The organism is Salinispirillum marinum, assembly GCF_042650105.1.
Lineage (GTDB): Bacteria > Pseudomonadota > Gammaproteobacteria > Pseudomonadales > Natronospirillaceae > Salinispirillum > Salinispirillum marinum.
This window is the reverse complement of sequence record NZ_JBHSAL010000002.1, coordinates 346,028-461,370: the sequence shown is the minus strand read 5'-3', so window position 1 is coordinate 461,370 and position 115,343 is coordinate 346,028. Positions and strand designations below refer to the sequence as shown.

General features: G+C 51.1%; 107 protein-coding genes, 4 tRNA genes and 1 pseudogene (2 of these 112 running past the window's edge). 36 read left to right on the top strand and 76 right to left on the bottom strand.

Features of this window, described 5'->3' with window-relative positions:
• Positions 1–833: the 5' portion of an MFS transporter gene (locus ACFOSD_RS09285; protein WP_380695781.1), read on the bottom strand. The gene continues 400 nt to the left of window position 1, outside the view; the window shows 833 of its 1,233 coding nt (coding positions 1–833); its start codon is at positions 831–833; the stop codon falls past the left edge of the window.
• Positions 802–1,281: an FKBP-type peptidyl-prolyl cis-trans isomerase gene (locus ACFOSD_RS09280; RefSeq protein ID WP_380695779.1), complete on the bottom strand. Its 480-nt coding sequence runs from the start codon at positions 1,279–1,281 to the stop codon at positions 802–804. Before ACFOSD_RS09280 ends, ACFOSD_RS09285 begins: the two co-directional genes overlap by 32 nt.
• A 170-nt stretch (positions 1,282–1,451) precedes the next feature.
• Here ACFOSD_RS09280 and ACFOSD_RS09275 point away from each other — a divergent pair, with 170 nt between their 5' ends.
• The 5 genes from ACFOSD_RS09275 to ACFOSD_RS09255 are packed head-to-tail and all read left to right on the top strand — an operon-like array spanning position 1,452 to position 6,235.
• Entirely contained in the window at positions 1,452–1,913 is a 462-nt protein-coding gene (locus tag ACFOSD_RS09275) for an NUDIX hydrolase (protein ID WP_380695777.1), read from the top strand.
• Complete coding sequence (gene mnmA / locus ACFOSD_RS09270; protein ID WP_380695775.1) at positions 1,897–3,021, top strand: tRNA 2-thiouridine(34) synthase MnmA; 1,125 nt, start codon at positions 1,897–1,899, stop codon at positions 3,019–3,021. Before ACFOSD_RS09275 ends, mnmA begins: the two co-directional genes overlap by 17 nt.
• Positions 3,021–3,662 carry a high frequency lysogenization protein HflD gene (gene hflD / locus ACFOSD_RS09265; RefSeq protein WP_380695773.1) on the top strand — a complete coding sequence of 214 codons (642 nt, stop codon included), beginning with the start codon at positions 3,021–3,023 and terminating at the stop codon, positions 3,660–3,662. Before mnmA ends, hflD begins: the two co-directional genes overlap by 1 nt.
• Positions 3,663–3,672: 10 nt before the next feature.
• Positions 3,673–5,040: an adenylosuccinate lyase gene (purB, locus tag ACFOSD_RS09260; RefSeq protein WP_380695771.1), complete on the top strand. Its 1,368-nt coding sequence runs from the start codon at positions 3,673–3,675 to the stop codon at positions 5,038–5,040.
• Between the two features lie 7 nt (positions 5,041–5,047).
• Positions 5,048–6,235, top strand: coding sequence for a JmjC domain-containing protein (locus ACFOSD_RS09255; protein WP_380695769.1), 1,188 nt, complete (start codon positions 5,048–5,050; stop codon positions 6,233–6,235).
• Between the two features lie 74 nt (positions 6,236–6,309).
• Here ACFOSD_RS09255 and ACFOSD_RS09250 read toward each other — a convergent pair whose 3' ends face one another.
• From ACFOSD_RS09250 to htpG, 4 genes are all read right to left on the bottom strand, one after another.
• Complete coding sequence (locus ACFOSD_RS09250) at positions 6,310–6,564, bottom strand: hypothetical protein (protein ID WP_380695767.1); 255 nt, start codon at positions 6,562–6,564, stop codon at positions 6,310–6,312.
• Between the two features lie 7 nt (positions 6,565–6,571).
• Positions 6,572–6,940, bottom strand: a complete 369-nt coding sequence (locus tag ACFOSD_RS09245; protein WP_380695765.1) for a DUF6586 family protein — start codon at positions 6,938–6,940, stop codon at positions 6,572–6,574.
• A gap of 104 nt (positions 6,941–7,044) precedes the next feature.
• On the bottom strand, positions 7,045–7,596 hold the full coding sequence (locus ACFOSD_RS09240) for a YfaZ family outer membrane protein (RefSeq protein ID WP_380695763.1): 552 nt from the start codon (positions 7,594–7,596) through the stop codon (positions 7,045–7,047).
• A gap of 141 nt (positions 7,597–7,737) precedes the next feature.
• Positions 7,738–9,660, bottom strand: a complete 1,923-nt coding sequence (gene htpG / locus ACFOSD_RS09235) for a molecular chaperone HtpG (RefSeq protein ID WP_380695761.1) — start codon at positions 9,658–9,660, stop codon at positions 7,738–7,740.
• A 181-nt stretch (positions 9,661–9,841) separates the two neighbouring features.
• Between htpG and dinB the strand changes: the two genes are divergently transcribed.
• Together dinB and speA are read left to right on the top strand one after the other, a co-directional pair.
• Positions 9,842–10,897 carry a DNA polymerase IV gene (dinB, locus tag ACFOSD_RS09230; protein WP_380695759.1) on the top strand — a complete coding sequence of 352 codons (1,056 nt, stop codon included), beginning with the start codon at positions 9,842–9,844 and terminating at the stop codon, positions 10,895–10,897.
• 100 nt (positions 10,898–10,997) lie between these two features.
• Positions 10,998–12,899 (top strand): biosynthetic arginine decarboxylase, encoded by a 1,902-nt coding sequence (gene speA / locus ACFOSD_RS09225; RefSeq protein ID WP_380695757.1) that lies wholly within the window; start codon positions 10,998–11,000, stop codon positions 12,897–12,899.
• 163 nt (positions 12,900–13,062) lie between these two features.
• Here the strand turns inward: speA and glpX are convergent, their stop codons facing one another.
• Both glpX and gorA read right to left on the bottom strand, forming a co-directional pair.
• On the bottom strand, positions 13,063–14,070 hold the full coding sequence (gene glpX / locus ACFOSD_RS09220; protein WP_380695755.1) for a class II fructose-bisphosphatase: 1,008 nt from the start codon (positions 14,068–14,070) through the stop codon (positions 13,063–13,065).
• 97 nt (positions 14,071–14,167) lie between these two features.
• Positions 14,168–15,508, bottom strand: coding sequence for a glutathione-disulfide reductase (gene gorA, locus ACFOSD_RS09215; protein ID WP_380695753.1), 1,341 nt, complete (start codon positions 15,506–15,508; stop codon positions 14,168–14,170).
• Between the two features lie 240 nt (positions 15,509–15,748).
• Here gorA and ACFOSD_RS09210 point away from each other — a divergent pair, with 240 nt between their 5' ends.
• Positions 15,749–16,696 (top strand): tripartite tricarboxylate transporter substrate-binding protein, encoded by a 948-nt coding sequence (locus ACFOSD_RS09210; protein WP_380695751.1) that lies wholly within the window; start codon positions 15,749–15,751, stop codon positions 16,694–16,696.
• Between the two features lie 78 nt (positions 16,697–16,774).
• Entirely contained in the window at positions 16,775–19,519 is a 2,745-nt protein-coding gene (locus tag ACFOSD_RS09205) for an EAL domain-containing protein (RefSeq protein WP_380695749.1), read from the top strand.
• Between the two features lie 16 nt (positions 19,520–19,535).
• On the opposite strand, the gene gspM is transcribed toward ACFOSD_RS09205, so the two are convergent.
• From gspM to ACFOSD_RS09145, 12 genes are all read right to left on the bottom strand, one after another.
• On the bottom strand, positions 19,536–20,030 hold the full coding sequence (gene gspM, locus ACFOSD_RS09200) for a type II secretion system protein GspM (RefSeq protein WP_380695747.1): 495 nt from the start codon (positions 20,028–20,030) through the stop codon (positions 19,536–19,538).
• Positions 20,027–21,286, bottom strand: coding sequence for a type II secretion system protein GspL (gene gspL / locus ACFOSD_RS09195; protein WP_380695745.1), 1,260 nt, complete (start codon positions 21,284–21,286; stop codon positions 20,027–20,029). Before gspL ends, gspM begins: the two co-directional genes overlap by 4 nt.
• Positions 21,287–21,299: 13 nt before the next feature.
• On the bottom strand, positions 21,300–22,241 hold the full coding sequence (locus tag ACFOSD_RS09190; protein WP_380695743.1) for a type II secretion system minor pseudopilin: 942 nt from the start codon (positions 22,239–22,241) through the stop codon (positions 21,300–21,302).
• Positions 22,238–22,936 carry a type II secretion system protein GspJ gene (locus ACFOSD_RS09185; RefSeq protein ID WP_380695741.1) on the bottom strand — a complete coding sequence of 233 codons (699 nt, stop codon included), beginning with the start codon at positions 22,934–22,936 and terminating at the stop codon, positions 22,238–22,240. Before ACFOSD_RS09185 ends, ACFOSD_RS09190 begins: the two co-directional genes overlap by 4 nt.
• Positions 22,933–23,340 carry a type II secretion system minor pseudopilin GspI gene (gene gspI / locus ACFOSD_RS09180; RefSeq protein ID WP_380695739.1) on the bottom strand — a complete coding sequence of 136 codons (408 nt, stop codon included), beginning with the start codon at positions 23,338–23,340 and terminating at the stop codon, positions 22,933–22,935. Before gspI ends, ACFOSD_RS09185 begins: the two co-directional genes overlap by 4 nt.
• Positions 23,341–23,343: 3 nt before the next feature.
• A complete protein-coding gene (locus ACFOSD_RS09175; protein WP_380695737.1) occupies positions 23,344–23,892 on the bottom strand; it encodes a pilus assembly FimT family protein in 549 nt (182 codons plus the stop codon).
• Positions 23,893–23,896: 4 nt separating this feature from the next.
• Positions 23,897–24,319 carry a type II secretion system major pseudopilin GspG gene (gspG, locus tag ACFOSD_RS09170; protein ID WP_380695735.1) on the bottom strand — a complete coding sequence of 141 codons (423 nt, stop codon included), beginning with the start codon at positions 24,317–24,319 and terminating at the stop codon, positions 23,897–23,899.
• 35 nt (positions 24,320–24,354) lie between these two features.
• Positions 24,355–25,563, bottom strand: coding sequence for a type II secretion system inner membrane protein GspF (gspF, locus tag ACFOSD_RS09165; protein ID WP_380695733.1), 1,209 nt, complete (start codon positions 25,561–25,563; stop codon positions 24,355–24,357).
• 2 nt (positions 25,564–25,565) lie between these two features.
• Positions 25,566–27,086 carry a type II secretion system ATPase GspE gene (gspE, locus tag ACFOSD_RS09160; RefSeq protein ID WP_380695731.1) on the bottom strand — a complete coding sequence of 507 codons (1,521 nt, stop codon included), beginning with the start codon at positions 27,084–27,086 and terminating at the stop codon, positions 25,566–25,568.
• A gap of 42 nt (positions 27,087–27,128) precedes the next feature.
• On the bottom strand, positions 27,129–29,312 hold the full coding sequence (locus tag ACFOSD_RS09155; RefSeq protein ID WP_380695729.1) for a response regulator: 2,184 nt from the start codon (positions 29,310–29,312) through the stop codon (positions 27,129–27,131).
• A gap of 127 nt (positions 29,313–29,439) precedes the next feature.
• On the bottom strand, positions 29,440–30,366 hold the full coding sequence (locus tag ACFOSD_RS09150) for an electron transfer flavoprotein subunit alpha/FixB family protein (RefSeq protein ID WP_380695727.1): 927 nt from the start codon (positions 30,364–30,366) through the stop codon (positions 29,440–29,442).
• A 1-nt stretch (position 30,367) separates the two neighbouring features.
• Positions 30,368–31,117 carry an electron transfer flavoprotein subunit beta/FixA family protein gene (locus ACFOSD_RS09145; RefSeq protein ID WP_380695725.1) on the bottom strand — a complete coding sequence of 250 codons (750 nt, stop codon included), beginning with the start codon at positions 31,115–31,117 and terminating at the stop codon, positions 30,368–30,370.
• A 228-nt stretch (positions 31,118–31,345) separates the two neighbouring features.
• On the opposite strand from ACFOSD_RS09145, the gene ACFOSD_RS09140 reads away from it, so the two are divergent.
• Positions 31,346–32,992 carry an electron transfer flavoprotein-ubiquinone oxidoreductase gene (locus tag ACFOSD_RS09140; RefSeq protein ID WP_380695723.1) on the top strand — a complete coding sequence of 549 codons (1,647 nt, stop codon included), beginning with the start codon at positions 31,346–31,348 and terminating at the stop codon, positions 32,990–32,992.
• Between the two features lie 62 nt (positions 32,993–33,054).
• On the opposite strand, the gene ACFOSD_RS09135 is transcribed toward ACFOSD_RS09140, so the two are convergent.
• Positions 33,055–33,591, bottom strand: a complete 537-nt coding sequence (locus ACFOSD_RS09135) for a DUF1285 domain-containing protein (RefSeq protein WP_380695721.1) — start codon at positions 33,589–33,591, stop codon at positions 33,055–33,057.
• On the bottom strand, positions 33,584–34,183 hold the full coding sequence (locus ACFOSD_RS09130) for a TetR/AcrR family transcriptional regulator (protein WP_380695719.1): 600 nt from the start codon (positions 34,181–34,183) through the stop codon (positions 33,584–33,586). The genes ACFOSD_RS09135 and ACFOSD_RS09130 overlap by 8 nt, the downstream gene beginning before the upstream one ends.
• 73 nt (positions 34,184–34,256) lie before the next feature.
• Here ACFOSD_RS09130 and ACFOSD_RS09125 point away from each other — a divergent pair, with 73 nt between their 5' ends.
• The gene (locus tag ACFOSD_RS09125) at positions 34,257–35,132 is read left to right on the top strand and encodes a YiiX/YebB-like N1pC/P60 family cysteine hydrolase (protein WP_380695717.1); all 876 of its coding nucleotides are present in this window, start codon (positions 34,257–34,259) and stop codon (positions 35,130–35,132) included.
• Positions 35,133–35,148: 16 nt separating this feature from the next.
• On the opposite strand, the gene ACFOSD_RS09120 is transcribed toward ACFOSD_RS09125, so the two are convergent.
• From ACFOSD_RS09120 to ACFOSD_RS09060, 13 genes are all read right to left on the bottom strand, one after another.
• Entirely contained in the window at positions 35,149–35,631 is a 483-nt protein-coding gene (locus tag ACFOSD_RS09120) for a hypothetical protein (RefSeq protein WP_380695715.1), read from the bottom strand.
• Between the two features lie 91 nt (positions 35,632–35,722).
• Positions 35,723–36,253 carry an Lcl C-terminal domain-containing protein gene (locus tag ACFOSD_RS09115; protein WP_380695713.1) on the bottom strand — a complete coding sequence of 177 codons (531 nt, stop codon included), beginning with the start codon at positions 36,251–36,253 and terminating at the stop codon, positions 35,723–35,725.
• A 352-nt stretch (positions 36,254–36,605) separates the two neighbouring features.
• Complete coding sequence (locus ACFOSD_RS09110) at positions 36,606–36,944, bottom strand: PilZ domain-containing protein (protein WP_380695711.1); 339 nt, start codon at positions 36,942–36,944, stop codon at positions 36,606–36,608.
• Positions 36,945–36,962: 18 nt separating this feature from the next.
• Positions 36,963–37,943: a DNA polymerase III subunit delta' gene (holB, locus tag ACFOSD_RS09105; protein ID WP_380695709.1), complete on the bottom strand. Its 981-nt coding sequence runs from the start codon at positions 37,941–37,943 to the stop codon at positions 36,963–36,965.
• Complete coding sequence (gene tmk / locus ACFOSD_RS09100; RefSeq protein ID WP_380695707.1) at positions 37,943–38,566, bottom strand: dTMP kinase; 624 nt, start codon at positions 38,564–38,566, stop codon at positions 37,943–37,945. Before tmk ends, holB begins: the two co-directional genes overlap by 1 nt.
• Positions 38,563–39,615 carry an endolytic transglycosylase MltG gene (mltG, locus tag ACFOSD_RS09095; RefSeq protein WP_380695705.1) on the bottom strand — a complete coding sequence of 351 codons (1,053 nt, stop codon included), beginning with the start codon at positions 39,613–39,615 and terminating at the stop codon, positions 38,563–38,565. Before mltG ends, tmk begins: the two co-directional genes overlap by 4 nt.
• Positions 39,602–40,420, bottom strand: coding sequence for an aminotransferase class IV (locus ACFOSD_RS09090; RefSeq protein ID WP_380695703.1), 819 nt, complete (start codon positions 40,418–40,420; stop codon positions 39,602–39,604). The genes mltG and ACFOSD_RS09090 overlap by 14 nt, the downstream gene beginning before the upstream one ends.
• A gap of 28 nt (positions 40,421–40,448) precedes the next feature.
• The gene (fabF, locus tag ACFOSD_RS09085) at positions 40,449–41,690 is read right to left on the bottom strand and encodes a beta-ketoacyl-ACP synthase II (RefSeq protein WP_380695701.1); all 1,242 of its coding nucleotides are present in this window, start codon (positions 41,688–41,690) and stop codon (positions 40,449–40,451) included.
• Between the two features lie 87 nt (positions 41,691–41,777).
• Positions 41,778–42,014 carry an acyl carrier protein gene (gene acpP / locus ACFOSD_RS09080; protein ID WP_380695699.1) on the bottom strand — a complete coding sequence of 79 codons (237 nt, stop codon included), beginning with the start codon at positions 42,012–42,014 and terminating at the stop codon, positions 41,778–41,780.
• 109 nt (positions 42,015–42,123) lie between these two features.
• Positions 42,124–42,867: a 3-oxoacyl-ACP reductase FabG gene (gene fabG / locus ACFOSD_RS09075; RefSeq protein ID WP_380695697.1), complete on the bottom strand. Its 744-nt coding sequence runs from the start codon at positions 42,865–42,867 to the stop codon at positions 42,124–42,126.
• Positions 42,868–42,885: 18 nt separating this feature from the next.
• A complete protein-coding gene (gene fabD, locus ACFOSD_RS09070) occupies positions 42,886–43,821 on the bottom strand; it encodes an ACP S-malonyltransferase (RefSeq protein WP_380695695.1) in 936 nt (311 codons plus the stop codon).
• 167 nt (positions 43,822–43,988) lie between these two features.
• Positions 43,989–44,171, bottom strand: coding sequence for a 50S ribosomal protein L32 (gene rpmF / locus ACFOSD_RS09065; RefSeq protein WP_380695693.1), 183 nt, complete (start codon positions 44,169–44,171; stop codon positions 43,989–43,991).
• 13 nt (positions 44,172–44,184) lie between these two features.
• Entirely contained in the window at positions 44,185–44,610 is a 426-nt protein-coding gene (locus ACFOSD_RS09060) for a YceD family protein (RefSeq protein WP_380695691.1), read from the bottom strand.
• 168 nt (positions 44,611–44,778) lie between these two features.
• Here ACFOSD_RS09060 and ACFOSD_RS09055 point away from each other — a divergent pair, with 168 nt between their 5' ends.
• Entirely contained in the window at positions 44,779–45,357 is a 579-nt protein-coding gene (locus ACFOSD_RS09055) for a Maf family protein (RefSeq protein ID WP_380695689.1), read from the top strand.
• Positions 45,358–45,462: 105 nt separating this feature from the next.
• Here ACFOSD_RS09055 and ACFOSD_RS09050 read toward each other — a convergent pair whose 3' ends face one another.
• Both ACFOSD_RS09050 and rluC read right to left on the bottom strand, forming a co-directional pair.
• A complete protein-coding gene (locus ACFOSD_RS09050; RefSeq protein WP_380695687.1) occupies positions 45,463–46,449 on the bottom strand; it encodes a S49 family peptidase in 987 nt (328 codons plus the stop codon).
• A 37-nt stretch (positions 46,450–46,486) separates the two neighbouring features.
• On the bottom strand, positions 46,487–47,455 hold the full coding sequence (gene rluC / locus ACFOSD_RS09045; protein ID WP_380695685.1) for a 23S rRNA pseudouridine(955/2504/2580) synthase RluC: 969 nt from the start codon (positions 47,453–47,455) through the stop codon (positions 46,487–46,489).
• 613 nt (positions 47,456–48,068) lie between these two features.
• On the opposite strand from rluC, the gene rne reads away from it, so the two are divergent.
• The gene (rne, locus tag ACFOSD_RS09040) at positions 48,069–51,026 is read left to right on the top strand and encodes a ribonuclease E (RefSeq protein WP_380695683.1); all 2,958 of its coding nucleotides are present in this window, start codon (positions 48,069–48,071) and stop codon (positions 51,024–51,026) included.
• A 41-nt stretch (positions 51,027–51,067) separates the two neighbouring features.
• Here rne and murB read toward each other — a convergent pair whose 3' ends face one another.
• The 8 genes from murB to ACFOSD_RS09000 are packed head-to-tail and all read right to left on the bottom strand — an operon-like array spanning position 51,068 to position 59,188.
• Positions 51,068–52,090, bottom strand: a complete 1,023-nt coding sequence (murB, locus tag ACFOSD_RS09035; RefSeq protein WP_380695681.1) for a UDP-N-acetylmuramate dehydrogenase — start codon at positions 52,088–52,090, stop codon at positions 51,068–51,070.
• Positions 52,087–52,854 (bottom strand): 3-deoxy-manno-octulosonate cytidylyltransferase, encoded by a 768-nt coding sequence (gene kdsB / locus ACFOSD_RS09030; protein ID WP_380695679.1) that lies wholly within the window; start codon positions 52,852–52,854, stop codon positions 52,087–52,089. Before kdsB ends, murB begins: the two co-directional genes overlap by 4 nt.
• Positions 52,851–53,867 (bottom strand): tetraacyldisaccharide 4'-kinase, encoded by a 1,017-nt coding sequence (lpxK, locus tag ACFOSD_RS09025; protein ID WP_380695678.1) that lies wholly within the window; start codon positions 53,865–53,867, stop codon positions 52,851–52,853. Before lpxK ends, kdsB begins: the two co-directional genes overlap by 4 nt.
• Positions 53,868–53,873: 6 nt before the next feature.
• Complete coding sequence (locus ACFOSD_RS09020; RefSeq protein ID WP_380695676.1) at positions 53,874–54,290, bottom strand: ExbD/TolR family protein; 417 nt, start codon at positions 54,288–54,290, stop codon at positions 53,874–53,876.
• A gap of 12 nt (positions 54,291–54,302) precedes the next feature.
• A complete protein-coding gene (locus ACFOSD_RS09015; RefSeq protein ID WP_380695674.1) occupies positions 54,303–54,920 on the bottom strand; it encodes a MotA/TolQ/ExbB proton channel family protein in 618 nt (205 codons plus the stop codon).
• Between the two features lie 48 nt (positions 54,921–54,968).
• Positions 54,969–57,242 carry a ComEC/Rec2 family competence protein gene (locus tag ACFOSD_RS09010; RefSeq protein ID WP_380695672.1) on the bottom strand — a complete coding sequence of 758 codons (2,274 nt, stop codon included), beginning with the start codon at positions 57,240–57,242 and terminating at the stop codon, positions 54,969–54,971.
• 31 nt (positions 57,243–57,273) lie between these two features.
• Positions 57,274–57,954 (bottom strand): ABC transporter ATP-binding protein, encoded by a 681-nt coding sequence (locus ACFOSD_RS09005; RefSeq protein ID WP_380695670.1) that lies wholly within the window; start codon positions 57,952–57,954, stop codon positions 57,274–57,276.
• Entirely contained in the window at positions 57,947–59,188 is a 1,242-nt protein-coding gene (locus tag ACFOSD_RS09000) for a lipoprotein-releasing ABC transporter permease subunit (RefSeq protein WP_380695668.1), read from the bottom strand. The genes ACFOSD_RS09005 and ACFOSD_RS09000 overlap by 8 nt, the downstream gene beginning before the upstream one ends.
• Before the next feature lie 143 nt (positions 59,189–59,331).
• Here ACFOSD_RS09000 and ACFOSD_RS08995 point away from each other — a divergent pair, with 143 nt between their 5' ends.
• Positions 59,332–59,874: a PilZ domain-containing protein gene (locus ACFOSD_RS08995; protein ID WP_380695666.1), complete on the top strand. Its 543-nt coding sequence runs from the start codon at positions 59,332–59,334 to the stop codon at positions 59,872–59,874.
• Between the two features lie 13 nt (positions 59,875–59,887).
• Here the strand turns inward: ACFOSD_RS08995 and dinG are convergent, their stop codons facing one another.
• Positions 59,888–61,975, bottom strand: a complete 2,088-nt coding sequence (gene dinG / locus ACFOSD_RS08990; RefSeq protein ID WP_380695664.1) for an ATP-dependent DNA helicase DinG — start codon at positions 61,973–61,975, stop codon at positions 59,888–59,890.
• Between the two features lie 64 nt (positions 61,976–62,039).
• Here dinG and kdsA point away from each other — a divergent pair, with 64 nt between their 5' ends.
• Complete coding sequence (gene kdsA / locus ACFOSD_RS08985) at positions 62,040–62,882, top strand: 3-deoxy-8-phosphooctulonate synthase (RefSeq protein WP_380695662.1); 843 nt, start codon at positions 62,040–62,042, stop codon at positions 62,880–62,882.
• 55 nt (positions 62,883–62,937) lie between these two features.
• Here kdsA and ACFOSD_RS08980 read toward each other — a convergent pair whose 3' ends face one another.
• From ACFOSD_RS08980 to ACFOSD_RS08930, 11 genes are all read right to left on the bottom strand, one after another.
• The gene (locus tag ACFOSD_RS08980; RefSeq protein ID WP_380695660.1) at positions 62,938–63,435 is read right to left on the bottom strand and encodes a KdsC family phosphatase; all 498 of its coding nucleotides are present in this window, start codon (positions 63,433–63,435) and stop codon (positions 62,938–62,940) included.
• 11 nt (positions 63,436–63,446) lie between these two features.
• A complete protein-coding gene (locus ACFOSD_RS08975) occupies positions 63,447–65,309 on the bottom strand; it encodes a SurA N-terminal domain-containing protein (protein ID WP_380695658.1) in 1,863 nt (620 codons plus the stop codon).
• A gap of 137 nt (positions 65,310–65,446) precedes the next feature.
• Complete coding sequence (locus ACFOSD_RS08970) at positions 65,447–65,719, bottom strand: HU family DNA-binding protein (RefSeq protein ID WP_380695656.1); 273 nt, start codon at positions 65,717–65,719, stop codon at positions 65,447–65,449.
• A 191-nt stretch (positions 65,720–65,910) separates the two neighbouring features.
• On the bottom strand, positions 65,911–68,322 hold the full coding sequence (lon, locus tag ACFOSD_RS08965; RefSeq protein WP_380695654.1) for an endopeptidase La: 2,412 nt from the start codon (positions 68,320–68,322) through the stop codon (positions 65,911–65,913).
• A 72-nt stretch (positions 68,323–68,394) separates the two neighbouring features.
• On the bottom strand, positions 68,395–69,684 hold the full coding sequence (gene clpX / locus ACFOSD_RS08960; protein WP_380695652.1) for an ATP-dependent Clp protease ATP-binding subunit ClpX: 1,290 nt from the start codon (positions 69,682–69,684) through the stop codon (positions 68,395–68,397).
• 129 nt (positions 69,685–69,813) lie between these two features.
• Entirely contained in the window at positions 69,814–70,419 is a 606-nt protein-coding gene (clpP, locus tag ACFOSD_RS08955) for an ATP-dependent Clp endopeptidase proteolytic subunit ClpP (protein WP_449329094.1), read from the bottom strand.
• 213 nt (positions 70,420–70,632) lie between these two features.
• Positions 70,633–71,931: a trigger factor gene (gene tig / locus ACFOSD_RS08950; RefSeq protein ID WP_380695650.1), complete on the bottom strand. Its 1,299-nt coding sequence runs from the start codon at positions 71,929–71,931 to the stop codon at positions 70,633–70,635.
• Positions 71,932–72,064: 133 nt separating this feature from the next.
• A tRNA-Leu gene (locus ACFOSD_RS08945) sits at positions 72,065–72,149 on the bottom strand.
• A 15-nt stretch (positions 72,150–72,164) separates the two neighbouring features.
• Positions 72,165–72,240 (bottom strand) — tRNA-His (locus ACFOSD_RS08940).
• A gap of 57 nt (positions 72,241–72,297) precedes the next feature.
• Positions 72,298–72,374: transfer RNA gene (locus ACFOSD_RS08935), tRNA-Arg, on the bottom strand.
• 23 nt (positions 72,375–72,397) lie between these two features.
• A tRNA-Pro gene (locus ACFOSD_RS08930) sits at positions 72,398–72,474 on the bottom strand.
• A gap of 178 nt (positions 72,475–72,652) precedes the next feature.
• On the opposite strand from ACFOSD_RS08930, the gene folD reads away from it, so the two are divergent.
• Genes folD through ACFOSD_RS08915 form a run of 3 tightly spaced genes read left to right on the top strand, consistent with a single transcriptional unit; the run spans position 72,653 to position 74,768 of the window.
• A complete protein-coding gene (gene folD / locus ACFOSD_RS08925) occupies positions 72,653–73,522 on the top strand; it encodes a bifunctional methylenetetrahydrofolate dehydrogenase/methenyltetrahydrofolate cyclohydrolase FolD (protein ID WP_380695648.1) in 870 nt (289 codons plus the stop codon).
• The gene (locus ACFOSD_RS08920) at positions 73,519–74,016 is read left to right on the top strand and encodes a peptidylprolyl isomerase (RefSeq protein WP_380695646.1); all 498 of its coding nucleotides are present in this window, start codon (positions 73,519–73,521) and stop codon (positions 74,014–74,016) included. The genes folD and ACFOSD_RS08920 overlap by 4 nt, the downstream gene beginning before the upstream one ends.
• Before the next feature lie 2 nt (positions 74,017–74,018).
• Positions 74,019–74,768 (top strand): UDP-2,3-diacylglucosamine diphosphatase, encoded by a 750-nt coding sequence (locus tag ACFOSD_RS08915; RefSeq protein WP_380695644.1) that lies wholly within the window; start codon positions 74,019–74,021, stop codon positions 74,766–74,768.
• Here the strand turns inward: ACFOSD_RS08915 and miaE are convergent.
• Positions 74,729–75,367 (bottom strand): tRNA-(ms[2]io[6]A)-hydroxylase, encoded by a 639-nt coding sequence (gene miaE, locus ACFOSD_RS08910; protein ID WP_380695642.1) that lies wholly within the window; start codon positions 75,365–75,367, stop codon positions 74,729–74,731. The genes ACFOSD_RS08915 and miaE overlap by 40 nt on opposite strands.
• Before the next feature lie 142 nt (positions 75,368–75,509).
• Here miaE and ACFOSD_RS08905 point away from each other — a divergent pair, with 142 nt between their 5' ends.
• Positions 75,510–77,222 carry a potassium/proton antiporter gene (locus ACFOSD_RS08905; protein ID WP_380695640.1) on the top strand — a complete coding sequence of 571 codons (1,713 nt, stop codon included), beginning with the start codon at positions 75,510–75,512 and terminating at the stop codon, positions 77,220–77,222.
• A gap of 76 nt (positions 77,223–77,298) precedes the next feature.
• Here ACFOSD_RS08905 and ACFOSD_RS08900 read toward each other — a convergent pair whose 3' ends face one another.
• Positions 77,299–77,787, bottom strand: a complete 489-nt coding sequence (locus tag ACFOSD_RS08900; protein ID WP_380695638.1) for a YajQ family cyclic di-GMP-binding protein — start codon at positions 77,785–77,787, stop codon at positions 77,299–77,301.
• Between the two features lie 124 nt (positions 77,788–77,911).
• Between ACFOSD_RS08900 and ACFOSD_RS08895 the strand changes: the two genes are divergently transcribed.
• Positions 77,912–78,472, top strand: coding sequence for a glutathione S-transferase family protein (locus tag ACFOSD_RS08895; protein WP_380695636.1), 561 nt, complete (start codon positions 77,912–77,914; stop codon positions 78,470–78,472).
• A gap of 292 nt (positions 78,473–78,764) precedes the next feature.
• Here the strand turns inward: ACFOSD_RS08895 and ACFOSD_RS08890 are convergent, their stop codons facing one another.
• Positions 78,765–80,186: a lysophospholipid acyltransferase family protein gene (locus ACFOSD_RS08890; RefSeq protein WP_380695634.1), complete on the bottom strand. Its 1,422-nt coding sequence runs from the start codon at positions 80,184–80,186 to the stop codon at positions 78,765–78,767.
• A gap of 194 nt (positions 80,187–80,380) precedes the next feature.
• Here ACFOSD_RS08890 and ACFOSD_RS08885 point away from each other — a divergent pair, with 194 nt between their 5' ends.
• The 4 genes from ACFOSD_RS08885 (at position 80,381) to ACFOSD_RS08870 (ending at position 83,890) form a co-directional block, all read left to right on the top strand.
• Positions 80,381–81,091, top strand: coding sequence for a DUF3581 family protein (locus ACFOSD_RS08885; RefSeq protein WP_380695632.1), 711 nt, complete (start codon positions 80,381–80,383; stop codon positions 81,089–81,091).
• A 144-nt stretch (positions 81,092–81,235) separates the two neighbouring features.
• Positions 81,236–82,693 (top strand): glyceraldehyde-3-phosphate dehydrogenase, encoded by a 1,458-nt coding sequence (locus ACFOSD_RS08880; protein WP_380695630.1) that lies wholly within the window; start codon positions 81,236–81,238, stop codon positions 82,691–82,693.
• Between the two features lie 113 nt (positions 82,694–82,806).
• The gene (locus tag ACFOSD_RS08875; protein ID WP_380695628.1) at positions 82,807–83,568 is read left to right on the top strand and encodes a phosphatase; all 762 of its coding nucleotides are present in this window, start codon (positions 82,807–82,809) and stop codon (positions 83,566–83,568) included.
• A 133-nt stretch (positions 83,569–83,701) separates the two neighbouring features.
• Complete coding sequence (locus ACFOSD_RS08870) at positions 83,702–83,890, top strand: RSP_7527 family protein (RefSeq protein ID WP_380695626.1); 189 nt, start codon at positions 83,702–83,704, stop codon at positions 83,888–83,890.
• Between the two features lie 81 nt (positions 83,891–83,971).
• On the opposite strand, the gene ACFOSD_RS08865 is transcribed toward ACFOSD_RS08870, so the two are convergent.
• From ACFOSD_RS08865 to ACFOSD_RS08850, 4 genes are all read right to left on the bottom strand, one after another.
• A complete protein-coding gene (locus ACFOSD_RS08865; RefSeq protein WP_380695624.1) occupies positions 83,972–86,485 on the bottom strand; it encodes an EAL domain-containing protein in 2,514 nt (837 codons plus the stop codon).
• Positions 86,482–87,399, bottom strand: a complete 918-nt coding sequence (gcvA, locus tag ACFOSD_RS08860; RefSeq protein WP_380695622.1) for a transcriptional regulator GcvA — start codon at positions 87,397–87,399, stop codon at positions 86,482–86,484. Before gcvA ends, ACFOSD_RS08865 begins: the two co-directional genes overlap by 4 nt.
• A gap of 154 nt (positions 87,400–87,553) precedes the next feature.
• The gene (locus tag ACFOSD_RS08855) at positions 87,554–88,171 is read right to left on the bottom strand and encodes a tRNA-uridine aminocarboxypropyltransferase (protein WP_380695620.1); all 618 of its coding nucleotides are present in this window, start codon (positions 88,169–88,171) and stop codon (positions 87,554–87,556) included.
• Between the two features lie 23 nt (positions 88,172–88,194).
• On the bottom strand, positions 88,195–89,601 hold the full coding sequence (locus tag ACFOSD_RS08850; RefSeq protein WP_380695618.1) for an MBL fold metallo-hydrolase RNA specificity domain-containing protein: 1,407 nt from the start codon (positions 89,599–89,601) through the stop codon (positions 88,195–88,197).
• Between the two features lie 104 nt (positions 89,602–89,705).
• Between ACFOSD_RS08850 and ACFOSD_RS08845 the strand changes: the two genes are divergently transcribed.
• Positions 89,706–90,593, top strand: coding sequence for a hypothetical protein (locus ACFOSD_RS08845; RefSeq protein ID WP_380695616.1), 888 nt, complete (start codon positions 89,706–89,708; stop codon positions 90,591–90,593).
• Positions 90,594–90,596: 3 nt separating this feature from the next.
• On the top strand, positions 90,597–91,913 hold the full coding sequence (locus ACFOSD_RS08840) for an OmpA family protein (RefSeq protein ID WP_380695614.1): 1,317 nt from the start codon (positions 90,597–90,599) through the stop codon (positions 91,911–91,913).
• On the opposite strand, the gene ACFOSD_RS08835 is transcribed toward ACFOSD_RS08840, so the two are convergent.
• A complete protein-coding gene (locus tag ACFOSD_RS08835; protein ID WP_380695612.1) occupies positions 91,900–94,542 on the bottom strand; it encodes an EAL domain-containing protein in 2,643 nt (880 codons plus the stop codon). The genes ACFOSD_RS08840 and ACFOSD_RS08835 overlap by 14 nt on opposite strands.
• 161 nt (positions 94,543–94,703) lie before the next feature.
• On the opposite strand from ACFOSD_RS08835, the pseudogene ACFOSD_RS08830 reads away from it, so the two are divergent.
• From ACFOSD_RS08830 to ACFOSD_RS08820, 3 genes and pseudogenes are all read left to right on the top strand, one after another.
• Positions 94,704–94,880 (top strand): annotated as a pseudogene (locus ACFOSD_RS08830) (hypothetical protein); the annotation flags it as partial.
• 17 nt (positions 94,881–94,897) lie between these two features.
• Positions 94,898–95,104 carry a hypothetical protein gene (locus ACFOSD_RS08825; protein ID WP_380695610.1) on the top strand — a complete coding sequence of 69 codons (207 nt, stop codon included), beginning with the start codon at positions 94,898–94,900 and terminating at the stop codon, positions 95,102–95,104.
• A gap of 85 nt (positions 95,105–95,189) precedes the next feature.
• Complete coding sequence (locus ACFOSD_RS08820; RefSeq protein ID WP_380695608.1) at positions 95,190–95,423, top strand: DUF2798 domain-containing protein; 234 nt, start codon at positions 95,190–95,192, stop codon at positions 95,421–95,423.
• A gap of 32 nt (positions 95,424–95,455) precedes the next feature.
• On the opposite strand, the gene ACFOSD_RS08815 is transcribed toward ACFOSD_RS08820, so the two are convergent.
• Positions 95,456–96,133 (bottom strand): OmpA family protein, encoded by a 678-nt coding sequence (locus ACFOSD_RS08815; RefSeq protein ID WP_380695606.1) that lies wholly within the window; start codon positions 96,131–96,133, stop codon positions 95,456–95,458.
• 101 nt (positions 96,134–96,234) lie between these two features.
• Here ACFOSD_RS08815 and ACFOSD_RS08810 point away from each other — a divergent pair, with 101 nt between their 5' ends.
• Both ACFOSD_RS08810 and ACFOSD_RS08805 read left to right on the top strand, forming a co-directional pair.
• The gene (locus ACFOSD_RS08810; protein WP_380695604.1) at positions 96,235–97,266 is read left to right on the top strand and encodes a PLP-dependent cysteine synthase family protein; all 1,032 of its coding nucleotides are present in this window, start codon (positions 96,235–96,237) and stop codon (positions 97,264–97,266) included.
• A 40-nt stretch (positions 97,267–97,306) separates the two neighbouring features.
• The gene (locus ACFOSD_RS08805) at positions 97,307–97,471 is read left to right on the top strand and encodes a DUF6435 family protein (protein ID WP_380695602.1); all 165 of its coding nucleotides are present in this window, start codon (positions 97,307–97,309) and stop codon (positions 97,469–97,471) included.
• A gap of 8 nt (positions 97,472–97,479) precedes the next feature.
• Here the strand turns inward: ACFOSD_RS08805 and ACFOSD_RS08800 are convergent, their stop codons facing one another.
• The 5 genes from ACFOSD_RS08800 to ACFOSD_RS08780 all read right to left on the bottom strand — a co-directional run bounded on the left by ACFOSD_RS08800 (position 97,480) and on the right by ACFOSD_RS08780 (position 103,089).
• Positions 97,480–97,884 carry a hypothetical protein gene (locus ACFOSD_RS08800; protein ID WP_380695600.1) on the bottom strand — a complete coding sequence of 135 codons (405 nt, stop codon included), beginning with the start codon at positions 97,882–97,884 and terminating at the stop codon, positions 97,480–97,482.
• 32 nt (positions 97,885–97,916) lie between these two features.
• On the bottom strand, positions 97,917–99,605 hold the full coding sequence (locus tag ACFOSD_RS08795; RefSeq protein WP_380695598.1) for a methyl-accepting chemotaxis protein: 1,689 nt from the start codon (positions 99,603–99,605) through the stop codon (positions 97,917–97,919).
• 201 nt (positions 99,606–99,806) lie between these two features.
• Positions 99,807–100,841 (bottom strand): extracellular solute-binding protein, encoded by a 1,035-nt coding sequence (locus ACFOSD_RS08790; protein ID WP_380695596.1) that lies wholly within the window; start codon positions 100,839–100,841, stop codon positions 99,807–99,809.
• Positions 100,838–102,379 carry a sensor histidine kinase gene (locus tag ACFOSD_RS08785; RefSeq protein ID WP_380695594.1) on the bottom strand — a complete coding sequence of 514 codons (1,542 nt, stop codon included), beginning with the start codon at positions 102,377–102,379 and terminating at the stop codon, positions 100,838–100,840. The genes ACFOSD_RS08790 and ACFOSD_RS08785 overlap by 4 nt, the downstream gene beginning before the upstream one ends.
• A complete protein-coding gene (locus ACFOSD_RS08780) occupies positions 102,367–103,089 on the bottom strand; it encodes a response regulator transcription factor (RefSeq protein ID WP_380695592.1) in 723 nt (240 codons plus the stop codon). The genes ACFOSD_RS08785 and ACFOSD_RS08780 overlap by 13 nt, the downstream gene beginning before the upstream one ends.
• A 238-nt stretch (positions 103,090–103,327) precedes the next feature.
• Here ACFOSD_RS08780 and ACFOSD_RS08775 point away from each other — a divergent pair, with 238 nt between their 5' ends.
• The 4 genes from ACFOSD_RS08775 to ACFOSD_RS08760 all read left to right on the top strand — a co-directional run bounded on the left by ACFOSD_RS08775 (position 103,328) and on the right by ACFOSD_RS08760 (position 108,080).
• Positions 103,328–104,350, top strand: coding sequence for an ABC transporter substrate-binding protein (locus tag ACFOSD_RS08775; RefSeq protein WP_380695590.1), 1,023 nt, complete (start codon positions 103,328–103,330; stop codon positions 104,348–104,350).
• Positions 104,351–104,412: 62 nt separating this feature from the next.
• Positions 104,413–106,095, top strand: coding sequence for an ABC transporter permease (locus tag ACFOSD_RS08770; RefSeq protein WP_380695588.1), 1,683 nt, complete (start codon positions 104,413–104,415; stop codon positions 106,093–106,095).
• Between the two features lie 21 nt (positions 106,096–106,116).
• Positions 106,117–107,214 (top strand): ABC transporter ATP-binding protein, encoded by a 1,098-nt coding sequence (locus tag ACFOSD_RS08765; RefSeq protein ID WP_380695586.1) that lies wholly within the window; start codon positions 106,117–106,119, stop codon positions 107,212–107,214.
• A gap of 176 nt (positions 107,215–107,390) precedes the next feature.
• Complete coding sequence (locus tag ACFOSD_RS08760; RefSeq protein WP_380695584.1) at positions 107,391–108,080, top strand: response regulator; 690 nt, start codon at positions 107,391–107,393, stop codon at positions 108,078–108,080.
• On the opposite strand, the gene ACFOSD_RS08755 is transcribed toward ACFOSD_RS08760, so the two are convergent.
• The 4 genes from ACFOSD_RS08755 to ACFOSD_RS08740 form a co-directional block, all read right to left on the bottom strand.
• The gene (locus tag ACFOSD_RS08755; RefSeq protein ID WP_380695582.1) at positions 108,066–109,412 is read right to left on the bottom strand and encodes an ATP-binding response regulator; all 1,347 of its coding nucleotides are present in this window, start codon (positions 109,410–109,412) and stop codon (positions 108,066–108,068) included. The genes ACFOSD_RS08760 and ACFOSD_RS08755 overlap by 15 nt on opposite strands.
• Positions 109,390–110,553 (bottom strand): nitric oxide-sensing protein NosP, encoded by a 1,164-nt coding sequence (gene nosP / locus ACFOSD_RS08750; protein WP_380695580.1) that lies wholly within the window; start codon positions 110,551–110,553, stop codon positions 109,390–109,392. The genes ACFOSD_RS08755 and nosP overlap by 23 nt, the downstream gene beginning before the upstream one ends.
• 239 nt (positions 110,554–110,792) lie before the next feature.
• Positions 110,793–112,313, bottom strand: a complete 1,521-nt coding sequence (gene exaC / locus ACFOSD_RS08745) for an acetaldehyde dehydrogenase ExaC (protein ID WP_380695578.1) — start codon at positions 112,311–112,313, stop codon at positions 110,793–110,795.
• 127 nt (positions 112,314–112,440) lie between these two features.
• Positions 112,441–113,259: a hypothetical protein gene (locus ACFOSD_RS08740; RefSeq protein WP_380695576.1), complete on the bottom strand. Its 819-nt coding sequence runs from the start codon at positions 113,257–113,259 to the stop codon at positions 112,441–112,443.
• 189 nt (positions 113,260–113,448) lie between these two features.
• On the opposite strand from ACFOSD_RS08740, the gene ACFOSD_RS08735 reads away from it, so the two are divergent.
• Entirely contained in the window at positions 113,449–115,083 is a 1,635-nt protein-coding gene (locus ACFOSD_RS08735) for a SulP family inorganic anion transporter (protein WP_380695574.1), read from the top strand.
• A 5-nt stretch (positions 115,084–115,088) separates the two neighbouring features.
• Here the strand turns inward: ACFOSD_RS08735 and ACFOSD_RS08730 are convergent, their stop codons facing one another.
• Positions 115,089–115,343: the 3' portion of an HAD-IIA family hydrolase gene (locus ACFOSD_RS08730; protein WP_380695572.1), read on the bottom strand. The gene runs 753 nt beyond the window's last position; the window shows 255 of its 1,008 coding nt (coding positions 754–1,008); the start codon falls outside the window, past its right edge — the gene reads right to left on this strand; the stop codon is at positions 115,089–115,091.

The following is a 115,343-nucleotide window of genomic DNA, read 5'->3' as shown; positions in this document are numbered from 1 at the left end:
GCAAATGTGCCACTCAAATAGGTTAAAAACAATAAACCCAGCCAAGACGGCGATAACGCATAGGGTGGTGCCGCCAGTAAGAACGTCACGTAACTGTATTGATTGACGAAAATAAAGAAATTAAACCCGCCGATTAAACATGCCAGCAAAATAAACGGGTTACGGATATGGCCCAAAATGTCACCCAGCATTCTGCGTGGGTGCGCGCTCTGCGGGGTAAAATTTTGTGCTTTCGGCAATAACCACACCACGATACCCAAGCACAACAGGCTGATGGTGCCCATCACCCCAAACACCGACGACCAACCCAGCCATTCACCGATCGTCCCACCCAACAATCGGCCACTGATGCCACCCAAGGTATTGGCGCTGATGTAAAGCCCTACCGCGGCCACCATGGCCGAACGCTCGTATTCGTCTCCCATGTAAGCAACGGCGATGGCGGGCAGCCCGCCTAGAAAAAGGCCGAGCAAGGCGCGGGTTAGCAAGAGGCCTGAATACGTCTCCACCCATGCCATGCTGAACGTGGTCATCACCACACCACCCAAACTCAGCAGCATGAGCGGCCTGCGGCCATAGGCATCCGACAGAGCTCCGTAAAACAGCAGCGAAAGGCCTAACGTCAGCGAGGTAATGGTGAAGGCATAACTGGCCTGTAGAGCCGACAGCTGGAACTCTCGGGCTAGGGTTGGCAAAAGAGGCTGTAAGGCGTACAGGTTGGCAAATACCATAATGGACCCCAGACACAGGGCCCAAGTAGCACGGCGAAAGTTTGGGCTGCCGCGCTTAATCAGCGTCGTATCAATGGTGATGACCACCTTTACCATGCGCATGTTTGTGCGCGATTTCTTCTTTTTCTGCGGCACGAACGCTCACGATTTCCACGTCAAAGGTCAGCGTTCGACCGGCTAAGGGATGGTTGGTGTCCACATCGGCTTGTTTCAGGCCAACCTTAACAACGGTCACCTGCCGAGGGCCTTGTTCCGTTTGTACCCGCGCCACCATACCCGGCTTCCATTTCTTTGCCCCCTGCAAGTGCTTCACAGGAATGCGCTGGATGGCATCGGTTTGGGGAACGCCATAAGCTTCTTCGGGTGGCAAGGCAACCTGCACTTGGTCTCCGACCGTTTTGCCCAGCAGTGCCTTTTCCAGACCGGGAATGATATTGCCATGGCCATGCAGATAGAGCATAGGGTCACTGTCGTGTGACGTTTCTATTTGGCCATCGGCGTCGGAAAGCCGATAGTGAAATTCAACCACGGTGTTGTCGGCAATGTTCATCAAAAGCACCTTTTAAGACGTTAAGATGCGCGCATTATCAACAAGCCGCTATTCAGGTGCAAACAAAACCCATTGCTGGCCCAAGCCGGATTCCCTCAGCGCCCATTTTTCGGTAGCATAAGCGCCCCAAATTCATAGCCCTTGAGCGGCTTTTCTGGCGAGTGGAACGTATGAGTTTTCAACCCCATGTTACAGTGGCGGCGCTGGTGAAACAGGGCGAACGCTATTTAATGGTAGAAGAAGGTGATCCCACCCATTCGGTCTTTAATCAACCGGCCGGGCATATTGAGGCGGCTGAGACTGCCCTCGCCGCCTGTATCCGTGAAACCCAGGAAGAAACCGGCTGGCGCGTTACCCCAACGCACATGGTTGGGGTGTATGTCTATTCAGCACCTAATGGCGTGACCTACTACCGCTTCGGGTATGCCGCCACGGCAGAGTCATCCGTAACAACTGAATTGGACGACGGCATCATTGCCGCCCATTGGTTAACCTTGGCGGATATTCACGAATTAGAGGCTGCGGGACGCTTACGCAGCCCCTTAGTGATGCAAATGATTCAAGACGACCTCGCGGGACAACAATTTCCATTGTCACTAATGCACGAAGGCTTTCATGTCACTCAGCAGTAACACCGGTTTAAAAGTGATCGTCGGCATGTCCGGCGGTGTCGACTCTTCGGTCAGTGCCCTTTTGTTGTTGCAGCAAGGGTATCAGGTGGAAGGCTTGTTCATGAAAAATTGGGACGAGGACGACAACACCGAATACTGCACCGCAAAAGAAGATTTGGCGGACGCCCAAGCGGTGTGCGACAAGCTGGGTATCACGCTGCACACGGCCAACTTTGCTGCCGAATATTGGGACAATGTATTTGAACATTTCTTAGCCGAATATAAAGCTGGCCGGACCCCGAATCCGGACATTCTGTGTAACCGGGAAATTAAATTCAAAGTGTTTCTCGATTACGCCCGTATTTTGGGCGCCGACCTGATCGCCACCGGGCATTATGTGCGCCGGGGTATGGGAACGGATGGTGAAGCGATTTTATTGAAGGGCCTCGATGCCAATAAAGATCAATCCTACTTTCTGCATCAAGTGGGCGAAGCGCAACTGGCGCAAACCCTGTTCCCGGTGGGTGAACTGGCCAAGCCTGTAGTACGCCAATTGGCAGAAGAACAAGGTTTGGTGACCCACAACAAGAAAGACAGCACGGGCATTTGTTTTATTGGTGAGCGCCGATTCAGTGATTTCTTGCAACAATATTTGCCCGCGCAGCCTGGCAACATCGAAACCCCCGAGGGCGAAGTCATTGGTCAACATCATGGTTTAATGTATTACACCATCGGGCAGCGCCAAGGGCTGGGTATTGGTGGCTTGAAAAATCATCCGGAAGCACCCTGGTTTGCGGCCGAAAAAGACTTAACACGCAATGTATTGATTGCCGTGCAAGGTATAGATCATCCTCTGCTCTATAAGCAACATCTGCGCATTAAGGACCTTTTTTGGATAAATGGTGGCGCTGCACATGAGCAAGCGCCCGACCTCTCCCAGCCATTGACCTGTAAGCATCGATATCGGCAAACCGATCAGGATTGCATCGTTACGCAGGAAGCCGATGGGACTTATCGGGTCGACTTTCAACAACCGCAGCGGGCGATTACACCGGGGCAGTCGGCCGTGTTTTATCGTGGCCAACACTGTTTAGGTGGTGGCGTTATTGAAGAGGCTTGGAACGCGTAATGGCACAACACTCAATACACGAACAGGCCATTGCCCTGGGTGGCGTGATGCAGGCAGCGCTCTTGGTAGAACAGGTAGCGCGCCGGGGCGTGTGCCCTGCCCCCGACATGGCGACAGCTGTGCAAGCCGTGCTGAACACCAGTCCAGCCTCAACCATCGATATTTTTGGCAGTGAGGCCAATATCCGTGAAGGACTGAAGGCTTTGCGCGTCGTGTTATCGCGTGAACAGCCGGGCGTGCATCCTGACATCATGCGATATGCGATGAGCTTGTTGCACTTGGAAGGTAAGATGCGCAACAACGACGCCATGTTAGCAACGTTAGGCAAGATGATTGCGCAGAGCCAAGAACGCTTGAACTACTTTCAAGAGCCGAATCATGACGCGGTAATTGGCTCCTTGGCACGCGCCTATCAGGACACCCTCAGCAAGCTAAATTTTCGTATTCAAGTCACCGGCAACCCGACCTATCTGAATCAACAGCGTCACGCGGATCAAATTCGTATGTTGCTGCTCTTTGGTGTGCGTTCCGCGCGATTGTGGCGACAATGCGGCGGCCATCGTTGGCAACTCATGTTGAGTCGAGGCAAATTGCTGCGGGCGACTCAGGATCTTTTAACCGGCCATTCCACTTCCCAGTAGAGAGAATTTTATGGAACTTTCGGCATTGACCGCCATTTCACCCATCGACGGACGCTACGGCAGCAAAGTGCTCCCCTTGCGTGAACACTTCAGTGAATTCGGTTTGATCCGCTACCGCGTGCTGGTAGAAATTCGCTGGCTACAGCGTTTGGCAAATCATCCTGAAATCACCGAGTTGCCGCCACTTTCAGCCGCTGCCGATGCCCATTTGAACGCTGTGGTCGAGCAGTTTTCCGTAGCCGATGCACAGCGCATCAAAGATATCGAACGCACCACCAACCATGACGTCAAAGCGGTGGAGTATTTCATTAAAGAACGCATTGCGGATGTGCCGGAATTGCAGGCCGTTACTGAATTCGTGCACTTCGCCTGTACCTCGGAAGACATCAACAACCTGTCTCATGCTTTAATGCTGAAGCACGGTATTCAGGATGTGGTGCTACCGATGATGCAACGTATCGCCGATGCTATTCGGGTATTGGCTCATGAACAGGCCGCTCTGCCGATGCTGTCGCGAACGCATGGGCAAACTGCCTCGCCAACCACCCTCGGCAAAGAAATGGCCAACGTAGTGCATCGCCTAGAGCGCCAGATCGCCCATGTTGCGGCCACTGAATATCTGGGGAAAATTAACGGCGCGGTTGGCAATTACAACGCACATTTAGCGACCTACCCTCATGTAGACTGGCAATCTAATGCTGAAGCCTTTGTGACCGACCTCGGGTTAACCTTTAACCCCTACACCACACAAATCGAGCCACATGATTACATTGCCGAACTGTACGATGCCGTAGCTCGGTTCAACACCATCTTGATTGATTTTGATCGTGATGTTTGGGGTTACATCTCGTTGGGCTATTTTAAACAGCGCACCATCGCTGGCGAAGTGGGTTCAAGCACCATGCCGCACAAGGTTAACCCGATTGATTTTGAAAATTCCGAAGGTAACCTGGGAATAGCAAACGCCATATTAGGGCACTTGGGCTCCAAGTTGCCAATTTCGCGCTGGCAACGGGATTTAACCGACTCGACTGTGCTGCGCAGCATGGGGGTTGGTTTGGCACACAGCTTGGTGGCTTATGAGTCAACCTTGAAGGGCATTTCCAAGTTAGAAGTGAATGCCGAACGCTTGGCGAGCGACCTCGACAATGCCTGGGAAGTCATGGCCGAGGCGGTACAAACCGTGATGCGTCGTTATGGTATTGAGCAACCCTATGAAAAACTCAAAGCATTCACGCGCGGCAAGGCGATCACGCGCGATGGCATGATTGAGTTCATAGGCACACTTGACTTGCCCGCCGACGAAAAAACACGGCTGTTGGCCATGACCCCTGCCAGCTATATAGGCAACGCAGTTGCCCAAGCCAACCAAGTGTAAGGACAACATGATGTCGAGCACGCCACTATTGTTTGATCAAATGCCCGTCGATACCTTTTTACGTGAGTATTGGCAGAAGAAACCCTGTTTGTTTAAACAAGCGTTGCCCGGCATCGTTTCTCCACTGACGCCCGATGAATTGGCAGGTTTGGCATTAGAGGACGATATTGAAAGTCGGTTGATCATTGAACATGGTACTGAACACAATCAATCCCCTTGGGAACTACGCCGAGGTCCATTTACTGAGCGGGATTTTGCACGTCTACCCGACACTCACTGGACCCTGTTGGTGCAGGCCGTCGATCAATGGGTGCCAGAGGTCAAAGACTTACTGAAATCGTTTCAATGCCTGCCCCAGTGGCGTCTGGATGACATTATGATCAGCTTCGCCCCGGAAGGTGGCAGTGTCGGGCCACACTTCGACCAATACGATGTATTTTTGGTGCAGGTGGAAGGTACGCGGCATTGGGACCTCGGCCCGGCGTGTAATCATCTTTCTGCGCTCAATACCGATACCGAACTAAAAATCTTAACGGATATGGCGGTCACCGAAGGCTGGGATATCACGCCCGGTGATGTGCTCTATGTGCCGCCGTCTGTTGCGCATCACGGTGTTGCGCTCGATAACTGCCTCACCTACTCCATTGGTTTCCGTGCGCCAGATGCGGTAGAGATGCTGCAAGGCCTGGCACAACGGCTTGATATCGAGCCTGACGTTGACTTTATGCGGTATCAAGACGCTGATTTGTCGGCCGCCGAAGCCGGTCATGCGATTACCCCTCAGGCGCTTGAGCGCATGCGCGCCGTCATGACGAAGGCCATGGCACGTGATGATGTGCTGGCGGATTGGCTGGGTGCCTTTATGACGCAAAACAAATACGACCTGTTTGATTGGGACGATGTAGAAGACGGCAATTTAGAATTATCACCCACGCAGTTCGTACAAAAAGCCTTGCCTACGCGGATCGCTTGGTTTGGTGAGCGTTTGTACGTGAACGGACGGGCCTTTCTGTTAACAACGGAAGACCAGCCGCTTATGGCGTCCTTGGCGCACAATCAATCCTGGACATGGCAATCATTGACTGATCTGGCCGCGTCCGAACAAGCACTGGAGGTTCTGGACTTGCTGATTTTAAGTGGCAGTTTGGAATTGCCGGAAGAAGATGCGTTTGCTGCACCAGTTACGGTGAACTGACGCGAATAAAGCGGCACGAAAGCCGGGTCAGTGCGCGTTAAATCTTGCATCACTGAGCCCGGTACTTCTAGGCATCAATGAAGGGTTTCTGAGGGCGTTTCAATATCAATCCAGTCATCAGAGCCCTCAAAGTCTTCCCCCAGCTCCATCATCTGCTCTACTGCCTCCATGCCCGCACCAATCATAACCTTGGCGATTTCGATGTGATTCACCTGAAGGCGTTCTCTGGCTTCTTTTGAAAAAGCTATTTTCATCATCGGCTCGGTCTCGTTTTCACGGACCAAAGCGATATCGCCATCTTCTAATTCTACGATTTCCCAGAACATCATTTACCTCTTAGTAAGTCTGGCTGTGCTCGCGGAAATCCGCGGCCATGGCTTTTAGCCCGGCTAACGCTTCGGAATGCCAGGTATCCGTTCGGTCAGACAAAATTAGCCCCGAAAGATCGGGGCTTGCGTCCGCGCTGCGCTCGGCGGGCAATTCCTGCCAAAGCATCTGCCATTCCGCCAATAGACGTGTTAACCAGTGGTCGGGCTGAGCTTTGGCTTGGGCCAGAATGTTTAATTCGTACATGCCGTCGTTAAAGTCGGCTAATGCGGTGATATAGCTTTGCTCTTCTGCTCGGCTACCTGAAAGGGTTCCACCGATTCGATACAGATCACATAAACCGGATAAAAGGGACAGATACGTTCGATACAACTGCATCGTGACGATGTCATGCCACAATGATTGTTCTGTTGGGGCGGCCTTGTTAAGCCGCTCCAACAGTTGTTGTGCTCGGAAATGTTGCCGTTGGAAGCCACGCACGGTTAGTAACGGACTCGGAAACCTACGGTGACAGTAGAATCTAATGTCTGCTCTCGATCAAACAGCGCACGGGTGTCACTGTAACCGACAAAAACGCGCGCTTGCGGCAATACAAGATAGGTCAAGCGTGCTTGAATATCATGGAACTGCTCAAGGCTACCAAAGGCCAAAACCGGCGGCGAATAATATGCTGACAACTCAGCACCCACACCGTTTAACTGTGGCGGGTTGTAACGCAAGAAACCGCCCAAGCCGATGGTGACATTGGTGTCCTCTTCCGGGACATAAAATAAAAATGCCTTACCACCGATACCGCCGATCAATTCCGGCCGTTGATTTGACGGATCAATGGCATGGACGCCCCCGGCAATCAATGAACCATCTTCCTGGTGATACCACCCACCCACGGTAATGTATGCACCCGTACCAACCCGAGCCGCACCATGTTCAGCGCGAATCGACTCCGTTGACAAGGCAACATCAACCGAACCGCCTGCCCAGGCGGCAGTAGACAATGTGAGCGCAGCAAGGGCGAGAGAGAAATGTTTAAGCATCCGTATTATGCTCCTTAATGATTGCGCGCATTCTACCGGTTTAAGCTTGAGAATTCATCCACTAAACCGAATAGACCTTGTACATAAAAAAGTGCACCAATGCAGAGCATTGGCGCACCTATTTAGACAGCCGACAAAGGCTTAATTGAGTTCCATCAACAGCTTATTAATGCGCTTCACATAGGCTGCAGGGTCCTTCAGTCCATCACCACCGGCCAAACGGGCTTGCTCGTAAATCACCGCAATCAATTCTTTGGTGCGGTCATCGTTGGTTTCATTGTTCAAACGCTGAACCAATGGGTGCTCTGGGTTGATCTCAAGAATCGGCTTGGCATCAGGGACTTTCTGCCCTGCCGCTTCCATGATCTTACGCATTTGCGCACCCATGTCGTATTCACCCACCACCAAGCAGGCTGGCGAGTCGGTTAGGCGATGTGTAGTGCGCACTTCTTTTACGTCTTCTTCCAGCTCTTTGGCGATTTGGGACGTTAAGCTCTCAAAGGCCTTATCGGTTTCTTCGTGTTTTTTCTTCTCTTCTTCATCTTCTAAATCGCCCAGATCGAGCTGACCTTTACCCACGTCTTTAAGGTGCTTGCCGTCAAACTCGCTCAAGTGGCCCATGAGCCATTCATCAATGCGATCGGACAACAGCAGCACTTCAATGCCTTTTTTACGGAAAACTTCCAAATGCGGGCTACCGGCAGCGGTATTGTGGCTGTCGGCTGCAACATAGTAGATGTCCTTCTGGCCTTCCTTCATGCGGCCGATGTAATCCGCCAAACTCACATTTTGCGTTGCCTCACCGGTATGGGTGCTGGCAAAACGCATCAGGCCCGCTACTTTTTCTTTGTTGGTGAAGTCCTCCGCCGGGCCTTCTTTCAACACCTGGCCGAATTCATCCCAGAACTTTTGGTAATCCTCAGGCTTTTTCTTGGCCATTTTTTCCAGCATGTCCAAAACCCGCTTGGTCAGCGCGGTTTTCAATGCATCGACGGTTTTGTTGCTTTGCAGAATTTCGCGAGAAACGTTAAGCGACAAGTCATTGCTGTCCACCACACCTTTAATGAAGCGCAAGTAGGTGGGCAAAAACTGCTCGGCATCGTCCATGATGAACACGCGCTGCACATACAGCTTTAAACCGCGCTGCTGGTCCCGGTTCCACATATCAAACGGCGCTTTGGCGGGCAAAAACAACAGCGAGGTATAATCCAGCTTACCTTCCACCCGATTATGTGACCACGTCATGGCATCAGCAAAGTCGTGTGAAATGTGCTTGTAGAATTCTTGGTATTCTTCGTCTTTGATGTCGGACTTATTACGGGTCCACAACGCGGTTGCCGAGTTGATTTGTTCTAACTTGAACACCGGCTTATGGTTTTCTTTCTCTTTGCCTTCATCGTCGTACTTGGCGGAATGGTCTTCCACTTCCATCATCACGGGAATGGAAATGTGGTCACTGTATTTGCGCACCAAGTTCTTCAGCCGCCATTCGTCCAAAAACTCTTCTTCACCTTTTTTCAGGTGCAGAACAATCTCAGTGCCGCGCGTTGGGCGCTCAATATCGCCCAGATCAAATTCGCCAGCGCCTTCACTGCTCCAATAAACACCCTGCTCTACCGGCGTGCCGGCTTTACGGGTAAAGACTTCAACGCGGTCGGCCACGATGAAGGCACTGTAGAAACCAACGCCGAATTGCCCAATCAGGCGGGCGTCTTTCTTTTGGTCGCCGCTCATGTTTTTCAAAAACTCAGCGGTGCCCGACTTGGCGATTGTCCCCAGATTAGACACCACCTCATCCTTGGACATACCGATGCCTTTGTCGATCAGCGTCAGCGTCTTTTTCTTTTTATCGAAGTCGATGCGAATGTTGAGTTCGCCGTCCCCTTCGTAAAGGCCATCATCATTTAAGGCCAAAAACGACAATTTATCCGACGCGTCGGATGCATTAGAAATCAATTCACGTAAGAAGATTTCTTTGTTGCTGTACAGCGAATGCACCATGAGGTGGAGCAGTTGTTTGACTTCTGTCTGAAATTCGCGTTTTTCAGTGGTCGCCTGAGACATGGTGTGTTTCATCCTCCGTTGGGTAATAAGGTGGGCCGGATTCGCCCGATCAATCATCTGACTGACGTTCTTCAATGGGGTCTGCCGAGGCGATTTCAAGCGTCTTTTAATGATGTAATGCTTTACAGGCTGGATTGGATGGCTAGAATACTGGTTATTCATACAGTATTTGGTGCATGATATGCAGGCTCATCGCAAAATCATTCACGTCGACATGGATTGTTTTTTTGCTGCAGTGGAAATGCGTGATAACCCTAGACTGCGAGACATTCCGATCGCCATTGGTGGACGCGTCAATCGAGGGGTTATCGCCACCTGCAATTACCCAGCCCGTGCCTATGGCGTGCGCTCGGCGATGCCCACGGGCCAAGCGCTAAAGCTCTGCCCACACCTGACGCTGATCCCCGGTCAGATGGAAAAATACCGGCAAGCCAGTGAACAGATTCGCACTATTATGATGCGCTACACCGATCTCATAGAGCCGTTGTCGATGGATGAAGCCTATTTAGACGTGACCGATTCGGCATTATTTCAAGGGAGCGCCACGCGCATGGCCGAACACCTGCGGCAAACCATCTTCGAAGAAACCGGTTTAACCGCTTCGGCGGGCGTGGCACCCAACAAGTTTCTGGCCAAAATTGCCAGCGACGAAAACAAGCCGAATGGATTGTGCGTGGTTCGCCCCGATCAGGTCGACGCCTTCGTGCAGAATCTGCCCTTGAGTCGTATCCCAGGTATTGGGCAAAAAACTGCCGAGCGCCTTGCCGCCTTGGGCTGGTTTCAATGTGACGATGTGCGTGAAGCGCCTTTGCATTTGGTGGTAAAACACTGTGGTTCTTTGGCGGAAAGTTTATTGCAGCGTGTTCGAGGCGTTGATCATCGTCCGGTAAACACATCGCGTGAACGAAAGTCGGTGGGCGTGGAAAGAACACTCAGCGAAGACTTGATCAGTGCCGAGGAGTGCCTGCATAAAGCGCTTGAACTCTGGCCTCGCCTACATGATCGCTTATCATCAAGCCGGCAATTGAAGGCGGTGAAGTCAATTGGCGTGAAGCTAAAATTTAATGACTTTATTCTCACCACGGCAGAAAAAGCCTGCCGACAGGTCACCCGTGACGATATCACGAGCTTGCTGGCTGAGGCTTGGCAGCGCGGAAATGGCAAACCCGTTCGGCTGGTGGGCATACAGATCGGGCTGCAGGACATGAGCCATCCGCAACTGTCCTTTCAGTTTTAACGCATAAACCCGTTCGACCAGCATTTTTTCCACCCTGCTTGCTGTTGGCATGCACAACAACTAGCCTTAGACTGCGCGACTTAATCATAGGAGGACGCCGGTGACCAATTGGACCGCTCAAGACAGTGTGGCTTTGTACAATTTTAATCGTTGGGGTGCGGGCTACTTCGATGTGGCCGAGAACGGCGACGTTACCGTCCGTGATCCGGATACAAATGCATCGGTCAGCTTTGCTAAGATCTTAGAATTGGTGCAGGAGAAAGGCCTTGAACTGCCTGTGCTGGTTAGATTCCCTCACATTTTGCACCACCGGGTCGCTAATTTGGTGAGCAGTTTTCAACGTGCCATCGAATATGAAGAGTACGCGGGTCAATTTATGCCGATTTACCCGATCAAGGTGAATCAGCAACGCCAAGTGGTGGAAGAAATTGTCGCGGGTCAAAAGCGTGTATTGAACGGTCGCATTGGTCTTGAAGCCGGCAGTAAACCCGAGTTGCTGGCGGTTTTGGCGGTGTCTGAACCCGGCAAGTCAACCATTGTCTGCAACGGCTATAAAGACAAAGATTACATTCGCCTGGCCTTGGTCGGTGAGCGATTAGGCCACCGTGTTTATATCGTCTTAGAAAAGTCCAGTGAGCTAATTGATGTTTTGAACATCGCAGAAGAGCTGGGCGTTGCGCCACGCATTGGCGTACGGGCACGATTGTCGACGGTTGGTAAAGGCAATTGGCAAGATACGGGGGGCTACAAGTCAAAATTTGGCCTGTCGGCGAGTGAGATCTTGCGCACTATCGAGATTCTGCAAAGCCGCAATCAAGTGAATGCCTTTCAGTTGCTGCATTTCCACTTGGGAAGCCAAATCGCCAATATTCAAGACATTCAGGTCGGGTTGCGCGAAGCTGCACGTTTCTACACCGAACTGCGTGGCTTAGGCATGCCCATCGACGTGGTAGACGTGGGTGGTGGCCTAGGTGTTGATTACGAAGGCACGGCCTCACGCAATGTCTGCTCGATGAACTATTCGACCGACGAATACGCCAAAAAAGTCGTGCATGCGTTCCGTGAAGCAGCGGTTTTGAATGACCTACCCCAGCCAGACATTTTCAGTGAATCCGGGCGAGCGGTTACAGCCCACCACGCGGTGTTGATGACCAATGTGATTGGTATTGAACGCAATGCCGTGCATGAATTAGCGGAGCCGGAAGAAGACAGCCATCCATTGTTGCTCAGTATCTGGGATAACTACCGCGATGCCTTGGCTCGTGAACGCAGCCTGATCGAAGTGCATCATGATCTGGTGACCTTCACGCAGGACATTAACCAAGCCTTTACTCATGGCCAGTTAAGCCTCACCGAACGTTCGGCGTGTGAACAAATCATGCGCGCCACCGCCTTTCATTTGATGAAGACGTTGAACCCGGCCAAGCAAACACAACGGCTGATCATTGATGAGCTGAATGAGCAGATGGCCGATAAAGTCTTCGCTAACTTCTCATTGTTCCAGTCCATGCCGGATGCCTGGGGAATCAAACAAATTTTCCCAATCATCCCGCTGCGTGATTTGGATCAGGAGCCGACCCGACGTGGCGTGATTCGTGACATAACCTGTGATTCTGATGGTCGTATTGACCACTATGTGGATGGCGAAGGTATTGAAACCACCCTGCCTTATCCGCCGATGGAAGTCTCAAATTCGTTGCTTGGCTTCTTCCTGGTGGGCGCATATCAGGAAATTCTAGGTGATTTGCATAACCTGTTCGGTGATACCGATGCGGTGAACGTCATCTTTGAAGAAGGTGAAGCTGTATTGTCGCATTGGCAGCGTGGCGATACCGTCAGCAAAGTATTGCAATACGTGAACTTTGACCCGCAAATCCTGATGTTAGCACTGGAAGCTCAAGTAAAACGTTCAGATTTAACGGCGAAAGAACACGATGAATTCATGTTATGGTTGAGCAATGGATTGGCGGATACCACCTATCTTGACCAGCCAGAAGGCTAATAATTAGGGGGGAAACCCCCTTTTTCCAGAATAACCGATGAGCTAAAAACTCAGTGGCGATAAGCTGGCTAGGCAAAAATGTTTGAGGAAGCGGAGCTTACTCTAAAGTAAGTGAGCATTTTGAAACCATTTGTAACACCGCCAGATTGAGTCCAATGACGTTTTACTGAATAAGCTGTCTCACTTCATCATCCTTTCGATCTAAATAATGCGTACTCTTGATTCGTCTTACTGTGCGCGATTTACCGCGAATGAGTAATGTTTCTGTGGTGGCCAGAATACCATCACGGGTTACCCCATCCAGCAAATCTCCCTTGGTGATGCCTGTTGCCGAGAATACCAGGTTGTCCGACCGCACCATATCTTGCAACGTCAGCTTAACACCATGCTCTACACCCATCTCGACACAACGTTGTGCTTCCCATTCGCTGGCCGCTATGTTTTCGGGCGATTCACCTTTGGCATCTTTCCGCAACACGAGGCGACCATGCATGTCGCCACCTAACGCCCGAATAACCGCAGCGGAAATCACACCCTCTGGTGCGCCACCGATGCAATACATCATATCGACCTGACTTTCCGGTACGCTGGTAAGAATCGAAGCAGCAACATCACCATCCGGTAACGCAAACACCCGCACACCCATGCTTTGTAATAAGCGAATCATTTTGTCGTGACGCGGTTTGGCGAGCGTCACCACAGTCATGTCTTTGAGGCTTTTGCCCAATGCTTGCGCGACGTTTTTTACGTTCTCAGCCAAAGGCAAATCGATATCGATAGCTCCGCGGGCGTTCGGTCCTACCACCAGCTTTTCCATGTACATATCGGGTGCTTTCAGAAAACAGCCTCGTTCACCAGCCGCTAACACGGCAATAGCATTGGATTGCCCCATGGCCGTCATCCGGGTGCCTTCAATGGGGTCTACGGCGATGTCGACCGGCTCACCACCGAGGCCGACTTTTTCACCAATGTAAAGCATGGGGGCTTCGTCGATCTCGCCTTCGCCAATGACAATTTCACCGTCTATTTCACTTTTATTGAGCAAGCTCCGCATGACGCTGACCGCCGCTTGGTCGGCAGCATTTTTATCGCCACGCCCCAGCCATTTATGGCCTGCCAAGGCGGCCGCTTCGGTGACCCGTGAAAATTGCAATGCGAGGTCGCGTTTCATATCCAGTATTCCATGCCATGGTCGAAAAAGGCGGCGATTCTACCACGCACACACGTTTGGGCCAATGTGCCTGTGGACCGACAGGCACGGACAGCATTTAGGACACAGGCGTTCGCATGGTGACAAACTCTTCTGCCGCGGTTGGGTGAATACCAATGGTCTGATCAAAATCGGCCTTGGTAGCACCCATGGCATAGGCAATGCCGATGCCTTGCATGATTTCACCGGCATCGGGCCCGACCATATGAGCACCGAGAATGCGCTGGGTATCCCGACACACCACGAGTTTCATCATGGCACGCACGGGATTGCCCGACAGAGTATTTTGCATCGGTCGGAAACTGGATCGGTAAATCTCAACGTTATGGGACTTGCGCGCTTGCTCTTCGGTGAGCCCAACGGTTGCTATATTGGGCTGGGAGAATACCGCAGTGGGTATAGCATCGTACCGTACCGGGCGACCGCCTTGGCCGAACCATTCGTGGGCCAAGAACATGCCTTCCGCTAAAGCGACCGGGGTTAAAGCAATACCGCCGGTAACATCCCCAATGGCGTAGATGTTCGGCACACTGGTCGCGTACTGTGCGTCTACCGCTATTCCACCTTTTTCATTCAGATGTACGCCAACCGCAGCCAATCCCAAGCCGTTCACATTGGGTTTTCTGCCCGTACAGCCTAACACCAGATCCGTTTCCAGGGTCTGTCCGTTGGTGAGGGTTACCCGATAACCCGCGGCATTCGGTTCAACACGGGCTACATCGGCGTTCAACTGAACGTCAATACCTGAGACCTGATATTGCTCATAGGCGAACTGCCGAATGTCATCATCGAACCCTCGCAACAGTTGATCACCACGATGCACCAGTGTCGTTTGCACGCCCGTCGCGTTGAAAATGCCGGCAAATTCAACCCCAATGTACCCTCCTCCGATAACCACAGCCCGTTTCGGCCAGGTCGTCAAATGAAACACTTCGTTGCTGGTGATGATATGTTCCCGACCGGGAATGTCGGGTACAAAGGGCCATCCACCGGTGGCAATAAGAATTTTTTCCGCGCTGTATGTGTGCCCGTTCACCCTCACTTCATGCTGGCCAACCATTTCGGCCCGGCCACGAATGAGCTGCACACCCGCATTGGTCAACAAGTCGCCATAGATCCCGTTTAAACGAGCAATCTCTTTGTCTTTGTTGTCGCGTAAGCGCACCCAGTCGAACTCCGGTACGGCGCTGTCATAGCCGAATTCACGAGCGTCCACAAAACCCTGTGCAAACTGAGCCGCGTACACAAACAACTTTTTCGGTACGCAACCCACATTGACACAGGTGCCACCTAAATCACTGACCTCGGCAACCGCGACGCGGGCACCGAGCTGCGCACTCATTCGAGCGGCACGGACGCCACCGGAACCGGCCCCTATGACAAAAAGATCAAAGTCCATCAACAACTCCCCACTCAAAATAATGTTCTTAAGATGGAGAAATAGTATCAGAGTTCCGTGATGACCTGAGGAATCAAATGTTGCTGCCGGTTCTCAAGTCGTTGTAGGTAGACAAACGACAAGACGACTCCTACACTAAAGTTCAGTACACACAGCATAATGAGCCCAGATCAAGACTCGAATCATGCCATGAGTCATGAAGAATCAGGGCCGAACATCGGCGACACAAGAAGTAACCACATGCATAATTATAAAGCGCCGCCGGTCATTATTGCGTTGATCCTGTCACTCATGCTGACCGGACTGGCAACAGGTAATGACTTTCCTAATAGACCACTGACCTTGCTGGTCGGGTTCAACCCGGGTGGCAGCGTGGACATTCAGGCCAAAGCCTTAGCCGAAGCGCTTTCAGACCAATTGAACCAACCCGTGGAATTGCTGTATCAACCCGGTGCCGGAGGTGCGGTAGCCGCCGCTATGCTGGCGGCCAGCCAAGAAGGTGCCTACGTTTTTCTCTATGGCCCTAGCCTGCCCTTTACGTTTACGCCCTTGACCACCAGTACATCTTATCAATGGGACAGTGTGCGTCATATCGCCGCCTTGGCTATGGACCAGTCAGCCATTGTCACCGGCGGCACTCAGCCCTGGCAAACCTGGGCTGATTTTTTAGCCTATGCCCGCACACAAGAAGAGATTGCCGTGGCGTCACAGTCGCCTCAAGACCGATTCTTAATGAATTTAATTAGCCAAAAAGAAGGCATTAACTTTCGTGTTATTCCCACAACGGGAGGCGCTGGCATGGCCCCATTGGTCGTTTCCGGTGATGTCGATATAGCCTTTAGTGGCGGTACGCATACGCAATTTACTGATGCGGGTGATATGCGAGTTTTATTAGGTCTGTCAGATGAACGCTTAATCTACTATCCGAGTGCACCGACCCACCGCGAGATGGGTTACCAAGCAGGAATGACCAACCTAAGAGTCATTACGTTGCCCCTTAACACCGCCGAGGAAGATGTGCAGGTGCTGTCCAAGGCATTGGATGCTGCAACCCGTGATCGTCGATTCATGGAAGCAACAGAGCAAGTCAGGCTGCCCCTGATGTTCTTATCTGAAAATGATGTCATGGCGACGCTGCGTCGACAGACACAGGAATTTCAGCGATTAATCGCTGATTTTGGTGATTGATCATGAAATGGTTAAACGCTCTGATTTTTAAAAGATGCCGAAAAATGATCAATATTCATTCAGCAGGCGCTCAATAATATGCCGCTATCGCATGCCGCAGCGAACTCGCGCCGTCGGGCTGGGTTTTTGGAACTCAAATTCACTACCCGCATCGCTTTAGTATTTGGCGCTCTGGGCTTATTGGCGTTGTTGGTCAGCATGGCCTATGCCTATCGCACCGCCGAACAGAGCTTACAGCAAGAAATCGACAGTGCATTACAGCAGCGTCACCGGGCCGTGGAAAACCTCATTGAAATCCGCTTGGGTCTGTTGGATGTTTACCTGCAAAGTGCGGCAGCCAATCGTATTTTCACTTCGGTGGTTGATACGCAAGAAGAAGAGAGCCCCCTTGATGTCCTGGTAGAAGACATGGCTTTTATGTTTCAGGATTCGGCCCTGGGCGCAAATTTGGATGTCTTCTTTATCGTGGATAATGAGAATGAACTGGTGTTCGACGCCGGTTTGCCGCTGTACGATATTGAACCCCTGTTTGCCGCCATGCGTGCGCCCTTTATTTACTCAAACCGATGGAGTGTGGTCAGTACCGACAATCTGACGGTATTGATCAAGTCCGTTCCGCTGTTCGACCCGGCGACCATTCAACTGCGCGGATATATGTTCATTGGTTTGGCTGTGGGTCAAAACCGTGCTTTTTTAAGCGAGATCGCGGATCGGGCAGATCTGGATATTCTAAAGCTAGGCTATGAAGGCCAGGTCTTACTGCGCCATGCAGGCGTTAATTTTGTCAGTGAGCTGGATCGCCAACCACAAATGGGCGAAGTGGACATCAGTAACAATGTTTACCTACTACGCGAAGCCATGTCGCTGCCCGGCGGCATCAATAATATTTGGACTGAAGTGGGTATTTCAGCTGATCGTTTCCCGTCGCTGACCGAAAGTTATCAACAAACCTTCTTCCTGTTGTCGGGCGGCTTTATCGTGCTCCTGCTGATTGCCGCATGGTTAATTCATTTAAGTCATGCCCAGAATGTAGGGCGCTTGATGAAATACATCCAAGACATTCAGAGTGGTACTCGTGGAGCCGTATACGTGCATGGCGGAATTAAAGAGTACAACCAAGTTGGCTCTGCAATGCAGGAAATGGTGCAGGACCTGAACGTGGCAGCCACCGTATTCGAGTCGACAGAGGGTATGATCGTTACCGATCAGAATCGCATCATTTTGCGCGCCAATGAAGCCTTCTCTGAAATCACCGGTTACAGCACCGAGGAAGCCATTGGCCAGCCGTTAGACCTCATAAAGTCTGATCGCCACGAAACCACGTTTTTTAGTGACATTGATGCGGCCCTAGACGCCAATGACTCGTGGCAAGGTGAAGTATGGAACCGGCGCAAAAATGGAGATGACTACTTACAATGGACCAGCATCACCGCCGTACGCACCGATGATGACGACACCGTCATCAATTATGTGGTGACCCTAATCGATGCCACACAGCGCAAGGCCGCTGAAATGAAGATTACCCAACTGGCCTTCTACGACCAGTTGACAGGCTTACCCAATCGCCAGTTGTTAATGGATCGGTTGGATCAAGCGATTGCCGCCAGCGTGCGCCATAGAAAATCAGGTGCGATTCTTTACATCGATTTAGACGACTTCAAAACGTTGAACGATACCCGCGGCCATGATGTCGGAGATTTGTTGCTGAAACAGGTTGCCAATCGACTGCTTAATTGTGTGCGCAAGAGCGACACGGTGGCGCGCATTGGCGGAGACGAATTCATCATTTTGTTGGAAGACTTAGATATTGATCTGGATATCGCCTCACAGCAAGTAGAGGTGCTCGCCGAAACCATTCTCGAAACCTTACCCGCACCCTATTACATTGGAGGAATTGAGCAATTCAGTACCTTAAGTATTGGCATTACCCTCTTTCAAGGTGAGCAAGACACGTTCGATGAACTATTGAAACAAGCCGATCTCGCCATGTATCAAGCCAAAGCGGCTGGTCGTAACACACGTCGGTTTTTTAATCCTTCCATGCAGGCCCGCGTTTTGGAGCATGCGGAGGTTGCGAACGATATTCGCAAAGGGATGCACAATCATGAATTTGTCTTGTATTTTCAACCCCAAATGGGTCAGTCGCGCCAATTGATAGGCGCTGAAGCCCTGCTCCGCTGGAACCATCCAACGCGCGGCTTGGTGGCACCTGGCGGATTTATTTCCGTCGCCGAAGAGACGGGGTTAATTCTACCCTTGGGCCAATGGGTTTTAGAGTCCGCTTGTGCCGTTCTGGCACAGTGGGCGCAATCGCCCAAAACGGCAGAGTTGTCGTTGGCGATCAACATCAGCGCTCGACAATTGGTGCAGGTTGATTTTGTCGATCAGGTAATCTCTGCCCTCCACCACTCTGGCGCCAATGCACAGCGTTTAAAGCTTGAGTTGACGGAAAGCATGCTGTTGAACGATGTTGAAGACACCATTCAAAAAATGCATCAACTGAGGGTGCACGGGGTGACCTTTTCATTGGATGACTTTGGCACTGGGTATTCGTCGCTGTCGTATTTGCGGCAACTGCCCTTGGACCAGTTGAAAATCGATCAGTCATTTGTGCAGGATTTGGCCGAGCAGGCCAACCATACCACCATCGCGCAAACCATCGTCACCTTGGCGAAAGGGTTGGATATTTCCGTTATTGCAGAAGGTGTAGAAACCGAAGCGCAGTGTATTGCGTTGACGAACTATGGCTGTGAGGCCTATCAGGGTTACTTATTTGGCCGACCGATGCCGCTGGAAGAACTCGTCGCTATGGCAGCGCAATAGTGCGTTCAGCGCCGACTTAACGGCGTTGGGCAACACCGCGGATATTCACCAAGCCAGCTCGACTGGTTTGACTGATGGTGATTTGATCCAGCAAAAGTCCCTGACCTTCCAAGTCAGACATCCATCGCAGCGCGTGGTCGAACCGCTGATTGTCCAACCAAAACCGCAACCCTTGTGGGCCGTTTTGCTCGAACCGACTCAAGCTGAGATTATTTTGCCGGGCGCTTTCACTGATTAAATTGGTTAGGCTTTGTGGATTATTCGCTTCTACCTCCGTGCTTGGAGAACCCATATTTCTCACCCGAGGCGCCACGTCACTCAGCCAGGATAAACTCTCCGTAGCGACTTGATGATCACGTGCAACACGGGCTTGCCAATCCATAAGGGGTTGCCAAAGCATAAGCCAGCTTAAAACCAGTACGGTAACGCTGCCAATACCAGCAACGATCAGTTGTTCTGAGCGGCTGTATTGCTGCCAGCGCTGCACTAAGGTAGCCCAGATTGCGTTCATAGTGTGGCCTCTGCCCAGCGGATTTGAAAGTTGCCGCGAAATCCATTATCAACCCGACTGGCCGAATAACTGACCGTCAACTCTGCCGTTTCCAATTGGCGGCGAAAGTTTTCTAAAACCTCCGTGGAGGATGCCGTCACTTGAAGCTGTATTTCACGGCGATCGGCCGTATATCGTAGCTCTTGAAAAGGCAAGTTAATGCCTTGATTGGCCTCTTGGAGCCGGAACAAAAACGGCACCAATTGCGCATCATCATCCGTAATGACCGAGGTATTTTGTAGGCGCCCTTCGATGATGGCACGGTACTGAAAACGATTGAAGGGTCGCGTATCACCCGTCGCTTGCTGATAGAGTTGACCGACCAGAGACCAGGTTGCTTCTGCTTCTTGCTGCAATTGACGGGTACTAATGACACTGTGCACCAAGGTGGTAACAACAAAGACTACCACTGCCATTGCCGTTACAGGAAACCAATGTTTGTAACTGCTCCAAGCCGTTTTAGGCTCGTAGGGACCGCTCAATAGATTGCTGGCGTGTGTTCGGTGTGGGTATTGGGCCACAAGCGACGCCAACAAAGTAGAGCGTGAGCCATCTGACAGGGCAATATCGGTAAAATTTTGCGCCAATTCGGCGTCCAGGATGCTTTGTTGATCGTTGTATTCGGGGTCCAGAAAGTACCGTACCGGTGTACCCTCTTGCGTAGGATTCAACAGTCGTTCGATCCATTGCATTAATCCCGTACGACTACACGCCATCCCCCGCCCCTGCACACTGACCACAACGCGGTCACCATACCACGCCAAATGCAGCGTATTGGGATCCTGTCCGGTCAGAATTTGGGTATCCAATAAAACATCGGATAAGGTTAACGGTAAGGACGTAAACCATTGTTGAATCTGCTGCATGATGGCATGTGGTAAAGCGATCACGCTGAGAAAATCACCGCGTGAAAAACCCGCAGGAACAATATGCAGTTGGTCGATGTCTTGCGCCGTTTGGGCTTCCAGGGCATAGGGCAACGTTCGATGTAAGTAACGGCGTTGCTGACGCGGAACTTCCAGCACGGTATGTAAAGCACATTCCACAGGCAGAATGACGGTGCAGGGTAAGCTGGCAAAGGGCTCCGCTTGCATGGCCGCCTGCCATTCCACAATGCTGCCTTGTCCGTGCTGCTGTTCAATGTCGTGCCCTAACACCTGCCAGACACAATGTCTTAGGCGGCTGTCTGGATACACCATGATCCTGGATGCTTTCATGAAATCCCAACTGTTAATTATCGACGGTGGTGCCTGTTTCAATGATCGGTAAATGATGGCGCTGGTAGACCCGCATTTCACCCGACGGGTCGCGATGAATCCAACTGGTCAGATAGAGTAGCTGCTCCAGAAATTCTACGCGAGCTTCCATGAGGTAAAACTCCCCTTCATGGGTAAAGTCGTCCGGATTTAGAATCTCTAAAAAGGGCTCCATAATCTCTAAACCCAGCCAGTCTTCCGGCCCTACCATACCATTGCGGCGCACTCCCTCTAAAGCCTGCCAATGGCTTTGGTCAATATCGGGGTGTAAGGCGCGAATCATATTCTCGGTCGCCCGCGCCAAGTCTAAGGGTGCCCACAGGGGCAGCATTGTTCCCCACTCGCCCAAGGCAAGTGGCTCTAATGTACCATTTTGCGGTTCAAGTAGGCGCAATTCACTGGGATCCGCGAGCGGTAAAAAGGACGGCCGGTAGCCGGGTGTGAGCAATCGATACTCGAATTCGGCACCACTGCGACTGTCCATCCAGTCCGCTGCACGCTGTGCCCATGCGGGCGAGTAACCTTCCAGTTCAAGCAGCCGTTCGAGTTGCGCTTGTGCATCGGGTCGGTCGGCATCTGGATGCAGCCAATTCAAATTAAAGCGTTGCTGGAGAGGATGAATACGCCACTGCGCATTACCGATATCGGCCTCCGCATCCAGAGCAAACTCAGGTGACCACTCGCCCCATGTTTCTTCATCGCTAAGGCCTCCGAGATCCAGGGCCAAATCGGCCATCGCTAAGGCTTCAATGCTGTACAGCCAAGCCTTGCCCTGCGCCTGTTGCAGCGTGTATTGCGTCGTCGCAATGGTCAGACTTTGACGATAGACAATATGCGTCGCCAACGTGGTCACCAACGCAAAAATCAACAATACTTGAATGAGAGCAACACCGCGTTGCGCAATGGGTGGCTTCATTCCGAGGCCTCCGGCACCGGCACACTTTGCGGCAACGCCCAAAAGAATCGCACCGTACCAACATTTTCATGATCAAAGACCAGCTCAAGTGCCTGCAGGGCAACGGCTTCATTCGCGCGAAATGGTGGCCATTCTTCTTGCCATTCAGCCCCGTCATCGGCATGGGTCTGTACCCGCCAGCGCAGATTTTTAATCGGGGCCAGCACCACTTGTGACAGCCAGGGGTTGTCCCGCTCCGCCTCAAGGTGCTGGCGATAACGACGCACCAGACACTGCCCGGTGAGCGTTGTACGCTGCTCCCATTGCGCGGCATTCAAACCCATTCGGCACGCGTCGTCTTGAATATCAATCAGGGCATAATGTACGCGTTGCAAATTGGAGCGATGCGCCGGGTTAATAATACCCTGTGCCCAGCCATGACGGGTGAAGGTTAACTCCCCGGACGTTGACAAGCTTACTGCCGGTTGTGGGTTGCCAAATTCGTCAGCCGTTGGCCGCAACGGCACGAACTGCTGCACATCATCGGTAATTCGGTGTTTGGCTAAGGTGAGTCGATCCAAAGTATCGGCAGAGCCATGCACTCTTTCCTGGCTGATACTCATTTGCTGCACCAGGTTGACCGTGCCCAGAGCCAATATCGCCGATAGCGTTATGGCTATTAACAATTCCAATAACGTGAAGCCACGCGCCATCATTGCAATGGCACCTCAAGCAGCGCCGTTAACTCCGCCATCGATTGTGCACTGCCTTCGGGAAATACCGAAATGGTGACGCGACGAACAAAGGGGCCATAGGTAACTGACTGGGTGTTTTCTACCTGCCAGGAGACCGTCCATTGGCGGCCAAAATTATCAACGGTTTTCTGGTACGTATTGTTGGCTGGCGCCCCCGTTAACCGCAATTCGTTCAGGGTGTTTTCTGCCACCCACATGCCATAAGTCCGTTGTTGCAATCCATCCGCATTACTGACTGCTTGTGTCACCACGACCACGACACTGCTGGCCAGAACGGCAAATACCGCCAGCGCAATCATGACTTCCAGCAAGGTAAAACCTGCCCTGCGACGATGATGACGGTTAACCGTTGGAGAAACTGCCATAGGTTACCCGTCAGACCAACGCCATTGAGGTGGATTCAGGCCATCACTGAGCAAGCGCTGCCAAACACTGAGATCATCTTCCCATACGACGCTCACGGCCCATGGCCGCTCACTAGTGCCATCCGGTAGGATATGCCAATGCGCATGCTCGGGTGTTTTGTTGGCTTCAGCTTGCCTTCCGAGCGGAATGGCTTGCTCGGCTAATGACAGCTGAAAAAGCAACGCATCAGGTGTTTGCCATTCCTCTGTCACCTCGCCACCGATGAGCGGGTTTCCTTGCTCATCAATGCTGGCGGACAAGCGCATTAACGTTACACCATCTCGATGCCATTGCAGTGCCATGGTTTGATTCTCCAATCGCGCCCGGTTGTAGGCTTGGGCTACGAATTGCTGCAAGCCGGTTAATTCCCGTTGATAGCGGCGTTCACGATCACCATTGCCAAGCGATAACACCACCATGCCGCCGACAACGGAAATCAACACCAGCACCACCATGAGTTCTATTAAGGTAAACCCGTGATCGTGGTACCGTGAGCACGTAGATCGAACCATGGGTCTAGTTGCTGTCGCCCAAACTGGATAGGTCTGCATCGTCGCCTGCACCACCGGGTTGACCATCAGCTCCATAAGAGATGATCTCTATCTGATTGCTGCCCTGATTAATGTAGACATAAGGGTTACCCCATGGGTCAATGGGTGCCCGGCGTAAATAAGGCCCACGCCAGTTGCGCGGCACGGGCGATCCGCCCGGTTGGCTCATCAAAGCATCGATGCCTTGTTCCGTACTGGGGTAATTTTGGTTGTCTAACCGATAGGTTGTTAAGGCGTTTTCAATGGAGGTAAAGTCCGCCCGCGCTGCACCGACCCGAGCTTCATGATCACGGCCGATGAAGTTCTGTGCAACCAAGCCCGTCAAAACCGCAATAATGACCAGCACCACCATCAATTCAATCAGGGTAAATCCCGTACTTTTCTTCATTAACGATTCCTAATTTCTAACCTAAACAATAATTATTAACCGACCATGGCATTCATTTGGGTCAGTGGCAGGACCACCGCCAGCAAGATGATCATGACGATGAGCCCCATCAGCACCAGCATCAACGGTTCCAGCAACCCCACGACCGTGGCGATGACATCTTTCAGCGCCTGCTCTTGCGTTCTGGCCGTTCGCGCCAACATGTCATCTAGGTTGCCACTGCTTTCGCCACTGGCCACCATGTGTATCATCATGGGCGGAAAATAACCGGTTTCCTTCAACGCTTGGCTAAGCCCCCCACCCTCGCTAACTTTTCGAGTTGCTTCCAACACAGATCGACGAATAGGTAAATTGGTTACGACCGAGCCGGCGATACGCATGGCGTCCACCAAGGGCACGCCACTGCTGGCCAGCATAGCCACGGTACTGGCAAACCGTGAGGTACTGAATCCACGGATCAATCGACCGACAAAAGGTACCCTTAAATACAGCCGATGCGTATGAAATAAGCGCGTTGGCGATCGGTTCCACAGCACAAAAAGCAGCCCCAGTAAGAACCCGAGCATTAAGCCATAGAGCCAATAATTTTGCACAAACTCGGTCACACTGATGAGCATAATGGTAGGGCGAGGTAAAATCTGTCCACTCGATGTAAACACATCGGTGATGCGTGGCACCACGTTATTCAACAAAAAGACTACGATACCAATAGCCACCACGGTCAAAATGACGGGATAGGTAGCTGCCATTTGCAGCTTTCGGCGTGTTTCTTCTTGTTCCTCAACATAGTCTGCGAGGCGCGTTAACACCAAATCGAGCTTTCCAGAATGCTCACCGGCATCAATGGTGGCCCGGAATTGCCCGTTAAACGCTCTGGGATATTCCGCCAGCGCCGTTGCAAGGCTGTACCCTTCGAGCACTTTGCCACGCACGGACATCATCATGGCGCGTAGGCGACGCGAATCACTTTGTTCAGCCACTGCGCGCAAGCATTCTTCCAAGGGCATACTGGATGCCACCAAGGTGGATAACTGACGGGTGATCAGGGCGAGTTCCGAGACGGACACACTGGCGCGCGATGACCAAAGTGTGTTGGTCTGGCGCTCGGTCGTGCGTTCTACCGATAGCGGCATCCAGCCTTGGTCTCTGAGCTGAGTACGAATTTGGCGGGCACTGTCACCCTCCAGAACGCCCTTCCTTTGTTTACCCCGCTCATCCAGCGCGCTGTATTCAAACGCGGCCATAATTAAACATTCCTACACACGCGCATGACCTCTTCCAAGGTCGTTTGACCACTGAGTACCTTTTCTAGGCCATCTTGAAAGATGCTGGTGGTTTTCTTGCGCGCCAGACGCTCCAGCTCTTGTTCGCTGGCCCGATCATGAATGGCGGCGCGCATCTTATCGGTAATAGGCACCAGTTCATACAACCCTACACGGCCACGATATCCGGCTTGCTTACAGCGTTTACATCCGGTCGCATGAAAGATGTCGACGTTGGCATTGGGTTCCAGATTGAGAATCTTGCACTCAGCCGCCGAAGGTTTCGCAGCTTGTTTGCAATCCGGGCAGAGGGTGCGCACCAAACGCTGCGCCAACACCCCGACTAAACTGGACGACAATAAAAAGGGCTCTACACCCATATCTTGCAAGCGTGTTACCGCACCCACGGCAGAATTGGTGTGCAAAGTGCTCAACACCAGATGGCCGGTTAAACTCGCTTGTACGGCAATTTCTACGGTATCGACGTCGCGTATTTCGCCAATCATCACCACATCGGGATCCTGGCGCAGAATGGCGCGCAAGCCTCGAGCAAAGGTCATATCGACCTTGGTATTTACTTGCGTCTGGCCGATACCCGGCAAGCTGTATTCAATGGGGTCTTCTACCGTCATGATGTTGCGTTCTGCAGAATTCAGATGTTCGAGCGCCGCATAAAGCGTTGTGCTTTTCCCTGACCCCGTTGGCCCCGTCACTAGGATAATCCCGTGTGGCCGAGCGATCATGGTGCGCAAAAGGTCTAGGTCCCGTTTGTGCATACCCAGATGGCTGAGGTTTAACCGCCCTGCTTGCTTGTCGAGCAAACGCATCACCACGCGCTCACCATGGCTGGAGGGTAAGGTACTGACTCGGATATCGACTTCTCGTCCGGCAACTTTCAACGCTATGCGACCGTCTTGGGGTAAGCGCTTCTCAGCGATATCCAATTTTGCCATGACCTTAATTCGGGAAATCAACAACGGGGCCAGTGCCCGTTTGGGTTGCAGCACTTCACGCAATACACCGTCAACGCGAAAACGAACGACCAAACGCTTCTCAAAGGTTTCAACATGAATATCGGAAGCGGCTTCATGCACGGCTTCGGTCAGAATGGCATTGATGAGCCGGATAATGGGCGCATCATCGGCTTGCTCCAATAAATCTTCGGTTTCGGGAACAGAGTTCGCCAATGCAATCAGATCGAGATCGTCAAAATCATCCGCTTGCTGCATGCGGTCTTCATTTTGCGTTTGATAGGCCAACACCAAGGCTTGTTCGAACTGTTCATTGTCCAGGATTTCAAACGGCAGCATATGGCCATGCCAACGCACCGCTTCTTGAATGGCAAAAGGTGGCGTATTTTCACGCAGATATAGCACGGCACCCTGATCCGCCTGCGCGATGATAACACCATGCCGTTTTGCATAGGCAAACGGCATGCGTTCCAACTCCCTCATGGGCAAAATAGGGTCTGCTTCGGCCAACCTTGGCGTTTCTTGCTCGCTCATGAACTGCCTGACTGTACTTGTTGTTTATTTTCAGCGTTGACTTTACACCAGATGACGCTGCAATGTCTCCGCAACAAGGGGTAAATTCAGCGGTTTTGCTAACACATCGTCCATGCCCGCCGCTTGGCAATTACGCTCAATACTGACGGATTTTGCATCGGTCAGACCCAGCAAGGTTACCGGCCCTGTGCCCTGTTGTTTCTCTTCATTGCGCAGTAAGGCGACCAGCTCATGCCCGGTCATGTCACTAAGGTATTGATCGACCCATACCATGTCGAAGCTCTCTTGACGAAACTTCTCCAAGGCCTCTTGTGCCGACGTCACCAGCTCCGACTCCACCCCCAAACGTTCAAGAATTTTTTGTGCGATCATACCATTGACATGATTTTCTTCGGCAATCAGCACTTTAAAACCGATCAGGCGCTGCGTAATGTGCTCATCCAAATCATCCCGCCATGTTTTACGGTCCAGCATCCAGCGATGCAAAGTACGCCGGGAAACTGGTTTGCTGATCATTAAGTCGGCGCGTATCCACTGGCGCAAGAGCGCTTGCTGCGCGGCACTGGCTTGAAAATAGATGCGGGGTTTATCGTCATCACCATTGGCGTCAGTCAGCGCAACCAGTCCTTTGATGGCCTCTTGCTCTTCTTCTGTGGTGTGCAACGGAATATTCACCAAAACATAGTCAATGGCGTAAATGGCATCACCCAAGGACAGCAATTCATCCACCGTTTGACAGGTTACCGTCATCCCCCAGCTTTCCAGCTCGGCTTGAATCGCCTGTTTAGAAACCGCCGGAAAGCCCGCAATACTGGCCGATTTGCCATGAAAGTGACGATTGGGCTGAAAGGCACGGTTGCTTTGGGTGGAGGTTTCTATGGGTAGATAGACATTGACTTGCAACAGACGCGGCTCATCCAAGCTCAGGATGTTTAAATTGATTTCCCCGCCACATTGCTGCACCAGGCTGGCCGTGATGATGAGGCTGAGAATATTAACGTCGATCTTTTCAAGGGACTCTATGCCTTGACGCTCGCGTAGCATCATTTGAATATCGTCCAGCAGGCTATTTTCTAGATCAGCGGTAAAGCGAACCGAAACATTAACCCCTACCCGTTCTTGCGCTGTACTGACTTTCAAACTCACTTCACCGGTTTCACCGGTATTAATGGCAAAATTGGTGAGTTGCTTTAATAACGTGTTGATCTGCCGAACATTGCCCACCACGCGTTCCGGCGTTCCGGGTGACAGAATGTAGGTTAATTCCAAATTGTGCTCATGCGCTAATGGCCCTAAGGCTTCCATGACGTTTTCAATGCTGCGGGTAAAATTAAACACCTTGTTGTCACCCGACAACATGTTGCCTTTAACCCGTAAATAGGTGTCGAAGTCTTCCACCAGCTCCGCCAACGAATTTGCACTTTGTGACGCCACCGTCACTAAATTGTGCTCTTCCTGGCGCAATTTGGCGGCAGACAAGAGACTTAACATGCCGAGCACGCCATTAAGAGGCGTTTTTATGATGGCCATCAATTGAGTCATAAACCGGTCACTGTTGTCGACTTTTCTGACCAGTCGATGTTCTGACGCACTGACCCGGGACAACTCGTTTTCCAGCTGATAACGGTTTTCAGCGGCTGCCCAATATTGTTGGGATATTTGTTCACTGGTGGTGCGCATGAAACCATAAAACAGCAACACGCCAACCCCAAGGCTGGTTGCATTGAGGTCAAACAAAACGATGCTCGCCACCGCCGCAGGGATCAACATAATACGCAAATACCACTGCGCCATCGCCGGATACGGCGCGAATATGTAAATGTGCGTAGCACACACACCAGCGGTATAAATCCAGATAAAGGCTTCCGGCACTTCGTATTGCGGTAAGAGAATGGTCAGGGTCAGGAACGCCGACCAGGCAACGGCGCCGAACAACGTGACCCAGCCATAAACCCTGCGCCACCGTTGCGGCCCGGAAGGGTAAATGCTTTCAAACTGCACCAAGTAATACAACCGCAGCATGGCAACCAGCAGCATCACAACGCCCAGCACATAGCTAAAAATGGGGTCTATCGCTTGGAATCCGGTGAGCCACTCAACGTACAAAAAGATCAATAAGTGCCCAAAAACACTGATACGGCCTTGGCGCGAAATGCGTTCGTCGGCTTGACGCAATAGGTCACGGTTTTTTTGGATGCTGTTCGGCGGTGGCTGATTCCAGCGCATGAAAGTTCCCTATGGCGATCAAGGATTATTAAGCCGGGAAGCATACTACGGAACGCGTTAACGTCCAATGGTGGTGAGGGGTTTACGGGGTGTAGATCCAGGCTTCCTTGCCGGATCCATGGAGGACTTAGAGCGCTTGCTCTAATTCTGGTAATGCAGTGAACAGATCCGCAACCAAACCATAGTCTGCGACTTGGAATATTGGCGCTTCTTCGTCCTTATTGATGGCAACAATAACTTTGCTGTCTTTCATACCCGCCAAGTGTTGGATTTGTCCTGAAATACCAACCGCGATATAGAGCTCAGGCGCAACGATTTTACCGGTTTGACCCACTTGCATGTCGTTGGGTACAAAGCCTGCATCCACGGCTGCACGTGAGGCACCAATGGCCGCACTGAGTTTATCCGCGATACCATCCAGCAACTTGAAGTTTTCCCCGTTGCCCATCCCGCGACCACCGGAAATAACGACCCGAGCCGCCGTCAATTCAGGCCGATCCGATTTGGCCAGCTCTTCACCACTGAAGGCGGACAAGGCGTTTTCCACCACCACAGTAACCGGTTCAATAGCGCACGCGGCTTGTTCGCCCACGGGGTCAAAACCGGTGCTGCGCACCGTAATCACTTTCTTTGGTTCGTTCACCTTTACGGTTGCAATGGCGTTGCCCGCATAGATCGGCCGCTTAAAGGTGTCGGCAGATACCACAGCGATGATGTCAGAAATTTGCTCGACATCCAGAATCGCGGCGACGCGTGGCAAGAAGTTCTTCCCGGTGGTATTGGCTAATGCCAGCACGGCATCATAGTCCGCCGCTAAACCAGAAACCAATGCGGCCATGGGTTCAGCCAAATTGTGTTCATAGACGGCATGATCGGCAACCAGTACCTTGCTTACACTGGAAATTTTCGCCGCTGCTTCCGCAGCTTCGCTGACATTCAGCCCGGCCACCAAGACATGAACATCGGCACCCAATTGCACGGCTGCAGCAACCACATTGTGGGTTGCTGCATTAAATTGACCGTGGTTGTGATCTGCAATTACCAATGTGCTCATATCAAATCACCTTCGCTTCATTCTTCAATTTATCAACCAGTTCGGCGACCGAGGCCACTTTACCACCGCCTTTGCGTTCGGCTGGAGGATCAACGCGCACAAGATTGACGGTGGATTTCAAGGTTACGCCCAGCTCGGCGATCTCTTTTTTATCGAGTGGCTTTCGCTTGGCCTTCATGATGTCTGGAAGTTTCGCAAAACGTGGCTCGTTCAAACGTAAATCGGTGGTCACCACCGCTGGCAACGATAGGGACACCGTTTGCAGACCACCGTCTACTTCACGCGTGACTTCAGCCTTACCATCCGCCACTTTAACCACAGACGCAAAGGTGCCTTGTGCCATGCCGGTTAACTGTGCCAGCATCTGCCCCGTTTGATTATTGTCTGAATCAATGGCTTGTTTGCCCAGCAAGACCAAATCCGGCTGTTCTTGGACAACCAAGGCTTGCAAGATCTTAGCAACATTCAGTGAGGTTACATTCTCATCGGTCGGCACCAAGATGGCGCGGTCGGCACCCAAGGCCAACGCTTGACGCAGTTGCTCTTCGGCTTTTGCGGGGCCAACGGTCACCACCACAATTTCACTGGCAATACCCTGCTCTTTTAACCGCACGGCTTCTTCTACCGCAATTTCACAAAACGGATTCATTGCCATTTTAACATTCGTGAGATCCACATCGCTGTTGTCCGCTTTAACACGAACCTTAACGTTGTAGTCGATCACGCGCTTTATCGCGACCAATACCTTCATTGCCCTTCCTCTTATTAATAGAACCACGAGCGCTAGACCCGCATTGTTCTCTTTTAATGAAACTGTGTGTTCTGGCTGGGGGTATCTTGGAGCTTTCGTCCATTAATTTCAAACAGTTGTTTGAATTATTTACCGGACTCGGTATATTGCCCTCCAACCGCATGGGTTTGTTACTACGAATCCATAAAAACAACTGAGCGATTATCCGCTTTCACTGGGAGCCCTATTATGGAACGCGATTCTATGACCTTTGATGTGGTCATTGTCGGTGCCGGCCCTGCCGGACTGTCGGCCGCCATCAAACTCAAGCAGCTGGCGCAACAAGACGAGCGCGAACTTTCCGTGTGCGTGTTGGAAAAAGGCTCTGAAGTCGGTGCTCATATTCTATCGGGTGCCGTATTTGAACCCCGAGCCTTAAACGAACTGTTCCCTGATTGGGCAGACCGTGGCGCACCCCTGGATACCCCGGTACAAGCAGACGACATCCTGTATTTCACCAGCGCGACGAGCGCCATTAAGGTACCAGGACTCTTAGCGCCGAAAACCATGCACAATGACGGCAACTATATCATTTCTTTGGGCAACCTGTGTCGCTGGTTGGCCGAACAAGCGGAAGCCTTGGGTGTCGAAATCTTTCCAGGCTTTGCCGCACAGCAACCCATCATTGAAGATGGCCGGGTGGCGGGTGTAATCACCGGCGACATGGGCGTGGGTCGTGATGGCGAAGCGAAAGACAGCTTCATGCCGGGCATGGAATTACGGGCCAATGTAACGCTCTTTGCCGAGGGCGCGCGAGGCCATATCGGCAAACAGTTAATTCGTCAATTTAACTTGGATAAAGATTCCGATCCGCAGCATTATGGCATAGGAATCAAAGAGTTATGGGACATTCCTGAAGCGCAACGCGAACCCGGAAAAGTGGTGCATGGCACGGGTTGGCCATTAGCAGAACACGGCGCTACAGGTGGGGCGTTCTTGTATCACTTGCAGAATGGTCAGGTGGTGGTGGGCTTAATCACAGACCTCAGTTACACCAACCCTTATCTGTCCCCGTTTGAAGAGTTTCAGCGCCTGAAACACCACCCAGCCATTGCCAAAGTATTACAGGGTGGTACTCGGGTGTCCTATGGTGCACGTGCCATTGCTAAAGGTGGCATTCAATCCTTGCCTAAAATGGCCTTTCCAGGGGGGCTTTTGATGGGCTGCGACGCCGGTACCTTGAATTTCGCCAAGATAAAAGGCAGCCATACAGCGATGAAATCAGGCATGGTGGCGGCCGAGGTGGTCTACGCCGAAGCGAAAAAAGATTGGGCGACGCCAGGCGCACTGCCCTACGACCAAGCGTTTGTGGAGTCTTGGGTCTGGACAGAGTTGCATCAGCAGCGCAATTTTGGTCCAGCGATGCACAAGTTTGGCAACTTGATTGGGGGTGCTTACGCGTTTGTCGATTTAAACCTGTTTAACGGTAAGCTACCGTGGACATGGCGAAATAAAGACGCCGATCATGCGACCTTGAAGTCGGCACGTACGCAGCCCAAAATCGAGTATCCGAAGCCCGACAATGTGCTGAGTTTTGATCGCCTCTCGTCCGTGTTTGTGTCTAATACCAACCATGAAGAGGACCAGCCGGTTCACTTGCAACTGGCCGACATCACCATTCCAACGGGGTCAAACTGGGAAGAATTTGCTGAGCCCGCACAACGCTACTGCCCGGCAGGCGTGTATGAAATCGTCACCGAAGGTGATCAACGTCGGTTCCAGATCAATGCGCAGAACTGTGTGCACTGTAAAACATGCGACATAAAGGATCCGGCACAGAACATCACCTGGGTGGCACCCGAAGGCGGTGGCGGGCCGAACTACCCCAACATGTAGCCCAGTGCTGCGACATGGCCAGCCACGCGTGCGTGGCCATGTCAGGTCGACTCCAGCGTCGTCTACTCTACAAGCCCAAGCGGCAGCTTCATACCGTGCGACTGCCAGACTAAGCGCTGTTCTTCAACGATCCCTGAAGCACTGGCTTGGTGCACTAAATCGTAGTACAAATTCCGTGATAGTCGAGCCCCTAGACCCTGCCCCAACTGAATGCAAGGGCGCCATTCACCATCAAAACATGGTGAGAGATCCCACGGTTCAGCTAGGGCGATTTGCTCACCCACATTGGTCCTCGCCTTTAGGCCCGCAGCTTCATCCACAAGCTCCACTACGATAAAGGGCAAGTCCTCCACTAGGATGCGCATCTTCTCCACCGGCGTAATGAGCCAATAATCGGTACCATCAAAGGTTAGGATACTCGCCAAGAGCCGAACCAACCCCGTGCGACGAATCATGTCGCCTTCATGAAACCATTGCCCTTGTGGATCGATACGAATATCAATATCGCCACAAACTGCAGGCTGCCATAGGTGCGTAGGTGCTCGACGAAAGCCTTGTTCTGTTGTTAAGTCACGGCCCAAAGTCGATAGATCAAGCATGGTGCCAAACCCACTGCGCAAATTGCTGCGCCAAGGTTTTTGCAAAGGTCTGTTTGCCCGCACACAACCCTCTAAAATCGGGCTCATTGTGCAGGCGCAACCAGCCTTCTAAGGTCGCCCAAACCATAGCGACTCGTTGTTGTGCCTGCCCCGCCTCACATCCACGCTGTTGTGCTGCATCAACCATCACTTCCATAAACTGACGGCGCTGTTGCAACCACGCACGATAGCGCTCCAAATCGGGATTGGCATGGCGTAAGGCCGTTTCCATTTGTTGCAACACAGCCAACTTTGAGGGATGTAGAGTCAGATAATAAAAATAGTCTTCCCAAGCATCTAAACTGCCCTCTTGCAGTAACCGCTCGGCCTGTTGGGCACGTTCCAATTCTTCTTCCAGTAGGATGCCGGACCAAACATCCAATTTGCTGGCGAAATAATGATAAAGACTCGCTTTACTCACCCCTGCAGCTTTTTGAATCTGTGTCATACTGAGATGGTCGGTAGACATACGTATCGCCAGATTGATGGCCGCATTTAAAATGGTCAGCTCCGTAGGGGCTAACTGGGCATTTTGAAAGACTGGGGTCAGCATAGGTTTTTATCTGTTGCAAAAGTACCGATAACTTGGCTGAAAAATAGCGACAATTCAAGGGAGTACGCAGAAAATGTTAACGCGCTTACTGAAGCGGGTAGAAGGTTGGTTAACCAAAGAGCATGAAGACAACAGTTATCCTATGAGTGATTTCGAGCGTTTACGCCACGAAATCAAGCCGGGGGATGTATTATTGGTTGAAGGGAAATCCCGTGTCGCTGAAGTCATTAAAACCGTTACCCAAAGTCGCTGGTCCCATGCAGCACTGTATATCGGGCGCCTGCATGATATTGAAGACCCTCGCCTGCGTGAACGTATTCGACAGTTTTTCGATGGTCAGCCCGACATTCAACTCATTGCCGAAAGTCAGTTGGGCCTAGGCACGGTGATCCGACCCCTCTATGTCTACGATCAAAAACACCTGCGTATTTGCCGACCGCGCGATCTGCGGTATCGCGATGGACAACAGGTGATTGCCTATGCGGTTAACCGACTAGGCACCGAGTACAACATACGGCAAATTTTTGATTTGGCGCGCTTCTATTTGCCTTGGAGTATTTTTCCCCGACGTTTACGCTCGTCATTGTTCGAATGGCAGTTAGGCGGCCACACGAGGACGGTTTGTTCAACCATGATCGCCGAAGCATTCGCCAGTATTCATTACCCCATTTTGCCACTGATCAAGCGCGGTGATGGCAACCAGATCCGCCTGTTCCAGCGCAACCCGTTGTTAAATGTACCATCTGACTTCGACTACTCCCCCTATTTCGACATCATAAAGTATCCTTTCTTCACCTTTGCGAGCGAAGAGAACCCAGCCTACCGAATGATGCCGTGGGAAGGCCAAGTCAGTTTGTCAGATGATGAAAAACACTTGTACGTAGATGTTGATTGGAAGGCGGCCGAACAGGCTAGACAGTCGATGCCAAGGCGTCCTGGAACGCCTTAGCCGGCTTGGACTGCTCTCAAAGCGTTCCAAGCAGTTGTTGAAAAGAATTGACTAAAAAATCCGTACTTTGTACGCCGGTTATCGTGTTCACGTGACGCCCTGTCCGGTCAAAGTATAACAACGTCGTTTGCCCGCCTTGATAACGCTGGGCGAATTGACGGCCAGAGACGGTGTTTAAGTTCAATACACGGAACTGCAATTCGGTCGACACTTGCTCTACCGCTGCTTCCGCATTACGGTCCAGTTGTCGGCACGTCGAACAATTCTGGTCATACAATTGCACCACGGTAGGACTACCGTTCCCAATGACGCTGACATCACGAAGATACGCATTTTGCGCTTGGTAGAACCAAGCCGTCCCAAATACCACCAACAATCCGACAGCAACAACCAGTAACCCCTTTAACCGGCGCAGTCGTTGCCATGGGGTTCGCTTCTTGGCCTTTTTTTCGGTCGCAGCCTTACGGGATTTTGCGGCATTAAAGCGGCGTTTACTCATGGTGCTGGCCTAATAAATTATTTGCCGAGTAACTTATCATCTCAACTGAAGTATGGAAACTCCGAAATATTCAGCAGCACTTAAGTACCGGTTACTGATCGCGCACTAGACGTACAAAGTTTGGAGTAGTGCGAAAATGTCCTGCGGGTTCACCCGATTGAAAATCAACTTGCCAAGCGATTGCATCATCTCGAGTCACTGATGACCAGTAAGAGGCTGCTTCGGTGTTGGGAAACGTATTGTAATCGATATTGGCTCGCCCTGAATTGACATCCACAATACAGCGCATATCAACGGAGTTGACCTGCACTCTGCCTTGGACGCAATCAACTAAACTGAGCAGTTCATCTGGCGTCGGTAGCCGCCATGGATTACTAGAGTCGGGTTCTAATTGGCGAACCAAGTCAGTGGCTTCGTACCATGTCAAACGCACTGCATCACCATCACAACCGTCACCTTGTGCTCGTTGTCCGACACTGCATTTCATCCATGTCAATGAATGAGCATTATCCGCTACCGTTGACGACAGATCTGCAACGACCTTATCGTCCGAACAACCGATTGAAAAAACAATTAATACTGCTGCTGAAACGGGAAATAATCGATGCAGATGGTCCTTCATACCTAACTTCCTTGATGCAAAATGTATTGAACGACTTTATTCTAACATTGTGATAACTTTTTTTAAAATAGTCATATCAAAATCAACATATCACTAAACAATAATATTCTTATTCATTATCTATAGACTTATGGTTATCTGAACTACTAAATTAGGTTTTAATATAATGTTGAATTAGCCTCGGGAATATATGGCTCATGCTCGGGGCTTTGTTGGCCAGTTGAAATCCTGCCGCGCCAAAGAGAATGCGTTAATCCTCATCGCAGATCAGTACACTGAAAGTCTGTAGCACGAAGGCCGTGTATAAGAAACCAAGGATAGTTCAGAATATCTCGCAAGACAGAGATAGAACTTACATGGTATGCGTGGGACGGTCGGCGGTGACGGTGCCCGCCAAATAAGTTTCTATTTTATCTTTTGCCAACTCACTTTTGGCATCAAATTGCACCCCAATCCCGGTCGCCCGATTGCCCTGCGCACCCTTTGGGGTTATCCAGACCACACGGCCTGTGATGGGTATTTTTTCTACTTCATCCATCAAATTCAGTAGAATAAACACATCATCGTGCAAGCGAAACGGTTTACTGGTCGCAATAAATAAACCACCACCCGTCACCCAAGGCATGTAGGCTGCATACAAGACCGACTTGTCCTTCATGGTGACTTGTAAAATACCGCTTCCAGGTAACATGGTGTAACCACTCAGAGTTTATTTTAGGATGCTGGGAATCCTAAGCCAGAACGATTCCAACAGCAATTGCCAGTTTAAGTTGTTGTTCAAACGTGCTGACTGCGTCACATCTTGAAGCGCATCGTACAATCGAAACCATGGCTGTACCTGTGGATATTGTTCGGCTATGCGTGGCAACTGATCAATCATATCGAGATTAACAACGCCCTCCGTGGAGCCCGTTTGAACCACTCTGATGATGTCGGTTACCCAGGACGTCCAGCAGCGCAACAAAACCTCAGGCTCAGTCGTAAGAAATGACTCCAAGGATCGCGTATTGAGCATAGGTTGACGAATTTGTTGAGCCAGCGCACGAATCCAAGGCTCTCGCTGCACCAAAATACCTTGTTCATGTGCCGCCAAACCGGTACAAGGCTGGCCATAATGCAAGGCCAACAATAATTTTGCTGTGTCCTCGTTCACACCTTTGTTTACCAACCAGGTAATGGACTGCTCTTTGGTTGGCGGGGCGAAGGAGAGCCGTTGTACGCGGCTGCGGATGGTCGGCAACAGTGCATTCATATCGTCTGTTTGCAATAACAAAAAGGTTCCAGCGGGCGGTTCTTCAAGAATCTTTAATAATGCATTCGCGGCGGCCGTATTCATGCGCTCGGCGGATTCAATCACAATGACCTTCTGGCCTCCCGCTTGCGCGGTATTGTGGGCAAAGTTTACCACTTGCCTTACTGCATCAACTTTGATGAGTTGTGCCTTACCGTCCGGCTGCAGACGCAGACCATCAGGGTGTGTACCTGCTGCATGCAGCTGGCACGCATGGCACTGACCACAAGGTCTTAACGACCCGTGCTGGCATAAAACATAGGATTCAAACCATGTTAACCACGATGTAATACCCATGCCTGCCCCGCCACTGATCATCATGGCGTGTGGCAGTCGACGCTGGGTAGCCAACTGTGTAATACGTTCCTGTAGGGGCTGAAGCCAAGGGAAAGTATCCATCAGATCAACTTACTCAATCCGTCTGCAATGTGCTGCTGTACCATCGGCAAGGGCAAGGTCGCATCGACCACCAAATAGCGTTGCGGATCGGCTTTCGCACGAGCCAAATAAACGTCACGAGCCCGCTCGAAAAACGGCAATCGTTCATTTTCAAAACGATCTAAAGCTCCCCGAGCCGAAGCCCGCTGTAACCCAACATCAGCGGGCGCATCCAGCAGGATAGTCAAATCGGGCTTTAGACCTCGCTGCACTAGCTGTTCCAGGTGCTCTATGTCTCCCATCGGCAACCCCCGCCCTGCGCCTTGATAGGCAAAGGTGGCGTCCGTAAACCGATCGCTGACGACCCAAAAACCTTCTTCCAGTGCCGGACGTATCTTCGTATTTAAATGCTGCGCTCGCGCACCAAACACCAACAAAAGTTCACACCACGCATCTACAGCCTCTTCGCGCGGTTCCAATAGCAAGCGGCGAATGTCCTCCGCCAAAGGGGTTCCGCCCGGTTCGCGGGTCACTATGTGTTCGACGCTGTTGCGGAACAAATAGTCACTCACAAAATGCACGTTGGTCGACTTGCCAACACCTTCCAATCCTTCAATGGAAATAAACTTTCCTTGTGCGGTCATTGTTCGGCCTCTGGTGGTGGTTGCGGCGGCGGTGATGAACGATAATCTTCTGCGCGCCGCAGTTGAAAGCGCCGAACCGCCGCTTGGTGATCGGCATAGGTGTCATTAAATTCATGCGTCCCATCACCCCGCGCCACAAAGAACAATGAGGTTCCAGGCTCCGGGTTCAGCGCCGCTCGAATAGCATCCGTGCCGGGCATTGCAATAGGCGTGGGAGGGAAGCCACCGACTCGATAGGTGTTGTACGGTGTCGTAGTGTTAAGATGACGGCGCGTGATGTTGCCGCGAAAATCTTCGCCCAGCCCGTAAATGACGGTAGGGTCAGTTTCCAGGCGCATATTTCGTTGCAGGCGGCGGGTAAACACACCCGAAATTTCTCCTCTCTCCCATGGCGCACCCGTTTCCTTCTCCACAATGGACGCCAAGATCAAGGCTTCATAAGGCGTTTTCACAACGGCTTCGGCGGACCTGTTTTCCCATTCTTCAGCCAACACCCGCGCCATTTTGTCACGCGCTTGTTCCAATATGGATAAGTCCGTCGCCCCTCTACTGAAAAAGTAGGTGTCCGGATAAAGCATCCCCTCCGGTATTTCGGCATCCAAAGCCAGGTCCTGAGCTACGGCTTCATCGGACAGTTCCGTAATAGTTTGTTCAATTAACTCATGTTCAGTTAAAGCAACACGCCAATCACGAAAGCGCCACCCCTCAATAAACGTGATTTGATATTGCAGAGTGCGACCACTTTGCAGAAGGCTCAACACCTCTGGCACAGTGGCCTGCGGTGGAATTTCATACTCACCAGCGCGCAAGGCCGTTTGTTCGGTTAAACGAGCGTAACCGTATAGAAAATCGGCATGCGGATAAATGCCTTGCTCGGCTAACCGCCCGGCTACGGAGCGAACGCCAGAACCGCGAGGAACATCGAACACGACGGGTTCAAGATTCATGGTGGGTGTCTTGTATAACGAATATAACCAACCCGAGGCACCGGCGAACAACAATATGCCAAGGGTCGTACAGATGAAGAGCCAACGTTTAAGGGTTTTCATAAAACAACTCAAATACAGCCTCACGCACCTTTGTTACCAGCGGTGAGGTCACGGAGAACGGCGTAGTACCCATATTTTCGATCAATTGTATGCCGCGCACGGCATTAGTAAGCCAAACAGATTCGGCGGACAACACTGCTGACGGCAGAAAATCACCGATCACAACCGGTATTTTTTGTGTTCGTAAATAGTCTATCAGCCAAGCACGCAGTACCCCGGCCACGCCCCAATGCTCTAACCTGGGGGTGTACACAATACCATGGCGCGAGAAAAAGAGATTGCTGCTCAGCCCTTCACGCACATAGCCCTGAGCATCACAACGCAACCAAGTCTTCCCTGCACAGCGCTGCGCAGCCAAAACCTGGTCCAGCCGGTTGACATGTTTACTGACGGACAATGGGTCGGTTGTCATGGCGACAGGATCGAACTCTACACCTTTCACACAAGAGACAACCGTTTGAGGAGCATCGGATACTTGCCATAAGCTGGTTAAGTCGCCCGCCTTGGCAGCGTAACCCCGTTCAGCCTGAACATGGGACAATTGATAACGTACGACATGCTGGCGATGCAATTCGAGATCAGCCGTAACCTGCTCCAATTCCGCCAAAAAGCTTGTTGCTACTTGATCAGGACCATAACCTAATTGCTGCGCGCCCTGTTTCAGCCTATGGATATGCCAGGGTAACAGTGGAATGCCACCCTGCCAGCGCATGGTTTCAAACACGCCTTGCCCTAACAACTCTGCTCGACTAACAAACCCGACGTTAACGGGTCTGCCAGCCAAAAATCGGAGTTCATGGGCCATGCCAAGATCCTCTAGCAGAGCAATGCATTTAAGACAATCGGCTGAATACCAACGTGCCGTTTGTGCCACCGAAACCAAACGAATTCGACATAGCATGATCAATCTTCATTGGCCGTGCGCCATCAGCGATAAAGTCCACGTCACAACCTTCGTCCGGGTTTTCCAGGTTGATGGTCGGTGGAGCCACTTGGTCACGAATAGCCAATACGGTGAAGATGGCTTCGACAGCGCCTGCGGCGCCTAAAAGGTGCCCGATCATCGACTTCGTAGAGCTCATGCGAATCTGCTTGTAATCAGCGCCATACAAAGATTTAGCTGCTGCACACTCGGCTTTGTCACCGGCCGGTGTTGATGTGCCATGGGCATTGATGTAGTGAATGTCTTGTGCCGTCAATTTTGCGTCTTGAATCGCATTTAACATAGACGCCGCCGCCCCAGCACCATTCTCTGGCGGAGAGGTCATGTGGTAGGCATCACCACTCATGCCAAAACCCGTCAGCTCAGCATAAATTTTTGCGCCACGCGCTTTGGCACGTTCATACTCTTCCAGTACAACCACACCCGCTCCGTCGGCCAATACAAAGCCATCACGATCACGATCCCAAGGCCGACTGGCGCCTTGCGGATCGTCATTGCGTTGCGACAGCGCACGGGCCGCCGAAAATCCGCCAATACCTAAGGGTGTAGAGGCGCACTCTGCGCCACCCGCCACCATGACATCAGCATCGCCGTAGGCGATGGTACGTGCAGCATAACCGATGGAATGGCTACCGGTTGTACAGGCCGTAGTGATCGCAATATTGGGGCCTTTCATGCCATAACGAATGGAGAGATTGCCCGCAATCATGTTGATGATGGCAGCCGGGATAAAGAACGGCGAAATACGACGTGGGCCGCTTGAATTCAGCACATCATGGTTTTTCTCAATGGTTTCTAAACCACCGATGCCAGAGCCGATTGAACAACCAATCCTGCCTGCATTCTCTGGTGTAACTTCAATACCTGAATCTTCCACAGCTTGCACCGCGGCGGCGATTCCGTACTGAATAAATTTGTCCATTTTCTTTGCTTCTTTGGGATGTATGTATGCATCCGTATCAAAGCCGGGAACCGTGCCACAGAAACGTGTAGCAAAAGGTGTCGGATCAAAGTGTTCGATAGGCCGAATACCACTTTTTCCAGCCAGAATTCCGGCCCATGTGTCATTCACGTTAACGCCCAAAGGTGACAACATTCCGAGTCCTGTCACGACAACACGACGGCGAGACATAGCATTACTCCCCTTTTAGAAACAAGAAAAGCCGCATGTGTTGATCACAGTACGGCTTTTGAAAACCTATTCGGTAATTAGCAACAATTACGACAGGTGAGCATTGATGTAATCGATGGCGTCTTGCACAGATGCCAATTTTTCAGCTTCTTCGTCAGGAATTTCAGTTTCGAATTCCTCTTCTAAAGCCATAACCAATTCAACGGTGTCCAGTGAATCAGCGCCGAGGTCATCAACGAAAGAAGCTTGTGGCGTCACATCTTCTTCTTTGGCGCCCAGCTGCTCGCAGACGATCTTCTTTACGCGCTCTTCAATAGTACTCATCGTTATGCTCCCGCAAAAATGTTCAAGCAATCAAAATTAAATCGGTTGCTAGTGTATTAAAAGGCTGGAACTCGCCGCAAGTAAAAAATTACTTGCAGAAAATTCACTATTAACCCATGTACATGCCGCCATTAACGTGCAAGGTTTCCCCTGTCACATAGCTAGCATCATCACTGACCAAGAAAGCCACCACTTTGGCGACCTCCTCGGCTTGTCCCAAGCGACCCAAGGGTACTTGCGACAGGATTTTTTCTTTGTGTTCCGCTGGTAACTCATCCGTCATGTCCGTTTGGATAAATCCTGGCGCTACGGCATTCACCGTAATATTTCGTGACGCTATCTCTTTCGCTAAAGACCGAGTGAATCCTTCGATACCGGCCTTCGATGCGCCATAGTTTACCTGACCTGCGTTGCCCATTGAACCAATGACTGAACTAACGCTCACAATTCGACCCCAACGAGCCTTGGTCATCGGTTTTATGCAGGCTTTAGCGAGACGAAAAACAGAGCTTAAGTTGGTATCAATGACATCATTCCATTCGTCATCCTTCATGCGCAGGAACAAATTGTCTTTGGTGATACCGGCATTGTTGACAACAATCAAAGGCTCGCCAAAATCGGCTTTGATCTCAGCCAACGCAGCAGCAATACTCTCCGGGCTGGTCACGTTCATGGTGTAGCCCTTGCCCGCTACACCGGCTGCCGTTAGGTATTCCGATATTTTTCCCGCACCGCTCTCTGAAGTCGCGGTACCCGCTACGTGGTAGCCACGGCTCGCTAACGTAAGAGCAATGGCTTTACCTATTCCTCGACTTGCGCCAGTAACCAGTGCGACCTTGTTTTGCTCTGTCATAATCTGTTTCCTTCTCCGTTAACTGTTGCTATCGACCAACGCTTGCTCGAAGCCATCAGGCTGCTCCAATGGGCTGACCGATACGGTTTTATCAATTCGTTTAACCAGCCCAGATAATACCTTACCGGGGCCGCACTCAGCAGCCCAAGTTACACCTGCGGCTGCCGCAAATTGCACGGACTGCACCCATTGTACAGGACGGTACAATTGCTCAACTAAATTCGTCCGCAACATTTCGACATCAGAATGCGCCCGCGCGTCGACATTTTGTATGACCGGACGCGTCGGTGTTTGCCATTCTATCATTGCGAGCTCTGCCGCCAGTTGTTCAGCCGCAGGACGCATTAAGGCGCAGTGACTGGGGGCACTTACCGACAGTGGCAAGGCACGTTTCGCGCCCTTTTCTTTCGCCGAAGCCATGGCCAACTCTACCCCTTTTGCGGTTCCAGCAATCACTACTTGACCCGGAGCATTAAAATTGACCGCTTCACACACTTCTTGTCCGGCCGCTGCGCAGGCCGCAACCACATCACTATCGTCCAGCCCAATAATAGCAGCCATTGCACCAGCGCCCACTGGCACCGCAGACTGCATGAGCCGTCCTCGAGTCTCCACTAGCTTCACGGCATCCGCAAAAGTAATGACCTGCGCCGCCACCAAAGCACTGTATTCACCTAAACTGTGTCCGGCAAAAAAGTCGGGCGTAGACCCTTGACGCTCTTGCCAGAGACGCCACAAGGCAACGCTGGCCGTCAAAATGGCCGGCTGGGTTCTTTCCGTACGGTTTAGTTCATCTTCTGGGCCGTTGGCCACTAAGTCCAATAAATCATAACCCAATACTTCCGACGCTTCGAAAAAGGTCGCAGAGACCAAGGCTTCTTTGCCTATCATATCGGCCAACATGCCGACAGATTGCGAACCTTGACCAGGAAAGAAAAAAGCGGTCCGACTCATGATGATTCCCAGTGTATTAAATTTGTTTGGACGGTCATTATGTTTACCCTTAAGGCAAATGCCAAGGGGAAACCGGCAAAAGACTTATGCTAGGAAAGCCCTAGCCAATAAAAAACGGCGGGACATTCACTGCCACCGCCGTTCATTTGTAAGCTGATTAATTAAGCTTACTCGTCGCCTTTATCAACGACTTTACGACCACGATAGAAACCGTCAGGCGTTACGTGGTGACGCAGGTGCTTTTCACCCGTTACATTGTCTTCTGAAATTGCTGCATTAGCACCCAGTGCATCATGCGAGCGACGATCACCACGGCGAGCGCGGGTCTTTTTGTTCTGTTGAACGGCCATTGTACAATTACTCCTACTTTTTCTGACTGGCTTTTAAGTCAGCCAGGATGCTAAACGGGTTAGGTTTCTCTGGTACCGAACTCAAGGACGGATCATCCTCGTTCTCGATACCGAAAGACATTTTTATCTGGCATTCCTCAGGCTCATGCTTAGGAAATACCGGTATGGCTAACAGAAGCGTATCTTCCAGTAGCGCACCAACAGCGACTTCTTCCCCAGGCGGTACAAGCCATGGGTCATAGCGCTTTGGCAACGACGGCACCTGAGACTCCTCAGCCACCAACGCCAATTCAAACTCGGTATCGACGCTGTAGTGCATATCACCCATACAGCGTTCACAGGTTAAAGTAACTTCGCCGGTTACGCGACCTGCTGCAACGCGATACCCATCTTGATCTCGACTGAACTCAACCGCGACATTTACTGATTCAAGCGCCACCACTGCTTCTTTCACACGAGGCAAAAGATTGGCTGATACAGAGCCGCTGAAGCGGGCATTTCGATCCGCTAGGCGATATGGCTCAAAAAAATTAGGGAGCGCTGAGTTTGTCATGGGCGCAGTATGATATTCTCCACCCTCCTAACTGTCAAAATGAAATTAAGAAATATGCAACTTATTCTCGCTTCGACATCGCCATATCGTAAAGAATTGCTCACGAGGCTCCATATTCCGTTCCAAACGGCCCGTCCCGATGCAGATGAAACGCCTCTACCGGGCGAAATGCCGGAAACGCTTGCCTTGCGCCTCGCGTCATTAAAAGCGGAGAGCTTAGCTGACACGTTTACCGACGCCTTGATCATTGGCAGTGATCAGGTCGCCACTTTGGACGACATCGTGCCGATCGGCAAACCCGGCACAGTAGATCAAGCCAAGTCTCAGTTGCGCGCCGCCAGCGGCAGAACCGTGACCTTTTATACGGGCCTTAGTGTATTCAATAGTGCAAACGGACAACAGGATGCGCTGGTAGATCGTTATGAAATTCAGTTTCGTAACCTGACCGATGCTGAAATAGACCGTTACATTGAACTGGAGCAGCCGCTGGATTGTGCCGGCAGTTTTAAATCCGAAGGCTTGGGCAGCGCGCTCTTTGCACGCCATCAAGGCGCCGACCCAACGAGCCTGATCGGGTTGCCCTTAATTGCATTGTGTAGCCTACTGCAAAAACACGGCATGAAGGTTTTGTAGCAAACGCCTCAAGAACCCCAGCAAGAGCTCTCGGCGCATGCCTACAGCGCACCACGGCAGGCAAAGAGTATTTGTAGCGCCAATAGAGAACGCCACAAAACCTATTTACTGCAAGGTCAAACTAGGTTCATCGCCCATCGAGAGCAGGATGTTCGCCACACCCTGCCCGATGGACACGCCAAAATCTTCCAGAATTTGCCGCCAAGGGTCTTTTTCCGCATCAAAGAAATAGATACGGGGGCTACCTATTTGCTCCGCTAGCCCACGCACCGTACTCACGCCATCGGTTAGCCCCAAATTCACCGCTTGTGCGCCCGTCCACATAAAGCCATTAAAAATACGCGGATCATCACGTTGCAGTCGCTCGCCACGACCTTGCTCCACCGCTGCAATAAACTGCCGATGCACATCGCCCAACACATTTTCCCAGTGGGCTGTTTCCGCCTCATTTTCTGGACTGAACGCATCGAGAAAGGCTTTATTTTCACCGGACGTATACAATCGACGCTCTATACCCAAGCGCTCCATGGCTTCCGAAAAACCGAAGCCACTGGAAATAACCCCAATCGAGCCGACCAAGCTGGCACCACTGGCATAAATCTCATCGGCTGCTGCGGCCACAAAATAACCACCGCTTGCGCCGATCTCCTCAATAACGGCATACACTGGAACCTGCTCATGATCTTGTCGTAATTGCCGTACCAAGTCATACATCATTTGGGCTTGAACGGGACTGCCACCTGGCGAGTTAATGGACAACACCACCGCCCTGGTATCCGGGTGAGCAAACGCATCCATGAGCGGCCGTCGCAACGATTCAAACGAGGCATCTGCGCCATCCGCAATTACCCCATGCACCTTAACGACTGCCGTATGACCGCCAGTGGACACAATGTCTTCAGATGCGGACCAAAAGCTACCGCGCAACGCCAAGAGCAGAATGGCAAACAGATATAAAAATGTCAGTGACTTAAAAACAATACCCCAACGACGGGATTTTTTTAGCTCCTCACTGTGCGTCAGTACCACCTTCTCAATCAACTGCCATTCTCGACGACTTGGCTGATCATTGCCCTTAGGGTTTAGCTCCACAACTCACCTCAAAACTGAATAACAGGAAAGGCTTCGCTCACGACATGGCGCGGGCAGAAGATAAAGATTGCATAACCTGTCGAAATGCGTCTGGCATCGGCGCCTCTACACGCACCTCTTCTTGCGTAAAAGGATGACTAAAACGCAGAGAAGCCGCATGCAAAAGCAGTCGACTAACACCCATCTGTTTGGCCTGCGCTAATTCTTCACTGGAGGCGTATTTAACATCACCCAGAATCACATGCCCTTGGCATTGGGTATGCACACGAATCTGATGGGTACGTCCGGTTTTTGGAAAGGCAGCGACCAAACTGGCAAGGTCACCAAACGACTCAATCACCCGAAACCGCGTGTCTGAGGGTTTGCCGTCCACGGCATCCACTTTTACTAGGCGCTCACCGGACTGCAAAACCTGTTTCTTTAACGGCTCACTCACTTGCCGCAAAGACTTAGGCCAAGCCCCATGAACGATGCACAAATAACCTTTGTCCAACGACCGCGAACGCAACAATTCATGCATAACTTTAAGTGCGCTGCGCTTCTTTGCGATCATAACGCAACCCGAGGTATCCCGATCAAGTCGATGCACCAATTCTAAAAAACGATACTCCGGAAACACCTGACGCACACTTTCAATCAAACCCAAATCAATACCGCTACCACCGTGCACAGCCAAACCACTTGGTTTGTTCAGTATCAGCAAGGCATCGTCATCCCACAATACGCTGTCGCGTAAACGCTGGGCAAAATTCGGCGTTGGCTTAGGCGACTCGCCGCGTTCGGCATATGACATCGGGGGAATGCGCACTTCATCACCGAGCATCAGTTTATCTAATGGCTTCGCGCGCTTCTTATTAACCCGCACTTCACCCTTGCGAATGACCCGATAAATGAGTGATTTAGGCACGCCACGCCGGATCGCTAGCAGGAAATTATCCAAGCGCTGCCCGGCGTGCTGCTCATCAACCACATGATATTGCACAATATTTTCTGATTTCTCTTTCATTTCAATATCTTATCAGGTGAATACCATTTGAAGCACTCAGTTTTTCTGCTATATTGCACGAGCGTTGTTGTATCTGGTGCGGCCTCGAACACGCCGATCTCCGAACAACGAATGAGTTTTGTCCGCCTCCTGCCATGCTGGAGGTCACAGAGGCATCCAGTAGCGAACATCGCATACTCGATGCAATTAATGAAGGCGCCTATGTCCAGGTCAGATAACTGCCCACAGTGACCAGCCGCTCAGTGCGTAGCCGAACAGCCCGCCGTTAACTCCGTGACCTACCCATCGCAGTAGCGGCATAGCGAGCAACAGAATTTAGGTTTGCTGAATGCTACCGTAACTAGGTGCAGCCACGGACCCTGCTGACTGATCAGCGACAGTACGACAAACTGGATATTATCGTTTCACTCACGTAGTGAGTTGGCAGGCGTACTGCAAAGAAAAGCAGGTTAAATGGAGATTACTCCATCCGTAGCGCATTTATTACCACAGAATTTTCTGGTTCCTGATTTCATCAGGAGCCGTTCAGACAAGCCAAGAACTCCAGGGTTCTTGGCGTACCCAATGCCTGTTGCTCTTTTCGCAAACCAATGGATTAGAGTACAGATTCTACATGAAAAGAATGCTGATAAATGCAACCCAGTCGGAAGAGATCCGGGTGGCGTTGGTTGATGGCCAATTCCTTTACGACCTTGACATTGAAACCGGCTCGAGAGAGCAAAAAAAAGCCAACATCTACAAGGGTAAAATTACCCGGGTAGAGCCCTCACTAGAGGCCGCTTTTGTTGATTTCGGTTCTGATCGTCATGGTTTTCTTCCCCTCAAAGAAATCTCTCGCAGCTATTTTCGCGACCCGAATGTCCAAGGTCGCATTAATATTAAAGACGTATTAAAAGAAGGCACAGAAGTTATTGTTCAGGTGGACAAAGAAGAGCGCGGCACCAAAGGTGCGGCGTTAACCACCCTGATCAGTCTGGCGGGCCGATACTTGGTGCTGATGCCCAACAATCCTCGTGCCGGAGGTATTTCACGCCGCATTGAAGGCGAAGAGCGCGCCCAACTGAAAGATGCCCTTAACGGCGTAAAAATTCCTGATGGCATGGGCGTCATTGTTCGTACTGCGGGCATCGGCCGTACAGCCGAAGAACTGCAATGGGACTTGGACTATTTGTTACAACTTTGGGAAACCATTGAAACCACGGCCCAAACGCGCCCTGCCCCGTTCCTGATTTTGCAAGAAAGCAATGTGATCATTCGTGCTATTCGTGATTATCTGCGCCAAGACATTGGTGAAGTGTTGATCGACAGCTCGGATGTCTATGACTACGCGCTGGAGTTTGTGCGCAAGGTCATGCCGAGTTTCGAGCAGAAAATCAAACTGTATCAAGACGCCGTTCCACTGTTCAGTCGCTATCAAATTGAAACGCAGATTGAATCCGCTTTTCAGCGTGAAGTTAAACTGCCGTCCGGTGGCTCTATTGTGATTGACCCCACCGAAGCCCTGGTATCGATTGATATCAACTCGTCACGCGCGACCAAGGGTGTCGATATCGAAGAAACCGCCTTCAATACCAATATTGAAGCGGCTGATGAAATTGCGCGCCAGTTACGTCTGCGTGATATGGGCGGTTTGGTTGTAATCGATTTCATTGATATGGCGCAGAGTCGCCATCAGCGTGATGTGGAAAACCGTATTAAAGCGGCCACTGACGCCGACCGCGCACGCATTCAGATTGGTCGCATTTCACGCTTTGGTTTGCTTGAAATGTCACGTCAGCGGTTACGTCCCTCCTTGGGTGAAACCAGCGGTGTGGTGTGCCCTCGGTGTGAAGGCCACGGCATGATTCGAGACGTTAAATCGTTGGCCTTAGCGATCTTACGCCTTGCGGAAGAAGAGTCGTTCAAAGAGCGCACAGCCCAAGTGCGCTGTATTGTTCCAATGAGCGTGGCTACCTTCTTGCTGAATGAGAAGCGCCAAGCCTTGGCGAAAATTGAACGCGAACACAAAGTACAAATTCTGGTGATTCCTGATCCAAACATGGAAACACCGCATTATGATGTGGTTCGAGTGCGTGATGACGATGAAACACTGGACGAGTCTGAACCGTCGTATGCACTGAAACTGCCTGAAGTTCGTAATGAACAAGAGGCCGTCCTAGAGCGTGCGGTTAAGCCTGAACAAGCAGCCATCTCTGGCATCATTGGCCCGAATGGCCCGGCACCTACACCAGCAACCAAGCCGACCGAAAAAGCCACTACCGAGAAGTCTCCAGGCTTGCTGGCTCGTATCTTCGGTTTGTTTAAGTCGAATGACGCCGAGATCAGTGAAACCAAACCCGGTAAGAAGCCTGCGAATACGGCGAACAACCGTCAACGGGATCGGAGTTCTGCGCGTCCGGAATCACGCGAACGCAATGAGCGTGGTGATCGTAGTGGCAATCGTCGCAATCAAAACCCGACGAATCGGCCCAACAATGCACAACGCAATAGCGCTTCAGAAGGTAACGACGAGAGCCGCAGCAATCGCCGTAAATCGGGTGGACGCAATCGGAACGAAGGCCGTGAAAAAGTCAGCGATGGCAACAGCACAACCAATCGTGGTAACCGCAATGATAATGCGAAAGCAGATAGCCCGCGGACGGACAGCAAGTCGGCCGAACCCCGCAACGCCAATGGGCCAGCTCGTCGCCCGCGCGATGCGAATGCCAGCAAAGGTCAGAACCGCCGCGATCGTGCCGACAATCGTCCGGAAGAGTTGAAACAGCCTCTGGATGCTGCCGCGCCAACATCGGATGTGAATGAAGAGACACAGGCCGTCACCAAAGAAGCCATTGTCAGTCAAGCGGTTAAAACTGCGGACAACACATCGACTGAATTGTCCACGACGCCAGAGGTAAGCCAAGACTCTGTTACAGAGCAGCCGTCAGACAATCCGAAGGCATCTGAAACGTCAGGCCATGAAGCACAATCTGAATCGTCACCCGCTGCATCGAAGCAGGAAGAAGCACCTGTGCCGAAAGAGGTTGACGACAATGTCGATTCAGCGGCGAATACGACAGAATCAGAAACATCTGAGGTTAAGAAGGACAGTAAGCCCAAGTCGACACGCACGCGTCGGCCTCGCGGCAAGGCTGCAGATAAAACCTCTGATGGTCGTCGTCGCACTGCTCGCGCCAGCAAGAATGCTTCGGAGCAAGCAAAGGAAAATGACAACAGCTCTACGCTGGAGTCAAACACCGAACAGGTCGCAGCTTCCTCTGAAGCCCCCGCAGCAGTATCTGCGGAGCCCGTTGCAACTCCGACAGAACCGAAAAAGCCTGAACCAGCTGTAAATGAGCAGCCGAAAGTGGAAAAACCACTAGAGCCTGTGGTGGAAAGCCAGGTTAACACGGAACAACCTGCGGCTGTTGTCGAGCAAAAAGAAGACAAGCCTGTTGCGACAGCAACGGGTCGCGCGCCAAATGATCCGCGCGAGCGTCGTCGTCAACAGCAACGTGAAGCCGCCGCAAAGGCCGCCGCACAAGATGACAAGGCGTCAACGGCGTCTGCTCCTGAGCAAGGGCAGGAATAAGGAACGCAGACGGTTAAGAAAACCCGCTCCGGCGGGTTTTTTTATGGGAACATTCTAGGTTCAGGTGTTAAATGAACACCAAATCGATCCTCTACAACGTCAGCAATGAGCTGAGCTTGCGCCAATACAGCCTGTCCTGAGGCACATTGTGGATTGATCAGCACCAATGCCTGTTTTTCATACGCGCCGATACCAGTAATGGAATCGTACTGTCCCTTCAATCCGGCCTGTTCAATTAACCAACCTGCCGCCAATTTAACACTGTGACCATTCTCCTGCGGATAAACGGGCAGATCAGGCCACGTTTCTTTGAGCCGCCGGGCGGTGTTGACATCCACCAATGGGTTGGTAAAAAAGCTACCAGCGTTTGGAATAACCTTAGGATCGGGCAACTTTTCCTGCCGCACTCGCACAACGGTATCGATCAACTCACGGGAGCTGACGGGTTGTAGCATAGCCAAGGGCCCATACGTTAATGTCGGCTTAAATTGGCGCGCCAAACGCAAGGTCACATCAAGGATACACCACTGACCGGCCTCTTCTTGTTTAAACACGGACTCTCGATATCCAAAACGACAAGCGGAAGCACCAAAGGTACGCAGCTCACCCGTAAGAACATGAACGGCGGTTAATTCGGAAAATACATCACGAAATTCGACCCCATAGGCACCGATGTTTTGTACCGGTGCCGCCCCCACGGTACCTGGAATCAAGGCCAGATTCTCAAGCCCATACCACCCTTGAGCCGAGGTAAATAACACCAACCAATGCCAAGATACTCCGCTGGCTACCTTTAACGATACATAGTGCGAATCCTGTGCCGTGCATTTCAAACCGGCCAACCGATTGATGATGGTCAGGCCCGGGATCCAAGCTTCGGGAACAACGTTACTGCCTTCTCCCAAGATCTGAATCGGCAGGGCTTGTTGCCGGGCCCATGACAGCGCTTGGATCAGTGTTGACCGATCAACCGCCTCGACGGCAAATTCGGCAACACTGGGGCAAGCCAACGTATGAAAAGACTGTAAATTAAAACGTGACTGAACATTCACAGGTACAGTCACCGGCCACCTTCCCTTACTCGGTTACGCAACAATTCTGTAATGCGGTGCAGATCGGCGGGCGTATCAACGCCGGGAAAAGGGACCGTCTTGGCTGGCTCAATGGCTATTCGAACCCCCTGCTCCATGAATCTCAACTGCTCTAATTTTTCGATGGCTTCAAGTCGGCCCACCGGCCAAGTAGTGAATTGCTGGAGTGCAGCCACCCGATAACCATAAATGCCCAAGTGACGATGACCTAAAGGATCAACAGCAGACCCATCGCGGTTCCAGGGTATGGCAGCGCGGCTGAAGTACATGGCCAGCGCATCGTCGCCATAGACAACTTTTACTGCGTTCGGGTCGAGCATTTCGGTCTCATGATGAATGGGTGTACACAAGGTTGCCACCCCTGCCACCGGGTGACGCGCCAGCAAGGCCCCTACCTGGTCAATCAATTCAGGGTCAATGGCAGGCTCATCCCCTTGGACATTAACGATCACATCATCCGCAGACCAGCCCTCACGTTGCGCGACTTCCGCCAAACGGTCCGTTCCCGACACATGATCAGGGGACGTCATCGTCACTGCGCCGCCAAAGGCTCGTACGGCATCGACAATTTTTTGTTCATCCGTCGCGATCACCACAGAACTCGCCGCACTGCGCAGAGCAGCCTCATAAACCCATTGCACCATGGGCTTACCCAGAATATCCGCCAAGGGTTTGCCTGGTAAGCGGGTACTTTGGTAGCGTGCTGGAATCACCACGCGAAAAGACGTCGTAGTCATAAAAACCTCGTTAAAACGGACGCTAGCACCTGCCGTAAAACCACCATGTCCGAATCTGAAAACTGTACACGTAAGGGCACTTCATACGCGGCAAAGGGTAGCTCAAAGGCACGAAATTTCACCGCATCCTTGCTGGTCATAAAGACGGTCTGCCCACGAAACTGCTCTAAAATAGTGGCGTTCACAGGTGCATGGTCAGACACGACAAAAGGTCGAATATTCCATCCCTGTGCCCGCAAAGCCGAAAAGAAGGACTCCGGCTGCCCTATGCCACAGTAGGCAATAATGGGGGTTGACGAATCAGGCGCAGGCGAAAGATTTACGGTCATGGGAACCGGTTCACCGATGGCGGTTTGCATCACCAAAGTGGGTGTACCCTGCAGGTGTTCTTGCACCGAGTCCACCGCATATGACCCCGTTAAAGCCCGGCCCTTCCCGATCACCAAATTAACCTGTGCTAATCGGCCCAGCGGTTCACGCAACGGTCCGGCGGGCAACAGCCAACGATTACCGGCTACGACCTGACCATCGAACAGGCATATTTCCAAATCACGCGGCAAGCGGAGGTGTTGTAGGCCATCATCACTGATGATCACATCCAATTCCGGGTGCTGTTGCATGAGCCATTGCGCCGCCATTAGCCGATTCTGCCCCACACATACTGGCACATTTGCGTGTTGCGCAATCAACAACGGTTCATCTCCGACGGCAACGGCACTATCGGTTGGCTGCACCAACGAAGGTGTAGCTTGTTGACGACCATAACCACGGGAAACGATTCCGGGCCGATACCCTTGTTGACGCAAAAACTCTACAAACCAAAGCAAAAACGGTGTTTTTCCCGTTCCACCCACCACAATATTGCCGACCACGATGACGGGTACAGACAAGGTAACTTGTTGTTTCAGTAACCGTTTTTGTTGCCAGCGGGAGAGTAACCGATACAGCACACTCAAAGGCCATAATGCATAGGATAATGGTGTTCTTTGGCGCCATGCACGGGGCCAAGGCATGCCCCGTTACTCCTCTTCTACCTGCGCAGCAAAGGCAATACGGCTATGCCCTAATTGACCTACTGCATCCATGACATTTAACAAGGCCTGTGCCGGCGTTTGTTGGTCGGTCGTAATGACGACGACTTGTTGATTACCTGGCTCAATAACGTCTGCCAAAGCGCGTCTCAAGGTATCAAACTGGGTATTGATCAATAATTGCGCATTGATTTCTATACTGCCCGCCGCATCAATCACGACATCAACACGCTGCTCGGATGTCACCGCATTTTCGGATTGAATTTGTGGCAGTTCGACTTCAAGTTGCGTCTCTCGGGTAAAGGTGGTGGTGACCATAAAAAAAATCAGCAGCAAAAATACCACATCAATCAACGGGGTTAGATTAACACTGAGTTCCTCGTCACGGGTGCGCTTAAAATTCATCTCGCTCTCCCATTAATCAGAGGTATTGGATTCTGCACTGAGCGCATCCACCAATTTAACGCAGTCCTGCTCCATGGTAACCAATAGGCTGTCTACCCGACGTGTTAAGGCGCGATGAAATATCATCGCTGGAATCGCCACAGACAACCCGGCAGCGGTGGTTATCAGGGCTTGGGAAATTCCGCCAGCAAGCACTCCGGCATTACCGGTGCCCTGCACCATTATGGCCGTAAACACCTGAATCATGCCCAACACCGTCCCTAAAAGCCCCAACAATGGCGATATTTGCGCGATGGTACCGAGCGTATTTAGAAACCGCTCCATCTCATGGGCGACTTGATCAGCTTGCTGTTGGATACTATCCCGCATGGCTTCACGACCCAAACGCGACTGCGCTAATCCTGCGGCTAGAATACTGCCGAGCCAGGTATCCTGTTTGATCGACTTTAAATAATCTGCCGACAAATTATTATCTCGAACACGGCGCCATACCGAAGGCAGCAAGTCGCGCGGTGCCACTTTTTCAACCCGCAACACCCAAAAGCGTTCGATGATAATGGCTATGGCGAGTACAGACGAAATGATAATCGGCAACATCAACCAACCACCAGCTTTAACGATCTCGAACACAGACGCACTCCTTGTAAACAATAGAAAATAAGAACATTTAAAAGTGGATCAGATTCTAATCCATGGCAGCAGGCGATGACCATAGCGTTCATACGCTATTCCCTCCTTACGGAAGTGGAACGTCACCGTGCCGTCAGCACAGGTACATATATTCAGCGCACCATGTTCAGTCACGCGATCTTGAACGTCCTGCCGCGGGAAGTCGAACCGATTGTAGCGCGCTGCCGAATGCACAACCCATTGCGGTGACAAATGCCTCAACCAATCACCAGACGTACTCGTTGAACTACCGTGATGCCCACTCAGGAGCACATCCACCGGGGCGACTGAATAGGTGTCAACCTGCTGCAGGATACCATATTCTACCCGCTTGCTGGCATCACCCATGAGCATGATGGCACCGTATTGACTGCGTATTTCCAAAACACAGGATGCATCATTATGTTGTGCCGGGCGAAACCCGGCATAGGGTCGCAAAAACCGGAAGGATATGTCACCCAGTTCAAACGACATGCCGGCATCACAGAATACGGGTCTTGGCCATTGATCGGGAATACGCACCCATTCGCCCAGAAAAACCTGCTTCGGCTGCAGCGCAAACGCGGCGGAAGCAAGGCCTCCGGCATGATCATTGTCCTGATGCGAAATTACGACGGCTTCCCAGTCACGCTGTGGATAACGCCAGTGCCAACGCAACGGCGCACTGGACAAGCTCACTTGCGTAGGCGAACCGTATCCTAAGTCAAACAGCACCCGACCTTCTGCTGTATCCAACACGACACTAAGCGCATTACCCACGTCCAACACGGCCAGGTCTAGCTCACCGCTGGCCAAGGGATTCGGGCGTACGCTCAAGAAGTGCAGCCCACCGAGCACCGCAGCACCTAAACACCAGAAGCGCCAAGGCAAACGCAACATCAACCCTATGCCGATTAGCCCTATTCCCGCCAGCGCCTGACCGGGTGACAACACGAGAAAACTGACGAATCCTAGGTCAAAGGCACCCAACAACCAATACCAAAGATCAACACTGTGCTCGAACACCCATAGTGCACCAGGTAGATGCAGAGCGGTTAGCAACGCCGAAGGCAACACCACGAAGGTCACCCAGGGAATCAATAATAGATTGAGCGGAATAGAACCCCAAAATACCGGCAGCTCCCAGAGTGCGTAGACGGGAATCAGTAAACAAGATAAGGCTATTTGCACGAGAATCAGGGCCGACCACCACGGTAACCCTCGCAGCGAAGGTGCCAATAGAATCAACCAAAGTGTTGCCAGCCAGGAGAACCATGCTCCCAAATCCAACACCAGCAAAGGGTCGGCCGCCATCATCATCGCCCCAATAAGCAACAAGCCATGCGGCAGCCCCCAGCGCAAACGCAAGAACCAGGCAAAACACGGCAGCAGCAACATGAATAAGGCACGCTCCAAACTGACACTGGATAACGCCAGAGTCCACAGCGTTCCCACAGCAAGCACGGCGCCCAACCAATACCAGTCTTGCCTTATACCAAAGGATACTCCATGCCGAATCGTACTCAAACCGCCCCAAAGCATGGCAAATATCAGCCCCGCAGCGACCGCCACCGTACCGACATGTAAACCGGATAGAGCCAACAAATGCTGCGTTTGAGTACGCTCGACCCGCCCCTTCCAGTCTTCTGATAGATTCACCCGATCGCCCAACACAAGTGCGCGGTAGACGCCTTCATAATGCGGCTCCATGGCCACATTTAACACGTACTCACGGCTCCGCTGTATCTGCCTTATGAACCACGGCGATGGCCGTGTTGCCTGCAACTCATAGCGCCCCTGTGCTACCACCCCCTGGCGCATCAGCCACAAACCAAAAGGTGAGCTGCCGGGATTATTGGCACTGGCCCAGGGTTGGAGTTCAACATGGATAACAACGGCGTGGCCCGACTGGGGGATAACGTCCCCAGAACCCGTTAAATACCAGCCCTCACCGGTTGTGGTTCTAAACAGGCAGCGATGCCCCCATGTGCTGCGCCAACAGCGCTCAATGGAGACCTCTTGCTGCGTCAAGGTTACCGGGTTCGCAAGGCGACTTGCCTGAGTTTCATAGACCGACCCGGCAACATAACCGTAACCCACAATGAACCCTAGGCAGAACAACCCTGCTGCTAACGGCTGCCACCGAGCGCACAGGATCAAACCCAACAGACCCGCCATGGCTGCCCAAAAGGGATGTAAAATAACCAGCACGGATCCGGCCAGAAAGGACGATAGAACGAGCAGAAATAAAGCAGACTTATCAACTGGCGTATCGGTTAAGGACGCCGCGAATTCCTTTCGCACCTGAGTTTTCCTTTTGCGAGTCTATAGTTCGTTAATAACGTTCCAACTGGCCATTATAAAGACGTAATCGATGGGGCAATGGCTCTGCGAGTTCGGCGTTATGCGTCACGATCACAAACGTACAATTGGCCACCCGGTTTAAGCCAAGTATCACTTCTTGCACTTGCGCCGAGGTTTGCGCATCCAAGTTACCGGTCGGCTCATCCATTAACACCACCTGTGGCCGATTCATTAACGCACGTGCGATGGCGACCCGCTGGCGCTCGCCACCGGACAGTTCAGAGGGTTTATGCTGTGCCCGATGAGCAACGCCTACCTGATCCAGCAAATGTAACGCATAGTCTTGATCATCCTTCGATGGGCGGCGGGCAATACGCGCCGGCATCAACACGTTATCCAGTGCAGTAAACTCATGCAACAAATGATGAAATTGGAACACGAAACCCAGATAGGCGTTGCGTACTGCGCTGCGATGGCGCTCGGTCATGTCTAGCAAGTCTTCACCGTTAACCAAAACATTCCCAGCGGTCGGCAAATCCAGTCCGGCCAAAAGATGCAGCAACGTTGATTTGCCCGAACCACTGGCCCCGACAATGGATACCATTTCACCGGCTTCAAGACGCATGGAAAGACCATCAAATACGCGCACCACCTGCGGGCCAACTTGATACTCTTTGGTCACGTCACGACATTCCAGGACCACATTACTCATAACGCAAGGCCTCCGCTGGCATTGTCTTCGCCGCCCGATAGGCTGGATAAAGCGTCGATAAGAAGGACACCACCAAGGAAGCACTGCCAATCAAAATCACATCATCCATACGCAATTCGGACGGCAAGTAATTGATGAAATAGACACCGCTATCCAATACTTCAAAGCCAAACAATCGCTCGATAGCCGCGACCGCATCCGCAACGGTCAAAGCGCCTACAATACCAAACAGTATGCCCAACAACACACCAACAGCACCGACCAAACCGCCCTGAACAATAAATATGCCCATAATTTGCGATGGTCGAGCCCCCATGGTCCGCAGTATGGCAATGTCGGCCTGTTTTTCCGTCACCAACATAAACAAACTGGAAATGATGTTGAACGCCGCCACCGCAATGATCATAAATAACAACAATCCGACCATACGTTTTTCTAATTGAATGGCCTGAAACAAGTTGCCTTGCGTGCGTGTCCAATCCGTAAAGAAATAGCGACCGTCTAAGTCAAACGCCAATTCCCGCGTAACCGCAGGAGCCTGAAAGAGGTCATTAAACGAAAGCTGAATACCCTGCACAGCGCCCGGCATTCGTTTCAACGTTGCTGCATCTTCGATATGAATCAATGCCGTATCGGCATCCAATTGAGCGCCCACCTTAAACAGCGCAACGACCGTGAACCGTTTAAATCTCGGTTGCACGCCCATGATGTTTACCGATACCTCCGGCACTAGCACATTCAAGCGATCTCCTGGCACCACCCCCATTTGCCGGGCCAAAGATTCGCCCAAGACAATATTCCAATTCCCGGCTGTCAGTGCGTCTATAGAGCCAGCAACGATATGGTTTTCAATGATGGATACGTCACTCAAATACCGCGGGTCAACGCCAGTGACCAAAGCACCGCGACTGTGACGATCGGACACCAGCATGGCGGTTTCCGATATAAAGGGAGCGGCCCCCCGTACAGCGGGATGCTCCAACACGCGCTCTCTAATCGGTTCCCAATCGGTTAACGGCGCTTCACTGCTGATACTGCCATGTGGCACCATGCCCAAAATACGTTCGCGCAATTCACGCTCAAAACCGTTCATTACCGAGAGGACAATGATCAACACCGCTACACCCAGGGTCAGGCCAATCATCGACACACTGGATATAAAGGAAATAAAATGGCTTCGTCGCTTCGCTCCGATGTAACGACGCCCAATAAAAAAAGAAAGATTGTGTAACATTCACCGCTTCACTTATATAGTAGTCGGAATGACGCTGCGAGCTGCTCCCGCGCGCAGCGCTAGTGGGACGTTCACCGCCTATTGGCGAGGCTGTATAGTACGTGCCGTATTTTAAGAATGTAAAGCATAGGTAGGGTAAAGGTATGGTAGATGAGCGTCGTTCTTATTTTCGTGTTGACGATATGGCTTGGGTACTCACCGCACAGTGGAACCCGGATCAAGCCAGTGCCGTAGAATACTTTCCGGAACTTCGTCAAACTACCATTCTCCATGCGCTGGATGCTGTTGACGTCGAATTGAAAAAACTCGACAAAGCCATGGATTCCAAACCGACCGCCATGTACGCCCGTACACTGAACCAGAAAATTGATATTTTCCGCCAGGCCCTGTTGATTCAACAACTGAGCCAATTAGACTCACGCCCTATCCGCATTACGATCAGCGAAGGCGGGCTTGGCTTTATGTCGGATTTTGCCTATACCGTGGGTTCACACATTGCCATGGCCTTAGTCTTTTCGCCTAGCTATATGGCGATTTTCCCGCAAGCAGAAATTTTAGAATGTCGCCCCGTCGATAACGGTTTCTATTTGCATGTAGCCTTTGTCGACATGCCAGAATCTATGCGACAGCAATTGGCGCGGCATCTGTTGGTGCAACAAACCCTACTGCGGCAACAACACAAATAGATGGGTTACATCATCAGGATTGTCGGCGGAACGGTGGCAGAGCCTGCAAAACAAGTGTCCCGTAGCGCGAACTGTTGACGCGACCGTCCAACAATACAACGCGTCCTGCATCTCGTTCATTACGAATCAAACGCCCCACGGCCTGGGTCAGTCGGATAATGGCCTCCGGCAACGTCAATTGCATAAACGGGTTGCCACCGCGCTGTTCAATCCACTCGGCAGCAGCGGCTTGCAAGGGGTCATCCGGTACACTGAACGGCAATTTTGCGATAATCACCTGAGTTAAGGCGTCACCGGGCAAATCCACACCCTCTGAAAAACTGGCCAACCCAAAGATGACACTGGCTGAGCCTTCTGCCAATAAACGCGCGTGTTCACGTAATATATGTTCTTTACTGGTATTGCCTTGGCATTGTGTGCGCTGCTGCCAAGACTCGGGTAAGCCGGCATAGACCTCTAGCATTTGAACGCGCGAAGAGAACAATACCAAGGTTGCTTGATGGGCTTGCAATAACTCCGGTAACTTACCGATCACATAATCGGTATGGGTTCGTTGTTGGCCGCCACTGACCGCATCGCGTGGTACCAGCAACTCGCCCTGTTCTGGATAATTAAATGGGCTTGCCACCCGTAAGTACAGCGCATCATCATAAACCCCGACATGCGCCTTATAGCGCGAAAAATCCCCTCCGGCACTCAAGGTTGCCGACGTCAGGATGCACGCATAAGCGCGCTGCCATAAATACCCTTGCAGTACCGCACCGGCGAGAAACGGGCTACTCACTAGGGTCAACGCATCGTCCTGAGGACTGCGCTCCAACCAATAGGCGACCGGTAACTCATCACCGGCTTTCTGGTATTGTTCCGCCAACGCCATCGCTGTGGACACCAACTCTTGGTCCTGCGCAACCTGCTGTGCCCAGGACTGTAAAACGGATGCTTCGGTCGGCGGATGCTGGGCGCGTAACTGCCCTGCCATGTGTTTCTGCGCGTTATTGAGAAAAGTTTGAATCGGCCAGAGTAAAACCGTCAGCTCAGCCAAGGCGACATTCAATGCCTCTGGAACCTGGCCTAACGGAAAGCGATACCACTGCACCCGACTATCTTCACGCACCTGCGGTGCGACCCAAGCATCATCGAGCAGCATCGCAATGTGCTTCAGCTTCTGCTTGGCTTCCCGGCTGTGAAACTCCATGTCGGCCAAATCCGTACCCAGCACTTCAAAGGCTGCTATTTCACTGACCATTTTACTGGCATGGCGACCAATGCCATCCATGTAACGCTGGAAAGCCGTTAATTCAAGCCGTAGAGAAAAATGGTTGAGCGCTTTGTCCGGCAAATGGTGGGCTTCATCGAAGATAAAGATGACATCTTGCGGATTAGGCAACACGACGCCACCACCTAAGGCCATATCGCTGAGTACCAAGTCATGGTTAACGACCAAGACATCGGCCTCTTTCAACCGTGCTCGGTTGGCATAGTAAGGACAGCCGTCATAGCGGCTGCACAAGGCACCCAGGCACTCCGATCCAACAGCGGTAATGGCTTTGCGTAAATGCTGGTCAGGCTGTGCCTCTAAGGCATCTAAATCGCCATCCCAACGTCCGGCTTGAAAACGCTGCATTAATTCGTGCAGGGTATCCATGGTACGTTCGCTTTGACCGCGACGCTCAGCAAACAAATTCGCTTCGGTGGCCAACTCCTGCTTGGCATTTTCGGCTTTTACTTCACAAAAGAAACGCCCTCGACCCTTGCCCAAAGCATACTCGAAGGTCAAGGACGTAGAAGCCTGCAACTCGGGCAAGTCCTTGTCCATCAACTGAGCTTGCAAGGCCACCGTCGCCGTACTCAACACCACTTGTTTTTTTAGTGCTTTGGCCAATACCAGCGTTGGAATGAGGTAGCCGAGGGTTTTACCTGTGCCCGTTCCGGCTTCGATGATGGCCAGCCGTTGCGCATCCGCTTGCAACGAAGCCGCACTGACCTGGCGAGCAATATGGGCGATCATCTGCCGCTGCCCGACTCTGGGCTTAAGTTCACGCGCCGCCAGATAATCACGATACGCTTGTTGAATGTCGTTCTTTTGCTGTTCTGTTAACATATCGGCTCTACGCTGCGCAGCAGCATCCTTTGCAATTCTTTTGACGGTCTTTCAAGGACACGCTATGACGAAAACTATACAGGTTGGCACATTGCCGGTAAGCAATGACAAGCCATTTACCCTTTTTGGCGGCATGAATGTGCTGGAAAGTCGTGATCTCGCGCTGCGTGTGGCCGAACAATATGTTCAGGTTTGCCAGGAGCTCGACATTCCGTATGTTTTCAAAGCCTCTTTTGATAAAGCCAACCGCTCTTCGATGAATTCTTACCGTGGCCCCGGCCTTGAAGAAGGCTTACGTATACTGGCGGATGTAAAGGCCGAATTTAATGTGCCCGTGATTACCGATGTCCACGAACCGCATCAGGCTAAACCCGCCGCCGAGGTGGCCGATGTCATACAACTGCCTGCCTTCCTGAGTCGTCAGACAGATTTGGTCGTTGCCATGGCTAGAACGGGCGCGGTGATCAACATTAAAAAAGCCCAATTTCTGGCCCCGGAAGAAATGCGCCACATCTTAAACAAATGTGAAGAGGCTGGAAATCAGCAACTGATTCTGTGCGAGCGCGGCAGTTCCTTTGGCTATAACAATCTCGTGGTTGATATGCTGGGGTTCGGTATCATGAAAGCCATGCACTATCCGGTGATTTTTGACGTTACCCATGCGCTACAGCGTCCCGGTGGCCGCAGTGACTCAGCAGACGGCAGACGGCAACAGGTAACTGAATTAGCCCGAGCGGGAATATCGCAAAAAATTGCTGGTTTATTTTTGGAATCTCACCCAGACCCAGACAATGCAAAATGCGACGGTCCATGTGCCCTGCCCTTGGCAAAATTAAAGCCGTTCCTGCAACAGATGAAATCATTGGATGACGTGGTTAAAGCCATGCCTGATCTGGATACGTTTTAACGATGTAGCGCGGTTTGCCACCGCAAACCGCGTTTGTTTCCACTGGGATAGTGGATCACAAATAGGCTTCGTAAGCCTTTTCTAGCACCATTTGTCGACGCAAAATGTAATCAATCGCCTCACGTACCGCGCCATCACCACCCGCAAGACGAGTCTGATGCTTGGCGACAGCCTTCACCATGGGTTGGGCATTCTGTACGGCGATTGGCAGGCCAACATCACGCATCACGGCAATATCAATCACATCATCACCAACGTAGGCCACATCTTCCGCAGGCACATTCAAGGTCGCTAATAGCTGCCGATAGGCAGCCAATTTGTCGCTTTGACCTAATGCCATATGATCAATACCCAAATCCGTCAAACGACGACGCAACGGCGCAGAGTCTTTCGCCGAAATCACCGCAACCGTGACGCCGTTTTGCTGCGCGACCTTAATACCCAACCCATCATGAACATGAAATGTTTTTTGGATTTCACCGTCAGGCCCGTACACCAGTCGACCATCGGTAAGCACACCATCAACATCCAACACCAACAATGAAATGGGCATTCCTGTGTTCCTTAACGAATACGCACAGAGGCAGAGGTTCTTAAATCATTGACCACGTTATCCAGTACGGCACCGGCAATAGCGCCTTCCACAAACTCCGCGACATCGTCGCGCTCTTCCGCACGCAGTTCACCGTCCTGAACATCAGTCACTCGGCCTACGGCCCAATCACCACGTTCCAAGCGTGTTAAGAACACACGACGCTCTGCATCATCACCCATAACGGCGCGGAACGCTGCTTGGGTCAAGTTTGCCGGTAAGTCAGAGCCGAATCGAGGCACCTCGCTCGCCTGCTCCAACACCACGTCCACAATGTCTCCATTCACCAGGCGGTCACGCAAGGCAGAAGCTTCGGATTCAGCGGCTTCCACAGCAGCCAAGAAGCGCAGATATTCAACAATATCCGTTCTAACATTCTCCAGCGGTTCAACATCAGGGCCTTGATAGTCCACCTTACGTAGGGCCACTAGACTGTTGTCGGCCAATTGAATGACATCGCTGTTCATTTCATCATTGAGCACCAAGCCACTAAACGCTGCGTCAATAAACGTTTGTTCGGCAGTAATACCACTGGCGGTTCCGTTACGACTGAACAGCTCCGTACGCTCAACGGTTAAATCAAACGTTGCGGCGGCGTCACTGAGATCTAGGCTCGTAAAGACAACGTTTGCCAATTCTTCCTGCACATCGGCAATGCGCCGGGTTACCTCTCGCTCGACAAGCTCACGACGCAGTTGCGGCGCCATATCTGATAAAGCAGCAACATCCTGTAGATTGAGGTCAACCAGTTGGATGATATGGAAGCCGAATTCGGTGCGTACCGGAGCACTGATCTCACCCACGGTCGACAACATCTCCACCGCTGCTTCAAATTCAGGATCGAAAATGCCCGGCATAAATACACCCAAATCACCGCCAAAATCAGCACTGCCCGGGTCTTCGGAAAACTCGGCAGCCAGCGCAGCAAAGTCACCCGATTGCGCACGGGCTGCCACATCGCTGGCTAATGCCCGCGCTTCGTCGACGGAGCGGCTGTCCGTGGTGATCAATATGTGGGCAATCTGTTTTTCTGCGCCATCACTTTGTAAGGCCATAAAAGCATCATAGGCTTCTTGAATCTGCTGGTCGGTGATAGCAATTTCCGCTTCTATGCGCTCGACTGGATACCGAACATATTCAACCGCCACTCGTTCCGGGGTTTGAAATTCTTGCGAATTTTCATCGTAAAATTGCACCACGGCCTCGTCATCGACAACGACTTCCTCGATCAGGTCGTTGATACGGAAAATTCGATACTCGATATCGCGCGTCTGGTTGCTGACTTGAGCATATTGCTCAACCTCATGCGGTAAAACAAATTCAGAAATGTCAATGCCCGTCACCCACTGGTTCAGCGCTTGACCCTCACTGATACGCGACCGGAATTGACGTGCAGTTAAACCTTGCTGTGCAGCGGCCATGGCGAATCGCGCCGAATCGAAACTGCCATCAGCGGCACGAAATGCGGTTTCGTTAAACAACAGCCGGTCCATTTCGAGATCCGAGAATACAAAATTCGCCTCTTCAGCCGATTGCGCCAATAAGGTTTCTTGCACCAAGCGATCTATGACCTGTGAACGCAACAGAGCTTCATCAATCAGAGATGGATCGGCGTTTTGCCCCATACGTTGCAATATGTTTTGTCGTTCGATGTTCAGGCGAGATTCGATTTGTTGGGCTGAGATGCCTTCCCCATTAACCTTTACCGGTGCCCGACCACCAAAGTCTAATGTGACAATGCTGGACGCGCCAAAAAAAGCAAAAGAGCAAACAAGTACGGTGATAATGACCTTTCCTGTCGTCCCACGAAAACTGTTGCGAAATTCTTCTAACATCGATCCTCCGGATCACTGGTGGCACAATGCTTATAACGTGCAGGTAAAAAAAGAGCGGCTATCATACCCCATCGCAAAGAGGATGGACAAAAAAAATGGCGAGTGAAGCACTCGCCATTTTTTACGCAATGGTGGAATTAATTAACGGCGTCTTTTAACGCTTTTCCAGGCTTGAAGCCTGGTACTTTAGCGGCCGCAATTTGAATCGGTGCACCCGTTTGCGGGTTACGGCCAGTACGTGCTGCACGCTCTTTGACAGCAAATGTACCAAAACCAACCAAAACGACTTGGTCACCCTCTTTCAATGCGCCTGAAACCGCATCAATCATTGCATCTAAGGCACGGCCCGCGGCTGCCTTTGGGATGTCAGCAGACGCTGCTACGGCATCAATCAATTCAGACTTGTTCACACTATTCCCCTTTTCAAATTATGTCGGCCCAGTCTATTCACTGAAATGAGCGTTACAACTGCCCATACAGGCAGACGTCCATGACCGACGATTATTAGTATTATTTGCCTGGCAAGTACTAGTGCAGAGTTTTATACCAGCACTAGGAAAACACTGTCAAGCGATGTTCTCTAGGTGTCTCTGATTTTCGCTCAGTGTGTGCTCGGCCTCTCATTATTACTGAGGCGAACATCACCAGCGGGCTTTAAGTCGGCTGCCAACTCATCATCAGTCAATGGTTGCGGCTGACGCTCTAACGCTATTTCAAGCACCTCATCAATCCATTTGACGGGTTTTATGGCAATATCCTGCAGTATATTTTCTGGCATATCCTTTAGATCACGGGCATTTTCTTCTGGAATCACCACCGTTTTAATACCACCACGGTGTGCGGCCAACAGTTTTTCTTTCAATCCACCGATCGCCAGGACTTGACCACGTAAGGTAATTTCTCCCGTCATGGCCACATCGGCACGCACGGGAATCTTGGCCAAGGCAGACACCAAAGCGGTCGCCATACCAATACCCGCACTGGGGCCGTCTTTCGGCGTCGCGCCTTCTGGTACGTGGATGTGAATATCCTGCTGTTCAAAGGCACTGGGTAAAATGCCCAAACGCTGACTACGACTGCGCACCACCGTCAAGGCCGCCTGAATGGATTCCTGCATGACATCGCCCAATTTACCGGTACGAATCATTCGACCTTTACCAGGCGTTACAGCGGATTCCAAGGTCAACAATTCACCGCCAACCGACGTCCATGCCAAACCGGTTACTTGACCAATCTGATTGTCTTCTTCAGCACGGCCAAAACGGAATTTGGCAACGCCCAGAACATCTTCCAGATCCGTAGCATCAATTGTGATGTGCACACCCTTTTCATCTTGATCCAGAATACGCCGTACGGCTTTTCGACAAAGTTTAGCCACTTCACGCTCTAAACCGCGCACCCCAGCTTCACGCGTGTAAACACGAACGATATCCTTTAAGGCATCTTCCGTAACCGTTAACTCGTCTTTCTTCAGGCCGTTCGCTTGAATTTGCTTCGGTAACAAGTACTTCCGCGCAATATTGACTTTTTCCGCTTCGGTGTAGCCCGGTAAGCGAATGACTTCCATACGATCCAATAGTGGACCAGGAATGTTCATGGAATTTGACGTACAAATGAACATGACATCCGAGAGATCGTAGTCAAGCTCCAAATAATGATCATTAAACGTACTGTTTTGCTCTGGATCCAACACTTCCAGCAAAGCTGACGCTGGATCACCGCGATGGTCCATGCCCATCTTATCAATTTCATCGAGCAGGAAGAGTGGATTCCGCACCCCCACTTTCGCCATTTTTTGCACGACTTTACCGGGCAATGACCCAATGTAGGTACGCCGATGACCGCGAATCTCCGCCTCATCACGAACGCCACCCAGCGCCATACGCACGTATTCACGATTAACCGCACGGGCGACTGACCTACCGAGGGATGTCTTACCTACCCCTGGAGGTCCGACCAAGCACAAGATAGGGCCTTTTAATTTCTTAACCCGCTTCTGTACCGCCAGATATTCGAGAATGCGCTCTTTAACTTCTTCCAAACCAAAATGGTCTTCATCCAGAATCGCGGAGGCTTTTTTCAAATCAATGGTTGATCGTGTGCGCTTTTTCCACGGCAACGCCAACAACCAATCGATATAGCTGCGCACCACAGAGGCTTCCGCTGACATAGGTGACATCATTTTCAGCTTGCGCAATTCTGTGTTGGCTTTATCTTGTGCTTCTTTCGACATCCCAGCCGATTCAATCTTTTTCTGCAGCGCCTCAACTTCGTTGTGGCCTTCATCGATATCCCCGAGTTCCTTCTGAATGGCCTTCATTTGCTCATTCAAATAATACTCGCGTTGGCTCTTTTCCATCTGTTTCTTAACTCGCCCGCGGATACGCTTTTCCACTTGCAGCAAGTCAATTTCAGTTTCCAGCAACGACAAAACCTGTTCGATACGGTCACGAATCAAGCCAGTCTCAAGGATATGTTGCTTTTCATCCAGCTTGAGCGACATATGGGCGGCAATGGTGTCCACCAACCGCCCGGAGTCACTGATGTTCTCCAGTGAAGTCAGAACTTCACTGGGCACTTTTTTGCTCAACTGCACGTAACGCTCGAACTGATTATGCAACGTGCGCAACAAGGCCTCTTCTTCGCGCGCCGTTAAATCACCTTCCGCTAATACGGTGCTGTCGCTGACAATATACGCATCGCGCGTGAAGTCTGGGTTCAGCAAGGACACCCTTCCGATGCCCTCAACCAGCACCTTGACGGTGCCATCAGGAAGCTTCAACAACTGCAGGATACTGGCCAAGGTGCCTACCGAAAAGATATCTGCCAAGGTCGGCTCATCTTCCGAGGCATGGCGTTGCGCCACTAGGATGATTTTTTTGTCACCATCCATAGCAGCTTTGAGCGCATTGATGGATTTCTCGCGCCCAACAAATAACGGGATCACCATGTGTGGGTAAACCACAACGTCGCGCAGTGGTAATACCGGATAACTTAGAGGGGTGTCAGTCATGAAATACCAACTTTTCGTAGTACAGCAAATTAGGATGGCAGTGAGCGATTAAGCAGGAGGGTGACTACACCCTCACTCGCGCCCAGATGCACTCTTTTGTTGTTCATCTTGACGGCCATACATCAACAAGGGTTCTGCATCACCAGCAATCACCTTGTCATCAATCACCACTTTTTCAACATCTTTTTCAGACGGAATAACATACATGGTGTTCAACAGCACGCTTTCGAGTATGGAACGCAGGCCTCGTGCACCAGTTTTTCGTTCCATGGCTTTTTTGGCCACAGCGCGCAGCGCCGACTCGCGAAAATCCAACTCAACGCCTTCCATTTCAAACAATTTGGCATACTGTTTGATCAGCGCATTCTTCGGTTCACTGAGAATTTGAATTAAGGCAGATTCGTCCAGCTCTTCCAATGTCGCCACCACCGGTAAACGACCAATGAATTCCGGTATCAAACCATATTTAACCAAATCTTCAGGTTCAACATTGGTCAACACAGCACCGACGTTGCCAGACGCATCTTTAGAGCGCACTTTTGCGGAGAAACCGATACTGCTCTTCTCGCTACGGTCACGAATAACCTGCTCAAGGCCAGAGAAGGCGCCACCACAAATGAATAACATGTTGCTGGTATCTACTTGCAAGAACTCTTGCTGCGGATGCTTACGTCCCCCTTGAGGTGGCACCGATGCAACGGTACCTTCGATCAACTTCAGCAAGGCCTGTTGAACACCCTCACCACTCACATCACGGGTTATCGAGGGGTTATCCGACTTACGGCTGATTTTGTCAATTTCATCAATGTAGACGATACCACGCTGGGCTCGCTCTACATCGTAATCGCATTTCTGCAACAGCTTCTGAATGATGTTTTCAACGTCCTCGCCCACATAGCCTGCTTCCGTCAACGTGGTCGCATCGGCAATGGTGAACGGTACATTCAACATGCGCGCTAACGTCTCAGCCAACAGTGTTTTACCTGAGCCAGTAGGGCCGATCAGCAAAATATTGCTTTTGCTCAGTTCAATGTCCTTTCCGGCAACCGCCTCACCGTGGCGTAGTCGCTTGTAATGGTTATATACCGCGACGGACAAAACCATCTTGGCTTTTTGTTGGCCAATAACGTATTCGTCCAATGTGCTCTTGATTTCAGACGGGGTAGGCAAGCTTTCGTGCTCAACATCCTGCTCGATGTCTTGCAGTTCTTCACGAATGATATCGTTACAAAGATCGACACATTCATCACAAATGAACACCGATGGACCGGCGATTAACTTGCGGACTTCATGTTGGCTCTTGCCGCAAAAAGAACAATACAGCAATTTGCCGTCGTCTTTTTTTGAGGTGTCATCGGCCATCTAAATACTCCGAATTGCGTGTTACCGTGCAGCGCTGTGTGTTCATACACAACGCCGGACTGCGAGGTAAACAATCATAACAAATACAGGCTCAAGGTCACGGATTTTACTCTGTATTGAGCCCGTGCATTAGCGTTGGGTCATTACCTGATCGATCAAACCATACTCCAGTGCTGTCGCTGGATCCATGAAATTATCGCGATCTGTGTCACGTTCCAGTACATCTAAAGTCTGACCTGTATGGTGCGCCAACAGCTCATTGAGCGTTTTCTTGATCTTGATGATCTCTCTGGCATGAATCTCGATATCAGACGCCTGGCCTTGGAAACCGCCTAACGGCTGGTGAATCATGACGCGCGAATTGGGTAAGGCGAAGCGTTTGTCTTTGGCGCCACCAGCCAACAGAAACGCACCCATGCTGGCCGCTTGACCGATCACCATGGTGCTCACATCGGGTTTGATAAACTGCATGGTGTCATAAATTGACATGCCGGCAGTCACCGACCCACCGGGTGAATTGATGTAGAAGTGAATGTCTTTGTCGGGGTTCTCAGATTCTAAAAATAGCATCTGCGCCACAATCAGGTTAGCACTGTAGTCATCAACCGGACCAATCAGGAAGATGATGCGCTCTTTCAGCAACCGTGAATAAATATCGAACGCACGCTCACCACGAGAGGTCTGTTCGACCACCATGGGCACCAAGCCACCGGCTGCTTGAATATCTGGATACATGATACTGATGTTTCCTGTCATTGACGTCATCGTTTGCACCGCATTGATGACGGGGTTGATTAGGCTCCGCTAGGGAGAGTCGTATTAAGCCAACTTGACCGTTACCGCCTGTGCACAGCTTACCGCAAGAAACGAGCGCGTTAGCAAAAAAAAAGCGGTCTCCCCCGATAATAGGGGCGACCGCTTTTTTTTCAAGCCTTAGCAACCGCTAAATCAGTCTTCGCGCTTAACGGCAGTGTAATAATCGACGGTAGATGTCTTCACGGCGGCATCTTTCAGCACAGCAGCAATCACAGCTTCTTCCATCACTGCCGATTGTACCTGAGCCAATTGCTCGCGGTTGTTGTAGTAATAATCAATCACCGACTGCGGATCTTGATAGACCGCGGCGATGTCTTCGATGTACTTACGCACCGCAGCTTCATCTGCCTTAATCTCGAATTGCTCGGCAATTTTCGAGAAAATTAGCCCGGTTTTTACGCGGCGCACAGCCTGATCTTGAAACAATTCTTTAGGCAACTGGCTCGCATCAATTTTGGCTTGACCACCAAACTGTTGCACAGCGTCTTGACGCAAACGATCAATCTCTTGATCAACCATAGACGCAGGCACATCAAAGCTGTTGCTGGCCAACAATTGATCGATAACCACACCCTTGCTCTTATTGCGCAGGGATTGGCGAGCTTCACGCTCCATGTTTTCTTTAACTTCTGCGCGAAACCCTTCAACAGTGGTTTCACGAGCCCCTAATTCTTTGATGAAGGCTTCATCCAACTCAGGCATTTCCGGCTTCAGGACTTCATGCACTGTGATATCGAAGGTAGCTGCCTTGCCCGCCAGATCGGCATTGCCGTACTGCTCGGGGAAAGTCACATCAATCGTCTTTTCTTCACCGGCTTTCATACCGATGATGCCGTCCTCAAAGCCCGGAATCATTGAGCCACTGCCCAACACCAACTCCTGACCTTCAGCAGAACCGCCTTCAAAGACTTCACCATCAACCTTGCCAACAAAGTCGATTTTCACTTTATCTTCTTTAACACTCTTGCGTTTTACCGCTTTGTATTCAGCGCGCTGCTTACGCAACGTATCGATCATTTGATCCACGTTTTCATCGGTGACATCAACTTCGTCAACATCGACCGCTAACGCACTGAAATCACCCAAGGTTACTTCTGGGAAGACTTCGAACACCGCGGTGAATTCCACCTGGCCGCCTTCGTCTTTAACATCTTCAAACCGAGGATAGCCAGCCGGCACAATGGATTCTTTATCTAAAGCTTCCACATAGGAATCACGTACAACATCTTGCAGAACCTCTGCCCGAATACCTTGACCAAAGCGCTGGCGTACCACACTGACCGGCACTTTGCCTGGACGAAAGCCGTCTAAACGTACGCGACGTGCTGTATCTTTTACCCGCTTATCCACTTCGGAATCAATCTTATCGGCGGGAACATTGATTACCATCCGACGCTCTAAGCCAGAGGTCGCCTCAACGGTCACTTGCATGGAAAATCCTCGCTATATGCTTTGTCAATCGTGCCAAAGGCAGGAACTGTAAGGGTGTACACATCAATAATCAACAACATTGATATGAACCATTTAATAAATACAGGAAACGAGCAGACAGAACGTCTAGAAATGGTGCGGATGGTGAGACTCGAACTCACACGCCTTGCGGCACTGGAACCTAAATCCAGCGTGTATACCAATTTCACCACATCCGCATTAAATCAGAAAAATGGGGTGGACGATGGGGCTTGAACCCACGACCACCGGAGTCACAATCCGGGGCTCTACCAACTGAGCTACGCCCACCATAATCAATCTATAATGCCGCTGCGGACGCCTTTGCATTCCCGAAAGTTTGCAAACTGGCACGCCCGGCAGGACTCGAACCTGCGACCCCCGGCTTAGAAGGCCGGTGCTCTATCCAGTTGAGCTACGGGCGCTCGAGAGACTGCCTGCTATTAAGTGGTCGGAGCAGAGGGATTCGAACCCCCGACCCTCTGGTCCCAAACCAGATGCGCTACCAAACTGCGCTATGCTCCGACGACCGCGTTTCAGCGTGGTGCGCATATTACTGACGCCCCTCTAGGCCGTCAACCTAAATTTTAAAGAATTTTATAAAAACATCTGATAAAACAATTGGATAGACATTCCTACTTCTTTGGACTTGACGCCATTAGCGTGCGAAAATACGCGCCACCGTTCAAGGAGTCGCAAGTTCATGGCAGCAACCCTCATCGACGGCAAAGCCATTGCCGCCGGTTTAAAAGCCGACATCAAACGTTCTGTTGATGCTTTAGTCAGTGCCGGTAATCGCCCGCCGGGCTTGGCCGTCATTTTGGTCGGCGCCGATCCAGCCAGTGAAGTGTATGTTAATTCCAAACGTAAAAGCTGCGAAGAAATCGGCTTTAAGTCACTCTCTTATGACTTGCCCGACACCACCAGCCAGCGCGAACTCCTCGCATTAATTGACGAACTCAATAATGACCCGACAATTGATGGCATCCTTGTGCAATCGCCCTTACCTGACCAAATTGACGAGCAAAGTGTCGTTGAACGTATTCGCCCCAGCAAAGATGTGGATGGCTTCCACCCCTACAACGTTGGGCGCTTAGCCCTTAGGATGCCACTACTGGAATCCTGTACCCCGCGCGGCATCATGACGCTGCTGAAATCGACGGGCGTCAATATTCGTGGTAAACATGCCGTCATTGTCGGTGCCTCGAACCATGTTGGTCGCCCTATGTCACTTGAGCTACTCTTGGCCGGCTGCACGACCACGACGACACACCGCTTTACCGCCGATTTAGAACATCATGTTCGTCAGGCGGATATCGTGGTCGTCGCCGTCGGACGTCCCGGCTTGGTTAAAGGAGAATGGATAAAGCCCGGCGCCATCGTGGTGGATGTCGGTATTAATCGCCAGGAAGATGGCAAGTTGATTGGCGATGTTGAGTTCAGCACAGCGGCTGAGCGCGCATCTTTTATAACCCCGGTTCCTGGTGGCGTTGGTCCGATGACGGTCGCAACCCTGATGGAAAACACTTTGATCGCAGCCACCACACTGCATGGCTTAGGAGCACATCAATGAACGTATTAATGAAAACCTCTATGGGTGACGTGACCCTTGAACTGTTTGAAGACAAGGCGCCGGTAACCGTAGCCAATTTCGTGGCGTACGTAAAAGACGGTTTTTACGATGGCCTTATTTTTCACCGCATCATTGATGGCTTCATGATTCAGGGTGGTGGTTTTGAACCTGGCATGAAACAAAAAACGTCTGGCGAGCCCATTAAAAACGAAGCAAATAATGGTGTAGCGAACGATGTAGGCACCATTGCCATGGCACGCACCATGGACCCGCATTCTGCAACGGCTCAGTTTTTCATCAATGTATCCAACAACAGTTTTTTGAATCACCGCAGTGAAACCATGGATGGCTGGGGCTATGCCGCGTTTGGCAAGGTAACAGAAGGCATGGACGTGGTTAACCAAATTAAGGCCGTTAAAACGGGCATCAGCAATGGTCACCAAGATGTGCCTCTTGATGATGTGGTCATCTTATCGATGAGCGTTCTGGACTAAGTATGCATTTTGCCATATCCGACCTTCATTTAAGCCCAGATCGTCCAGAGCTGATTGCGGGGTTCCAGCGCTTTTGTCTGCGCTTACCGCCGCACACTAAGTCGCTTTGGATTCTGGGCGACTTGTTCGATTTTTGGATCGGTGATGATGCGCCAAACCCGGCGTCTGAGGCGGTCATTAAGGCGTTACGCCCCTTAAAGGCCCGCAGCATTAGTCTGCATTTTGTGCCCGGTAATCGCGATTTTTTACTCGGCGAACAATTTGCTCAGACCGCCGGAATGACACTGCATCCGGAAGGTAAGTTGTTGGTGATCAATGGCCGCCCTACTTGGCTAATTCATGGCGACCACTTATGCATCGACGATGTGCGATACATGGAGTTTCGCCGCATGGTTCGGAACCCCGGTTGGCAGCGCGATTTTCTCAGCAAGTCATTAAGTGAACGCATTGCTATGGCACAACAGGCACGACAGGTCTCGGCCTCGGAAAATGCGACCAAAGCTGAAGACATTATGGACGTTAATCTCGATTACACAGCCGCTCAGGTAAATACCCATGGCGCGCTTGATATTCTGCATGGGCACACACACCGGCCTGGCTTTCATTCGGTGAATGAAGAAGGAACGCGTTACGTGCTGGGCGATTGGGCGCGCGGTCAGGCGGTGATCTGTCAGTGGGACAGTAAAACGTCGCCCGTGCTCAAGCGCATGAATTATGCAGAGGATTCTGCGTCCATGGGCACACCGCTGTGAAAGCGGAATTCAGCGGAGGTGGACTGAATCAGTTCATTCTCACGTTGACGTAATTGATTAATACGTTCGTCGATCGAACCGGGTGCTACATCTCGCGCTTGACGCAGATAAATCTCAAAGTGACGCGCTTCGGACTTCAAAAGCCCAAGATAAAACGTCTGCAGTTCCGGATCCAGTCGCGGTGCAAGCGCGGCAAAGCGCTCACAGGAACGAGCCTCGATCAAAGCGCCGATGATCAACTTATCAACCAACTGCCACGGCTCCTCTTTACGCGCCATCTTCATCAATTCGCTCGCGTAGTGTGCCGCCGTCAAATGCCCGTATTCGATCCCCCGTTTTTGCATGATTTTGAGAACTTGCTCGAAATGCACCAACTCTTCTCGTGCTAACTTGCTCAGTCGATGCAAAAACGTCGGAAATTCAACGTAACGATACATCATCCCCAGAGCGGTTGAGGCTGCTTTTTTCTCACAATGGGCATGATCGATAAGCATCAACGCTTCATTTTCCAACGCCCAATCAATCCAAGCCTGCGGTGTTGGCACTACAAGGAAGGTGGCAATATGCGCGATATCGTCCGAAAGGTTCTGAGAGATCATGAACAGGCTATCTATCCAGCAAATAAGGTCGCGCATTTTACGCAGTGAGCAGCGGCGGTGCAATTGCGAATAGTACAGATTCCCGGAACACATGCGCACAGGGTTACGCTACAATAGCGCCTGACAAGGTAAGAGAAGCATCATGGAAATCAGCAATTTCATCATTCTAGGCGTTGGCTTGTTGTTTGTGATCAGCATACTGGCCAGTGTGCTGTCCTCTCGATTGGGCGCGCCATTATTGTTGGTCTTCCTGATCATTGGCATGGCCTTAGGTGAAGATGGCTTCGGTTTGACCTTCCAAGATGTGCAAACCGCTCACCTGATCGGCAGTGTCGCGTTGGCCATTATCTTGTTCGATGGCGGCCTCAATACCCAAACGTCCAGCTTTCGTGTGGGCTTGCGCCCCGCCATCTCGTTAGCCACTCTCGGTGTACTTATTACCGCAGGCATTACCGGCGTGCTTGCCGCCGTTGTACTTGGCCTGCCGTTGATCTATGGTTTGTTAATGGGCGCCATTGTCGGATCTACGGACGCCGCCGCCGTGTTTTCTCTGTTGCACACGGCCAAACTCGAATTGAAGCAACGGGTAGGTGCTACGCTGGAGATTGAATCGGGCAGCAACGACCCGATGGCGATTTTCCTAACCATAGTACTCATCGAGTTGATTTTGACGGGCAATGCAACTGTGAACCTGTCCGTTATAGTGGAATTTATTCGCCAAATGGGTTTAGGCGGCCTGCTGGGGGTTGTGGGTGGCCTTGCATCTGCACGCTTGATCAACGGGGCCGCTTTATCAACGGGCTTGTATCCATTACTGGCTATGGCATCGGGTTTGGTCGTATTTGGTGTGACCGCAGTGTTGGGTGGCAGTGGTTTTCTGGCCGTTTATTTGGCCGGGATTGTGCTGAGCAACCGACACGTTCAGTCGGCACACAATATCCTACGTTTTCACAACGGCTTGGCGTGGATGAGCCAAATCATCATGTTCCTGATGCTGGGCCTATTGGTGACCCCAACCGACCTTCTGCCAACCGGTGGTCAAGCCCTGCTCATTGCGATTGCACTGATTTTTATTGCGCGCCCTATTGCTGTTGTGGTCAGTCTCTTACCTTTTCAATTCTCTTGGCAGGAACAAGCCTTTATCAGTTGGGTGGGTCTCCGTGGCGCTGTGCCTATTATTCTGGCGATTTTCCCGCTGTTGGCGGGCATCATGCACGCCGACATTCTGTTCAATGTGGCGTTTTTCGTGGTGCTGGTGTCGCTCGTCGTACAAGGCTGGAGCCTGACCTTTGTGGCACGCTGGCTTAAAGTAGAAATTCCTCCCAATAACACCCGCGCCCAACGCATGGAACTGGAGCTGCCCGGGCAGCCGGATTATGAATTAGTAGGGTATCGTATATCTGAAGACAGCTCGGTGTTTGGGCGTCAATTGCTCAAAGTCACCTACCCAGATGGCGTTAAACCTGCCCTCGTGTTGCGGCATAATGAGCTCATGAGTATTGATCAGGCAGAGCGCTATGAGGAAGGTGACAGTGTCTATCTTGCAACCCCGCGCGCCGCACTCGATGACCTGGATCGTTTATTTGTGGCCATCGAGTCCACCACACGCCTAGCCGACAAGCAGTTCTTCGGTGAATTCGTCATCAATGGCGACATCCCCCTGCAAAACCTCTCCTTAATGTATGGCTTTGTTCTACCCGAGAACACGGAAGGACTCACCTTGCATGAGTTCTTGCGTCAGCAATTTAACCAGCCCGTTGTCGGTGACCGGGTAGACTTAGGCAGCGTGCAATTGGTGGTGCGAGAGATGGAAGGCGACCGATGCGCGAAAGTGGGCCTGAAGTTGGTATTGTAGAGAATTCGTGCGGAGGGCCGCACTCCTACAAAACCTCAGCCGGGCATGTAGGAGGCCAGCCCTCTGGCCGAATCAATCAATCGCGGAAGTTTTCAAACTGCAATGGCAAGCTAATTTCCTCTGCCTTGCGCAGCAATGCAATGGCTTCTTGTAAGTCATCGCGTTTTTTGCCGGTAACGCGAACTTTGTCACCTTGGATTGACGCCTGCACTTTCATTTTGCTGTCTTTGATGTACTTCACAATCTGTTTTGCCGTCGGCTGATCAATACCCTGCTTGAACGTCAGATTAAGGGAAAAGGTTTTGCCACTGTGCACCGGCTCTTCGTCAATATCGACACCGGACGTATCCACGCCGCGCTTCACACAGGCATTGCGGAACACATCTTCCATCTGACGGACCTGAAAATCCGACATGGTTTTCAGCGTCACCGTTAATTCTTTCAGTTCAATACTGGATTCTACCCCACGAAAATCAAAACGGTTTGCCAGTTCACGCTGCGCATTTTCAACCGCATTGCGCAACTCAACTTCATTGACTTCCGACACAATATCAAACGTTGGCATAGGTCACCCTGTTTTGTCTTTTATATGGCGCGGAATGATAGCACATTGGTTTAAAAATGCCTTGGCAAGGCAAGAAGGCTGCCGTACTGTCAGCTTACTAACCACCACAACAAGAGGTTCATGTATGGATTTGTATGGAAGTTATACATCGCCCTTCGTTCGTCACTGTCGAATTGCGTTATTAGAGAGCGGTTTGCCGTTTGAATTCCATGAAACGGATTACACCGTCAGCGCACAAAAATCGCCGTCCAAGAAAGTACCTTTTTTGCAGGACGATGCCGTGAAACTTTTTGACTCTGCTTCTATATTGCGACACATACGTACGCGTGCGCACCAACCGTTTATGGCCACGACAGAAGAGTATGACCAGTTCTTACTGGTCAACACCTCGCTCGATGCCTTGGTGAATCTATTCTTGCTGGGCAAAGAAGGCGTGACACCGGAAAACAATGGCTATTTGGCGCGCCAAAAGGCACGGGTGGATTCGAGTTTGGCGCACCTAAACTCCCTCCCCTTACCCAGCACTTTACCCTTAAACGACGCACAGTTGCGTCTAGCGTGTTACTTGGGATGGATTCGATTTCGTGACCTGATCGATCTACAACCCTACCCAAATTTGGTGCAATTATTAACGCTGGCTGATACCCATGCAGCCTTTGCTGAAACCGCGCCACCGTCAGCCTAGGGAGGCTCTGAATTAATCCCACGCGACTCTGCGCTAGCCAAAACGTCCAGGCGCAAGGCGTACTTCGCCGGTAATGGGCGTAGCCCTTGCCCAGAAGTACAACACAGTGAATGGACGTTTTGGCCGCGCCTTTATGCCCTTTGGGTGCTGCGGGGCTCTCGGAGGCGCTCCGCTGCTGCGTTAGGCTCACTGGAAAGGTCTCGACATTCCTGCGTGAACCTGCCTTGCCGCATAGCACCTCCAAAAGCCAGAGCGCCGTGCGATTAATTCAGAACCTCCCTAGGAGACTTAATTAGTCTTCCGGGTCACCGTACCGCTCATCCAGAATCTGCAGGCGATAGATGATCGCCTGCCGTTCTTCCTGCAATTGTCGCATCAAGTTTGCATTGGTGTAGAAAAACGTCCGAAAGAGAATCTTGTCCCGATACTGCGTGATGTGCCCGCGATAACGTAGGCACAGCAAGCCGGTAGGAGGCAAGGTTGCGATGTACAACAGGCTATTGCTGAGGTCGCGCGGGGTAAAATGCCACAACCACAACAAATACAGGAAGTAGAACCCGGCAAAGGCCAAGGTTCCTACACCAAAATAGGAGAACGCCCTAACGGCCTCGTCCTTGAAACGATGCGAGATCAACTTGGTGATGACATAAGGTACGACGTTGTGCACCCAACCATAGAGCGCGATAGGTGCCATCAACACCGCATATAACGTCATACGTAATCGAATCAATCGTTCACGCAGGGGCTGGTCAAAACTCTGTTTGAGGTCCTGCTTTAATTTGGTCTGCCGCAAGTGATCTTTATAGCGCTCGACGCGTGTCCGCAGTTCGTCAATCAATTCAGGCTCTACGACCGCCGCCCGAGACAGGGCATCATTCAACGAACGCTTACCATCAAACACCGCCGCCAGCGATTCGGGATTCACCGACGCCGGGCGGAAAAAAGCCCGCCATTTTTCCCAAATAGCACGTAGCCAGCCGGTTGACGGCGACCGGGTGATTTCGTCCGCTGGCTCAGCAATGGCTTTGTGGTAAACCGCACCTAAATCATTAATCAATGCGCTCAAACGCGCGTCTTCAATGTGCATAGCCTCTCGACGAAGCGCTGCTCCCAAATCCGCCGTGAGTTCCCGAATGGCGCGTTTTCGATCCGTACGATGCAGTTCGGCATAGTCTGCAACCTGTATCGGCTCGCCAAAGCGCAACAATGCGGCCGACAGAAAAAGTTCACGATTTTCGAAATTGATACCCACAGGCACGATGGTCAGCCCCAGCCGGTATTGATTCCGCTCCTCGGCAGCCAACGCCATACGTGCTGTACCACTGCGCAAATTGGCAACCTTGAGCGCCGGTGAATTGCGTCCCTCTGGGAAGATGCCAATGCAACCACCGCGTTCCAACAATTCATATACCTGCTCAAAGGTACTTTCCAGTTCATCACTACCCACGCCACGCTTTAACGGTATGGCTCCCACGCTGCGGTACAAAGCGGCCAGCCACCGGGTGCGAAACAATTCACTCTTGGCCAAATAACTGACCGGCCGAGGTAACTCGACACCCAACAGAACGGAATCGAGCAACGAACTGGGGTGGTTCGCGGCCAGTATTACCGGGCCCTCTTCTGGTACTTGGTCACGACCGGTAGACCGAACTTCCACAAAGTACAGATGGGTGGCCAAACGCAGAACTTGCCGTATGGTATTGTACAAACGCATTCCATTAACTCATTCAATGAGCAGCTTAACAGCTGCGAAGACGCGTCATTTTATACACCATTCGATCAAGGGTGGCGAATGTGCAACGCGCATATTTTTGAGATTTTCGAACAATTCTTTAACGCCGATCACTACTTGCCAGCGGCACTATCGGTCGCCACAATGCCCGTACTGACAGCAATAGGCGAAAAATTGTGTTTTTAGCTCCCTACTTTACACAGCAAGGATCCCAAATCCTCATCAACGCAGAACAAGCCAGCGCGTTTGCAAAGGATATCGCGGGTGACTTTAACCCTATTCATGACGTGGATTCAAAACGCTTTTGCGTGCCAGGTGACTTATTGTTCGCCATTGTTTTGCAGCACTATGGTTTGAGCCGCAAAATGTCGGTGAAGTTTTCTGGCATGGTCGGTGCAGACACAGCATTAATATTGCCCTCACATGATGACGGCAACATCAACATTCAGGATACCGCCGGAAAAGACTATCTGCATATCGAGCATGCCGGTGAGACCAGCCATGACCAAGCGTTGATAGAGGCCTTTACCCGGCAATATGTTGCGTTTTCAGGGCAAAACTTCCCCTTTATCATGGTGCCCATGATGGAGAAAGCTGGTGTTATGTTTAACCCGAAACGTCCGCTGGTGATCTACGAGCGCATGGCGTTTGAACTGGACCGGCTGGACATTGCAGCCCCTACGCTGGCCCTCGCTGACACCAAGATCACAGTCAATGGACGCCGGGGCGATGCCGAGTTTACGTTCGTCATAGAGGCCGATGGCAAAACGGTTGGCACCGGTACAAAACACCTGATCATCAGCAGTCTGCAGCCTTATGATGGCTCTGCCATGGATGAAGTGATCCACAACTTTAATGCCGCGAAAGCCCGTTATTTGAACCGCTAAACGATGCGTGCTCAGGCGGCGGCTGTCCGACTGAGCACTGCTCAAAATATGCACTCTCGTTTGCCAATTTGCCCCATCCAACGCATAATGCGCGCGCGCAACCCGCGCACTCTCCTATCAACGAAAAAATTATAGAGGTAGCCAATGAGCGACCACACCCAGGACACCCATCTGGAGGCATGGCAGAGCCGTGAAGCGATTGCCGAAAACCTGATTCCTCTGATTGGTCAACTGTATCGTCAATACAACATCGTCACCTCTCTCTTTGGCCGTGCCATGGTGAACCGGTCGGTGATGCGAATCATCAAAGACCATCGATTTGTGCGCCATATCGATGGCGAAGAACTGGATGTTGCCCTGACCCAGATGCTGTTGCAGGCTTTAATCCGTTTGAATCCCGGCCCGGCACACATCGATGTGGGTAAATTGGGCACCCAGTTCCGTAAAGAAGGCCATAACGACATGGAAGCTTTCTTGCGCGAGCAACTGGCCGAGATCGTCGACCAGCACGACCAGATGACACCTGGCGGTGAATCGCAGGATGTGGTGCTCTATGGTTTTGGTCGAATTGGCCGTTTGTTAGCCCGCATCATGGTTGAAAAAGCCGGTGGCGGCTCGAAGTTGCGCCTGCGCGCTGTTGTGGTGCGCGGTGGTAAAGCCGGTGATCTGCAGAAGCGCGCCAGCCTGTTACGCCGCGACTCCGTGCATGGTCCCTTCCACGGCACAATTCAAGTCGATGAAGCCAACAGCGCCCTGATTGTGAATGGCAATTTTATTCGCTTTATCTACGCCAACAGCCCGGCGGACGTTGATTACACCCAATTCGGTATTCAAGATGCTCTGGTGGTAGACAACACCGGTGTGTGGCGTGATGCCGAAGGTTTGGGCAAGCATCTCGCGTGCGGCGGTGTGAAGAAAGTTTTATTGACCGCACCTGGCAAGGGCGAGTTAAAGAACATCGTTTACGGCGTCAATGATGGCGATATTGCAGACAATGACACCATATTGTCTGCGGCCTCTTGCACCACGAACGCGATCGTACCGGTGTTAAAGGCCTTGAACGATCAGTACGGTGTGGTCGACGGCCATGTTGAAACAGTACACTCTTACACCAACGATCAAAATTTGATCGACAATTTCCACAGCGGTGAGCGTCGTGGACGTTCTGCGCCTCTCAACATGGTATTGACCGAAACCGGTGCGGCAAAAGCCGTTGCCAAAGCCCTACCAGAACTGGCGGGCAAGCTGACCGGTAATGCCATTCGAGTACCTACACCTAACGTGTCCATGGCCATTCTCAACTTATCGTTAAACAAGCCAGTGAACAAAGACGAGTTGAACGAATATTTGCGCTGGGCGTCCATCTATTCACCCATGCAAAAGCAAATTGACTTTGTCGATTCCGCCGAAGTGGTGTCTACCGACTTCGTGGGTAATCGTCATGCTGGCATCGTGGATGGCAAAGCCACCATTGCCAACGGCAACCGCATCGTGCTGTACGTCTGGTATGACAATGAATTCGGTTATAGCTGCCAAGTGGTCCGTGTACTGCAAAAGCTGGCTAAACTGAAAATCAAAGTGTTTCCGCAAGACCGTACATAAAACGCCTAGCATGACCCCCTTCTGACGGGCAACCCTTCCTGGTTGCCCGTCATGCCACTGACACTGGATTCCTGTTATCATAGCCGCCCCATCTGACAACACTTCAGAGGCTTATGAAGATTCTCGTCGACACCCATTCACATACGGTTGCCAGTACCCACGCGTACAGCACGGTTCATGACTACATTCAACACGCTGCGATCAAAGGCATGCAACTCTTCAGCCTAACCGATCACGGCCCGGAAATGCCGGATAGTCCGCATCCGTGGCATTTTGGCAATCGCAAGATTATTCCTAGGCTCGTCAACAACGTGGGTATTCTGCGCGCGATCGAAGCCAACATCACACCACCCGATGGCGAACTGGATATTCCTGAAGGCATGCTGCCCTTCTTGGACTTTGCCATCGCTTCGTTTCATGAGCCGGTGTACCCACCCAGCGACAGAAAAACCCATACCCGAGCCATGATTAACGCCATCCAGAGTGGCAAGTGCCAAATCATTGGTCACCCCGGCAACCCGAGTTACCCCATTGACGTCGATGACGTCATTCGCGCCGCGCGGGACTATAATGTGGTGCTGGAAATCAACAACAGTTCATTTATCCAGTCTCGTGAAGGTAGTACACCCCATTGTGTGCATTTGATGGAACGGATAGACGCCCTGGATTGGAAGGTTTCTTTTGGCAGTGATGCCCATATTGCGTTCAGTTTGGGGGATTTTTCAGCCGCCATAGGTCATGCAGAACGTTTGAACTTTCCCATCGGGCGGATTGTGAACCGTGATGCGCACAGCTTCTTGGCGTTTTTAGCCGAGCATGGAAAGCCCGTCGCGCTTGAGCTAGAAGACTGGTTGAAAACCATACCCAAAGATTGATGAATTAGTTTTATTCACGCATGGCATGAAAACAGATCGTTTGTTAGCACCGTATGTCCGCCATATCATACACCCATTCCTGAGAACAAGACCTCAGGCGCAAACAACCATCATCATGCAGAGGAACATCATCATGAAAAACACTGAATCTTTAAACCTTGTGGTAAACGAATGGAACGTGGTTGACGTTAACTACTATGAGACTAAAGCGCGTCAAATGCGTGCAGAAGCCATCGCAGACATGACCAGCAAAGTCGTAGCTTTCGTCGCACAACGTGTACGTGCCTTGTTCGCCGCGCCACATCAAGCTAAGAGCGCTTAATACACTTAGCCTGAAAGCAACTTAAGAAAGCATGGGGTTAGCCAGACTAAAACAAGAACAACCCCCTGATTTCCGCCCTTCTCACGATGACCCGAACCACCGAGATTCCAATGCCTCAATCGGTATTGGCTTGCTGAATAAATATCCTTGATAGCGAAAACATTGACTGCTAGCCAACAACTGTTGCTGTTCCAGCGTTTCTACACCTTCGGCAATAACGCCCATATCAAGATTGTGTGCCAACCCAATAATCGCCTCCACAATAACCCAGTCGCGCACGCTGTCTTGTTGGCCCGCACGGTGCACAAACGCCTGATCAATCTTCACTTCATCGAAAGGCAAACGGGACAAGTAAGCCAGCGAAGAATAGCCGGTGCCAAAATCATCCATCGAAAAAATAATACCCTGTTTTTTCAGCACCTTCATTTTATCGAAGGTATCGTCGATGTCGGCCAAAACCAACGTTTCCGTTAATTCCAACTTCAATCGGCCAGGTGCAATGTGATAGCGCACCAAACACTGCAATACCTCTTCCACAAACTGGGGCTGGTGAAATTGCTTAGCACTGACGTTTACGGCCACCGTCAGGTGCGCCGTACGTTCATCCCTCTGCCACACGGCCAGTTGCTGACAAGCGGTTTCCAAAACCCACCGCCCTAACTTATTAATCAATTCACTGCGTTCGGCCAGAGGGATAAAACGGCTGGGCGGAACCAGACCATGCTCCGGGTGCTGCCACCGAATCAAAGATTCGACCCCTATAGGGGTGCCGTGCTCATCCACTTGTTCCTGAAAGTAAAGAACCAGTTCGTGCTTAGGCAAAGCCTGCCACAAAGCGCTTTCCAGCGCATAATTCGTTTCCAACTCTGCGTGCATTTCCGGGTCGAAGAATCGTATCGCATTGCGCCCCATATCCTTGGCTTGATACATCGCAATATCGGCCCGTTGTAGCAGTTCCTCGACACTGTGTTGACTGCCCAAAAAGAGATTTACCCCGATACTGGCCGAGCCATGATGTGCACGCTCATCCAACATGATGGGCTGGTTCAACACCGAAATGACTTTACGTGCCACGCGCTCCGCCTCCACGGCGGCCTGCCGTCTATCCCTACCCAGCCCTTCCAGCACCAATAAAAATTCGTCGCCACCCAAGCGCGCCAAGGTGTCATTGGCGCGCGTGCAGCTTTCCAACAACCTAGCCACCTGCACCAAAAGACGATCCCCCATACTGTGGCCTTGGGTATCGTTCAATTGTTTAAAATTATCCAAGTCAATGTACAAGACTGCACCATGAGTTTGCTGCCGGGCCGACAATGCAATGCTATGACCTAAACGCTCCTGCACCATTTGCCGGTTCGGCAAGTTAGTCAAGGCATCATAAAAAGCCAACCGATTAATCGTTTCTTCAGAGGCCTTGCGTTCTGTAATGTCGGAAATAAAGCCGTACCAAGAAACACCGCCATCGGTATCCGGCTGTGGAATAGCATTTCCCCAAAGCCAACGAACCTCACCGGTAGAAAAACGCACACGATATTCCTGCTGCCAAACGGTCAGTGTGTTGGCCGATTGTTCTATCGCGTCCAAAACACCTTGCAAGTCGTCAGGATGGATGATTTCCGCGATGGCATTTACGTCTTGCGACACATCATTGGGCGCTACACGATAAATGGTGCGAATGGCTTCGCTGGCATAAGGAAAGGAGTATTGTCCATCCGGTGCGCGGCGAAATTGATAGACGACGCCCGGTACGCGGGCGGATATTTTGGTCAAGCGCTCATAGAGTTCACGCACCCGCTCTTGCGATGCTGACGCTTCGTGCTGGGCCCACCGCACCCGCCGCATGAAAACCTGATTCAGGGACATGATCACGGCAATGGCCAACATAACCAGACCCGCCACGGCGGCAATCAAAGGTCGATTCACCAGCCATGCCTCCGTACTGATCACCACATCGGCATTCGGTACAAAGCGCGCGGCAAACATGGCCACATAATGCATGGTCGAAACCGCTAACCCCATCACGACGGAGAACACCAGCTTACGCACCCAAAGCAGCGCAACCCACTGGCGCAGCCACAACACGGTCGATAACGCCAGCGTCGCCATAACCATCGCCACGATGAGTGACACCAAAAACCAACCAGCATCATAAACGATATCAGCGCTTATCATCATGGCACTCATACCCAGGTAGTGCATTGCGCCAATACCGCTTCCCATAACCATACCGCCAATCACTACCAGAATGGGTCGGGGAATACGCACCAATAATACTTGCAGAACGACGACGCTCGACAACACAGCAGGCAGCACAGACCACGCAGTAGGTGCTAAGAGGTAACGCACCTCAATTGGCAACTCGAACGCTAACATACCTACGAAATGCATCGCCCATACACCCAGACCTAAGGTGACCGAGCCACTGAGCAGCCATGCATACTTGATCACGCGTCGTTGCGCATGACGAATCAATGCCACATGGGAAACGCTGGCAAACGCCGCCACGATAGCAATCAGCACGGACACAATGGCTAAGCCATGGTCATGTTGCGTGGGCAATACCGCCAACGAAGATATATCGGCAAAGCGAATCATGTTGCACGCTCAGGCGGCGAAGTATTGGCCAGTTCGCTGGTATCTTCGCTCATTTGTTCAATGATCCAATCACGGAAATTCAGCATGGCCGGACTGAGCGGTCGGTTTTGCGCCCAAACAAGATAAAACGACTTATTCTTGGGCAGGGGTATATGAATGGGTGAAATCAGTTCGCCAGAGAGAATTTCTTCTCGCACCAAGCCTTCGTCTGCCAGAGCAATGCCTAGCCCTCGTGTGGCTGCTCCAGCCGCCAGTGAACCACTGGACATCAAAAGCCCTTTGCGCGTTTCATCGTATTCCGTCTGCGCCGCCGCAAACCACGCCCGCCATTCGTCTATGCGCTTGGCAACATGAATCAGGCGATGCTGAAACATGTCGATGGGTTCATGGATGGGTTTCCGGGCTAATAAAGCGGGAGAGCACACCGGAATTAACACTGAGCGGCGCAAAAAATGCGCTTCAACATCGTCCCAATGACCGTCGCCATAATAGACCGCCATGTCGATCTCATTGCGGCTAAAGTCGATCAACCCGGTCGATGCTTCAATTTGCAGTTCGATGTCCGGATAGCGTTCGGAAAACAACCCCATACGCGGCAATAACCAACGTTGCAAGAAGGCTGGCGTCACCGCTAACCGCAATTCGCCAGCGCCATGCTTGGTCAACAGGTCTTGTGTCGATCGCTCTATTTCACGCAAGGCGCGCTGTACTGAGCGCATGTAATCCCGCCCGGCCGAGGTGAGCGAAACACGTCGGGTTTGTCGAATAAACAACGGGATGCCCAGAAACTCTTCCAATGCCTTCACTTGGTGGCTAATGGCCGATGGCGTGACAAACAATTCACCTGCCGCATCTTGAAAACTGCCATGTCTGGCCGCGGCTTCAAAACTACGCAACGCATTTAAGGGGGGCAAACGTTTAATGACACTCTCTCCCAAAAGGAACCGACAAGACACATGAGAGAAACTCTACCATGAGACGCGGCCTTCTGTGCAACGCGTTCTGTGATTCAGTGCGCAGAACCGCCGATCTTTGGCGTTGATCACACGACCCTAAAGACGACTAACCTTATTTTCCCTGCTCCGTCTGTCTAGGTGGTTGATGCGCCACGGGCTGATGTTGCTGCCATTGTTCAACCAAACGATGTTGCAACTGCAATAATGCATTCATCGACAACCCCTGCGTCAATTGATAGAGATAGGCCACACTCTCCAGCGTCGACAAAGCCTTGGACGATGGCACCTTACGAATGAAATATTGGCTTGGCGGCGGATTGGCAAAAGAAAAAGTGGGTATGTGCGTGAGCCATGGATGTTCAAACAGTAAGCGCTTGGTCTTCTTCCAAGTCCCGTCAAGAAGGATCCATTGCATGGGTAACGGACCCGCAGGTGTCGCCGGATTGTCTAGGATTTGGCTATTGGCCGAAGGGTAAACGAGCCCCCAAGCGGTTCGCTCGGCCGCCAGCTGTGCTTGCAGAATACTCAGTGCTCCATGGTCCGTGGAGAGAATAACGTCCAGATTCGGCAAGGCCAGTTGCAGTAGCCGTACGGTATTTTTCGCGTGATGTCGTTCTTTCGCTTCTTGCACAATGACACAACGCCCCGGTATGAAGATAGGCTCGATGGCGGCACAAACACACATGCCTGTTGGATAATCACACCGATGGCACCGCCTGCGTTCAGCCACCTTCCCCCCTCATTCAATGAGACTCATAGATCCACCCGGTCACCGAGTACCGGAATGTCGGCGTGAATATCAATGTCCGCCAGTGCCGTCTGCAACGCCTCCAGCGCGTGGCGTTCACCATGAATCAGATAAAACGTGGGCTGCCCGGCAATCTGACGAGCCCAGGCCAACAATTCACGCTGCCCGGCATGTGCTGAGAATCCACCCAAGGTGTGTATTTGCGCATTCACCACCATCTGCTGGCCGAACAACCGGATATTTTTTTCGCCATCCACCAGACGCCTACCCAGTGTTCCCCTTGCCTGAAAGCCGACAAAAACGATGTGGTTTTGTGACTTCCATAAATTGTTCTTTAAGTGGTGCACAATGCGTCCGCCATTACACATACCACTACCCGCGATGATGATCGCACCCTGTGCAATGCGATTAATCGCCATGGACTCTTCGACGGTTTCCGTGACGCGTAAAATGGGCAAGAATTCTGCGAGGTTTTCCGCATGATGCTCCGTCATGATGCGGGTATCGTCCTTATTCAGACTCATAAAGCTCTTGTTGTAGACCTCGGTGATGGCAGACGCCATCGGGCTGTCTAAAAACACCAGCCGCTGCTTTAACCGGCCGGTGTGATACAGCACGCCAAGATAGTAGAGAATTTCCTGCGTCCGTCCAAGGGCAAACGCTGGAATAAAGACATTACCGCCACTGGCATGTGCATCGTCCAGGGCGAGGGTCAACTCATGCAACGTATCCTCCACCGTTTTGTGATTGCGATCACCATAGGTGCCCTCCATCAACACCACATCCGCCTGCTTGATGGGTGTGGGATCACGCATCAACACCGTATCCGGGTTGCCCAAGTCTCCAGAAAACACGACATGGCGCATCGCCTGCCCCCGCTTCAACCAAAGCTGCACAATGGCGGAACCTAAAACATGGCCCGCGTCGCTGAACACCAACTCCAACTCCGGAAACGGATTCACTCGTTGTTCGTACGCATAACCTTCACTTAATTCAACCACGCGGTCGACGTCCTGGGCCGACATCACCGGCTTAAGCGTCGGCTTTCCACCACGCGCCAGCCGTTTGTTCTGCCACTCTAAATCCTTTAGGTACAGGAATACGGAATCTTTGAGGAGAACGGGCAACAAGGTTTTGGTGGCTTTGGTGCAGAGGATTTTGCCACTGAACCCTTTAGCAACGAGCAAAGGCAGCAGACCCGAGTGGTCAATATGGACATGAGACAAAATGACAACATCAATGTTTTCCGGCCGAAATTTGAAGCGAAAGCGCTGCCAATCGTGAATCTGACTTTCACCTTGGGTCATACCGCAATCGAGCAGAATATTCCGCTTGCCCAAACGAATGTGGTAGCACGATCCCGTCACACGTTCGGCGGCGCCCAAAAACTTCAGTGTGGCGTTTAAAGACATGTGAACACTCCGCTTGTCATGTTGTTGTATCAAGATTGTAGACTGCTACACATCGAACACCACTGACCTACATCAGGCAAGCGATGGTTTACAGCGTCCAGTGAATGACTCATGATTTGAGCATCGACGACGCCACTGACGAGGAACGCATGAGCAATCCGAAACATACGCTGTTCTGGATGACGACCTTTCTGCTGGTTGTACTCGCCATCTGTACCCTATTATTCCGGCCTTTAAGCACCGCTTTTATGGCCAACTGGGTTTTTAATGTCACTATCCTTACTGCACTTTTTGTCGGAATTTCAATAACCTACCGCCAGGTCTTCATGTTATTCCCTGAATTGCAATGGATCGCCCGCTTTCGCACCGGTCGCGCCGGCTTGTCCGTATTGCGTGAACCCAGGCTGTTAAAACCCTTAGCCCGACAACTGGGCGATGAATACAAGCGGGATGGCTTTACGCTCACGGCCATTTCCTTGCGCACGGTTCTAGACAGCATTCGCAGTCGTTTGGACGAACAACGAGAAATTACACGCTACTTCATCAGTCTTTTGGTTTTTTTGGGGCTATTGGGCACGTTTTGGGGCTTACTCGACACCATCAATGCCGTCGGCAATGTGATTGTGAACCTGAATGTTGAACAAGATGACTTCGCTGCGGTATTCGGCGCGCTGCAATCGGGCTTATTGACCCCATTGCAGGGTATGGGCACCGCCTTCAGCTCGTCTTTATTCGGGCTGGCCGGTTCACTGATTTTGGGTTTTTTAGACATTCAAGCCGGGCATGCCCAAAACCGGTTTTACGATGGTTTGGACGAATGGCTCACCGGCTTAACGAAACTGGTAGAAGATGCCCGTAAGAAGCAAAAAAATCCTACCGAGGAAGGCATTTATCCGGTTGACCGAGACTTGGAAGCTGCGTTAGAAATTGACCGCCTGCGGCTTGAAAACGAACGTTTAAAATATCAGCTGAACGATCGTGGTCGAGGCTAAACCATGAGTTCAGGGCGGCGTACACGCAGTAATATTAATGTATGGCCAGGCTATGTGGATGCCCTTTCCGCGTTGTTGATGCTCGTCATCTTTATGCTGATGGTGTACATGGTCACGCAATTGTTTTTATCGCAAACCGTCTCTGACCGCGATGCTCAACTGGCGACCCTCTCGCAACGATTGTCAGAAATCACTCGCCAGTTAGGCCTGCAGGAACAACGAACCGCAACCCTGCAAACCGAACTGGTGTCGTTGCAAGAAGACTATGCTCTAAGCGAGGCCCGTAATGCGCGATTACAAGGCGACAATGCGGCCTTGTTAGCGGCGCAGGATGAATTGCTCGCCGCCGCTACGGATGACCAAGACACCATCAACACCTTGTTATTAACACAGGCCTCACTGCAACAGGATATTGCCACTTTACAGGCGCTGCGGGACCAACTTGAGCAGGACATTGCTAATCAGATTGCTCAATTGCAGGCCCGTGATGCTCAAATTGACGAATTGACCACCACCGTGGAAGCCCTGCGTGACCGCACCATGGCTCTAAGCGCTGAACTGGCGGCTGAACAAGAGCGCACACTATTAGCTCAACGTACCCTCGAAGACCGGGAAATACGAATAGACGACTTACTGTTATTGGTGCAGCAAAACGAAGCCGCCTTATCCAGTGAACAAGCATTAACCACCGAACAGCGCCTTCAGTTGCAAGCCCTGAGTAATCAAATCACCCAACTGCAAGAGCAACTGTCCACCATCAGCGCCGCACTGCGCCTGCAAGAAGACATTAGCGAACAGCAAGAAACGGAGTTAGCCGAACTGGGTCAGCGCCTCAATGTCTTACTGGCCGAGCGGGTAAATGAGTTGGAACGCTACCAGTCTGACTTCTTTCGCCGCTTACGAGATGCCCTCGAAGGCGATGCGCGAGTCCAAATTGTGGGCGACCGTTTTGTCTTGCCAGCCGAGCTGTTGTTTGCATCTGGCCAAGCCAATATTGGCGCAGCAGGAGAAGCGGAGCTGAACGAGCTCGCAACCGTACTGCTGGATTTGATCAACGATATTCCAGCGGATGTCGACTGGATATTACGGGTGGACGGACACACCGACCGCATCCCCATCAGTACAGCCAGTTTTGCATCAAACTGGGAGCTTTCTACCGCACGTGCGCTTTCTGTGGTGCGTTATCTAGCCGCGCAAGGCATACCGGAACAGCGTCTTGCAGCCACGGGCTTTGGCGAATTCCAACCGGTCGATAACGGCAACTCACCCGAAGCGCTGCAACGCAACCGTCGTATCGAGATAAAGCTTACGAATCGCTAAAGCTGTTCGCAAAGGTACCCTTATGTGCACCTATGGCAGACGGGTAACAGGCTTTAAGATCAGTTGGCGCCATGGGCCGCCCCATATGAAATCCTTGTCCATAATGGCAACCTGCCTCAGCCAAAAATGTAAGCTCGCGTTGCGTTTCAATTCCTTCCGCCACAATGTTTAAATCTAAGGCTTTGGCCATCGCAATGATGGCATGAATGAGCGTATCGGCCGCCGGTGAAGCGCCAATCTCACGCACAAACGACTGATCGATCTTCAGGCAATCTAGGGGTAGTCCGCGCAAATACACCAAGTTGGAATAGCCGGTGCCAAAGTCATCGATCGCAACACTGACACCTTGATTGCGGATCAAATTCAACACGCTGATGCAGCGTTCGGGTGCGCGCATCAAGACTGACTCCGTGACTTCGACCTGCAAGCGCTGTGGCGCCAAACGAAACTGTACTAAGGCCTGTTTGATGCGTTCTACCAAATCCAACTTATCCAATTCATGGGCCGAGATGTTGACGGAAACACGCGGTACATGAAAACCCGCAATGTCCCACAGACGCAATTGCGCACAAGCCTCTTCCAACACCCACGCGTCCAGATCTTCGACCAGCCCGATTTCTTCAGCTAACGGTATAAATATCGCCGGCGAAACCATGCCCAATTCAGGATGCTCCCAGCGTATAAGCGCCTCAACACCCACCAGCTCATGATGGGTAAGGTCAAATTGCGGTTGGAAATGTATGAAGAATTCATGGTTTTGTAGGGCTTGTCGCAATGCGTTTTCCAGCTTAAACATATGCTCCGTGGTGTTGGCGAAATCTGGCTGGTAAAAAGCCCAACTGTTGCCACCGGATTTTTTAGCCTCATGCATCGCTAATTCGGCGCTCTTCATTAACTGATCGGCTTGCAAGGCATCTCTCGGGTAACCACTGACACCAAAACTGGCCGTCACCACCATGGCGTTACCTTGCAACCAAATTGGTATTTCCAGTTGTTCGAACAGATGAAGCACATGATCTTTTTGCTGTTCAGTCGATAAAGGGCGCTCAATCAGTAGCGCAAATTCGTCCGCGCTCAGTCGCGCCAAAATGTCGGGCATGGTGGCAAATCGCAAGCGCTCGCCCAACACCCTCAAAACCTGATCACCCGCACCGACACCCCAGGCTTCATTGATGTGTTTAAAGCGGTCTAGATCGATCAAAATAAGCGTTATCGAACGTTCATCCTGACGCGCCATTTCAACGGCGTGTTGCAAGCGATCCATAAAAGATTGACGATTGGGTAGCCCGGTAACGTCATCGTATCGTGTGATGTAGTGAAGTTTTTCGTCCTGTCGATGTTGCTCGGTGATATCCGTCCAGGTACCCACCACCTGTGGCTCGCCACTCTCACCCATGACCCATCGCCGATCATCACGTAAATACCGCACAACACCCTGTTGGTCGCGGATTCTGTATTCCATCTGAACATGGCCCTGCAGCTCTACACGTTTAATATCGGCCTGCATCATTGACCGGTCTTCGCTGTGCACATGTTGTTCCCAAAACCCTTCTTGCGTGACATCCAATGGGTCAAACCCCAAATGTGCCTTAACGTTATCACTGACCCAGCTTGGCGCTCTGGCGTCAGAGTTCCAAGTAAATAATACGGCAGGACTGGACGTCAGCAAGTGCGCAAAGCGCCGGTTCGCATTGGCCAGTTCAGCGGTTCGTCGTGTCACTGTCCAACGTAAAGACTGAGCAGCGGCCAAACCAAGAACAACCAAGCCGGCCAATACTGCCGTTAATATCAGCAACCACATCGGTACTCTGCGTTCGACCGGCGCGGTGGAAGCCTCCGCGAGCGCATGGTAAAGCGGCGATTGAGCATTATCTTGCCAGCGCAGCAAATGGCGATCGATCGCCCCTAACAACACTGGCGTCATGGGCGCGTTCAAAGGAGCAGCAAAGTATAAACCCACCTGATTGAAGGTAAGTGGTGTGCCCGCCAAGCCGTAGAGTCCGCGTTTACGATTGCCATAGAAATTGCTAGCCACGACCGCATCCGCTTCGCCCGATGCCACTCGACGAAAACCGTCTTCAAGATCCTGAACCAACACAATGTGCTCGACATTCCATAACTCACCCAATTCAGTTCGTAAAAAACTTTGTTGGATAGATCCTTCGAGTAATACCAAGCGGGCACTTGCCAAGTCCGGAAACTGATACATCGGCGTATCCGGGCGCACGAAAACCTGGCTCCATGCTTGCGTTACTGGGTGGTCATGAAAAGAAAATTGCGTGGCTCGGTCCACAGAAAATGCGACATCAGGCATTAAATCGAGCTGCCCTTCGGCCAACAGTGACAGACAGCGGTTCCATTCACAGTCTTCAAAGTGCAGGATCCAGCCTTCCTCTCTGGCCATGGACTGCAATAGATCAATGAACAATCCGTCCGGTTTGCCGGCCGAATTGGTGTATATTTTAGGCTCATTCTCATACAGCCCGACACGAACATGAGTGATCGATGAGCCTGTGCTGATGGATTGGGTTAACGGCGGCAACAAGAAATAGATGAACAGTGCCATCAGCGACAGACACCCTATGATGCTCAAAACAATACGCTGATACCAAACCGTCCCAAGGCTCATACATGGGCTCCCTGAAAAACCATTGCCTTTAAATGGGAAGTATAGTCCATCTAAACCCACGTCAAGCACGAAGTTGTATTCTTACTTTGCCTTGCCGAAATAGCGCATTCGAATAGACACAGGTTCTTTTTTGGTGCGAAAACAAATATGAAGGCGCCTATGATATGGGTTTTGCGGACTTTAATGCTCTAGTAGAACACAGCGCTGCTAATCCGGACAGCTCAGTTCAGGCGGTTTATATGGTTTACAACAACACCCCAGCAACCGTGTTTACGCTGAAGGACTCCGGCATTCTTGAGCCGTCTGACCTTGCAGGTAATTTGCCTCGCTTAAAGTAGCCATTACACTGGCTTTCGTGGGTTCGGTCATTTCTGAAACGGTGGCTTCTAATCTGGGCATTGGTTATTTGATGATGGCCGCCAGTTCGTCGATGGATATGGCACTGGTCTTTGCGGGGTTGATTGTCATTGGCGCTATGGGCGTGGTGATGTACGAACTGTTTGCCATATTGGAAAAGCGTCTTACCCGTTGGGCACACCGAAACCCTAACAGTGCGATGTAGTCATTACCAGTATCACGGTTGCGCTTGGATAACTTGGGCATTCCTAGTAACATAAGATAATTCTTATATTTTGCGAGGCTTGTCCATGATACCTGCTCGGCTGAATCGCTTGGTATTTCCGTTTTTGATGTCCAGCTACATGGTATTTTTCATGACGTTTTTGATTACCCTGCTTAACACGGGGTTTAACGACGGCTTCTTTGGTCGCTGGGCGCAAGCCGGTGCATTTGCATGGCCGATTGCCTTTGGTTTGGTGTTGATCGGTGCACCCCGATTGCAACGCCTTGCCATGGCCTTAACCACAAAAAAGGCGGGTTAAGACCCGCCCTACCTGTGTTCGCTCACCGCGTTTTATTGCAAATCTTCCTGCTCAATGGGTTCAAGCACTAACTCTACACGCCGATTAGCGGCTCGACCTTCAGCGGTTGAATTATCGGCGATGGGGCGATTCGGGCCCGCACCTACAGGGATGATACGTACCGACTGTACACCCTGGCTTTGTAAGTAATCGGCAACTGACTGCGCCCGCTCTTCACTCAATCGTTGATTTAGCGCAAGACTGCCCGTACTGTCGGTGTGACCGGAAATCACAATGAGGGTATCAGGGTATTCAACCAAGATAGCCGCAACACCGTCTAAATTGTTTTCAAAATCGTCGCGTAAATCCGCTTCGTTGACTTCAAACGTGATACTGCCGGGCATGTTGAGCAAAATTTGATCACCCGTGCGCGTAATGGTGACACCCGTACCGGCCATTTCTTCACGCAATTTAGCTTCTTGGTTATCCATGTAGACGCCCGTCGCGCCACCCGCAACCCCACCGATACCCGCGCCAATCAACGCGCCTTTTAAGCGATCGTCGCTGTTAAACATGGCACCGACCACACCGCCGACAAATGCACCACCGACGCCCAAGCGCGCCGCGTTCGATGTCTGACGCTCACCCGTGTAAGGGTTTATGGTCGAACAGCCAGCCAGCAACAGGGTTGTTGCCGCTAGGGCCAATACACCTTTGTTCATGGATACCATCGTTTACTCTCTCCATTTATGAATAACAGCCAAATTATGCCGTGCCTCATGTGTTAGTGATATGCTTTTCCGATATCACAATTAAAAAAGGAACTGTTCAGATGCGCACATGGGTCAAGAACGCCATCCGTGAAATCAATGCCGACTTTCAACGTTCGGCGGATACCCATTTGATCAAGCTGGGCTTGCCTGCCACGCCCGGCATCGACCTGTATCTGAAAGATGAAAGCACCCACCCCACCGGCAGCTTAAAACACCGATTAGCCCGTTCACTGTTTTTGTACGGCCTATGTAACGGACACATTCAAGAAAACACCACCATTATCGAGGCGTCATCGGGATCCACTGCGGTGTCGGAAGCCTACTTTGCGCGCCTATTAGGCTTGAAATTTATTGCCGTCATGCCCGCATCAACGGCTTGCCGGAAAATAGATGAGGTCAGGTTTTACGGCGGCGAATGCCATTTCGTGGACCATGGCAGCCAAATCTATGCTGAGGCTGAGCGGTTAGCGCTGGAATCCCAAGGTCATTACATGGACCAATTCACCTTTGCAGAACGCGCTACCGACTGGCGGGGCAACAATAACATTGCCGACAGCATCTTCAGCCAGATGCAATCTGAACGGCATGCCATACCGCGTTACGTGGTCATGAGTGCTGGCACCGGGGGTACATCAGCGACGCTAGGGCGTTATATTCGCTATCAAGGCTACGACACCGAACTGGTCGTAGTAGACCCGGAACATTCGGTGTTTTATGACAGTTTCATGCAACAAGACAGAACACTCACAAGCGCTAAAGGTAGCGCCATAGAAGGGATTGGACGCCCGCGTGTTGAGCCATCGTTTATGCCCAGCGTCATTGATCGGATGATTAAAGTGCCCGACCTCGCATCCATGGCGACATTGCGTTGGTTGGAAAAACGTTTGGGTCGCCCTGTGGGTGGTTCCACCGGCACCAATGTTTGGGGTGCCTTGCAGTTAGCAAAGGAAATGCACGAACGCCAGGAGGAAGGCTCTATTGTGACGGTGCTGTGTGATCGAGGCGAACGCTATATTGATACCTATCACAATGATGAATGGGTGGCCTCCCACTTAGGAAACATCGCCGATTGGGAGAACCAACTGGGTTAGCTCAACGTATGCCTTTGAAACAGCTACCGAGTGCTAAATCATGTTTGGATTTTTAAAGGGCGACCCCAAGAAAAAACTGCAAAAAGCCTATGAAGAAAAGCTGTCTGCGGCCATGAAGGCGCAGCGCAGCGGCGACATTAAAACCTACTCACTCCTGACAGAGGAAGCAGAGGCCATCCGAGCGCAAATAAATGCGCTGTCCTAGTGGCCCCATCACGTCCCAGCACCAACGCGCAAAAGCGTTGCTACAACGTACAGCAAGGCCAAAATCGAAAAGCTGAACGGCAGCATCAAGGAAAACCGATAGCGGTCTTCCCGGCGTTTATTGCGTTTAAAGTGCAAGACAACACCGATTGTTGTGATGACCAAGTTGATGATCAGCAACACCAGCGCGTACGTCAAAAACTCGGGCATCCAACCGTCTTGCACGGACGTACGAAACCAGCGATCGAACAACGACTCCATTTCCGGCCGAGCTTGCTCAATGAAAATCAAGATGGGCAGCATCATCAGTAAACCAATGATGGTGATGCCCCGAATCAATTGCACCAAGAGATCCGGCTTGACTCTCCGTTCAGGCCGGGGTTCTTGTCCGATTGCCGATTTAACGATGACCATAATACCCTCGTGTGCTGCTGTTCGAACACAGACTATATGGTATATCGTTTCACATTATCCAGTAACTTGTACGCAGTTTCGTTCAAATCCTTCGTGTGCTGTGCGGCAGCACGCGTGCCACTCGCGGTCAACTCGGTTACCGCAACAATCTGATGCATGTTCTTGTTAATGGTTTCCGATACGTTGGTCTGCTCTTCGGCTGCACTGGCAATTTGCGCATTCTGCGAGTTAATGGTATTCACCGCATCCAGTACTGACGCCAAAGCATTATCAACCTGCTGCGTTTCCGCCACGGTACTGGTGCTACGCTCGCGAATGGTTTCAATAACCTTCACGACTTGCTCGGCACCCGCCTGCAGACGCTCGATCATGGATTGAATTTCCTGCGTGCTGGCTTGGGTTCGACTGGCCAATGTACGCACTTCATCCGCCACGACAGCAAATCCGCGCCCGGCTTCGCCCGCCCTTGCCGCCTCTATGGCCGCGTTCAGCGCCAGTAAATTGGTCTGTTCGGCAATGTTGCGGATCACGTCCAACACACCACCAATGTTGTTGGACTCTTCATCCAATTTACCCACCACGGCGACCGCACTTTCCACGTTGCTGGCCAAACCATTGATCACTTCAATAGCGTTGTGCAGTACCTGCTGCGCCGATACCACCATGCCTTCGGCTTGATCAGCGGCGGTAGAGGCTTGGTTCGCACTGTTAGCGACTTCATGGGATGCCGCAGCCAGTTCATTGATGGCCGTTGCGGCTTGCTCACTTTCTTCTTGTTGTTGAGCAACACCATGCTCAGTCTCTTTCATAATGTCATTTAATTGCCGAACGTTGCTGTCCATCGTGGTTGCAGACGCGCGGATATTGCCAACCAAAGCAGCCACCTGATCAGCAAAACTGTTGAATGCCGCGCCCAACTTGCCAATTTCATCATGATCATGACTGTCCAAGCGTCGGGTGAGGTCGCCATCACCTTGGGCAATATCATTCATAACTGCCAAGGTACGTTTTAACGGCGAAGAAATACTGCGCGCCACCACAAGTGCTAGTCCGGCAATCAAAGCTACGGCGACCAGCGCCACCAATAAAGAATTGACGAAGGCACCACCTAACTGGTCATCTACGTTGCCTTCAATGGTGGCAATTTGAGCTTGTAAGCCTTCAACCCAAAATCCGGTTCCTATCATCCAGCCCCATTGTTCTAACATGCGCGCATAACCCAGCTTCGGTCCGACTTCGGCATCGGAATTCGACCATGCATAGGCCACAAAATCTCCGCCCCGTTGCGCCGCTGCCAGCAACTCTTGAATTAAATACACGCCATTTGGGTCTTGAAAATTTATCAGGTCACGACCGACCAAGGCCGGGTTAACACCATGTGCAACGTTCACGCCGTTACGGTCATACACGAACATATAACCCACGTCACCGGCGTCATCAAAACGCAACTGAGACAGAATGCGCTTGGCTTCCTCTTGCACTTCAGGGTTTGTATTGGCATCGGGTCGATCCACCAAATGCTGAATCGACGAAAACGCCAGAGAGAGATAGTTACGCAATTCGTTGCGTCGGTCTGCTTCCATTTGAGCCGCAAAATCGGTAACCGCAGTCTGGCCGATGGTCTGCGATTGGCGCAAATTGTAACTGGTGAGCAGTATGGCAAGTAACACAAGTGGCACTAGAGCCAATACCAAAATACGTGCTTTGATTGTGAACTTCATCTTTTCCGTCCAGAGCTGTTGTTATCGTTGTTTAGGACTTGATCGCTTCACGGGATAGTAGCCCTCCGGCGATCACTACACCCTATTTTGACTATAGTCTAGGATGTAGCACTGTGCGAATTTTACTCTAGGCCGATAAAGCGACCGGGGCAAGTTGTGGAGAATACGTAGAGCGCTACGTAAAATGGCGTAAAACGTCCTCTATTCTTGCCAAAGATTGATCATTCGATGGCGTTGTTTGTCGCTTGAATAAGTAATGAAATCGTAGTTGATCACATTTAAATATTCCCGGTTTTCATACACAGGTGACGGCGCCGAATTGATATTGGAGAACATCTGAAACGTGGATTCACCCACCAACTGATTTTGTATTTCATGCGACAGGGTAAACTCAATAAATTCATTCGAGAGCTCATAGTTCATCGTGCCCTTTACCACACTGGCAGCGCCAATTTCATACCCGGTACCCTCGCAAGGCGCATGCACAACAACCTGAGGGTTGTCAGCCAACAACGGTAAGACATCGTGTACAAAAGCGACCGTTACGCCGTGATTGCCCTGAATAACTCGTTGCAAGGCATCGTAGCCGCTCCCAGTCTTTCCTTGGGTGTTCTGCTGTATTTCACTCAATAGGCGCTCACCTTGCACATCATCAAAAAGTTGTAAAACGGTGCCAATAAACAAAAAAGAGGTACCTGATAACGATGGATCAGCAATAATAATTTGGCTGCGATAGCGCGGATCGCCCAAGTCCGACCAACATTGTGGAGGAGTCAAATTTTTGGTCACCAGAACATCCAAGTTCGACACAATGGCCAAAGTACCTGCGTAAACACCGACTGAATGCCCGGACGACTGCTGCCAAAACTGCCGTGACCAACGCAACTGTTGAGCCAAATTGTCGGGTTCAAAACGCTCTAACAATCCGCTTTCCACCGCTTTTAAATGCGTATCACCCGTACCCCCCCACCAAACATCATAAGGTTTTTCAACGGCATTAATGTGCGCTTCTAAAATCTGCAAAACCTCACCGGAACTTAACCGATCAACGGTGATGGCTTCACCGGTCTGCCGTTGATATTGGTCACCCAGCCATTGGCAGACTTCATGTGTAGCACCACACGCAACGCTCAGTGGCGCGGCAAATGTGAAGGTAGCCAGCAATACAAAGCTCAACAATATCGTGCACAGCATTGTCTTAGCTGATTTAGGTCCATAACCGGGCATATCGCTCATAGTTTAAACTCCATAGACACGTCCGTACCTAGACCCACGCTACTGTTGATGGTTATCTCACCGGCGCTTTGTTTCACAAATCCATACACTGTGCTCAAGCCTAGGCCTTGCCCATTGTGCTCTTTATCCGTGGTAAAAAAGGGCTCAAACACCCTTGGCAAGATATGTTGAGGTATCCCGTGGCCCGTGTCCGATACGGTGATGATCAAACGCTTTTGCTCTATCCGCGTACGAATTGATATGACGCCTTGGTCATCAATGGCGTTTCGGGAATTAATGCAGAGATTAATGATGCTGGACTCGAGTTGCCCAGGGTCAAGAAATACGCGTGTATCGCCCTCAAAGAGGTCAAGTTTGACGTCGACATTGTCTCCGACGGTCAAGCAAACGACCTCATACAACCCTTGGATCAATTCATTGATCGAAAATAGCTCGGGCATTAACCTTTTACGTCGAGCAAACGTCAGTAGGCGATCAATCATGCCTATGCTTTTGTCTGCTGCGAACAACGCCTTATCTAAGCTACGTTGATGATGGCTGCCAGAAACATTTTTCGTTTCTTTGAGTATGTTTAAACTACTGATGATCACGTTAATCATATTGCTGATGTCGTGCGCAACTTCACCCGAAATTCTCCCCAAAGAATCCAAACGATCGTCGTTGGCTTGCAACGTTTTTTTACCAAACTGGTGTAAAAGCTGCTGACGCATCAGCCAGCCTACAACCAAAATGCTGCACAGCAGTACTAAAACGGTCCAGAACCATGGTGCTGACCGTGGTTCAACAATATTCAGCTCATGCACGCTTGGTGTAATTTCTAACGCCTCTATCAGGGTATTAGTGAATTGGCGGATTTGAAAAATAGTTCGTTCAATGCGTTCACCGGTTATCACCAAATCTTCAGCCACCGCAAACAACCCATTTGAGCCAAAGGCTAGGTTACGCAGTCTATTGGTCAGCGTCGTATCAGAAAAACCCTCTTGGAGAATACCGTTAAAACGTCGTGAAAGTTCGCCAATAAAAATGAGATTATTGGCTTCAAATGCTTCTGAAATGATGGTTATCGCTGATGCCACTTCTGGCATACCACCAAAAATAGCTTCATTCTCCCGGACTATTACCTGCAAGGTATTCTTAGCGACTAAGAGATCATTCTTTTGTCGTATCAGCCGAGACAATTCGGTCATGTGTGTACCCAAAGCCTCGACTTCAACGCTACTCCCTTGGCCTCTTACTTGGAAAATAAGGTCTGCATCAGTACGGATTTGTTGAAATTCACTCAGTAAACTTTCGACCGCCAAGGTTGACAGATACTCTGAGCGCAGCGGTGCCAAGCCATTGAATCCAGAACTGAACCGCATTAACCGATTCACCATAGACTGCGAATGCTGAAGATGACGCTCAAAAGCCAACTGGCGCTGGTTGATATCATCGAGTCTCTGCAAATACATCGTGATGGTGCCCAACAAGACAATGAGCACAACAAGCAGTGCAGGACTGCCTAACCAACGAGGAATTCGGTCACTTACTCTAGACAAAAGACGTACCCTTTATTTCGGCGCGTTTGAAGATACATCGGTGTGGAAGGCTTATGCTCAATTTTACGCCGAAGTCGAAGAACCAGGACATCGATATTGCGCATCATGTGGTTACTGGACTCAAGCCCTAAGCTCTCCAGAATACCTTGGCGGCTAAAAACCTCATTAGGGTGAGTAACCAATAACTCAAGCAACCGAAATTCCGTATTGGTCAACTCAATCGGACCGCACTCGTTTTTTAACAACTGACGTTCTACAAGATCCAGTGTGAAATCGCCAAAGCTGACCTGTTCATGAATGGAGCCCGATTCAACCGTGACATCATCTGCAAGCGGTGCCAAGTAAGTACTGCGCATAATGGCCCGTATTTTTGCTAACAAAACACGCGGCACAACGGGCTTTTCGATATAGTCGTTCAACACCGTTTCCAAACCCAACACCTTTTCAACATCGTCTGAAACCGCAGAAATCATGATCACGGGCACAGGATATTTTTTTAATACTTCTCTTGCCAAATCCAAACCATTCTCTTGTTGCAAACGTAAATCCACCAACAGCAGATCAATACCATGTTGATGAATCAAATCCCATGCACCTGCTCCATCTGTCGCCGCAAAAACACGAAACTCGAACTCACCAAGATAGCCTCGAATAAACTCCAACGCCTCCGGATTGTCATCAACAATAATAATGGTTTTCTTAGTAGTCATTTGGCACCATTTTTTGCATCATAAAAACGCCCTGAAATATTCATGTAACATATGTAACATAAGTATTCAAATGCGCCATATTTATTACTTATATTTATTTTCTTCGCGATAATTATATCCCATGACCGAATTGAAACAAAACTAATTTTTATTTTGTTGAACTGTCAAAGCACAGATACCAATCTATCAACGTCAATAGCAATTGGCATCTCCCATAAATATAAATACAGGTGTAATAATGAAAAAATTTGGAAAGGTCCTGACTTGCCTAGGCCTTGCGGCCAGCATCTCATTGTCAGCGGTCACTCAAGTTGTTGCCCAACAAAACGAGCGTTTAACGGTTTATGTTGGTTTTCAAGAAGACCACGCTGTTGAAGCCATGCGTCAATTCAATCGCGACACCGGCATTCAAGTCAACATGGTTAGAATGTCTGCGGGCGAAATCCTAGCCCGGATTCGCGCAGAGCAGTCGAACCCACAAGCCAGTGTTTGGTATGGCGGCCCGGCGGACACCTTCGTTGCGGCTGTTCAAGAAGGCCTTTTAACGCCTTACGTATCGCCAAACGCATCGGTTATTGCCGATGAATTTAAAGATGTTGATGGACATTGGACAGGCATTTATGTTGGTGCACTGGGTTTTGCTTCAAACCGCGATTTCTTAGCACGCAATGGCTTGGAAGCACCGAAATCGTGGGAAGACTTGCTTGACCCTCGATTCGAAAATGAAATCATCATGGCGCACCCTGCGTCTTCCGGTACAGCTTACACCATCCTTTACACCGCTCTGCAAGTCTTCGGTGGCGAAGAGCAAGGCTTTGATTACCTGAAGAAACTTCACCCGCAAGTGCAACAATACACCACCAGTGGTTCAGCACCCGGTCGTATGGTGGGCATGCGTGAAGCGGGGGTCGGCCTGTTATTCGCCCATGACATTATTAAGTTCCAAGAAGAAGGCTTTAGTTCTTTAGTTCTGACTATCCCTGAAGATGGCACAGGTTATGAAACTGGAGCGGTCGCCATCGTGAACAATGCGCCTAACATGGATCTCGCACAGCGTTTCATTGACTGGGCACTGACGCCGGCAGCTCAGGAAGTTGGTCAGCGCACCGGCAGCTACCAGAACTTAACCAACCCTAACGCTAAAGAACCTGAACGTGCAGTACGCTTAGCGGACATCAACACCATTGATTATGACGCCATTGAAGCAGGCTCTCAGCGTTCGCGTCTGATTAACAGATGGAACACTGAAGTTAACCGTTAATGTTTAAACCTTCTGCCTGGCATTCTGCCGGGCAGACTTTCACGTCCTATCAGGTATAAATCATGTTTAACTTATGGTTTAAAGAGTCTATTTCTCGTTTTAGACGAGAACCGACCTTGGCGTTGTCCATATTTTTAGTAATTTCCTCGCTATTGGTTTTTATTGCATACCCATTGTTCAAGATATCGGTTGCCAGTTTTTATAATATCGAAGGCGAACTATCCATTTCTGCATATATTCGAATATTATCAGGAGGAAACCTACTCACAGCGCTCACAAACTCTCTAAAGCTTGCACTGGTTACGGCCACATTATCAACGGCTATTGCTTATCTGTTCGCTTACACATTTGCTTATATGAATGTACCATGGAAGAAACTATTTAGTGGCATTGCTATTTTGCCCATTATTTCACCGCCGTTCGTTATTGCATTATCGGCCATATTACTCTTCGGTCGCCAAGGCTTTATCACTAATTCAATTCTGGGTATGGAAAATGCGAATATCTATGGCTTTCATGGCCTGGTATTGGTACAAACGCTTACCTATTTCCCTATTGCATTTTTGGTCTTGGCCGGTTTATTGAGATCCATCAGCCCTGCCCTTGAGGAAGCAAGCGAGAACCTGGGTGCCAGCCGCCTAGAGACGTTTATAAAGGTCACCCTACCACTGTCGATATCCGGAATTGCTAACGCTTTCTTACTGGTTTTTGTTCAATCTCTGGCCGATTTTGGCAACCCAATGACCATCGGGGGTAATTACACCACCGTGGCTAGAGAAATCTACCTGCAAGCGGTAGGCAGCTATGACATTCAAGCCGGTGCAGCACTGGCCATTTTATTGCTCACCATCACCTGCATTGTCTACGCGTTACAAAAATTCTGGGTTGGCAAACGGAGCTATGTCACGGTTACGGGAAAACCGTCGAACAGTCGTCGATTAATAGGCGAAGGTTGGGTAAGAAACACCTTATTTGGTATTTGTGTTTTCCTTTCTATTACCGTCGTTTTGTTTTACGTCCTCGTACCCATTGGTTCCTTTATACGCCTTTGGGGAATCAACTACAGCTTCACACTTGACCACTATCGGTATGTCTTTTCTTTAGGCCAAAAAGCCATAAAAGACACCCTATTTCTATCGGTCATCGCCACCGTTATCGCCGGTATTCTCGGCATGGTGATCGCCTTTCTCATTGTCAGAAAGAATTTTTATGGCAAGCGTATGGTTGAAATGGTCAGCATGCTGTCGATTGCAATTCCCGGAACGGTATTGGGTATCGCCTATATACTGGCCTTTAATGGTCCTCCGTTTGCCATTGCAGGCACGGCGACCATCATCATTGCAGCCTTTGTAGTACGAGCCATTCCTGTAGGTATACGTTCAGGTGTTACCGCGTTACAGCAAATAGACCCGGCGATTGAGGAAGCAGCAACGAACTTAGGCGCCAACCAATCACAGACGTTCTTTGGCATTGTCCTGCCACTGATCAGATCGGCGTTTTTCAGCGGCCTGGTGTACAGCTTCGTAAAAAGCATGACCGCCATGAGCGCAGTGATATTTTTGGTCTCGGCAAAATACAACCTCATTACCGCATCCATACTGTCGCAAGTTGAATCAGGAAGAATTGGTGTTGCCAGCGCTTACTGTACCTTATTGATCATCATCATGGTTGTCGCGTTATTGATGTTAAACCTCTTAGTCAAAATGTTTGGCGAACAGAAATTTACCAGCAAGCGTCCCGCTTAAAATAATAATTGGAGAATCATAATGAGTGCAAAGTCAGTACACTTAAACATGGTGACAAAAGAATTCAAAGACGATCAAGGCAAAACGTCTACGGCGGTCTCGCAGGTAAACCTAAAAGTTGAACCCGGTGAGTTTGTCACCTTATTGGGCCCGTCCGGCTGCGGCAAGACAACCACTTTAAGAATGGTGGCTGGTTTTGAAACCATCACCACAGGGGATATCTTCTTTGGGGCTGATAATGTTCGAGACGTCTCGCCAAGCAAACGGGACTGTACCATGGTCTTCCAATCCTACGCCTTGTTTCCTCACATGTCCGTTTATGAAAACGTGGCCTACGGGCTACGCATTAAGAAAATGTCGGACACGGACATTCGAAGTAAAGTAAACAGCATTTTTGACATCATGAACTTAAGGGACTACAGCGCGCGCATGCCAGCGCAGTTGTCGGGTGGCCAACAGCAGCGTGTTGCCTTAGCCCGTGCACTCGTCATGGAGCCCGGCGTCTTGCTGTTTGACGAACCCTTGTCAAACCTGGATGCCAAACTGCGGCTTACCATGCGGGATGAAATCCGCCGAATTCAACAAGAAGTCGGCATCACAACATTGTACGTTACGCATGATCAGGCCGAAGCGATGAGCATGAGTGACCGTATTGTGGTCATGAATCAGGGGCGTATTGAGCAGGTCGGCACACCGGTTGAAATCTATCAACAACCGGCTACCGAATTTGTCGCCGGTTTCATAGGCAGTGCAAATTTCTTACGTGGAGTGGTGGTTGAGAAAAAAAATACACAACATGCGGTGAAATACCCCATGGGCATTTTGCAGCAGTTCTTTGAGGACGATCAGGCTATAAACGGGGAAGAAATCGTCACGGCTATTCGCCCAGAAGCCATTTCCTTGCACATTGAAGCGCCGATCAACCTGAACGGCCATAACATCGTGAATGGTATGGTCAAAAAGAGTGTATTCATGGGACAAACGCAAGAATACACGGTCGAGATCAACGGCATTAATCTGGATGTTCATGCGAGTAACCCTATTTCAGAACGGGTTTTCACGGTCGGTCAAGAAGTGAGCGTAGCAATACCCTATGACGCCATGAGGAAGGTAAACTAGTCGTCCTGAAGCCTGACTGTAAAGTCAGGCTTTTTTGAGCAATGCATAGACTCTTCCTATTTTTAGCCAAATATTACTATCCACATTTATCATCTGGCCTGCAGAGCAAATTCGTGCTTTCCTTAAGGGGAGCTCCGACACATTCGCCCATAAAAACAACGACGAGCAAGCCGACCGTGTTGAAAATACTCGTAGCAGACGACCATCCATTGTTTCGTGATGCCATCATCAGTGTGATTCGTGAGCATCATGCCGACGTATATACCGCTGAAGCCGACGACCTACCGGCTGCCTTAACCGCCTTGTTGCCTTCAGAAGATGCGCTCAAGCGCATGGAGGACTGGGATCTTCTTTTGCTGGACCTAAACATGCCCGGCATGGATGGGTTAAATGGGCTTATTCAGGTGCGCAATGCGTTGCCGGAATTGGCAGTTATCATGGTGTCCGCAGAAATTGAGCGCCAAACGATCTTGCAGGCGATGAATTTTGGTGCTGCCGGTTACATTCCCAAATCGTCATCGCGCGCACAGATGGCGGATGCCATCGAAAAGGTTTTAGCGGGCAATGTGTATGTACCAGCCGACATTCTTCGTCAAACCACGGCTCCTAATACGGTGCCCAGTGCGGCAACACCTCACATCCAGCAAGAGGCATTGCAGTCTCTCACACGCAAACAGTTGCAAGTGTTGGCACGCATGACGCGAGGCGAATCGAACAAACAAATTGCGAACCACTTAAACATTGCCGAAACCACGGTGAAAACGCATGTTTCTGCCATTCTGCGTCAATTGGGCGCGCAAAACCGCGTGCAAGCCATTTTGGCGGCGAAACAGCTTGATTTCACGCCTTACTTACGGCCGCAATAGACTGGTCATTAGAGCGCGCAACCGGTGTGGTTTTACGGGTTTATGTACAAGGTGTATGCCCTGTGCTCTGGCTTGCTCCTTCAGTTCGCGGCTATAGTCCGCTGTAATAATCATGGCGGGTACAGGTACAGCCCGGCTAGCCTGAATGCGGTTTATCACATCGATACCCAGAACCTGATCATCAAGGTGATAGTCTGAGATCAGCAAATCTACCGGAGTTTGCGCCATATTCACCTGTGCTGATAAATTCGCCAAGTCGTGCGCTACCACCACAATGCAACCCCACGCTTCGAGCAACCCTCGCATACCTTGGGCAACCTGAACATCGTTCTCGATAAGCCAGACCCTTGACCAAGCAAATCGTTCGGTTTTTACCAGCGAGTCGTCCCTTGTCAAGCGAACGATCTCTTGCTGTCGGGCTCTCGGTACGCGAATGCGGAAACAGGAACCGTGCCCAAGCTTTGAATGAACGTTGACAGGGTGATCAAGCATGCGGGCCATTTTATCTACTATGGCTAAACCCAAACCTAAACCACGGTCGGCATGCTCAGCCCCGGTAGACAAGCGCTGGAATTCGTTAAAAATGGCTGCCTGTTGGTCGTCAGGAATTCCCGGCCCGGTATCCCACACGGCAATATCAACGGCATGAGAACAAGGGCGACAACCCAAAACGACGCGCCCTTTACGTGGCGTATAGCGCACGGCATTACTCAAAAAATTACGCAACACACGACCGAGTAATACACTGTCGCTGCGCACAGTAAACGAGGGTGTATACGCCTTGAACGTTACACCGCCCTCCTGTGCTATGTGCTGGTATTCCATCGCTAATTGCGACAACAAGGCACGGAGATCAAATGCGGTGATGTCGGGTTGAATAATCCCCGCATCCAAGCGAGATATATCTATCAACGTTCCTAGTAGGCGATCAATATTATCCAATGCCTGGCTGACCGAATGAATCAATTGTGCCGTTTCAACGGTTGCTGGTTGTTCCAGCAACGCCCCTACAAACAACCGTGCAGCGTTGAGGGGCTGCAAAACATCGTGGCTGACGGCGGCAAGAAAGCGTGTTTTCGAGTGGTTAGCCTGCTCTGCTTCTTGTTTCGCCAGACGCAGCCGCTGGGCAAGTTCACTGAGTTCCGCAGTGCGCTCTCGAACTTGTTCTGCTAACGCCGTAGAATGTTCAAAGGCAGCATAGGGTGTGGTGTTCATCGAGCTGCCCGCTTCAACGCGCTCGATCAAGGCATCGTTGATGCGCTGCAAGCGTTGGTTTTCGCTTTCCAGCGCAAGCAGACGCTGTTGCAGATCAATCTCGTTGGTGTACTTCATCCGGCCCATCTTTAGGATAGCCCAGCATCACGCCGGTAAACGTCTGATTAATGTGGACACCATCGAAATGCTCGCCATAGGTATTGAAACCCAATACGCGATGTTGTCGGAGAAAATCAGACGCGGCTTCGACGTCACCGCGAGACTCGGTTTCTGTACGGCGCAAGAAACAATCGCACCCTAACGTCAGTAAGGGTGGTCCTATACGAGTTTCCAAAGCGGTCAAACAGGTGGCCAAATTCGGTAACAGGGGTTCCGGGGTCATGGTGGTTAGTACCATGCCATTCCCTACGGCGCAGTAAAAGGTCAGGCTGTCGTCTGCATTGACCCGCTGTATGGAGCGTACGTAATAGGCATTTCCGGTCCGCACCGCCAGCGGATGCAACGCAAAGGTGGTGGGGTTCAGGTCAGCGCGATCAATACCGAACGCTTCCAGATAAGCCTGAGCGGCTGGTTGCGCGTTCAACTCATGCACAGTACGTGTATCAGGGTCCGCCGCGGTGACCACCAGTTTTTCATGCAGGGGTGCCATGTGGTGCGTAGAAAACACTGCAAAAGGCAGTTTTGTATGAAACAAAATTAATATGGCCGCTTGGGTATGAAAACGTCCGTTAATGAACACATGCGTACGTGCCAAGTGAATATCATCTCCTGCCGAGCCACCAAAATGCGGAATGCTGCCCAACACGGCATCCAAAGCCGCCAGCACCCGCTCTTCCTGGCTGGACAGGCCATCCAACAAGGTCATGGCGAAAACTTCATTACCGCATAACGCTGGCGCTTTCATCAACAGCTCATCCAGCAACCGTTGTGCGTCGGCAAAACCGAAGGCTGGCAAGTCTTCAATCAGCGCCGATGACAGGGTCACATAAGCCGGGTCGAAACCAATAGCCGATACCGATCCGCGCGCGTAACCCTGTGGATTAATCTCTCCCGCCGTGGTGCAGCCAATGAGCGGCACATGCGCTAACGAGTTATTAAGCGCCTCCGCCAATTCAGCCAACGGGTATTCGGCCGAACAGAAAAAGAGCACGGTAGTGACTGGAGTACCAGAATATTGATCGGCCAGCGACTGCGCCACAGTTACGGGATCTATCGCATCAGACCAAGCTGGGTAGATGGCAATGGTTGGATTCGACATGGTGACAACTTCAACGACCATTAAGAATATTAAGAGTGCCACAAATAATGGGGGGATTGCACGTTCAATTACTATCGAACACCCTTGTTTATCTTAACTACTTGCGCACGTTCGAAACCTCTGAGGCGAAAATAAGGCTAGGCAAAAATGGCCAAGAAAGCGCAGCTTACGTTATGTAAGTGAGCATTTTTTGGCCATTTTTAACAACGCCAGATTGAGCAAAAGAGGTTTCTTAGTGTTTAGAAAAAGCCCATCGGATTCACATCATAACTCACCAGCAGGTTTTTCGTATTTTGATAGGCGCTCAGCATCATTTTGTGATTCTCACGACCCACACCTGATTTCTTGTACCCGCCAAACGCCGCATGCGCCGGGTAATGGTGATAACAGTTGGTCCACACGCGGCCCGCTTCTATGCCACGGCCCATACGGTAAGCGCGGTTCATATCACGGGTCCACACGCCAGCGCCTAAGCCGAATTCGGTATCGTTGGCAATCGCAAGTGCTTCTGCTTCATCCTTAAAGGTAGTGACAGATACCACTGGCCCAAAAATTTCTTCTTGGAAGACGCGCATTTTGTTGTGGCCCTTCAACAACGTGGGCTGAATGTAGTAGCCCGCATCGAGGTCCGTACCTAAGGCTTCTTTACCACCGCCCATCAGTACTTCAGCGCCCTCTTCTTTGGCAATGCCAAAATACGACAGAATTTTATCGTACTGTTCAGCCGATGCCTGCGCCCCCACCATGACGTCTGAATCTAAGGGGTTACCGCGTTTGATCTGCTTGGTGCGTTCGATAACCAACGCAATAAAATGGTCGTAGATGTCTTCTTGGATCAACAAGCGCGACGGGCAGGTGCACACTTCGCCTTGGTTGAAGAACGCCAATACCACACCCTCAACACATTTGCTGAGGTAGTTGTCTTCATGGTCAAGTACATCACTGAAGAAGATATTCGGTGACTTGCCACCCAATTCTACGGTGGAAGGAATGATGTTCTCCGCAGCGCATTTCATGATGTGCGCGCCTACTGGCGTGGAGCCGGTGAACGCAATTTTGGCAATGCGTTTGCTGGTCGCCAAGGCTTGCCCCGCTTCTGCACCATAGCCGTTCACTACGTTCAACACACCTGCAGGCAATAAGTCGCCCACCAGCTCCATAAATTTAAGAATGGACCATGGGGTTTGTTCAGCAGGTTTTAGCACGATGCAATTACCAGCCGCCAACGCAGGCGCCAGCTTCCACGCCGCCATCAACAACGGGAAATTCCAAGGAATGATTTGCCCAACGACACCCAGCGGTTCATTAAAGTGATAGGCAATGGTGTTCTGGTCAATTTCGCCAATGCTGCCTTCTTGTGCCCGAATGGCACCGGCAAAATAGCGAAAGTGGTCGACGGCCAAGGGTACATCGGCGTTTAGCGTTTCACGCACAGCTTTACCGTTGTCCCATGTTTCGGCAATGGCCATCATTTCAAGGTTCTGTTCCAAACGATCGGCTATTTTCAGCAGAAGGTTAGACCGTTCGGTGACGGACGTTTTGCCCCACGCAGCTTTGGCGGCATGGGCGGCATCTAATGCCAATTCAATATCTTCTTTGGTCGACCGTGGAATGCGGCAAAAGGCACGCCCGGTTACCGGAGAAACATTGTCAAAATACTGCCCGTTGACGGGTTTTATCCATTCACCACCAATGAAATTTTCGTACTGTGCGTTAACCGATACTTTGGCGCCGGGTTGGCCAGGATTTGCATAAATCATGATGTATGCCTCGAATGTTGTTGTTATTGATAGGGTGGTAACCCTGTCGATCATTTAGGCATACAGCAATAATTTCACCCATGCTGCCTTAGGTGGGGATTTCTCATGCTTTAGTAGGAGAAACCTTTTATTGAGTTCCTGATCTTATGCCGAAACCCTCGACCGATTGATCAAAATGAGACGCCACAAAATCCACCAGAAATTGATAGGTATTTGTATTTTCAGAAATGCCAAGGCTATGAACTAACGTAAATCGGTCCTCGATACCCAATTCCCTGTATCTATCGCCGACCTTCATGCCATTTTCAGGGCGGTGTATGTCGCCATCACCGGGCACAGGCCCGTAGGCTAAAAATAAGGGTGGCGAGTTTAAGGTGATGTCGTTAACCGGCTGCCAAACATCCGGGCGCTGCCAGAAACCGTCCGGCAACGCGGCATCCATATACACGCCCAGGATGCCCGGCTTATTGCTGTGGGCAAGTTTCCAACTCACGCCGGAACCCCGTGATCGACCACCGATGATCACGCGTTGGGCGTCCAGATTGTGCATTTCTGCATGTTCCTCAATCCAACGCCAAAGAAGCTCCGCATCTGCCCACGCTGTTTCCAGATCGCTTAGGTTGGTAATTCGCGGCACCGAGGCCCAACTGATGACGGCAATACCTTGTTCGTTCAACATTTTTACCATTGATGACACGGGTTGATCTGCAACGCCCGTGTTGGAATGCGACCAAAGGTATACAGGCATGGCGGAAGGTGTCTCTGACTCGGGAGTATATAACATCAACCACTGGCGACTCTCGGCACCATAAGGGATGGCATTCATTGGACGCTGGGCCGAGTCCGTCGGCAGCGCCACGCATGACGTAAGCATGGCCAGCATGACCCCGATGCCCAATCGTAGGCACACAAAACGACAATAACCTTTGATATGGCGACCTTTCATCACAGTTCGTCCTTTCAGTAGCTCCGTATCAAGCCATTGCTGATGTTGGACTGCAATGGCTAGCGTGCAGACACAGGATAGTGACATAACTTGGTCGGTTTTTGCAGGTGCAATTGCGTTCCCCTGCTGTTCTGCATTCATCACAGCGCAGACTATCGCTCAAGGCCTTTGTGGCCTACAATATCGTTCATGCAAAAAACCTTATCTACACTATCGTTCAGCCGCCTTTCGCAAGATGTGAGTGCGGGTCTTTTGGTCGCTTTGGTCGGCCTGCCACAGTGTCTGGCCTATGCCATGCTATCGGGTTTACCGCCGATGTATGGTCTATCCACGGCTATTGTTGCGGGCGCACTGGCGGCCCTATTGGGTAAAAGTGCGCACATCAACGTTGGCCCCACCAACACCACGGGTTTGATTGTCTTGGCCTCGCTGGCGCCCTTCGCAGGCTCACTCGATACCCTTCTCCCAGCCATGGCCGTGCTGACGATATTGGCGGGAGCATGGCGTTTGGTAATCGTTTTGGGTCGTGCTGAAAGGATTTTCAACTTTATTCCTGAAGCGGTCATGCTGGGTTTTGCGACCGGTGCGGCCTTGCTGATTGCCTGGATGCAAGTGGATGACCTACTGGGTCTTCCGGTACAAGGAGCGCGCACAGCGCTCGCGCAAGGTGAAGCCTTGATTGGCCTAACGTGGCTGGATGTGGATACGGTGGGCATCAGTTTGGGGGTTTTGGCCTTGATGGCGGTCTTGGTCGGTAAGCGCTATTTGCCTCGCTGGCCTATGGCGCTAATCGCCTTATTGATTGCCAGTGCCATTGCCATAACACTACCCCCAGCATGGCAAGAAAATATCATGTTTTTGGGCAATACTGCCGACATTCAGGATGGTTGGCCACAGGGTGCATGGCCAAGCCTTGATCCGGACCTTTGGTGGCAGCTCCTGACGCCGGCGCTCGCCATTGCCATGATCGGCTCTTTAGAATTGATTGTGACGTTGCGCGCCAATCGAGAAATGCATTTCTTGAATACCGAACTTCGCGCTCAAGGTTGGGCCAATATCGTGGCGGCCTTCGCCAGCAGTTTTCCGGCTTCAGCCAGTTTGACGCGCTCAGCGCTATTGAAATTAGGTCGCGCGCAAACCCGCTTTGCACCCTTTATCACCGCCCTGCTGTTGTTGCCCGTGCTGTTGTTGGGTGCCCAATGGATACAGCAAATTCCGGTGGCGGTTATTGCTGGCTTACTGGTGGCTACCGCGTGGTCAATGCTTGATCAACCCAGCATCTCTGCGTTGTGGCGGGGTAACCGTCAAACGCGCAGCCTCTTTTTAGTCACGCTGTTGGCCACCCTAACCATACCCTTCCACTACGCCATTTTGCTGGGTGTCGGCTTGAGCATCGCGCTGTTCTTACACCAAACCAGCCAGGCCGAACTGCGCTGGTTTACCTGCCAAGATGGCCAATTGTTTCCCCGGCCTTCCGCATACAACCCATTGGTCGACACACCCGCCAGCGATGACCACCCTGATTGCCTCTATGTGCAGGTCAGCGGCAGCCTGTATTTTGCCGCGGCCAAAGCATTGCCCGACCAGATATCGGCCGGTTTGACGCCACAATGCCGACGACTGTACATCGATGTCCATCATGCCCATCAACTACGCTACAGCGCCTTGTTGGCGTTAAAAGAGGTGGTGGATTACGCTACAGAACACGGCATAGAGGTATTCATCAATGGGACTTCACGGCTGAAGACAATGGCACAACGCTTTAATGTACCGCTGCCACTGGTTGACTGGACACTGGAACGCCGCATGGTTTGGCAAGATTGATCGCACTATAGCTGCGGCAACGACCAATGCGGCACGATGCCGGTTGTGTTGTAGCACGCCGGTAGATCCAGCCCCCGATGCGCGCCAAAGTCCGTCACCAAGGCGGTATCAAAACCTGCCGCCAGCCCACCGAGAATATCCGTGTGCAGAGTATCCCCTAGCATTAACACCCGTGGCGTAGCAAACAAGCCAGCTCTTTGCACAGCATCTTTCACCAGATCAAACGCATTATGAAACGGCTTGCCAAAGGGCTCTACCCA

Excerpts from the sequence above, each read along its gene's own strand:
- ACFOSD_RS09280 (WP_380695779.1), bottom strand. The coding sequence starts at position 1,281 with ATGAACATTGCCGACAACACCGTGGTTGAATTTCACTATCGGCTTTCC.
- ACFOSD_RS09275 (WP_380695777.1), top strand. The coding sequence starts at position 1,452 with ATGAGTTTTCAACCCCATGTTACAGTGGCGGCGCTGGTGAAACAGGGC.
- mnmA (WP_380695775.1), top strand. The coding sequence starts at position 1,897 with ATGTCACTCAGCAGTAACACCGGTTTAAAAGTGATCGTCGGCATGTCC.
- hflD (WP_380695773.1), top strand. The coding sequence starts at position 3,021 with ATGGCACAACACTCAATACACGAACAGGCCATTGCCCTGGGTGGCGTG.
- purB (WP_380695771.1), top strand. The coding sequence starts at position 3,673 with ATGGAACTTTCGGCATTGACCGCCATTTCACCCATCGACGGACGCTAC.
- ACFOSD_RS09255 (WP_380695769.1), top strand. The coding sequence starts at position 5,048 with ATGATGTCGAGCACGCCACTATTGTTTGATCAAATGCCCGTCGATACC.
- ACFOSD_RS09250 (WP_380695767.1), bottom strand. The coding sequence starts at position 6,564 with ATGATGTTCTGGGAAATCGTAGAATTAGAAGATGGCGATATCGCTTTG.
- ACFOSD_RS09245 (WP_380695765.1), bottom strand. The coding sequence starts at position 6,940 with ATGCAGTTGTATCGAACGTATCTGTCCCTTTTATCCGGTTTATGTGAT.
- ACFOSD_RS09240 (WP_380695763.1), bottom strand. The coding sequence starts at position 7,596 with ATGCTTAAACATTTCTCTCTCGCCCTTGCTGCGCTCACATTGTCTACT.
- htpG (WP_380695761.1), bottom strand. The coding sequence starts at position 9,660 with ATGTCTCAGGCGACCACTGAAAAACGCGAATTTCAGACAGAAGTCAAA.
- dinB (WP_380695759.1), top strand. The coding sequence starts at position 9,842 with ATGCAGGCTCATCGCAAAATCATTCACGTCGACATGGATTGTTTTTTT.
- glpX (WP_380695755.1), bottom strand. The coding sequence starts at position 14,070 with ATGAAACGCGACCTCGCATTGCAATTTTCACGGGTCACCGAAGCGGCC.
- gorA (WP_380695753.1), bottom strand. The coding sequence starts at position 15,508 with ATGGACTTTGATCTTTTTGTCATAGGGGCCGGTTCCGGTGGCGTCCGT.
- ACFOSD_RS09210 (WP_380695751.1), top strand. The coding sequence starts at position 15,749 with ATGCATAATTATAAAGCGCCGCCGGTCATTATTGCGTTGATCCTGTCA.
- ACFOSD_RS09205 (WP_380695749.1), top strand. The coding sequence starts at position 16,775 with ATGCCGCTATCGCATGCCGCAGCGAACTCGCGCCGTCGGGCTGGGTTT.
- gspM (WP_380695747.1), bottom strand. The coding sequence starts at position 20,030 with ATGAACGCAATCTGGGCTACCTTAGTGCAGCGCTGGCAGCAATACAGC.
- gspL (WP_380695745.1), bottom strand. The coding sequence starts at position 21,286 with ATGAAAGCATCCAGGATCATGGTGTATCCAGACAGCCGCCTAAGACAT.
- ACFOSD_RS09190 (WP_380695743.1), bottom strand. The coding sequence starts at position 22,241 with ATGAAGCCACCCATTGCGCAACGCGGTGTTGCTCTCATTCAAGTATTG.
- ACFOSD_RS09185 (WP_380695741.1), bottom strand. The coding sequence starts at position 22,936 with ATGATGGCGCGTGGCTTCACGTTATTGGAATTGTTAATAGCCATAACG.
- gspI (WP_380695739.1), bottom strand. The coding sequence starts at position 23,340 with ATGGCAGTTTCTCCAACGGTTAACCGTCATCATCGTCGCAGGGCAGGT.
- ACFOSD_RS09175 (WP_380695737.1), bottom strand. The coding sequence starts at position 23,892 with ATGGTTCGATCTACGTGCTCACGGTACCACGATCACGGGTTTACCTTA.
- gspG (WP_380695735.1), bottom strand. The coding sequence starts at position 24,319 with ATGAAGAAAAGTACGGGATTTACCCTGATTGAATTGATGGTGGTGCTG.
- gspF (WP_380695733.1), bottom strand. The coding sequence starts at position 25,563 with ATGGCCGCGTTTGAATACAGCGCGCTGGATGAGCGGGGTAAACAAAGG.
- gspE (WP_380695731.1), bottom strand. The coding sequence starts at position 27,086 with ATGAGCGAGCAAGAAACGCCAAGGTTGGCCGAAGCAGACCCTATTTTG.
- ACFOSD_RS09155 (WP_380695729.1), bottom strand. The coding sequence starts at position 29,312 with ATGCGCTGGAATCAGCCACCGCCGAACAGCATCCAAAAAAACCGTGAC.
- ACFOSD_RS09150 (WP_380695727.1), bottom strand. The coding sequence starts at position 30,366 with ATGAGCACATTGGTAATTGCAGATCACAACCACGGTCAATTTAATGCA.
- ACFOSD_RS09145 (WP_380695725.1), bottom strand. The coding sequence starts at position 31,117 with ATGAAGGTATTGGTCGCGATAAAGCGCGTGATCGACTACAACGTTAAG.
- ACFOSD_RS09140 (WP_380695723.1), top strand. The coding sequence starts at position 31,346 with ATGGAACGCGATTCTATGACCTTTGATGTGGTCATTGTCGGTGCCGGC.
- ACFOSD_RS09135 (WP_380695721.1), bottom strand. The coding sequence starts at position 33,591 with ATGCTTGATCTATCGACTTTGGGCCGTGACTTAACAACAGAACAAGGC.
- ACFOSD_RS09130 (WP_380695719.1), bottom strand. The coding sequence starts at position 34,183 with ATGCTGACCCCAGTCTTTCAAAATGCCCAGTTAGCCCCTACGGAGCTG.
- ACFOSD_RS09125 (WP_380695717.1), top strand. The coding sequence starts at position 34,257 with ATGTTAACGCGCTTACTGAAGCGGGTAGAAGGTTGGTTAACCAAAGAG.
- ACFOSD_RS09120 (WP_380695715.1), bottom strand. The coding sequence starts at position 35,631 with ATGAGTAAACGCCGCTTTAATGCCGCAAAATCCCGTAAGGCTGCGACC.
- ACFOSD_RS09115 (WP_380695713.1), bottom strand. The coding sequence starts at position 36,253 with ATGAAGGACCATCTGCATCGATTATTTCCCGTTTCAGCAGCAGTATTA.
- ACFOSD_RS09110 (WP_380695711.1), bottom strand. The coding sequence starts at position 36,944 with ATGTTACCTGGAAGCGGTATTTTACAAGTCACCATGAAGGACAAGTCG.
- holB (WP_380695709.1), bottom strand. The coding sequence starts at position 37,943 with ATGGATACTTTCCCTTGGCTTCAGCCCCTACAGGAACGTATTACACAG.
- tmk (WP_380695707.1), bottom strand. The coding sequence starts at position 38,566 with ATGACCGCACAAGGAAAGTTTATTTCCATTGAAGGATTGGAAGGTGTT.
- mltG (WP_380695705.1), bottom strand. The coding sequence starts at position 39,615 with ATGAAAACCCTTAAACGTTGGCTCTTCATCTGTACGACCCTTGGCATA.
- ACFOSD_RS09090 (WP_380695703.1), bottom strand. The coding sequence starts at position 40,420 with ATGGCCCATGAACTCCGATTTTTGGCTGGCAGACCCGTTAACGTCGGG.
- fabF (WP_380695701.1), bottom strand. The coding sequence starts at position 41,690 with ATGTCTCGCCGTCGTGTTGTCGTGACAGGACTCGGAATGTTGTCACCT.
- acpP (WP_380695699.1), bottom strand. The coding sequence starts at position 42,014 with ATGAGTACTATTGAAGAGCGCGTAAAGAAGATCGTCTGCGAGCAGCTG.
- fabG (WP_380695697.1), bottom strand. The coding sequence starts at position 42,867 with ATGACAGAGCAAAACAAGGTCGCACTGGTTACTGGCGCAAGTCGAGGA.
- fabD (WP_380695695.1), bottom strand. The coding sequence starts at position 43,821 with ATGAGTCGGACCGCTTTTTTCTTTCCTGGTCAAGGTTCGCAATCTGTC.
- rpmF (WP_380695693.1), bottom strand. The coding sequence starts at position 44,171 with ATGGCCGTTCAACAGAACAAAAAGACCCGCGCTCGCCGTGGTGATCGT.
- ACFOSD_RS09055 (WP_380695689.1), top strand. The coding sequence starts at position 44,779 with ATGCAACTTATTCTCGCTTCGACATCGCCATATCGTAAAGAATTGCTC.
- rluC (WP_380695685.1), bottom strand. The coding sequence starts at position 47,455 with ATGAAAGAGAAATCAGAAAATATTGTGCAATATCATGTGGTTGATGAG.
- rne (WP_380695683.1), top strand. The coding sequence starts at position 48,069 with ATGAAAAGAATGCTGATAAATGCAACCCAGTCGGAAGAGATCCGGGTG.
- kdsB (WP_380695679.1), bottom strand. The coding sequence starts at position 52,854 with ATGACTACGACGTCTTTTCGCGTGGTGATTCCAGCACGCTACCAAAGT.
- lpxK (WP_380695678.1), bottom strand. The coding sequence starts at position 53,867 with ATGCCTTGGCCCCGTGCATGGCGCCAAAGAACACCATTATCCTATGCA.
- ACFOSD_RS09020 (WP_380695676.1), bottom strand. The coding sequence starts at position 54,290 with ATGAATTTTAAGCGCACCCGTGACGAGGAACTCAGTGTTAATCTAACC.
- ACFOSD_RS09005 (WP_380695670.1), bottom strand. The coding sequence starts at position 57,954 with ATGAGTAATGTGGTCCTGGAATGTCGTGACGTGACCAAAGAGTATCAA.
- ACFOSD_RS09000 (WP_380695668.1), bottom strand. The coding sequence starts at position 59,188 with ATGTTACACAATCTTTCTTTTTTTATTGGGCGTCGTTACATCGGAGCG.
- ACFOSD_RS08995 (WP_380695666.1), top strand. The coding sequence starts at position 59,332 with ATGGTAGATGAGCGTCGTTCTTATTTTCGTGTTGACGATATGGCTTGG.
- dinG (WP_380695664.1), bottom strand. The coding sequence starts at position 61,975 with ATGTTAACAGAACAGCAAAAGAACGACATTCAACAAGCGTATCGTGAT.
- kdsA (WP_380695662.1), top strand. The coding sequence starts at position 62,040 with ATGACGAAAACTATACAGGTTGGCACATTGCCGGTAAGCAATGACAAG.
- ACFOSD_RS08980 (WP_380695660.1), bottom strand. The coding sequence starts at position 63,435 with ATGCCCATTTCATTGTTGGTGTTGGATGTTGATGGTGTGCTTACCGAT.
- ACFOSD_RS08975 (WP_380695658.1), bottom strand. The coding sequence starts at position 65,309 with ATGTTAGAAGAATTTCGCAACAGTTTTCGTGGGACGACAGGAAAGGTC.
- lon (WP_380695654.1), bottom strand. The coding sequence starts at position 68,322 with ATGACTGACACCCCTCTAAGTTATCCGGTATTACCACTGCGCGACGTT.
- clpX (WP_380695652.1), bottom strand. The coding sequence starts at position 69,684 with ATGGCCGATGACACCTCAAAAAAAGACGACGGCAAATTGCTGTATTGT.
- clpP (WP_449329094.1), bottom strand. The coding sequence starts at position 70,419 with ATGTATCCAGATATTCAAGCAGCCGGTGGCTTGGTGCCCATGGTGGTC.
- tig (WP_380695650.1), bottom strand. The coding sequence starts at position 71,931 with ATGCAAGTGACCGTTGAGGCGACCTCTGGCTTAGAGCGTCGGATGGTA.
- folD (WP_380695648.1), top strand. The coding sequence starts at position 72,653 with ATGGCAGCAACCCTCATCGACGGCAAAGCCATTGCCGCCGGTTTAAAA.
- ACFOSD_RS08920 (WP_380695646.1), top strand. The coding sequence starts at position 73,519 with ATGAACGTATTAATGAAAACCTCTATGGGTGACGTGACCCTTGAACTG.
- ACFOSD_RS08915 (WP_380695644.1), top strand. The coding sequence starts at position 74,019 with ATGCATTTTGCCATATCCGACCTTCATTTAAGCCCAGATCGTCCAGAG.
- miaE (WP_380695642.1), bottom strand. The coding sequence starts at position 75,367 with ATGATCTCTCAGAACCTTTCGGACGATATCGCGCATATTGCCACCTTC.
- ACFOSD_RS08905 (WP_380695640.1), top strand. The coding sequence starts at position 75,510 with ATGGAAATCAGCAATTTCATCATTCTAGGCGTTGGCTTGTTGTTTGTG.
- ACFOSD_RS08900 (WP_380695638.1), bottom strand. The coding sequence starts at position 77,787 with ATGCCAACGTTTGATATTGTGTCGGAAGTCAATGAAGTTGAGTTGCGC.
- ACFOSD_RS08895 (WP_380695636.1), top strand. The coding sequence starts at position 77,912 with ATGGATTTGTATGGAAGTTATACATCGCCCTTCGTTCGTCACTGTCGA.
- ACFOSD_RS08890 (WP_380695634.1), bottom strand. The coding sequence starts at position 80,186 with ATGCGTTTGTACAATACCATACGGCAAGTTCTGCGTTTGGCCACCCAT.
- ACFOSD_RS08880 (WP_380695630.1), top strand. The coding sequence starts at position 81,236 with ATGAGCGACCACACCCAGGACACCCATCTGGAGGCATGGCAGAGCCGT.
- ACFOSD_RS08875 (WP_380695628.1), top strand. The coding sequence starts at position 82,807 with ATGAAGATTCTCGTCGACACCCATTCACATACGGTTGCCAGTACCCAC.
- ACFOSD_RS08870 (WP_380695626.1), top strand. The coding sequence starts at position 83,702 with ATGAAAAACACTGAATCTTTAAACCTTGTGGTAAACGAATGGAACGTG.
- ACFOSD_RS08865 (WP_380695624.1), bottom strand. The coding sequence starts at position 86,485 with ATGATTCGCTTTGCCGATATATCTTCGTTGGCGGTATTGCCCACGCAA.
- ACFOSD_RS08850 (WP_380695618.1), bottom strand. The coding sequence starts at position 89,601 with ATGTCTTTAAACGCCACACTGAAGTTTTTGGGCGCCGCCGAACGTGTG.
- ACFOSD_RS08845 (WP_380695616.1), top strand. The coding sequence starts at position 89,706 with ATGACTCATGATTTGAGCATCGACGACGCCACTGACGAGGAACGCATG.
- ACFOSD_RS08840 (WP_380695614.1), top strand. The coding sequence starts at position 90,597 with ATGAGTTCAGGGCGGCGTACACGCAGTAATATTAATGTATGGCCAGGC.
- ACFOSD_RS08835 (WP_380695612.1), bottom strand. The coding sequence starts at position 94,542 with ATGAGCCTTGGGACGGTTTGGTATCAGCGTATTGTTTTGAGCATCATA.
- ACFOSD_RS08820 (WP_380695608.1), top strand. The coding sequence starts at position 95,190 with ATGATACCTGCTCGGCTGAATCGCTTGGTATTTCCGTTTTTGATGTCC.
- ACFOSD_RS08815 (WP_380695606.1), bottom strand. The coding sequence starts at position 96,133 with ATGGTATCCATGAACAAAGGTGTATTGGCCCTAGCGGCAACAACCCTG.
- ACFOSD_RS08810 (WP_380695604.1), top strand. The coding sequence starts at position 96,235 with ATGCGCACATGGGTCAAGAACGCCATCCGTGAAATCAATGCCGACTTT.
- ACFOSD_RS08805 (WP_380695602.1), top strand. The coding sequence starts at position 97,307 with ATGTTTGGATTTTTAAAGGGCGACCCCAAGAAAAAACTGCAAAAAGCC.
- ACFOSD_RS08800 (WP_380695600.1), bottom strand. The coding sequence starts at position 97,884 with ATGGTCATCGTTAAATCGGCAATCGGACAAGAACCCCGGCCTGAACGG.
- ACFOSD_RS08795 (WP_380695598.1), bottom strand. The coding sequence starts at position 99,605 with ATGAAGTTCACAATCAAAGCACGTATTTTGGTATTGGCTCTAGTGCCA.
- ACFOSD_RS08790 (WP_380695596.1), bottom strand. The coding sequence starts at position 100,841 with ATGAGCGATATGCCCGGTTATGGACCTAAATCAGCTAAGACAATGCTG.
- ACFOSD_RS08780 (WP_380695592.1), bottom strand. The coding sequence starts at position 103,089 with ATGACTACTAAGAAAACCATTATTATTGTTGATGACAATCCGGAGGCG.
- ACFOSD_RS08775 (WP_380695590.1), top strand. The coding sequence starts at position 103,328 with ATGAAAAAATTTGGAAAGGTCCTGACTTGCCTAGGCCTTGCGGCCAGC.
- ACFOSD_RS08770 (WP_380695588.1), top strand. The coding sequence starts at position 104,413 with ATGTTTAACTTATGGTTTAAAGAGTCTATTTCTCGTTTTAGACGAGAA.
- ACFOSD_RS08765 (WP_380695586.1), top strand. The coding sequence starts at position 106,117 with ATGAGTGCAAAGTCAGTACACTTAAACATGGTGACAAAAGAATTCAAA.
- ACFOSD_RS08755 (WP_380695582.1), bottom strand. The coding sequence starts at position 109,412 with ATGAAGTACACCAACGAGATTGATCTGCAACAGCGTCTGCTTGCGCTG.
- nosP (WP_380695580.1), bottom strand. The coding sequence starts at position 110,553 with ATGTCGAATCCAACCATTGCCATCTACCCAGCTTGGTCTGATGCGATA.
- exaC (WP_380695578.1), bottom strand. The coding sequence starts at position 112,313 with ATGATTTATGCAAATCCTGGCCAACCCGGCGCCAAAGTATCGGTTAAC.
- ACFOSD_RS08740 (WP_380695576.1), bottom strand. The coding sequence starts at position 113,259 with ATGAAAGGTCGCCATATCAAAGGTTATTGTCGTTTTGTGTGCCTACGA.
- ACFOSD_RS08735 (WP_380695574.1), top strand. The coding sequence starts at position 113,449 with ATGCAAAAAACCTTATCTACACTATCGTTCAGCCGCCTTTCGCAAGAT.